Origin of the sequence: Bosea sp. ANAM02 (genome assembly GCF_011764485.1) — a bacterium.
In the GTDB taxonomy this organism is placed as follows: domain Bacteria; phylum Pseudomonadota; class Alphaproteobacteria; order Rhizobiales; family Beijerinckiaceae; genus Allobosea.
This window is the reverse complement of sequence record NZ_AP022849.1, coordinates 280,183-395,525: the sequence shown is the minus strand read 5'-3', so window position 1 is coordinate 395,525 and position 115,343 is coordinate 280,183. Positions and strand designations below refer to the sequence as shown.

Annotated in this window: 99 protein-coding genes (1 of these 99 running past the window's edge); 49 read left to right on the top strand and 50 right to left on the bottom strand. The window is 62.7% G+C overall.

Annotation, left to right across the window (positions count from 1 at the left end):
• The first annotated feature begins 1,248 nt into the window (after positions 1–1,248).
• Positions 1,249–1,848, top strand: coding sequence for a hypothetical protein (locus OCUBac02_RS25560; protein WP_173050515.1), 600 nt, complete (start codon positions 1,249–1,251; stop codon positions 1,846–1,848).
• Positions 1,849–1,856: 8 nt separating this feature from the next.
• Here the strand turns inward: OCUBac02_RS25560 and OCUBac02_RS25555 are convergent, their stop codons facing one another.
• From OCUBac02_RS25555 to OCUBac02_RS25530, 6 genes are all read right to left on the bottom strand, one after another.
• On the bottom strand, positions 1,857–2,216 hold the full coding sequence (locus tag OCUBac02_RS25555) for a hypothetical protein (protein WP_173050513.1): 360 nt from the start codon (positions 2,214–2,216) through the stop codon (positions 1,857–1,859).
• Positions 2,216–2,788 (bottom strand): SMC-Scp complex subunit ScpB, encoded by a 573-nt coding sequence (gene scpB, locus OCUBac02_RS25550; RefSeq protein WP_173050511.1) that lies wholly within the window; start codon positions 2,786–2,788, stop codon positions 2,216–2,218. The genes OCUBac02_RS25555 and scpB overlap by 1 nt, the downstream gene beginning before the upstream one ends.
• Positions 2,785–3,555 (bottom strand): segregation and condensation protein A, encoded by a 771-nt coding sequence (locus OCUBac02_RS25545; RefSeq protein ID WP_173050509.1) that lies wholly within the window; start codon positions 3,553–3,555, stop codon positions 2,785–2,787. The genes scpB and OCUBac02_RS25545 overlap by 4 nt, the downstream gene beginning before the upstream one ends.
• A 79-nt stretch (positions 3,556–3,634) precedes the next feature.
• Positions 3,635–4,258, bottom strand: a complete 624-nt coding sequence (locus tag OCUBac02_RS25540; protein ID WP_173050507.1) for an outer membrane protein — start codon at positions 4,256–4,258, stop codon at positions 3,635–3,637.
• 130 nt (positions 4,259–4,388) lie between these two features.
• Positions 4,389–4,733, bottom strand: a complete 345-nt coding sequence (locus tag OCUBac02_RS25535; RefSeq protein ID WP_173050505.1) for a G protein-coupled receptor family protein — start codon at positions 4,731–4,733, stop codon at positions 4,389–4,391.
• 39 nt (positions 4,734–4,772) lie between these two features.
• Positions 4,773–6,239 (bottom strand): hypothetical protein, encoded by a 1,467-nt coding sequence (locus OCUBac02_RS25530; protein ID WP_173050503.1) that lies wholly within the window; start codon positions 6,237–6,239, stop codon positions 4,773–4,775.
• 399 nt (positions 6,240–6,638) lie between these two features.
• On the opposite strand from OCUBac02_RS25530, the gene OCUBac02_RS25525 reads away from it, so the two are divergent.
• The 14 genes from OCUBac02_RS25525 to OCUBac02_RS25465 all read left to right on the top strand — a co-directional run bounded on the left by OCUBac02_RS25525 (position 6,639) and on the right by OCUBac02_RS25465 (position 21,867).
• Positions 6,639–6,971 (top strand): hypothetical protein, encoded by a 333-nt coding sequence (locus OCUBac02_RS25525; RefSeq protein ID WP_173050501.1) that lies wholly within the window; start codon positions 6,639–6,641, stop codon positions 6,969–6,971.
• Positions 6,934–8,661, top strand: coding sequence for a type II and III secretion system protein (locus OCUBac02_RS25520; protein WP_173050499.1), 1,728 nt, complete (start codon positions 6,934–6,936; stop codon positions 8,659–8,661). Before OCUBac02_RS25525 ends, OCUBac02_RS25520 begins: the two co-directional genes overlap by 38 nt.
• 2 nt (positions 8,662–8,663) lie before the next feature.
• Positions 8,664–9,464, top strand: a complete 801-nt coding sequence (locus tag OCUBac02_RS25515) for a hypothetical protein (protein WP_173050497.1) — start codon at positions 8,664–8,666, stop codon at positions 9,462–9,464.
• A 47-nt stretch (positions 9,465–9,511) separates the two neighbouring features.
• Positions 9,512–9,883, top strand: coding sequence for a hypothetical protein (locus tag OCUBac02_RS25510; protein WP_173050495.1), 372 nt, complete (start codon positions 9,512–9,514; stop codon positions 9,881–9,883).
• Positions 9,884–9,891: 8 nt separating this feature from the next.
• Positions 9,892–10,116, top strand: coding sequence for a hypothetical protein (locus OCUBac02_RS25505; RefSeq protein WP_173050493.1), 225 nt, complete (start codon positions 9,892–9,894; stop codon positions 10,114–10,116).
• A gap of 12 nt (positions 10,117–10,128) precedes the next feature.
• Entirely contained in the window at positions 10,129–11,802 is a 1,674-nt protein-coding gene (locus tag OCUBac02_RS25500; RefSeq protein ID WP_173050491.1) for a GspE/PulE family protein, read from the top strand.
• A gap of 48 nt (positions 11,803–11,850) precedes the next feature.
• Complete coding sequence (locus tag OCUBac02_RS25495) at positions 11,851–12,354, top strand: hypothetical protein (protein WP_173050489.1); 504 nt, start codon at positions 11,851–11,853, stop codon at positions 12,352–12,354.
• 1 nt (position 12,355) lies between these two features.
• The gene (locus tag OCUBac02_RS25490) at positions 12,356–13,525 is read left to right on the top strand and encodes a type II secretion system F family protein (protein ID WP_173050487.1); all 1,170 of its coding nucleotides are present in this window, start codon (positions 12,356–12,358) and stop codon (positions 13,523–13,525) included.
• Positions 13,526–13,565: 40 nt separating this feature from the next.
• Positions 13,566–14,162, top strand: a complete 597-nt coding sequence (locus OCUBac02_RS25485; RefSeq protein ID WP_173050485.1) for a hypothetical protein — start codon at positions 13,566–13,568, stop codon at positions 14,160–14,162.
• A gap of 1 nt (position 14,163) precedes the next feature.
• Positions 14,164–14,949, top strand: coding sequence for a DUF6998 domain-containing protein (locus tag OCUBac02_RS25480; protein WP_197933368.1), 786 nt, complete (start codon positions 14,164–14,166; stop codon positions 14,947–14,949).
• Positions 14,927–16,432, top strand: a complete 1,506-nt coding sequence (locus tag OCUBac02_RS25475) for a hypothetical protein (protein ID WP_173050483.1) — start codon at positions 14,927–14,929, stop codon at positions 16,430–16,432. Before OCUBac02_RS25480 ends, OCUBac02_RS25475 begins: the two co-directional genes overlap by 23 nt.
• A gap of 68 nt (positions 16,433–16,500) precedes the next feature.
• Positions 16,501–17,256 (top strand): ImuA family protein, encoded by a 756-nt coding sequence (locus OCUBac02_RS27415; protein ID WP_244639294.1) that lies wholly within the window; start codon positions 16,501–16,503, stop codon positions 17,254–17,256.
• Positions 17,171–18,694: a DUF6504 family protein gene (locus OCUBac02_RS25470; RefSeq protein WP_173050481.1), complete on the top strand. Its 1,524-nt coding sequence runs from the start codon at positions 17,171–17,173 to the stop codon at positions 18,692–18,694. The genes OCUBac02_RS27415 and OCUBac02_RS25470 overlap by 86 nt, the downstream gene beginning before the upstream one ends.
• Complete coding sequence (locus OCUBac02_RS25465; RefSeq protein ID WP_173050479.1) at positions 18,691–21,867, top strand: error-prone DNA polymerase; 3,177 nt, start codon at positions 18,691–18,693, stop codon at positions 21,865–21,867. The genes OCUBac02_RS25470 and OCUBac02_RS25465 overlap by 4 nt, the downstream gene beginning before the upstream one ends.
• Positions 21,868–21,910: 43 nt before the next feature.
• On the opposite strand, the gene OCUBac02_RS25460 is transcribed toward OCUBac02_RS25465, so the two are convergent.
• On the bottom strand, positions 21,911–23,548 hold the full coding sequence (locus tag OCUBac02_RS25460) for a hypothetical protein (RefSeq protein WP_173050477.1): 1,638 nt from the start codon (positions 23,546–23,548) through the stop codon (positions 21,911–21,913).
• A 581-nt stretch (positions 23,549–24,129) separates the two neighbouring features.
• On the opposite strand from OCUBac02_RS25460, the gene OCUBac02_RS25455 reads away from it, so the two are divergent.
• The 4 genes from OCUBac02_RS25455 to OCUBac02_RS25440 all read left to right on the top strand — a co-directional run bounded on the left by OCUBac02_RS25455 (position 24,130) and on the right by OCUBac02_RS25440 (position 28,859).
• Positions 24,130–24,600 carry a hypothetical protein gene (locus tag OCUBac02_RS25455; RefSeq protein ID WP_173050475.1) on the top strand — a complete coding sequence of 157 codons (471 nt, stop codon included), beginning with the start codon at positions 24,130–24,132 and terminating at the stop codon, positions 24,598–24,600.
• 200 nt (positions 24,601–24,800) lie between these two features.
• Entirely contained in the window at positions 24,801–25,256 is a 456-nt protein-coding gene (locus OCUBac02_RS25450; protein ID WP_173050474.1) for a hypothetical protein, read from the top strand.
• Positions 25,257–25,369: 113 nt separating this feature from the next.
• Positions 25,370–25,831: a hypothetical protein gene (locus tag OCUBac02_RS25445; protein ID WP_173050472.1), complete on the top strand. Its 462-nt coding sequence runs from the start codon at positions 25,370–25,372 to the stop codon at positions 25,829–25,831.
• The gene (locus tag OCUBac02_RS25440) at positions 25,809–28,859 is read left to right on the top strand and encodes a hypothetical protein (protein ID WP_173050470.1); all 3,051 of its coding nucleotides are present in this window, start codon (positions 25,809–25,811) and stop codon (positions 28,857–28,859) included. Before OCUBac02_RS25445 ends, OCUBac02_RS25440 begins: the two co-directional genes overlap by 23 nt.
• Here OCUBac02_RS25440 and ruvB read toward each other — a convergent pair whose 3' ends face one another.
• The 4 genes from ruvB to OCUBac02_RS25420 all read right to left on the bottom strand — a co-directional run bounded on the left by ruvB (position 28,860) and on the right by OCUBac02_RS25420 (position 33,521).
• The gene (gene ruvB, locus OCUBac02_RS25435) at positions 28,860–29,873 is read right to left on the bottom strand and encodes a Holliday junction branch migration DNA helicase RuvB (protein WP_173050468.1); all 1,014 of its coding nucleotides are present in this window, start codon (positions 29,871–29,873) and stop codon (positions 28,860–28,862) included. It lies immediately after the preceding gene.
• Entirely contained in the window at positions 29,873–31,573 is a 1,701-nt protein-coding gene (locus tag OCUBac02_RS25430; protein ID WP_173050466.1) for a hypothetical protein, read from the bottom strand. Before OCUBac02_RS25430 ends, ruvB begins: the two co-directional genes overlap by 1 nt.
• A gap of 74 nt (positions 31,574–31,647) precedes the next feature.
• Positions 31,648–32,580: a hypothetical protein gene (locus OCUBac02_RS25425; RefSeq protein ID WP_173050464.1), complete on the bottom strand. Its 933-nt coding sequence runs from the start codon at positions 32,578–32,580 to the stop codon at positions 31,648–31,650.
• Positions 32,581–32,672: 92 nt separating this feature from the next.
• Positions 32,673–33,521 carry a hypothetical protein gene (locus OCUBac02_RS25420; protein ID WP_173050462.1) on the bottom strand — a complete coding sequence of 283 codons (849 nt, stop codon included), beginning with the start codon at positions 33,519–33,521 and terminating at the stop codon, positions 32,673–32,675.
• 100 nt (positions 33,522–33,621) lie between these two features.
• Between OCUBac02_RS25420 and OCUBac02_RS25415 the strand changes: the two genes are divergently transcribed.
• Positions 33,622–34,212, top strand: coding sequence for a hypothetical protein (locus tag OCUBac02_RS25415; RefSeq protein WP_173050460.1), 591 nt, complete (start codon positions 33,622–33,624; stop codon positions 34,210–34,212).
• A 3-nt stretch (positions 34,213–34,215) separates the two neighbouring features.
• Here the strand turns inward: OCUBac02_RS25415 and OCUBac02_RS25410 are convergent, their stop codons facing one another.
• Positions 34,216–36,075: a RecQ family ATP-dependent DNA helicase gene (locus tag OCUBac02_RS25410; RefSeq protein WP_173050458.1), complete on the bottom strand. Its 1,860-nt coding sequence runs from the start codon at positions 36,073–36,075 to the stop codon at positions 34,216–34,218.
• A 576-nt stretch (positions 36,076–36,651) separates the two neighbouring features.
• Here OCUBac02_RS25410 and OCUBac02_RS25405 point away from each other — a divergent pair.
• From OCUBac02_RS25405 to OCUBac02_RS25385, 5 genes are all read left to right on the top strand, one after another.
• The gene (locus OCUBac02_RS25405) at positions 36,652–37,401 is read left to right on the top strand and encodes a Ros/MucR family transcriptional regulator (protein WP_173050456.1); all 750 of its coding nucleotides are present in this window, start codon (positions 36,652–36,654) and stop codon (positions 37,399–37,401) included.
• A 241-nt stretch (positions 37,402–37,642) separates the two neighbouring features.
• Positions 37,643–38,548, top strand: a complete 906-nt coding sequence (locus OCUBac02_RS25400; protein WP_173050454.1) for a hypothetical protein — start codon at positions 37,643–37,645, stop codon at positions 38,546–38,548.
• 25 nt (positions 38,549–38,573) lie between these two features.
• Entirely contained in the window at positions 38,574–39,482 is a 909-nt protein-coding gene (locus OCUBac02_RS25395) for a L,D-transpeptidase family protein (RefSeq protein ID WP_173050452.1), read from the top strand.
• On the top strand, positions 39,479–39,823 hold the full coding sequence (locus OCUBac02_RS25390; protein WP_173050451.1) for a hypothetical protein: 345 nt from the start codon (positions 39,479–39,481) through the stop codon (positions 39,821–39,823). Before OCUBac02_RS25395 ends, OCUBac02_RS25390 begins: the two co-directional genes overlap by 4 nt.
• A gap of 69 nt (positions 39,824–39,892) precedes the next feature.
• Positions 39,893–41,491: a pentapeptide repeat-containing protein gene (locus OCUBac02_RS25385; protein ID WP_173050449.1), complete on the top strand. Its 1,599-nt coding sequence runs from the start codon at positions 39,893–39,895 to the stop codon at positions 41,489–41,491.
• Here OCUBac02_RS25385 and OCUBac02_RS25380 read toward each other — a convergent pair.
• Positions 41,488–42,171: a J domain-containing protein gene (locus tag OCUBac02_RS25380; protein WP_244639292.1), complete on the bottom strand. Its 684-nt coding sequence runs from the start codon at positions 42,169–42,171 to the stop codon at positions 41,488–41,490. The two genes, OCUBac02_RS25385 and OCUBac02_RS25380, sit on opposite strands and share 4 nt — an antisense overlap.
• Positions 42,172–42,275: 104 nt before the next feature.
• Here OCUBac02_RS25380 and OCUBac02_RS25375 point away from each other — a divergent pair, with 104 nt between their 5' ends.
• From OCUBac02_RS25375 to OCUBac02_RS25355, 5 genes are all read left to right on the top strand, one after another.
• On the top strand, positions 42,276–43,352 hold the full coding sequence (locus OCUBac02_RS25375) for a hypothetical protein (RefSeq protein WP_173050447.1): 1,077 nt from the start codon (positions 42,276–42,278) through the stop codon (positions 43,350–43,352).
• Positions 43,349–44,377 (top strand): hypothetical protein, encoded by a 1,029-nt coding sequence (locus OCUBac02_RS25370; protein WP_173050445.1) that lies wholly within the window; start codon positions 43,349–43,351, stop codon positions 44,375–44,377. Before OCUBac02_RS25375 ends, OCUBac02_RS25370 begins: the two co-directional genes overlap by 4 nt.
• Complete coding sequence (locus tag OCUBac02_RS25365; RefSeq protein ID WP_173050443.1) at positions 44,374–45,405, top strand: hypothetical protein; 1,032 nt, start codon at positions 44,374–44,376, stop codon at positions 45,403–45,405. The genes OCUBac02_RS25370 and OCUBac02_RS25365 overlap by 4 nt, the downstream gene beginning before the upstream one ends.
• Positions 45,402–46,436, top strand: coding sequence for a hypothetical protein (locus OCUBac02_RS25360; RefSeq protein ID WP_173050442.1), 1,035 nt, complete (start codon positions 45,402–45,404; stop codon positions 46,434–46,436). The genes OCUBac02_RS25365 and OCUBac02_RS25360 overlap by 4 nt, the downstream gene beginning before the upstream one ends.
• A 128-nt stretch (positions 46,437–46,564) precedes the next feature.
• Positions 46,565–46,732, top strand: coding sequence for a hypothetical protein (locus OCUBac02_RS25355; RefSeq protein WP_173050440.1), 168 nt, complete (start codon positions 46,565–46,567; stop codon positions 46,730–46,732).
• Between the two features lie 72 nt (positions 46,733–46,804).
• Here the strand turns inward: OCUBac02_RS25355 and OCUBac02_RS25350 are convergent, their stop codons facing one another.
• The 6 genes from OCUBac02_RS25350 to OCUBac02_RS25325 all read right to left on the bottom strand — a co-directional run bounded on the left by OCUBac02_RS25350 (position 46,805) and on the right by OCUBac02_RS25325 (position 54,139).
• A complete protein-coding gene (locus OCUBac02_RS25350) occupies positions 46,805–47,260 on the bottom strand; it encodes a hypothetical protein (RefSeq protein ID WP_173050438.1) in 456 nt (151 codons plus the stop codon).
• A 224-nt stretch (positions 47,261–47,484) separates the two neighbouring features.
• Positions 47,485–48,435, bottom strand: coding sequence for a hypothetical protein (locus tag OCUBac02_RS25345; protein ID WP_173050436.1), 951 nt, complete (start codon positions 48,433–48,435; stop codon positions 47,485–47,487).
• Between the two features lie 110 nt (positions 48,436–48,545).
• Positions 48,546–50,498 (bottom strand): hypothetical protein, encoded by a 1,953-nt coding sequence (locus tag OCUBac02_RS25340; RefSeq protein WP_173050435.1) that lies wholly within the window; start codon positions 50,496–50,498, stop codon positions 48,546–48,548.
• Complete coding sequence (locus tag OCUBac02_RS25335) at positions 50,495–52,048, bottom strand: site-specific integrase (RefSeq protein ID WP_173050433.1); 1,554 nt, start codon at positions 52,046–52,048, stop codon at positions 50,495–50,497. Before OCUBac02_RS25335 ends, OCUBac02_RS25340 begins: the two co-directional genes overlap by 4 nt.
• Positions 52,045–53,277: a tyrosine-type recombinase/integrase gene (locus OCUBac02_RS25330; protein ID WP_173050431.1), complete on the bottom strand. Its 1,233-nt coding sequence runs from the start codon at positions 53,275–53,277 to the stop codon at positions 52,045–52,047. The genes OCUBac02_RS25335 and OCUBac02_RS25330 overlap by 4 nt, the downstream gene beginning before the upstream one ends.
• Positions 53,278–53,431: 154 nt before the next feature.
• Complete coding sequence (locus OCUBac02_RS25325; RefSeq protein WP_173050429.1) at positions 53,432–54,139, bottom strand: outer membrane protein; 708 nt, start codon at positions 54,137–54,139, stop codon at positions 53,432–53,434.
• A gap of 21 nt (positions 54,140–54,160) precedes the next feature.
• Here OCUBac02_RS25325 and OCUBac02_RS25320 point away from each other — a divergent pair, with 21 nt between their 5' ends.
• Positions 54,161–54,352: a hypothetical protein gene (locus tag OCUBac02_RS25320; protein WP_173050427.1), complete on the top strand. Its 192-nt coding sequence runs from the start codon at positions 54,161–54,163 to the stop codon at positions 54,350–54,352.
• A gap of 9 nt (positions 54,353–54,361) precedes the next feature.
• Here the strand turns inward: OCUBac02_RS25320 and OCUBac02_RS25315 are convergent, their stop codons facing one another.
• From OCUBac02_RS25315 to OCUBac02_RS25305, 3 genes are all read right to left on the bottom strand, one after another.
• Positions 54,362–58,408, bottom strand: coding sequence for a bifunctional DNA primase/polymerase (locus OCUBac02_RS25315; RefSeq protein WP_173050425.1), 4,047 nt, complete (start codon positions 58,406–58,408; stop codon positions 54,362–54,364).
• An 86-nt stretch (positions 58,409–58,494) separates the two neighbouring features.
• Complete coding sequence (locus tag OCUBac02_RS25310) at positions 58,495–59,949, bottom strand: hypothetical protein (RefSeq protein ID WP_173050423.1); 1,455 nt, start codon at positions 59,947–59,949, stop codon at positions 58,495–58,497.
• An 11-nt stretch (positions 59,950–59,960) separates the two neighbouring features.
• A complete protein-coding gene (locus OCUBac02_RS25305; RefSeq protein ID WP_173050421.1) occupies positions 59,961–60,287 on the bottom strand; it encodes a hypothetical protein in 327 nt (108 codons plus the stop codon).
• Positions 60,288–60,374: 87 nt separating this feature from the next.
• Here OCUBac02_RS25305 and OCUBac02_RS25300 point away from each other — a divergent pair, with 87 nt between their 5' ends.
• The 4 genes from OCUBac02_RS25300 (at position 60,375) to OCUBac02_RS25285 (ending at position 63,166) form a co-directional block, all read left to right on the top strand.
• On the top strand, positions 60,375–60,914 hold the full coding sequence (locus tag OCUBac02_RS25300) for a hypothetical protein (protein WP_173050419.1): 540 nt from the start codon (positions 60,375–60,377) through the stop codon (positions 60,912–60,914).
• 105 nt (positions 60,915–61,019) lie between these two features.
• Positions 61,020–61,391, top strand: coding sequence for a helix-turn-helix domain-containing protein (locus tag OCUBac02_RS25295; RefSeq protein WP_173050417.1), 372 nt, complete (start codon positions 61,020–61,022; stop codon positions 61,389–61,391).
• Positions 61,378–62,742 (top strand): type II toxin-antitoxin system HipA family toxin, encoded by a 1,365-nt coding sequence (locus OCUBac02_RS25290; RefSeq protein ID WP_173050415.1) that lies wholly within the window; start codon positions 61,378–61,380, stop codon positions 62,740–62,742. The genes OCUBac02_RS25295 and OCUBac02_RS25290 overlap by 14 nt, the downstream gene beginning before the upstream one ends.
• Positions 62,743–62,845: 103 nt before the next feature.
• The gene (locus OCUBac02_RS25285; RefSeq protein WP_173050413.1) at positions 62,846–63,166 is read left to right on the top strand and encodes a hypothetical protein; all 321 of its coding nucleotides are present in this window, start codon (positions 62,846–62,848) and stop codon (positions 63,164–63,166) included.
• 3 nt (positions 63,167–63,169) lie between these two features.
• Here the strand turns inward: OCUBac02_RS25285 and OCUBac02_RS25280 are convergent, their stop codons facing one another.
• Both OCUBac02_RS25280 and recJ read right to left on the bottom strand, forming a co-directional pair.
• Positions 63,170–63,679, bottom strand: a complete 510-nt coding sequence (locus OCUBac02_RS25280; RefSeq protein WP_173050412.1) for a macro domain-containing protein — start codon at positions 63,677–63,679, stop codon at positions 63,170–63,172.
• Entirely contained in the window at positions 63,676–65,451 is a 1,776-nt protein-coding gene (gene recJ / locus OCUBac02_RS25275; RefSeq protein WP_173050410.1) for a single-stranded-DNA-specific exonuclease RecJ, read from the bottom strand. Before recJ ends, OCUBac02_RS25280 begins: the two co-directional genes overlap by 4 nt.
• Before the next feature lie 126 nt (positions 65,452–65,577).
• Here recJ and trxB point away from each other — a divergent pair, with 126 nt between their 5' ends.
• From trxB to OCUBac02_RS25255, 4 genes are all read left to right on the top strand, one after another.
• Complete coding sequence (gene trxB / locus OCUBac02_RS25270; RefSeq protein ID WP_173050408.1) at positions 65,578–66,549, top strand: thioredoxin-disulfide reductase; 972 nt, start codon at positions 65,578–65,580, stop codon at positions 66,547–66,549.
• A 668-nt stretch (positions 66,550–67,217) separates the two neighbouring features.
• A complete protein-coding gene (locus tag OCUBac02_RS25265) occupies positions 67,218–68,141 on the top strand; it encodes a DUF2491 family protein (RefSeq protein ID WP_173050406.1) in 924 nt (307 codons plus the stop codon).
• Positions 68,142–68,146: 5 nt separating this feature from the next.
• Entirely contained in the window at positions 68,147–68,569 is a 423-nt protein-coding gene (locus OCUBac02_RS25260; protein WP_173050404.1) for a DUF350 domain-containing protein, read from the top strand.
• Positions 68,570–68,687: 118 nt separating this feature from the next.
• Positions 68,688–69,413 (top strand): coiled-coil domain-containing protein, encoded by a 726-nt coding sequence (locus OCUBac02_RS25255; protein WP_244639333.1) that lies wholly within the window; start codon positions 68,688–68,690, stop codon positions 69,411–69,413.
• A gap of 92 nt (positions 69,414–69,505) precedes the next feature.
• Here the strand turns inward: OCUBac02_RS25255 and OCUBac02_RS25250 are convergent, their stop codons facing one another.
• From OCUBac02_RS25250 to recD2, 6 genes are all read right to left on the bottom strand, one after another.
• Positions 69,506–70,198, bottom strand: coding sequence for a hypothetical protein (locus tag OCUBac02_RS25250; protein ID WP_173050401.1), 693 nt, complete (start codon positions 70,196–70,198; stop codon positions 69,506–69,508).
• On the bottom strand, positions 70,164–71,354 hold the full coding sequence (locus OCUBac02_RS25245; RefSeq protein ID WP_173050399.1) for a GIY-YIG nuclease family protein: 1,191 nt from the start codon (positions 71,352–71,354) through the stop codon (positions 70,164–70,166). Before OCUBac02_RS25245 ends, OCUBac02_RS25250 begins: the two co-directional genes overlap by 35 nt.
• 1 nt (position 71,355) lies before the next feature.
• Positions 71,356–73,407, bottom strand: coding sequence for a DEAD/DEAH box helicase (locus OCUBac02_RS25240; protein WP_173050397.1), 2,052 nt, complete (start codon positions 73,405–73,407; stop codon positions 71,356–71,358).
• Positions 73,407–76,094, bottom strand: coding sequence for a class I SAM-dependent DNA methyltransferase (locus OCUBac02_RS25235; RefSeq protein WP_348521662.1), 2,688 nt, complete (start codon positions 76,092–76,094; stop codon positions 73,407–73,409). Before OCUBac02_RS25235 ends, OCUBac02_RS25240 begins: the two co-directional genes overlap by 1 nt.
• Positions 76,095–76,371: 277 nt before the next feature.
• Entirely contained in the window at positions 76,372–79,404 is a 3,033-nt protein-coding gene (locus OCUBac02_RS25230) for an ATP-binding protein (RefSeq protein WP_173050393.1), read from the bottom strand.
• Between the two features lie 96 nt (positions 79,405–79,500).
• Positions 79,501–82,107: an SF1B family DNA helicase RecD2 gene (gene recD2 / locus OCUBac02_RS25225; RefSeq protein WP_173050391.1), complete on the bottom strand. Its 2,607-nt coding sequence runs from the start codon at positions 82,105–82,107 to the stop codon at positions 79,501–79,503.
• Between the two features lie 161 nt (positions 82,108–82,268).
• Here recD2 and OCUBac02_RS25220 point away from each other — a divergent pair, with 161 nt between their 5' ends.
• Positions 82,269–85,592 carry a DEAD/DEAH box helicase gene (locus OCUBac02_RS25220; RefSeq protein WP_173050389.1) on the top strand — a complete coding sequence of 1,108 codons (3,324 nt, stop codon included), beginning with the start codon at positions 82,269–82,271 and terminating at the stop codon, positions 85,590–85,592.
• A gap of 6 nt (positions 85,593–85,598) precedes the next feature.
• On the opposite strand, the gene OCUBac02_RS25215 is transcribed toward OCUBac02_RS25220, so the two are convergent.
• Genes OCUBac02_RS25215 through OCUBac02_RS25205 form a run of 3 tightly spaced genes read right to left on the bottom strand, consistent with a single transcriptional unit; the run spans position 85,599 to position 88,279 of the window.
• The gene (locus OCUBac02_RS25215; protein WP_173050387.1) at positions 85,599–86,444 is read right to left on the bottom strand and encodes a prepilin peptidase; all 846 of its coding nucleotides are present in this window, start codon (positions 86,442–86,444) and stop codon (positions 85,599–85,601) included.
• Entirely contained in the window at positions 86,444–87,334 is an 891-nt protein-coding gene (locus OCUBac02_RS25210; RefSeq protein ID WP_173050385.1) for a hypothetical protein, read from the bottom strand. Before OCUBac02_RS25210 ends, OCUBac02_RS25215 begins: the two co-directional genes overlap by 1 nt.
• 9 nt (positions 87,335–87,343) lie before the next feature.
• On the bottom strand, positions 87,344–88,279 hold the full coding sequence (locus OCUBac02_RS25205) for a hypothetical protein (RefSeq protein ID WP_173050383.1): 936 nt from the start codon (positions 88,277–88,279) through the stop codon (positions 87,344–87,346).
• Between the two features lie 120 nt (positions 88,280–88,399).
• On the opposite strand from OCUBac02_RS25205, the gene OCUBac02_RS25200 reads away from it, so the two are divergent.
• The gene (locus OCUBac02_RS25200) at positions 88,400–88,882 is read left to right on the top strand and encodes a hypothetical protein (RefSeq protein ID WP_173050381.1); all 483 of its coding nucleotides are present in this window, start codon (positions 88,400–88,402) and stop codon (positions 88,880–88,882) included.
• Positions 88,883–88,891: 9 nt separating this feature from the next.
• On the opposite strand, the gene OCUBac02_RS25195 is transcribed toward OCUBac02_RS25200, so the two are convergent.
• From OCUBac02_RS25195 to OCUBac02_RS25175, 5 genes are all read right to left on the bottom strand, one after another.
• Positions 88,892–90,262: an ATP-binding protein gene (locus OCUBac02_RS25195; protein WP_173050379.1), complete on the bottom strand. Its 1,371-nt coding sequence runs from the start codon at positions 90,260–90,262 to the stop codon at positions 88,892–88,894.
• A complete protein-coding gene (locus OCUBac02_RS25190) occupies positions 90,259–90,975 on the bottom strand; it encodes a response regulator (RefSeq protein WP_173051163.1) in 717 nt (238 codons plus the stop codon). The genes OCUBac02_RS25195 and OCUBac02_RS25190 overlap by 4 nt, the downstream gene beginning before the upstream one ends.
• 340 nt (positions 90,976–91,315) lie before the next feature.
• The gene (locus tag OCUBac02_RS25185; RefSeq protein ID WP_173050377.1) at positions 91,316–91,819 is read right to left on the bottom strand and encodes a hypothetical protein; all 504 of its coding nucleotides are present in this window, start codon (positions 91,817–91,819) and stop codon (positions 91,316–91,318) included.
• 103 nt (positions 91,820–91,922) lie between these two features.
• The gene (locus tag OCUBac02_RS25180; RefSeq protein ID WP_173050375.1) at positions 91,923–92,255 is read right to left on the bottom strand and encodes a hypothetical protein; all 333 of its coding nucleotides are present in this window, start codon (positions 92,253–92,255) and stop codon (positions 91,923–91,925) included.
• 471 nt (positions 92,256–92,726) lie between these two features.
• Positions 92,727–95,429, bottom strand: a complete 2,703-nt coding sequence (locus tag OCUBac02_RS25175) for a type IV secretory system conjugative DNA transfer family protein (RefSeq protein WP_173050373.1) — start codon at positions 95,427–95,429, stop codon at positions 92,727–92,729.
• A gap of 292 nt (positions 95,430–95,721) precedes the next feature.
• Between OCUBac02_RS25175 and OCUBac02_RS25170 the strand changes: the two genes are divergently transcribed.
• On the top strand, positions 95,722–95,922 hold the full coding sequence (locus OCUBac02_RS25170; RefSeq protein WP_173050371.1) for a hypothetical protein: 201 nt from the start codon (positions 95,722–95,724) through the stop codon (positions 95,920–95,922).
• A gap of 69 nt (positions 95,923–95,991) precedes the next feature.
• On the opposite strand, the gene OCUBac02_RS25165 is transcribed toward OCUBac02_RS25170, so the two are convergent.
• Positions 95,992–96,561, bottom strand: a complete 570-nt coding sequence (locus OCUBac02_RS25165) for a hypothetical protein (protein WP_173050369.1) — start codon at positions 96,559–96,561, stop codon at positions 95,992–95,994.
• A gap of 24 nt (positions 96,562–96,585) precedes the next feature.
• On the opposite strand from OCUBac02_RS25165, the gene OCUBac02_RS25160 reads away from it, so the two are divergent.
• Entirely contained in the window at positions 96,586–97,428 is an 843-nt protein-coding gene (locus OCUBac02_RS25160) for a DUF2066 domain-containing protein (RefSeq protein ID WP_173050368.1), read from the top strand.
• An 83-nt stretch (positions 97,429–97,511) separates the two neighbouring features.
• Here the strand turns inward: OCUBac02_RS25160 and OCUBac02_RS25155 are convergent, their stop codons facing one another.
• The 9 genes from OCUBac02_RS25155 to OCUBac02_RS25115 form a co-directional block, all read right to left on the bottom strand.
• A complete protein-coding gene (locus tag OCUBac02_RS25155) occupies positions 97,512–98,069 on the bottom strand; it encodes a hypothetical protein (protein WP_173050366.1) in 558 nt (185 codons plus the stop codon).
• A gap of 99 nt (positions 98,070–98,168) precedes the next feature.
• Positions 98,169–98,888, bottom strand: coding sequence for an LEM-3-like GIY-YIG domain-containing protein (locus tag OCUBac02_RS25150; protein WP_173050364.1), 720 nt, complete (start codon positions 98,886–98,888; stop codon positions 98,169–98,171).
• A 38-nt stretch (positions 98,889–98,926) separates the two neighbouring features.
• Positions 98,927–100,570, bottom strand: a complete 1,644-nt coding sequence (locus OCUBac02_RS25145) for a toprim domain-containing protein (protein WP_173050362.1) — start codon at positions 100,568–100,570, stop codon at positions 98,927–98,929.
• A gap of 1 nt (position 100,571) precedes the next feature.
• Positions 100,572–101,951, bottom strand: a complete 1,380-nt coding sequence (locus OCUBac02_RS25140) for a hypothetical protein (protein WP_173050360.1) — start codon at positions 101,949–101,951, stop codon at positions 100,572–100,574.
• A 15-nt stretch (positions 101,952–101,966) separates the two neighbouring features.
• A complete protein-coding gene (locus tag OCUBac02_RS25135) occupies positions 101,967–103,133 on the bottom strand; it encodes a hypothetical protein (RefSeq protein WP_173050358.1) in 1,167 nt (388 codons plus the stop codon).
• Between the two features lie 10 nt (positions 103,134–103,143).
• Positions 103,144–104,232: a hypothetical protein gene (locus tag OCUBac02_RS25130; protein ID WP_173049841.1), complete on the bottom strand. Its 1,089-nt coding sequence runs from the start codon at positions 104,230–104,232 to the stop codon at positions 103,144–103,146.
• Positions 104,229–105,119, bottom strand: a complete 891-nt coding sequence (locus OCUBac02_RS25125) for a hypothetical protein (protein ID WP_173050357.1) — start codon at positions 105,117–105,119, stop codon at positions 104,229–104,231. The genes OCUBac02_RS25130 and OCUBac02_RS25125 overlap by 4 nt, the downstream gene beginning before the upstream one ends.
• Positions 105,119–105,604, bottom strand: coding sequence for a hypothetical protein (locus OCUBac02_RS25120; protein WP_173050355.1), 486 nt, complete (start codon positions 105,602–105,604; stop codon positions 105,119–105,121). The genes OCUBac02_RS25125 and OCUBac02_RS25120 overlap by 1 nt, the downstream gene beginning before the upstream one ends.
• Entirely contained in the window at positions 105,601–106,086 is a 486-nt protein-coding gene (locus OCUBac02_RS25115; protein ID WP_173050353.1) for a hypothetical protein, read from the bottom strand. Before OCUBac02_RS25115 ends, OCUBac02_RS25120 begins: the two co-directional genes overlap by 4 nt.
• Before the next feature lie 140 nt (positions 106,087–106,226).
• Here OCUBac02_RS25115 and OCUBac02_RS25110 point away from each other — a divergent pair, with 140 nt between their 5' ends.
• The 5 genes from OCUBac02_RS25110 to OCUBac02_RS25090 all read left to right on the top strand — a co-directional run bounded on the left by OCUBac02_RS25110 (position 106,227) and on the right by OCUBac02_RS25090 (position 113,239).
• Entirely contained in the window at positions 106,227–106,412 is a 186-nt protein-coding gene (locus OCUBac02_RS25110) for a hypothetical protein (RefSeq protein ID WP_173050351.1), read from the top strand.
• Between the two features lie 102 nt (positions 106,413–106,514).
• Positions 106,515–106,757 (top strand): DUF2312 domain-containing protein, encoded by a 243-nt coding sequence (locus tag OCUBac02_RS25105; protein WP_173050349.1) that lies wholly within the window; start codon positions 106,515–106,517, stop codon positions 106,755–106,757.
• Between the two features lie 1,102 nt (positions 106,758–107,859).
• Positions 107,860–108,708 (top strand): SAM-dependent DNA methyltransferase, encoded by an 849-nt coding sequence (locus tag OCUBac02_RS25100; protein ID WP_197933370.1) that lies wholly within the window; start codon positions 107,860–107,862, stop codon positions 108,706–108,708.
• Positions 108,709–108,928: 220 nt separating this feature from the next.
• Entirely contained in the window at positions 108,929–112,627 is a 3,699-nt protein-coding gene (locus OCUBac02_RS25095) for a vitamin B12-dependent ribonucleotide reductase (RefSeq protein ID WP_173050347.1), read from the top strand.
• Between the two features lie 159 nt (positions 112,628–112,786).
• Positions 112,787–113,239 (top strand): hypothetical protein, encoded by a 453-nt coding sequence (locus tag OCUBac02_RS25090; protein WP_173050345.1) that lies wholly within the window; start codon positions 112,787–112,789, stop codon positions 113,237–113,239.
• 49 nt (positions 113,240–113,288) lie between these two features.
• Here the strand turns inward: OCUBac02_RS25090 and OCUBac02_RS25085 are convergent, their stop codons facing one another.
• Positions 113,289–113,771 (bottom strand): hypothetical protein, encoded by a 483-nt coding sequence (locus OCUBac02_RS25085; RefSeq protein WP_173050343.1) that lies wholly within the window; start codon positions 113,769–113,771, stop codon positions 113,289–113,291.
• Positions 113,772–114,080: 309 nt separating this feature from the next.
• Here OCUBac02_RS25085 and OCUBac02_RS25080 point away from each other — a divergent pair, with 309 nt between their 5' ends.
• Entirely contained in the window at positions 114,081–114,734 is a 654-nt protein-coding gene (locus tag OCUBac02_RS25080; RefSeq protein WP_173050342.1) for a hypothetical protein, read from the top strand.
• Here the strand turns inward: OCUBac02_RS25080 and OCUBac02_RS25075 are convergent, their stop codons facing one another.
• A protein-coding gene (locus tag OCUBac02_RS25075) for a hypothetical protein (RefSeq protein WP_173050340.1) crosses the window boundary here: on the bottom strand, positions 114,735–115,343 show its 3' portion. The gene runs 228 nt beyond the window's last position; the window shows 609 of its 837 coding nt (coding positions 229–837); the start codon falls outside the window, past its right edge; its stop codon occupies positions 114,735–114,737.

The following is a 115,343-nucleotide window of genomic DNA, read 5'->3' as shown; positions in this document are numbered from 1 at the left end:
GAGGCCAAATGGTTAACGACGGGTAAATGATAGGCTTCGATTCGATCGGATTTGGTAGGCGTCGGGAGCGTTTGGGAGGAGTGAGTTCGAGCTGGGACGCACTCCTCCCATTGCGGACGATAGGCGATCATATGGGGCGAGAGCAACGCGTACTCTACCGGCCCCTATCGAACGGGAGGAGATCGTCGGATAGGGGATGATCCCGAACGATAGGATCGGATATCATCCCATCGGATATCATCCCCTATCCGAGGATAGGCGACGCGAGTGGAGCGAACGCGACGATAGCCGAGCCTAGGAGAGCGTATGGTATCGAACGGGACGATAGGGACCGAGATCGTATGGGACGCTAGCCTATGGGATGGGAGGCGAGAGAACGAGAGCGTCAGATAGCGGCGCCAACTCTAGCCGACTGGCGCGTTCCCTACCGGTCGGGAGGAAAGCATATCGAACGGGAGAGACGCATTCGCTCCCGTCCCCTCGGAGAGCCTCTCCAACTGGACGCTCCGCGAGGGGACGAGCGCGACCTGTCCCGAAGGATGCGGGAGGATTTCAAACTCTCCCGTCGGCGAGGCACGCGTAGGCGAGGGGACGGCAGAGTTCCGTACGTGACGCGCGTCTAGTGGACGCGATGCTTCACTTCTCGACGCTATTCGACGCTAGGGTTCGCTCCCGTCAGAGATGAGCGCGTCCCGGACGCGGCAGTGCCCGAGCCTCGCGACAGGGAGGAGCGGAGCCGGGTAAAAGGGCCGATCGCGACGGAGGTCAGGGCGTTGAGCCAGTCCCGAGAGCCTAAAGCCCGATTTTGAGGGGATTCCGGTGCTTCAGTTAGACGGCTGAAAAGCAACGTCAAAACAACGGCTTAGACGAAACAACGGCGATCATTCCAGGGTCATTTGGCGGCCCTGCGATGAAAATGTCTGTGCAAAGCACGCTGCCGGCGGCTGGGCGAGGCCGAATTGAGGCATGGATGGCGGGGTCAAAGTTCCGAAACGTGAGGGGCAGGTGTCTCGAACTTCGCCGTGGTTCGTTGGATGACCTCGATCACGCGAATCCGCGGATGCCTTGGCTCAAGCTTCAGGGCGCTCCGACGCGACGGTTCACTTCGACCGCGGGTTCATCAGCACCTCTGCGAAGCGGGCGGAGCCCTGCAATCCTTGCTATCAAGCCTGTCGGTCGCGGAGCAAGGATTGCGTGAAGAATCCATCATTCCATTGCGCAACTGACGTTCTGAGCTAGGCTTCCCGAATGGACTTGCTACGCCGAAATCACGAATCGCGGAAGCTGCTTGCCAGCAGACGCACAATCCTCGGAGTCGGTGCCGGATTTGTCGCGGCGAGCACGCTCGGCTGTACACCCGGCAATGACGAGATGCAGGCATCGGCCGCGCGCGGCAGCGATCGCGTTGCGTTCCGCGATACGGTCGCTTGGTTTCACCGCAACTCCGCGTCCGTGAGCATCGCGCTCGTCCCGTTCAAGATGACGAAGGAGCAGAAGGACGCGGTCCTTGCCTATGGAGGCGTGGAGCCGACCCTCGGCACCTCGGAAAAGATGCTCGAAGTCCGCTTCGATCTGAAGGATGACAGGGCCTCGAACCGCATCGTTGTCGAGCACATCGACCAGGTCCGTTTGACCTTCTGGCACTTCGACGAACCGCCGGCGGTTTTCAACTTCCGGAAGGACAGCTGGAAGAGCCCTGAAATCGAGCTGATCAATGTCGACGGCGAGGCTCGGGCAGGCGGCTTTCTGATCGGGACACTCCGCTCCCAGGCCTTGTACCAAGGGCCACGCGGAGTCCCGGAAGCCTACTCGGTCAACCTTGGCGGAATCGCGCTGAGCCTAGCCTAGTCGCGGTCCTAGCCCTGCCGGATCGTGCGCAGGTTCTTGACGGCGAAGACGATGAAATCGCCGCCGATAGCACGGGAATCCAGCACGTTCCCAAGGCCGGCCGCGTTGAGGACCTGGGCCAGCAGACGCTGCGCGTAGAGCTCCGGCGATCCGTGTGAGCGGGCCCAGCGGATCATCAGCGGCGCGATGTCGGAAAAGCGCATGCGGGCGCTCACACCAACCCGGACAGCGTCGCGTGCAGTACGATGATGGCGGAGGATGGCGGCAGCTCGGTCGATTGATTTGCCTTCTTCGGTCGCGAGCGCCTCGAGGCGGTCAAATTCAGCGTCGATGCGAGCGCGCTCTTCAGCGGTGAAAAGAGTGGTCATCACAAGGTCTCACGGTCGTCGCCGGCGTCGGCGCGGGTTGGAGGAAGGGTGAGGAGGCCGGCATCGCGGGCGCGCTCGAAAGCAGCCAGATCCGAGATCCCGGCAAGGTTGAAGTGATCGAGGAAAACCTCGGTCGTGCCCCAGGTCAGCGGGCGTCCCGGGCCGTCGCGCCGTCGGCCCGGACGCACGAGATCGGATGCAAGCAAAACGTCGAGAATGCCCGGCGAGAGCTGGACACCGCGGATTCGTTCGATTTCGGAGCGCGTCACAGGCTGGTAGACGGCAATCGTGACGAGGGTTTCGAGAGCCGCTCGTGTGAGCCGCAGCGGTTCTTCAGCGAGCTCTCGCGCCAGGTCCGATGCCTCCACGAGGGTCCGGAGAGACCAGCCAAGTTGCGACTGGTGGAGCTGGACCCCACGGCCTTCGTATTCGGAGGCGAGGAGGCTGAGAACGTCATGCAGGGGAGGGGCCCCGTGCGGCTCCAGGAGCCTGGAGAGCTCGTCCTCGGGCATCGGGCCAGGAGCACTGCGGAGTGCGGCCTCAGCGACGTTAGCAGCCGTCTGAACGCTCATCTTGCGCCTCCGGTGCTCTTGATGCCGATCGCGAGGTCCTGTTGCTGGACTTCGACCTTCCCGCGCTTGGCGAGTTCAAGCGCTGCGACATAGGTCGAAGCGATCTTCGATCGGGCGTGGATGATATCGACCGAGGTTTCCCGGTCGACGAACGTCAGGATGCTGGCGAACCGGTCGTCGGGGATCCAGCTGTCACCCAGCGCGGCGATCGCCTCCTCCACCGAAAGGGTGACGTGTGGCTTCCTGACGGGTGCCTGGGCGGGCTGGAGCGTGTAGCGCGCCTCCCGGACGTATGCGGACAGGATTGCGTGCAGAGAGGCGTCCAGGCGCTTCCCAGGGCCTTTGGCGGCATCCAGGGCAGGGGAGGCGAACCAATCGACCCCGAGCCGCGGGCGGGACATCAGCGCTTCGCCGATCGAGCGCAGCGCATCGAGGCGGCGGAGGCGAACCGCGAGGTCCTCGACAACCGCGGAGGCGGCAGCCTTTTCGTCCTTGGGGGCCGGGAGAAGGATCTTCGATTTCAGGTAGGCCAGATTGGCCATCATCACGAGCCAGTCTGCGGCCAGTTCGAGCCTGAAGCTCTGCGCCGACCGGACCCAGGCGATGTACTGGTCGACGACGGCGAGGATCGAGACCTGCTCGATCTCGACGCGGCGCTGGCGAACGAGGTGGAGGAGGAGGTCGAGCGGTCCTTCGAAGGCGTCGATCGAAATGACCAGGGCATCCTGGTCTTCATCCGCGCTGTCGAAGAATGGGTCGGTCGTCATTGTAAGTTGCAGGTGCGGAGCTCAGGAGGCCATGGGAGACGACACGAAACCCGAGCCCCGCACTGTCCCGATCAGTTGATCAGAACTTGTAGGCCAGGCCGACCTTTCCGGTCTGGGTGACGATGTCGGAGTTGATCCCGCTGACCGGCAGCTTGAGGGAAGCGAAGTCCGCATCGTAGTCGAGGCGCAGCGCGAAATTCGCCGCGATCTCGCGCTCGACGCCGACGCCGACCTTCAGGCCGCCCTGCCACTTCTTCTCGCTGAGGCCGGCGAAGAGGTCCTTCGTGGTGTAGTGCGAGTAAGCGTACCCGACCTTGCCGAAGACCATCGTTTCCTTGTCGAACGCATAGCCGATGCGGCCTGCACCGCCGAAGGTGTGGTCGCGGCCGATCGAGAGGAGGCCGACGCCCGGCAGCACAGTGCTGTGCTCACCGTTGGCGAAGTCGTACGACAGTTCGATGCCGGTGTAGATGCCCGAGCTCGTGATACCGAAGCCCGCGAAGCCACCGCCGGTGAAGCCCTTCATGCCGAGATCGGTGGAGCCGAAGCTCGGGACGTGGAGCGCGGAGGTTTCGGCACTGGCGGAAACACCGCCGCCGGCGGCGCCGACATAGAAGCCGTAGGGCGACTGCGCATTCGCGGTGCCGGACAAGGCGGCCAGCGCGAGAAGGCTGGCGGAGGCGAGGATGAGCTTCCTCAACATGATGCAATCCCTTTCCTTCGCCAGGACGATTCCTGAGGCGACCTAATCGAGGAGCGCATCGGCTAGAAGGAATGTCAACGCGATCCTTGAGAGGATGCAAGGAATGCGTGGACGAAGGGTGGTTCGTGGATCAGAACTTGAAGGCTGAGCTGTCGCCCATCGAGATCTGGGCCTTCATGACCGGTGGCGGCGGGGAGAATCGATCGCGCACCAGGTTCTGCGCCTCGACCGAAAGCCAAAGCGAAAAAGCGAAGCAGGAAGCCATCGTAATCAGGAGCCGGAAGGTGCCGATGCCCCTGACAGACGTTTCCTTCTTGCGCTTATTCCGGCGCGGCACAGCCTTTCCGACCGTGCCTCGGTGTGGGGTGCGGCGCTTCGGGATCGTGTGCGCAGGCGCGACAAAGTCCGGGTCGAGTGGCGCTTTCGCGCCGTGCCCGGCGGTCTGCTGGCGACGGGGGAGGGGCTTTCGGTCCATGCTTCAAGCTACAGCGACCGGACGCCTTCGAAAAGAGGCTCAGCGAGCAATTGTTCGAAGGATTGAATGTTCCTGACCAAGCATTCTGGCAACGACCTCGTCTGCATCGCGGGCCTCGAAAGTGCGTCCCTGATCCGTCCGGAATGCCAGGCCGGCGATCTGCTCGGGCGGGATATTGGCGCGGTTGTTCTCTTGCAGGATCGGGGTGATCTGCGAGAGCGAGGGCTGAGCCGCGATGTGACTGAGATCCACGACCCACTTGCTGATGCCCGATAGCTCACGAAGGCGATCGTTGGCGGCCGCAATGGATTCGGCCAGTTCGGCGGAGCTCAATCGGGTGAGCGTTCGGCGTCGCTGCTCGATCGCGGCGGCCACCTCGTCACCCATACCGTTCAGCTCAGCGAGCTTTCCAGCATATTGGCTGTGAAATAGCATGTGGCATCCCCGGCAGACACACAGGATGCCCGTTAGCCGCTGCACCCCCACAGCTCCGTCCTCGTCCCCGACTGTCCAGTCCCAAATCTCGTGAGCCTGGATCGTGGGCCGAGGGTCGTCAGGTTGATGAATGGCCCTGGCGATTGCGCTGGGGCCTCTCCCGCCACAGATCGCGCACCGATGGCCGCTGGCCGCATAGGTCTGCTTGCGGACGTGATCCCAGTAATCCCGATCGAACAAGCTCCACAGGTTTTGGCCGGCGGCGTGCATCGGAAGGCTGGGCATGCTCACCGCGGCTGGTGACGGCCAAATCGCCATGGGCAACAGCCGCCCGAACGGCTGGAGGTCCATTTCGGGGGTCACGAACCAGGGAGAGGCGCCAGTGACCGAGATGTCCCTGATCGCTCCAAGGCGCTCGACCTGTGCTGAAAGCGACGCGGGCACCGGAAGGTAGATCCTGCGCTCTCGCGGTGCCGCCTTGGCGGTCGCGGTACGGTGAGCGTCCGTTCGCCCGCCGGCAGCCGCCAGAGCGGTCTCCTGCGCCCAGTCGCGGACCAGCAGGAGAGCATCCAGGCCACAGGCTGACGCCTGTGCGATCCATTCGTTCGACTTGCGTTTCCGGAGCAGTCCTGTCGCCCGAGCATGGATACCGTCCGAACGAGCCTTGATCGTGCGGCCTGGAGGCCCGAGTCGCACCATCAGGGGCGCGGCCTTCGCGAGGTTGGTCAAGGAGCGCTGCAGACGGTCGACGCTGTCCTTTGCGGCCTTCAGCTCGGCGATGTTGGTGTGTGCGCGCTCACGGATGCCGTGCAGCGCATCCTCGGCAATCTGCAGTCGAGCCACAGCGCGCGTGTGGATGCGCCCCAGCAGCGGGATCGTCGCTACGGCTGAGGTCATCTCGCAGCGGCGCCGGAGGCTGTCGATCGGCGCATGCGCCTTGTCGAATAGCGCATCGAGCTCGCGGCGAGAGGCGGAAAGCGTCGACACGTTAAGGCGCGCGGCCGGGAGCGCGGCGCGCACCAGGCGGCTTGCCGCGACGACGGCGCTATTCACCGATTCCTTGCCGCTCATAATTGCTTTTGCCGATCCATTCCTTGAGGAGTTTCTCCGCAATCCATGCAAGGGGGAAGGATTAATCCGCCGCCCACATGAATTGGGGAAGCGGACCTTGACCATCATTCAAATTGACCCGAATGATCGAAGCCGTTCCTGAGGCCACCCCGAGGAATCGGCGCTACGTTAATGAATTCGATCAGATCGATCCTTCTGCTCACAGCCTTGTCCATGGCGTCTCACGCCGTGGCGCAGGGTCCTGTGAGCCCGCCGACCTCCACTCCGGCCGCACCCAGACCTGTTCCGGCTCAGCCCGCGTCACCGACGCAGCCGCCTCCGAGTCAGGATGCGCGTCAGAACCCATTCCTCCCGGTCAACACCGCGGAGGAGGATCGTCGGATCGCGGATCGGGAGCGGATGAAGGGGATCGTCAGGGATCTTTTCCCGGAGCTGCGCAGCATGCTCCAGGGCGATTTCAATACCCTGCGTGGGCAGGTCGATGACGCCAAGCGCGGCCTCGAAGACACCAAGAAGCAGATCTCGGACCTGGCTGCGAAGAACGCGCAGCTGCCGGCCCAAGGCACCCCTCAGCCCGCTACCCCCGCAACTCCCAAAGGTCCGAAGCTGCCGGAAGGCGCCAAGTTCATCGGATGTGTCAATGGAAAGGCCCTTTACCGTGACGGCAAGCAAGGTTTCAGCTTCACCTGGACCGGTGCGGAAGCGGAAGTTTTCGGCTGCGACGCTCGCTAGCGTCGCGCTGACCGCTCTCGTCTCCGGTTGCGGGCAGAACCTGCCGGAGCCGGGGCGTCTTCCGACCCAGTCCGAGGCGCTCAAGGCAACTCAGGAGCGCTTCAACGCCGATGGCGGCGCAGTCGCGATCAAGCGCATCCGGGTGCCCGCATCCTCGCTGCAGCCCCGTGCGGTGCGGCAGGGTGTCTCGGCCGCGCTGCGGGCACGCCAGATCAGGGTTCAGTTTCCTGGAACGGATGGCACGGTTGCGGACCTCGTCCAGGCGCTTTCGGCAGCTGGTGTCCAGCTCGCTTTCAGCTGGAGCGATCCGGTGGTCGGATCCTCGTCCCCGACGACGTCGGGAGCGCCGGTGCGTCCGGGCGCGGCGCCGGCGGCTTCAACCGTCTCGTCGGGTGGTGCTGGCAGCGGTGGGGATGCCGTCCTCAAGCGCAGGCTTCCATTCCCGCAGTACGACGGCACGCTCGGCGGGCTGCTCGATACCCTGAAGACCGGCCTCGGCATCGTCTTCTGGCAGGAAGGCAACACGATCTTCTTGTCGGACAAGAACCGCTTCGCGATCGCCCTGCCGCAGAACGAGGACATCCTGAAGGGCGTCCAGGAGTCGCTGCGCAATCTCGGTGCGACCGAGATCGTCATGTCGGTCGACGCCGGTAAGATCGTCTATTCGGCCAATCCGACGCTGCAGGACGACATCATCGCGCCGTTCCTGAAGCGCACGGTCCGCAACCTCGCCACCGTCGATCTTCGGGTCGCCGTCGTCTCGCTGACGATGAATGACAAGTCGGCGCAGGGCTTCGACTGGAGCAAGTTCGCGGCGATCGTCGACCAGCGCCAGAAGGGCATTGCGGAGGCGCTGAGCGTCAAGGATGTGTCGCAGGCCGCGACGAACACCACGATCGGCAACAACGGCACGGCGACCAACACGGTCAACTCGCTGGCGAACAGCACGGCGCAGCAGTCCATCCTGCCTACGACCGTCGTGAACCAGAAGGGCGGGGTCGTAGATCTGACAAAGACCGGCCTCGTGCTCGGCACAACCCAGGTCGGCACGCTCTTTGGGGCGCAGACGGTGACGTCGGTTTCGACGGCAATCGCCTTCCTGTCGACCTTCGGCAACACGAACGTCACCCAGAACGTCGAGTTGCGCACGCTCTCCGGGCGGCAGGTGAAGATACGCTCCGGTGACGAGATCCCGTACGTGAAGGGTATCGGCATCGGCACGCTCGGCTCTGCCGGCACCGCGGCAGCGAACGGTACCGCCGGCGGCAGCTCGAACTCGAACACGCTCGGCACCGCCCAGACCGAGACGGTGAAGACCGGTCTCACCGTCGAGATGGTCCCGCGTTTCGACTCCGACGCCGAGCTCGTCACCACCGATCTGAAGATGGAGCTGAAGTCGCTCGTCGAATTCGTGAAGCTCGATGCCGGCAATCAGCTCGGTAGCCTGACGCAGCCGCGGACCCAGGACCAGGAGCTCTCCAACATCGTGCGTATGCGTGCCGGCCAGACCGCGGTCATCGGCGGCATCCAGTATGACCAGGAGCAGTTCGACGGCAACGAGCCGACGTTCCTGCGCGACAAGATGAAGGCTCGCAGCCAGTCGGCCGGCTACCGCGCGCAGAACATCACGCGGAACGCGCTCTTCATCATCCTGCAGCCCACCGTGACGACCTACGAACCGGTGGAGTGATCATGGACAACGTCATCGACACCCAGGTTGGGGCTCCGAACAAGGCGATCGTCGGCTGGCTTGAAGCCGGCACGGCCCGAAAGGACACGATCGAGCATATCAAGGACTATGCGGCGCGCTTCTTCGTCTCGCCGAACACGACTTGGTACGCGACCATGCCCTTCATGGGCGGGTTCCTGTACGAGATCCACGAAGGTGGTGTCGGACAGTCCTATCTCCCGGATATCGCCAAGGCTCTAGCCGAGCGTCGTGATCCGGCGTGGTTTCGCACGGGGCGGCGTGTCTACTCGGTCGCCATGCGCGACGGCCTTCCGGCGCTGGTGCTCCAGCCCGAGAAGGAGTCGCTTGCCCTGATCGCCGCTGGTAACGGACAGCTGGTCGCCAAAGGCAAGATGCAGCGCCTGGTGCGCCGCGGCACCGGGACGCTTGTCGTCGGATCAGCCCTTTTCGGTATCGGCGCGACCTTCCTGTCGATCGCCTGGGGCATTCACGCGGCGGCGAGCCTCTTCTACGCACCCACGATCCGTCAGCTCGAAACGGATCAGTTGCCGCACCGCAGCTGGTCGCTCGTGGAGCGCGTGCCGGCGCATCTCTACGTCGAGGCACTGCGCTTCAAGGACAACCAGTGGACGACCTCGATCAAGCCAATCGGTGGTCGGGCTGAGCCGACGCCAGCGCTCCCGCTGCCCGCGGTCCAGACGCCCACGGCGGTGCCTAATTCCCCGCCTCCGGTGGTTACCCCAGCCCAACCTGCTCCGCTGCCGATCCCGGCGCCGATTTCGACCACGGGTGTCACGCGATGAAGGTCCGGACTGCAGTCGGCATTATCCTCGGTCTCACCGGCGTTGGCATGTTCGCCCTCGGGACGGTGGTCATGGGCCGCGCGCTCGACCGAAATGTCGTCAACGAGCAGATGGCGCAGCGGGTCGAGACGTCCTGCCGGACGCATCTGGCGCGCCTGACCTCCTCGGCCGGGACGGCGCCGGCCTCGCTCGGCACGCCGGCCGGCGGCGCGCGCTCGATGAACTTCCTGCCAGGTGGCGACATCGAGATCGACTTCGGCGAGGTGAAGGGAGACCCCCGCCTTGCCCTCGCTGACGCGACCGCCGCGCTGGCTACCTGCCCGACGCGGCGCATCGCCGAGGTGTGCCTGGGGACGAGCTGCGCCCGCCAGCCGTCCAGCCAGATCCGTCTCGTCGTCCGACTTTCCAGTGTGAAGTGAGATACCCGATGAACTCGTTCTTCAAGTTCGCCCGCATCATGGACGTGGTGACCGCCATCGCCATGGTGCTGATCGCCATCTGGATGGTCTACGCCAACTGGCCGTCGCCGACCGTCTGGACCTGGGTCGCCATCGTAGGCGCCATCGTCAGCATCCCGATGGCCTTCATCGACATGGGGCAGCTGATCCGCACCCACGTTCTTGGCCGGTTCACGCGCGTCAAGCGGGGCTGATCCATGGGGATCATGGATCTCTTCCGCCGGCGCGATATCGAGCTGGTGCCTCCGGATCCGGACTTTGTGCCGACGGGTGGCATTCTCGGCGATGGCGAGAAGCACCATTTCGCCCAGTTCCTGATTGACCGGAAACGCGTCCTGCGCGAGCACGCCGGTGCTGCCCTCATGGAGCAGCGCGTCACCGGTGAGCGCATCGGAGCGATCCTGGTGCGGACGGGCTTTCTCCCGCAGGAAGAGCTCGTCCACTCGATCCTCGAATTCAATCCGGACCGGATCGCGACCGAGAAGGTCACGGTTTCCAAGATCCCGGTCGAGATCCTCGAAGAGAAGTCGATCACGATCTCGGCGGATGTCGGCGGCACGATCTATGTCGGCACGATGAGTGACGAGACGGAGATCGAGCGCCTCGTCCATAGCTACTATCCCGACCGCAAGGTCGAGTTCGTCGCGTTCATGCCCAACCTGCACGCCGAGTTCCTTGACCGCATCAGGCGGACGAGCTCGGAGGTGAAGGATGTCCGGCAGGAAGAGATCATGGAACGCCTGCTGTTCCGTGGCCTCAAGGAAGGCGCCTCTGACATCCATATCGAGCCGAAGGCGCGCTCCTATTCGGTGTTTTTCCGCAAGCTCGGCGAGCGTTCGCTCGTTCACGAGGGTCCGCTCGACGAATACAACATCGTCTCGGCCCAGCTGAAGGACCGTTCAGGCATGGATCTGGCCGAGCGCCGGATCAATCAGGACGGCGGCTTCCAGCTGGAGCAGTCCGGCCGCTTCATCGATCTGCGCGTCACGACAGTCCCGACCGTCGAGGGCGAGAACATCGTGGTCCGCATTCTCGATTCCGAGAAGGTGCGACCGAAGCTCGAAGCACTCGGCATCTCGAACGTGCAGGCTTGGCGACGCGGCGTCACGCGGCAGAGCGGGATCAACCTGATCTGCGGGCCGACCGGCTCGGGCAAAACGACCACGCTCAACGCGACCATGGCCGGCTTCGATCGGTTCGGGAAGCGTGTTTACACCATCGAAGACCCGGTCGAGTATCGGATTTCAAACGTCGGTCAGGTCAACGCCAATCCTCAGGTCGGTCTCGACTTCGCGCGCGCGCTGAAGGGCTTCATGCGCGCCGATCCCGACATCATCGCGGTCGGCGAGGTGCGCGACAATGAGACGGCCCGCAACGCCATCAAGGCGGCGGACACCGGCCACCTCGTGATCTGCACCCTCCACACGAGCTCGATCATCTCCTCTCTGTCCCGATTGCGTGACCTCGGCGTCGAGCCTCACGAGTTGCGCTTCAATCTGCGTGCCGTGCTGGTCCAGACCCTGGTCAAGGTGATCTGCAAGCACTGCGGCGGCCTCGGCGACGATCCGGAGGACCACCACAAGCACTGCCCGGTTTGTCTCGGCGGGGGCTACGACGACCGGACCATTGTGTCCGAAAGCGTGTCCTTCGGCGACTTCCAGGAGGTCGATCGGATCATCGCGATGACGGCGCCTGGCGCCGACGTCACGCAGGGTTTCCCCTGGCGCGAGATGATCGACGACGCGATCGACAAGATGGTCGCCGGCATCACGACGATCGACGAGCTCGTGCGTGTCTTCGGTGAGTATGCCCAGGAGCGCTGCGAAAGGCGCGGCATCGATCACACGAAGTACCGGCTGCGGAAATTTCTGAAGGGCTGACGCCGCGCGGGATCCCGCCGGCCGAGACGAGTTTGATCGGAGTGTAGCGTGTACCAGCTCATCGTGGCTGTCTTCGCGATCGCAATCGCCGCGACCCTCGTCGCCGGCGGCGTCACCTATCTCAACACCGACATCGGTGTGCGTTCTGCCACGGCGGACAGCGTCGTTGCAGGCGAGCGTGCCTTCAACCTGGCGCTCGGTGCCTATCGTGTCGCCAACAGCGGCGCTGTGCCCGGGCAAGCGTCCTGGATCGCGGATCTCGCGCCCTACTTTCCGGCAGGCCACGCCACGCTGCTCGACGGCGGCCGCCTGGGTGGCGTGATGCTGCCTCCGAAGGGGATGCGGTGGGTCTATGACCTCGACGGCTCTGGAAAGCCCTTCCTGTGCCTCCGCAACGATGACGGGGTCCAGATCGGGAAAGCGGTCCATGATGGCCTGGCGAGCGTTCTGGGGCGAACGGCGGGTTATCTGGGCAAGGTGTGCGGTGGGGAGCCCAACCCCGCCTTCGACGGGCAGGCAGCCGTGACCTTCACCCTGCAGGCCGGGCTCTGAGATGGCGCGCTATAACCTACGCATCTCCTCGCCTCGCGGCGGCCTCAAGAACATCAAGATCGAGGCTGGGTCCGAGAAGGAAGCTCGCGACCTTGGCGCCCGGCAGGGGAGGGTGATTGCAGCCTCCCGTGATTGGAGCATCGATCTCGTCCCGGGGATGAGCGCTGGCGAGCGCCACACCTGGATGCTGCGCATGAGCTCCATGCTCGGCTCGAAGGTGCCAACCGGTGACGCGCTGCGGCTCATGTCGGCCAGCTTCGGCGGCAACATCGGAAAAGCCTCGAGGCAGATGCTGGAGCGCGTGGAAGCCGGCTCGACGCTGCATGAGGCGATGTCTCAGGACCGGAAGAACTTCCCGTCCACGACCTCGGCGCTCGTGCGCGCCGGCGTCGCTACCGGTGAGACCTGGCGCGCCCTCAAGGACGCGGCCGAGTTCGAGTATAAGATGTCCCACACCACCCGCGGGGCCATGAAGCAGGTCTACAGCGCAATCGGATCGTTCGTGATCGCTTACGGTCTCATGCTCGGCACCAACGAGTATTTCGGCCCGATGGTGATGGACAACCCGATTTTCAAAAGCGGCAAGGGCGTCGATGTCGAGTGGGCGCGCACGCTCGGCAACTGGTCCGTGATCATCATGACGATCATGATGGTGATCTTCGCGCTCTTCCTGCTGCTCGGCAGCGCCGGGCGCGTGATCGTGCCGAACGCGGCCGACTGGCTCATTCTCAAGCTGCCCTTCTATCGGGACATGGTGCTCGCCAAGAACAACCACGTCACGCTCTACAAGCTCGGGCTGCTCGTCGGATCAGGTGTCCGCATCGAAGAGGCGCTGCGCCTCACAGAAGACGGCGCTCCACGCGGCGCGCTGAAAACTGATCTGCAGCGAGCGAGGCAGGCAGTAAAAGAAGGTAAAAGAAGCTGGGCGCACGCGATGAAAACGCTTCATGAGACAGACAAGGCCGCGCTTTCAACGAGTCCTGATAGAAAAGACATCGCCCGAACGCTTGAGGCCTTAGCAAATCAGTATGCTGATCTTTTCAGAGCACGAATTGAGGCGTTTGGGCCCTTGATGGGGATCGTCGCTGCGATCGCGATCACGGCCTCAGGGGGCATAATGTTCGCGCAGACGATCTTGCCTATGCTTCAGCTTGCCGCAGGAATAAACTAGCACAACTTTCTAATACTGTCAATAAGGCGACAGGAATAAAATGGAAGTAAGGAAAATCGCTCATTCACGAGTGGGTAATAATGTCTTTACTGGCGCCGCAAGTGAAGATGCTTCGAAAAAAGCGAGCCGCGCACCTAAGGTGAAGCTCGGGGAGACACTAGCCGCAATCTCGGACGAAGAAAGGCAAACCATTTTTCGAGCTTTGGCCGTCCAGTATATGCTAACAGCGTATGAAGCCATGCCGACACCGGTCGTTGTAAGAGCCCCGAAGAGGGATGAGGGGAGCCCTATTTCGCAAGCTGACATGTGGTATCTCGGTCGCTGCACGTTGCGATGGCTCCTGTTGAACGGGTATCTCTCCTCAACGGAATCTCGCGACGCTGCGAACGTTCATCAGTGGAAAGGCGAGCCCCAGGGATGGGTCGGTTATGACTTGATGCCCACTGATAAAGGCATCGCCGCAATTCAACGGGAATTCGCGTTTGTGAAGCCTGAAAAGAGAAAAATGGCGATCAAATTTGCTAGGGATGCCGTTCGCCAGGGGCTTAAGGGTGCGGGAGCAAAAGCAATCGAGGGAGCGACGCTAGGTGGAATAGGCACCATTAGCGAAATATTCTCTGGGATGCTGGGGGCTTGACGTGAGCCCTTCATGCGATCGTCCGACCCTCACCCAGGTACAGATCATCCGCTCTCTCGCGGACGCGCTCTCCTGGCTTGAGCGCGAGCTGTCGTGGGGCGTACCGGCCCAGGAACTGCGAGCCCTGACCGGGCGTATCGGCGAGCTCTACGCGGCGATGATCACCCGCGGGCAGATGGCCCTGGCACCGAACCAGCGGGGCTATGATGTCGTCTCCGCGGAGGGCGAACACATCTCGGTGAAGACGATCACGACCTCCGCTCATGTCAACTTCAATGCTGCCACGTTCGAGCATATCGACCGGGTCATGATCCTCAGGATCAATGTCGATCCGGGCGGTGACGAGGGCGTATCCATCGAAGAGGTCGAGGACAAGCCGGCCGGCGAGTTCCTGAAGCTCTGCAAGAAACACACGGACGGGCTTCGCTTCACGCCGAGCAAGCGGAAGCGTACGCCGGAGGAGGGCGCACAGCCGCAGAACCTCAGGATCACGGCGCGCGCCAGCTACAATGGCTACGAACTCGTGCGCTACGAGAACGGCGCGATCGGCGTGCTGAAGGACGGAAATCCGCTCGCGATCAACGTGAAGGGGTTTCTGAGGCCGATCGCGGCCGAGCTCGGGGTTGCGAGCGAGCACGAGTCGACGGTGCTGCTGACAACTCGCCAGCTCGGCATCTCCGTGATCAGGGCCCTGAATCTCCTGGAGGAGCGTGCGTCGACGAAATCGACCGGACGCGCTCGGAAGGCGACGGTTTCGAAGCCCCATGGCCGAACCGGATCCCGATAGCCCACAGCTCCCGCAGATTGCGCGCCAGGTCGTCGAGATCGTCGGCCCGCTCATCGATATGGGGCGCCTGAAGTCGATCCTGGAAGGCGCCTTCGGGGCCCGCTCCGTCAAGCTGCGGGCAACGGTACCCCTCGAAATCCAGCAGCCCCCGCGGCGCCCGAAGCTCGGGAAGCTTGGTGAGCGCATCATGGCCACTCTTGCTGACGGCAAGCCCTGGCGAGCGCAACACCTGATAGCGGAGGTGGCCGAGGGAAGAGTGCCGGCGACAGTCCGTCACGAACTTGATTTGCTGATCGAGGAGGAGCGCATCCAGCGCCCGCGATCCGGCATCTACATGCTGGCGGGTCTTCCGCCGCCGAGACCAGAGGAGATACGCCCGTTCAAGGTGAGGAGTGGTGCTGGCGTTGATACCGGCATGTCGCGTAGCACCACCGGAAAGCGCATTCTGGCGATGCTGGACCAACCGACTTCGGCGAACAGGATCGTGAAGGAGCTCGGGATCACGCGACAGCGCGTGGACCAGGTCATGAAAGCGCTTCTGAGCGATCGGCAGGTCAAACGGATTCCGGAGCCAGGCCTGAAAGGTCGATGGCTTTGGATCCTGCCCGACGCCGACGTCAGAAAATCGATACGCGCCCATGTCCCGTCATTGGCCGACGGGCACGAGGCAGTCATGGCGGCACTCCAACCGGATGCGTTTCATTCCGTTTCCGCCATCGCGAAAACCGTAGGTCAGTCGAAAATTGCTGTCGCCGCCGGCGTTCGCTCGCTCGAAGGCCGCTCGCTCGTGGTCAGTTTGAAGCTCGGGCAGCAAAAATACGTGAGTGCAACGCCCCGCGGACTACTCCATCCAGCTCGTACGCCTGATGCACCGAAGGCCGCGATCGCGAACCTCGCAGAGGCCTTCGGGGAGAAGAGGATCGCCTTCATCGAGACGCTTGGTGTGCTCGGCCAGGCTCGGACAGCTGAGGTCACCGCTGCGCTGGTCGGGGCCGACGGCCGCGGCACCGAGCTTATGTCGGGGATCATGCTCAACCGTCTTCTTCTCAGCGATTTTGCCGAGCCGATCGAGGATGGAACCTCGGGGCAGCGGCGTTACCGGCTGACAGAGGTTGGCAGGCTGGCCGCGGCCTTGATCGCTCGCGACCGCAAGTCGCCGTCAAGGGAGATCCTCGACCAGCGCATCGAAGCCTTCAAGGAACAGCGTACAGCCCGCCTCAGGGCGGTCGGCATGCGGAAGATCGAGAACTCACCCACGGGAGCCGGCAGCCCGGCTCAGAAGGCTCTTTTGGAGGCCCTGGCGACTGGGACGAAGTCGACGAAGGAGCTCGAAGTCGTGATCAGCGACATCGTCGGGAATGTGAAAAGCGTCCACCTGATGCTGAAGACGCTCGCTGGGCGTGGCCTGGTCGAGCAGGTCGGCGAGATCAAGACTCAAGGCGGGCGAGCAAAGCTCTGGGGACTGAAGCGCCCCGCTGCGTGAACCCGCCTTGACTCTCAGATTGAGAGGAACAAAATAGGAACAACATCTTTTCCCTAAGGTCAACCTCGTTGCGGCCAGAGCCCAACATCGATGCGCTGCGTGATCAGATCGCCCGGATCGAAGGCAGGCCGGCGAGGAAAGGGAAGACTCTGCCCTTCAAGGTCGAGGCCATCGATAGTCGCCTGCCCGGGGGAGGGCTAGCGCTCGGTGCGCTTCATGAGGTCGCAGGCGGGGGCAACGGTGCAGTGGATGGGGCCGCGTCATCCCTGTTTTGCGCCGGCATCGCAGCGCGGACCCCGGGGAAAGTACTCTGGTGCATTACGCGGCCAGATTTGTTCGCCCCTGCCTTCTCGCAAGCCGGGCTGGCGCCGGATCGGGTGATCTATGTCGAGGCGGGCGACGACAAGGCGCTTCTCGCTTGCATGGAGGAGGGCCTCCGGCACGGCGGGATAGGGGCGGTCGTCGGAGAGGTCACCAAGCTGACGATGACCGCATCTCGTCGACTGCAGCTCGCGGCCGAGGGAACAGGAGCCATCGGGCTCGCTCTGAGACGGTGGCGCAGGCAAGCCGACGCGGCAGACTTCGGCCAGCCAACAGCGGCGATGACCCGATGGCGGGTTTCATCCATCCCGTCGGCCGCGCTGCCCGTCCCAGGAGTGAGCCGCCACAGGTGGCTGGTTGAGTTGATCAGAGCGCGTGGCGCAGGCGACAGCGCGGATTTCGAAGTTGAGGCGTGTGATGGGCAGGCACTGCTCCATAGTCCTGACCCGGTGGTCGATCGACATGGTCAAGCGCCGGGCGGCTGGCGGCGCGCCACCGGATGAGGTGCCGTTCGTCCTGATCTGCCGCGATGGCAGTCGCCGGCTGGTCTATGCCTGCAATCCAGCTGCTCAAGCTGCTGGCCTTCGGCCCGGCACACCGGTCACCAAGGCGCAGGCGCTCGTCCAGGGCCTCGTCGTCCAGGACGCGGATCTCGCCGCCGATGCCCGCGACCTGCAACAGCTGGCAATCTGGTTCCTGCAGAGGATCGCACCGATCGTCGACGTGGACGGGGTGGACGGGATTGCCATCGACATCACAGGCACCGAGCGTCTGCATGGAGGAGAGGCCGGCCTCGTCGAGGAGATGGTTGCGAAGTTGGCCGCCAAGGGCATCGAAGCCCGAGCCGCCATTGCCGATACCCTTGGCGTCGCCCACGCCCTGGCCCGGTTCTCTCGATCGCCAACGGTGATCGCGCCCAGAGGGCATGGTGCATCGATCCTGGCGAACTATCCGCTCGAATGCCTCCGCTTGCCGGGCAGCATGGTCGACCAGCTGCGTGTTCTCGGCTTCGAGCGAGTCAGGGATCTCCTCGATCAGCCGCGGGCTCCGCTGGCCCTGCGCTTCGGCAGCGAGCTGACCAGGCGGCTGGATCAGATCTCCGGCGAGCTCGTCGAGCCGATTGCCGGGGTGCGGCCGCACGACCTGGTTGAAGTCCGGCGCCCGTTCGCGGAACCCATCGGGGCGCCCGAGACGATCGCGAAATACGTCGGAAAGCTGGTCACTCAGCTCGTCATCGACCTCGAGGCGAGAGGCGCCGGTGCGCGCCGGCTCGACCTCATCTGCACGCGCGTCGACAGCGTGGCGCAGGCAGTCAGCGTCGGCATGGCGACACCGGTTCGAGATCCCAAGCGCCTGACGCGCCTGCTGTGCGAGAAGATCGAGACCATCGAGCCGGGCTTTGGCATCGAGCTGATGACCATCGCCGCGCCGCTGGTGGAGCCTATTGAGCGCCGACAGATCCCGAGTTCGCTCATCGAGGAGGCGGCTCCGGACGTCTCTGATCTGATCGACACCTTGATCAACAGGGTAGGGGACGGCTCGGTCTATCGGCTCACCCCGGTGGAGAGCGATGTGCCAGAGCGCTCTGTGGCGCGCATCCCGCCTTTGTCTCCGGAGACAGGGGCGGATTGGCCTGCGCACTGGCCGCGGCCGGCCCGGCTGCTTCAGCGCCCGGAACAGGTCGACGTCATGGCGCTGCTTCCGGATCATCCGCCGGCGCATTTCGTCTGGCGAGGCGTGCGCCGGCGCGTACAGCGCGCTGATGGGCCCGAGAGGGTGTTCGGCGAATGGTGGAAGCGGGATGCCGAGCTCGCAGCCGTCCGCGACTATTTCCGCGTCGAGGACACCTCGGGGGAGCGCTACTGGATCTTCAGAGCAGGCGACGGCGTGGATCCTGAGACAGGGTCGCACCGCTGGTTCATGCACGGGGTTTTCGGATGAGCTACGCCGAGCTCCAATGCACAAGCCATTTCAGCTTCCTCCGAGGCGCGTCCTCGAACGAGGAGCTGGTCGCGACGGCAAAGGCCATGGACATGCCTGCGGTCGGGATAGCCGACCGTCATTCGCTTGCCGGCGTCGTCATGGCGCACGAGGCCGCGAAGGAGGCCGGAATTCGCCTCGTCGTTGGCTGCCGACTCGATCTGCTCGATGGCACGGCGCTCCTCGTCTACCCCATGGACCGGGGCGGATACGGCCGGCTGTGTCGTCTCCTGACGCGGGGCAAGCGTCGCGGCGGGAAGGGGGAGTGCGAACTCGACTGGAGCGATGTCGTCGAGTTCTGCGAAGGCCTCCTGGCGATCCTGGTTCCCGATGAGGCTGACGAGGAAACGGCCTTCAGACTGCGCCGGCTGCGGGATGCCTTCGATGATCGCGCCTACCTGGCGCTGACACTGCGCCGGCGGCCGAATGACCAGCTGAGGCTGCACGACCTGTCGAACCTCGCGACCCAGATGCGGGTGCCGACGGTCGTCACCAACGACGTCCTCTTCCACGAGCCCGGCCGGCGCCTGTTGCAGGACGTCGTCTCCTGCATTCGAAACGGCGTCACGATCGACCAGGCCGGATTCCTGAGGAACCTGCACGCCGATCGATATCTGAAGCCCCCTGAAGAGATGCACAGGCTCTTCTCGCGGTATCCCGAGGCGCTCGCCCGGACGCTCCAGATCGCGAGCCGCTGCCGGTTCTCGATGGACGAGCTGGCCTACCAATACCCGGAGGAGCGGGACGATGCTTCGCTGACGCCACAGCAGACCCTGGAAAAGCTCGTCTGGGAGGGCGCCGAGAAGCGCTACCCCGAAGGCTTGGAGGACAGCGTCCGCGACAGCCTGAAGCACGAGCTCTCGTTGATCGATAAGCTCGACTACGCGCCCTATTTCCTGACCGTGAACTCGATCGTGCGGTTCGCCCGTTCGCGCGAAATCCTGTGCCAGGGCCGGGGCTCTGCCGCCAACTCCGCTGTCTGCTACGTACTTGGCATCACCTCCATCGATCCTGCTCGCAACGATCTCCTGTTCGAACGCTTCGTTTCCGAGGAGCGCCGCGAACCGCCGGATATCGACGTGGATTTCGAGCATTCGCGCAGGGAAGAGGTGATCCAGTGGGTCTACGAGACCTATGGGCGCGATCGCGCTGCCTTGGTCTCAGTGGTGACCAGGTATCGAGCCCGCGGCGCGATCCGCGATGTTGCCAAGGCTCTCGGTCTGCCCGAAGACCTCATCGGCGCGCTTTCCGGCCAGACGTCAGCCTGGTCATCAGATGGCGTCGAAAAGAAGCACCTGCAGGCGCTCAATCTCAATCTCGAAGATCGCAGGCTTCGGCTGGCGCTGGAGCTCGCGCGCCAGCTCATGGGCACGCCTCGGCACCTTTCCCAGCATCCTGGCGGCTTCGTGCTGACGCAGGCTCGGCTGGACGACCTCGTACCCATTGAGCCGGCCGCGATGGACGATCGCCAGGTGATCGAATGGGATAAGGATTCGGTCGCCGCGATGAAGTTCATGAAGGTCGACGTTCTGGCGCTCGGAATGCTCACCTGCATGAGCCGCGGGCTGGACCTCCTCGCCGAGTACAAGGGCATCAGACACGACCTCGCATCGATTCCTCCGGAGGACCCGCGCACCTACGCCATGATTAGACGCGCAGACACGGTAGGCGTCTTCCAAATCGAAAGCCGCGCGCAGCAATCAATGGCGCCCAGGCTCAAGCCTCGCTCGTTCTACGACCTCGTCATTCAGGTCGCTATCGTTCGCCCCGGCCCCATCCAAGGCAATATGGTCCACCCTTACCTACGCCGGCGGGAAGGGATCGATCCAGTCGTGTTCCCCACCCCTCAGCTCGCAGGCATCCTGGCAAAAACCCTCGGAATCCCCCTCTTCCAGGAGCAGGCAATGCGTGTGGCAATCGAGTGCGCGGGCTTCACGCCGGGGGAGGCGGACATGCTGCGCAAGAGCATGGCCACATTCAAGTTCACCGGGGGCGTTTCCCATTTCCGGGACAAGCTCATCAACGGGATGGTCGCTAGGGGCTACGGCCACGAGTTCGCAGCAGGTATATTCTCTCAACTCGAAGGATTTGGTTCCTATGGTTTCCCGGAATCGCATGCCGCTTCTTTCGCCCTCCTGGCCTATGCATCATCCTGGCTGAAGTGCTGGCATCCTGACGTTTTCTGCGCGGCAATCCTCAACAGTCAGCCCATGGGCTTCTATGCGCCGGCGCAGCTTGTTCGAGACGCCCGCGATCACGGCGTCGAAATCCGGCCGGTATGCGTGAATGCGTCCCGGTGGGATTGCACGCTGGAGCCGACGGATGACGACATGCGTTTCGCTGTCAGGCTCGGGCTGCGGATGGTCAAAGGCCTGGCAAATGGTGATGCGGCGGCGCTCGTCGCGCATCGAGCTGACCGACCTTATGCCAGTGTCGATGATGTCTGGCGTCGTGCCGGCGTGCCGATCGCGTCGTTGACCTGCATTGCAGAGGCAGACGGCTTCCGCCCCGCTTTCGGCTTGGCGAGGCGCGAGGCGCTCTGGGAGCTGCGCGGGCTGCGCGACGAGCCGCTGCCTCTGTTCGTCGCGGCCTCGAAATCTGACGAGGCACTGGTGCGCGAGCTCGCTGAGCCCGCCGTGGCGCTGCGGCCGATGGCGGCCGGCGCTGAGGTCGTCGAGGATTATCGGCACGTCTCCTTGAGCCTCAGGGCGCATCCGCTCTCGTTCGTCCGAGGAGAGCTCGACAAACGGAGAATGGTGACCTGCGCGGCGGCCATGAGCGGCAGAGATGGCCGCTGGATCGACCTCGCCGGCATCGTCCTCGTTCGACAGCGCCCGGGATCCGCCAAGGGCGTCATGTTTGCGACGATCGAGGACGAGAGCGGCTGTGCCAACCTGATCTTCTGGGTGAAAACCTATGAGCGCTTCCGCAGCGAGATCCTGTCCAGCTCGATGATCGGAGTACGCGGCCGCATCCAGCGAGAAGGGGAGGTCACCCACATCATCGTCCAGCGGGCAGAAAACTTGTCCGGGCTTCTCGCGAGCGTCGGTCGCAGGGAGAGCGCTGCTCCGCGGGCAGATCTCGTGCCCGGACAAGGCGACGGGATTCGGGTCCGGGCACGAGATTTCAGATAGGCGGACACACCGCAGATTGAGGTGTGCAGCTGGCTAGGGCACGCTATCGACCGGTGGGGGCCGCGGAGCGGATCACTTCGACAGGTTGATCGATGGGGACGGACGCGTCCGATCGTCCGTCAAAGAGAAGGAGCGAGTGGATCGAGAGGACCCTCTGCAGGTCGGGAGGGTTGAATTTGCTCGTGAACGGCGTCTTCCGGACGAACATGTCACCTTGCGCGACCAGCTGTGGCAGCGCGCTCTCCCACAGGTCCCCACCGACGATGTATCTGCTCGGCATTGATAGCTCGGTCCCGTTGGAAAACCGGAACCGCAGGACGAGCCCCGGGCGCGTCGTCCCAACCTGCTCCGGATCAGGTTCGATCACGATCTTCATGAGGTCGCTTGGCATGCGCTGCCAAAGCGTCGAGTCCGGGGAGAGGTTGAGGAGACGAGACGCCCTCCTCAGATCAAAGTCTGCGGGCCACTCATCCGGCGTCATCACAGGGAACTCGGCGGCCGGCCACTCCACAATCGCCTCTCGCAAATATGCGATCGTGTTCTGAAGCGTGCGGGCGAAGGGCGAAAGATCAGGTTCGCCGAGATCCGCCGACGGAATGTGCGCCGTCAGCCCGCTCAGATCGTTGGGGCATCGAGCAGCGTCGGCAGCAGCCCGATCGAAAAAGTTGAACCTGAGACTAGCCGGGGTGAGCAGCTCCGAGATCGAAGCAATCAGGTGCTTTCTGGCCCGCTGATAATCGGGAAAGGCAGCCCGCTTATCGAAGTCGACGTCATCGAACTGGTCGGGTTCAGCCGGAAGCTCGATACGCCAATCGAGACGGCGGCGGGTCCGCTTCTTGTAGGCTGCCTGCATGCTTACGAGAAGAGCGAGCCCGTCGCCCTTGGACGTCTCGGTGAAGTCACGCTTCCAGAGATTGAGAAAGAAGCTGGCCTCAGTGTCGAGCCGGTCCTCGTAGTCGGGATCGCCCTCTGCGACCTTGAGGACGTCACACATGAACTCGCCGGTATACTGGTCGCACGACCAGACCAGCGCCTGTTTGAAATCGCGGAAAAACCGGGGCTCTTTCAGCCAGAAAAGAAGACCCTGCGCGTACACAATTGGCTTGCCGGCCTTGACGACGATCCCGGTCACCTCGTCCAGGCGGAACGAGCTGCCCTCCAAGTTTTGGGGGGCGATCCAAAGGTGCAGCTCCAGCCCGTCGGGCAGCCTGCTTACGGTCCATTTCCCATCGTCAAAACGGGCAATGTCCTCCTTCATCATGTCGAGCGTCGCGCCCTCAACCGCGCCCGGCAACCCAGGGGTCGCCGTCATTTCATCGAAGCGCTTCCGCCAGGGCTCTTTGCCTTGAACTGGAATGTCTCCACGACGCCCCGTCGGTCGAAGCTCAGCAACCAGCTGCGTGGCCTGGGCCGGGCTCAGACCAAAAGCATCTTGCAGACACGACACATGATGCATCGCCCGGGACTTGCGCTCCAATTCAGAGACGTCGTCATCGACAGGTGACGGAGTGACTCCGATGACTGAGGCGGAGGCGAGTTCCTGCCAGTTCCGATAGCCCATCATCCGGCCCACAGCGTTCTGAGCTGCGGACAGCTTGATATCGTGCGTTGGCGCGAGGAGGCGCTTGAGGGACTTTGCGAGGTGGGCGCAATGGGTAGTGGACGTAAAATGGATACGCATGGCTCAGCTCCTGAGGTGTCGGGTCGCCTGCGATGCCGCCCAAAGGAGATGGCGGGTCAGATCCAAATAACGTCGGGTCCCGAGCAGATCGCTCGGTCAGACCGTCATTTCCGGATGCCTATCGGGCTTTGCTGAGCAGGCGGCGTGGCTTCCGGGGAGCCGCTGTCAACATAGGTGACCGGTTTTCTCCGAGTCAACCGAGCCGAATCTCGATGAAGTTGGGCAGGGCGGGTTCGCGATTCATGAGGAATGTGACGCGATTCCTTGATCGATTTCGGGATTCACGCCCGATTGCGGTCTTCAAGGCCAGCCGCCGGTCCTTGAAGCAGGCTGCGCTTAGAAAGAATTTGCTGCAATTTTTGAAGGAATTTCCACAGCCGATTCAGCGGCTTGAAGGAATGTGGTTACGAATTCCTTATTTCAAAGGGAATTTCTCTACAAAACTGAATTGAACGAAGGATCGTTGCCCCGCATGTTCAATTCATGCCCGGCGACGGAGCAAGGACTGGAGCAAGACAGTCCTTTCTTCGAGGCGGGCAGGGAAACCACCAATCGGCCATCCGGCCCCCTCGGAGAATACCATGTTCCAGCTCATCGTCGCCGTCATCTCGATCGCCCTCGTCGCCGTCCTCGCCATCGCCTCGATCTATTACGGCGGCACCGCCTTCAACCAGTCGCAGATGAAGGGCCAGGTCACGGCGCTCGTGAACGCCGGCCAGCAGATCGCCGGCGCGCAGGCCCTGTATTCCAACGACACCGGCGCCAAGACCGCCGTCATCGGCGATCTGACCGCCGCCGGCAAGTACCTCTCCTCGGCCCCGGCCAAGCCGTCGAACGCCACGGGCGGCGTCTGGGCGACGGACGGTTCGGTCGCTTCGATCACCCTGGACGCCGGCGCTGGCCTGACGTTCTGCAACGAGGTCCAGAAGCAGGCCGGCGGCGTGGCGCTCGCCGACGAGGCGGCCCTGACCGCTCGCACCGCTCTCCCGGCCGACCAGCAGTTCAGCTGCGTCACCTCGGGCGGCAACACCGTCTTCGAATTCCGCGTCTGATCCATCTGGATCGGCCGACGGGTCGGATGGGAAGGCGGAGCTTCGGCTCCGCCTTTTCGTTTATGGAGACCACTCTGGAATCCGGTGGATCAAGGATTTCAAGGTTGACCATAAGGACGTCGAATTCGATCCTTGTCTGAACGGGCAGTCGGCCTATCGAATCGCGATGCCGTCGGCCCCATACGGAAAGGTGCTAGTGCATGTACACCCTGATCATTGGGGTCATCGCGATCGTCGTTGTGGCCATTCTCACGCTGGCGACACTGTTCCTCGGCGGCCATATCTTCACGAGCTCGGCGGACAAGGGGCGCTACTCCCAGTACATCAATCACAGCGAGCAGATCGCCGCGGCGATGCGCCTTTACCAGCACGACAAGGGCGAAACCCCGCCGGGAACGCCTATGCAGATCATCCGGGCGCTTGCAGAGCCTTCTGCTGATGGACGCACCTATCTGAGCACAATTCCTCAGGGCGACTGGTACATGGCCGACAACGCCATCTATCGGAAGCTGATGGACGGCGGCGAGTGCAAGCGAATGAATACAGTCGCCGGCAAGCCGGTGTCGGAGCCGACGTCGAACAACGGTTGTCCGCCTTGTGACGCCGCGGAATTCGGCGATTGGCCGGCCTGTGCTCGGACGGCGATCGCCCCCTGAGCGGGCGGTAGTCGAAAGGGGCCCTGTCGGGCCCCTTCAGCGTTTATGAGCCTCTTGCGAGCGGTCAGCGAACCTGCTTCTCTCGCTACCTCCAGTAGGGGAAGGGGGCTTCCATGGTGGGTTGGCGTGCGTCTTTAGCCAGTGCTGTCGCTGGTTTCGGAATTCTCGCCTCGGAGGGTCCGGCAGCAGCGCAGCAGATCACTGTGCTGGACGCGCAGTGTAAGTCAGAGATCGTCTCTGCTTGCTACAAGCGGCAAGAACCCTATCGAATAAACCAAAATCAGGACCCATGCGGCAGCGGTAAACTCCTCAATCCGGACCGCAGGAGTTGTAGCGATCAGGCTTATGTCGGCAACTCGATGGAGCGATGTTCGGCCTGGTTCGAAGTCGAACAGTACGGCGCCTGCCTTCGCACGATCGATCGACCCACCCAGAGCACCGCCGCTTCAATTCAGCAGGAGCTATCGCAGTTGAACAAGACCCTGCGGTCCGACCAACGCGCCATGCTCAACCAGATCTGCAAAAGCCTGTCCCAGCGGCCGGAGACCTGCGATGCGTCGATCCCTGCGCAATAGCTTCGCTTCTCGGTTCGCCCTGGCGCTTGCGCTATCCGCCACGGCGCAGGCTGCGCACGCTCAATTCAAGACTCCCAGCGAAGGCGCTCAGCTGTGGGCTGCCGGGCCACGCAAGTTTGGCCCCGTGCCATACGCCCTGGTTGAGGCAGAGGCTCTGACCGATCTGGAAAGAGATGCCTTCAGGGCGGCCGCCTTCAACCGCACTGTCGAAGAAACCAGGCGGGTCAGGGAGATCCGCGAGAAGGGCGCCCCTAACGGCATCACTGAGAACGAGCGGAGCCAGGCTGCGTACCACCTGATTGATTCCTTACGTGTCGCCCAGAAGGCCGCGGTGCTCGACAAACGAGCCGTCGATGAAGCGAAGCTCGGTCTCAGCTCCATCGTCGCAGTCGTCAACTATGCGGCGGGCACCAAAAGCAAAGCGATCCTTTCCATCGCAGGGCCAGCGATCAACGACACCCTCAACAAGGGCGTGACGTCGCTCGCAAACGTCGAAGCGAATTACAAGGCATCCGTGTCGACAGCTGTCGAGCTCGCTCTGCTGAAGGCCGATCGAGAGACAGTTGCGAAATGGAAGGCGACCGGGATCACGGAAGCCAACCGGAAGGAAGCGGCCGAGGCGCTATTCGGAGCCAACAACACCTTCTTCTCGCAAGGGATAGGGAAAGACCTCGACCCTGCAATGAAGACGGAGCTACAGGGCGTTCAGATTGGACTCCTGAAGAGCGGTTTGGATACCGTCGCAGCACGGCAGGCACAGGGAGAGACGGCGCTGCGTGCGTTTGAGCGTCAAACCGAAGCGCGTTTCACGCAGCAGAAGGTACAGATCCAAAAGGTGGTCGGCGAGGTTCAGACGCTCCGGAAGGTCGTCGCGAACCAGATTGAGGCCGTAGATCTCCTGGCGAAGAACACCAAGGCTCAAATCGAAAGCCTCGAAGGCAGACTGGATAGCGTCTCTGAGGGTCAGCGAGCCACGCAGGCGGCAATGCTTCGGAGCATGGGCCCGCGAGATCGGCTGCTCGCACTTCAGGACCCCGCATTCTTGCCGCCGAAGACGCCAGAGGAAAAGGCTCAACGGGCTGAGGACATCAAGAACCTGGCACGCTTCAACCGGGTGATGTCGATCAAGGACGGGCTTGACGAAGGGCTCAGCGGAATCGGGGCTGTGGCGGGATTTGCGGTCTCGCTTGGTGTGCAAATCGATACGGTCAACCTCAACCGCAACATCAACACCGCCAAGTCGGCGCTCAACTTCGCAGCCTCGCTTGCGACGGGGAACTATGTCGGCGCGCTCATGTCCGCCGGCGGCCTATTCGGCGGAGGAGGTGGCGAGGATGGAACCACCGTTGCCCTCGGGCAGATCTCGAAGAAGCTCGACGAGGTGATCGAGCTCCAGAAAATGACCCTCGCGAGGATAGAGGAGCTGTCCGAGAAAATCGACCTGAACCACGCTCAGGTGATGTCGAAACTCCAGGTCATCGAGCACAAGATCGACCAGGCGAACAAGCTGCTCGCTGTCCAGGACGCCCAACCCTATTCCGACTGCCGATCGTTCATGCAGATGTCGGCGATCAAGGGTATAGCGATCCGCTCCGGCGTCTACGCAAGCTATGCGAAGCGCATCGAGCACTTTGCTGCCGACCAAGAGGTCCATCCAGCAGGGTTCGCTAAATCGCTCCTCTGTTTCCAGTATCTGCGCGACACGATCATTCCCGGCCAGGCTCCGCCGGCGTCTCCATTCGAGACGGCAATCATTCTCCGCGCCTCGACCTGGGAAGCAGGCGAGGTTGGCACGCCGAAATCCACGAAGGCCCGCCTGGATGCTATGTGGCGAGCCCATCATGCGGTTCTCGGTTGGAGCTCTGTAGACGCGGCAACCATCGCAGGCGACACGAAGCAGAACTGCGTCAACCGGGCATTGTCCAAGGTAGCGGGCCTTCCCGGCGCGATCGTCAGCCTTCAGGAGAAAGACCTGAGCTGCCAGGGCATCGTGGACATCAGCAAGGATGGCAGCTGGGCGCCGCTTCGCGGGCGAGGCGGCGATATCGTTGGCGCCAATGTCATCAAGGATCCGTACTCCCCGAAAATCGCCGCTCATTTCGGGGAACTGGTTCTCTTTCTGACGCCGTTCTTCGAGCTCGCTGTTTCGACCCCGGATGGGAAGCTGCGTCTCCCCAAACCGAAGGAGCTGACGGGCAAGGATGCCGCATTCGACGATGGAAAGCGGCGGACGAACTCGCAGACCGCAGCCTGGATCACAAACTCCTACGCCGAGCAGCTGTCGCTGGCGATAGCTCAGGAGGGGATCATCGAGGGAGCGGCGCTCGTACCGTCGCTTGCTCGGGTGATGTCAGAGGCCAAGTTCGGTGCTGGCTCGTCCGCGATCACAAAGGGTTCGCTCAAGAAGGAGCTGGCCGCGGTTGCTGGCATCGACATCTCAAAGCCGCCAGACGTTGACAGCGACCATTGCCTCGTAACTACGAAGGCCTGGCAAGAGAAGCCGCTGCTGGTGGCCGCGTGCCTGATGGAGAGCAATCCGGTCCTCGCCAGGAACGTCGGACGTTACCTGGCGGTGCGTGATCTGCAGGCCAAAGCACAATCCGCGCCCTCGCTCGCATTCGCTTATGTCACGAGCTCGTCCCAGCACCTGCAGGAGGTTTTCCCGAGCCTGAGCACGCTCAATCGGGCCGATCCCGCGAGACCTACCTCGTGGCAGTGGTCGTACACGATCAATGGACTCCCTACGCAGTCGATGTCGTTTCCGATGGTCTCGGAGGTGACATCCGGCTTTCTGGAGAGAGGACCGAACATCGAACGGCTGACCGACCTGCGAGATCGGTTCGAACTGAGAGCGCTCGCCAATAAGGCGGACGAGGATCTCTCCAAGCCGAGCCCGACCCTCACCGATCGGCAACGCGAGATCGCTCGCTACTACCTGAGGCAGGGCGCCCGGCGACAGGAGACCCTGATCTCCACGTCCCTCACGGAGTGGGGGACGATTTCCCAGGTGCCGGGAGCCAAGCCTTAATCAGGCGACCTGGTCAGCGAACAGACCAAGCTGTCCAGGCACCGGCGCCGCCGGCGACGGCGCGCGTATTCCCAGATGCGCATAAGCGCCTGCGGTTAGAACTCGACCTCGAGGCGTTCTCTGCAGGTAGCCTTGCTGGAGCAGGTAGGGTTCGACGATCTCTTCGAGCGCGTCGCGCGGCTCTGAGAGCGCCGCGGCGATGGTCTCGATGCCGACCGGCCCGCCCGAAAAGTTCTTCGCAACGAGGCGCAGATAACGCGTATCGAGCTGATCAAGTCCGCGGCTGTCGATGTCGAGCTGATTGAGCGCGTAATCCGCGAGCGCCGCCGTGATAGGCTCTCCAGCGGCGAAATCGCGAACCCGCCGGATCAGCCGCCCGGCGATGCGGGGAGTTCCTCTCGACCGCCTCGCGATCTCTCCAGCCCCTTCAGGGGTGATCTCGATGTTGAAGACCTTCGCGCTGCGGCTGACGACCCGGACCAGTTCGCTCTCGGTGTAGTAGTGGAGGCGGACGTGGATTCCGAACCGATCCCTCAACGGTGCGGGGAGCAGACCAGATCTGGTGGTCGCTCCGATCAGCGTGAAGCGAGGCAAATCGATACGCACAGAACGCGCTGAGGGACCCTCACCGATGAGGAGGTCTATGAAGTAGTCTTCGAGCGCGGGATAAAGGATTTCCGCCAGATTCGTTGGTACGCGGTGAATCTCATCAAGGAAGAGTGCGTCGCCAGGTTCAAGACTCGTCAACAGCGCCGCGAGATCTCCAGCCTTCGTAATGGCTGGCCCTGAGGTCGACCGCAGGTTCGCTCCCATCTCCCGGGCAACGATCTGCGCGAGTGTCGTCTTCCCCAACCCCGGCGGTCCAGCGAAAAGGACGTGATCGAGGACGTCCCCGCGGGCCTTCGCCGCATTTATGAACACCGTCAGGTTCGCGCGAGCATCGGCCTGACCGTTGAAGTCGGCAAGGGTCTGCGGCCGCAGGTGGACTTCGTGGCTATCGATCGCGTCGGACATCAGTTGCTGCTGACCACGACGTCGCTCGGATAGGTCGCCGAGCACTGGGCGATCACGCGGCGCCGCGGCAGATCGCTGACGAGCTCGGTCAAAGCGCCTTCCTGGTTCGGGACCGGCTGCTCGACCCCGAGCCCGTCGACGATCGAGCCGTTGTTGTGGAGCGCATAGGACCGGGCTGGCGACCAGGAACAAGTCCAACCGCGCTCGCCCTCACGCCCGCTCGATCGCAGAGTAGCCTTGGCGCCGCCGCTCTCGTCATCGATCAGGCAGGACGCGCTCACTGGATAGAGCAGGGCAGGGCAGGTGACCGTGCAGCCGGGAAGGGTGCTGCCGGCATCGCAGACCGCGTCCACGGCCTGCGCAGAGGCGATTGGGGCGCCGTCCAGAGTGGAGGGGCCGCTTACCGAAAGGCGAGCCTGCTGGAAGATCATCCAGGGCTTGGCCTCCGCCCGCCCGAACGCCAGACCAGCTTCCGCGAGGACAAGCTCGCCGCCCGAGGCGATGATGGGATAGCCAGTCGAAAGAACACCGGACAGGTCGAAAGCGCCCTTGAGCGTGAGCCGGCCGGCAGTGAGCTCGACCGCGTTCGGCCGCGACGCGTGTCCGACGATGGCCGTGCCAGCGAGGAGTGCGTCACCGCCATCATTGCGGAGGTAGCCGATCTTGCCACCGGTCAGGCGTGCGCGGCCACCCGACTGGATCCAGAGGCCCGCCCCGTTCTCGAAGTCTGCCCCGACGAACGTCACATCCGTCGCGATCTTGGTGAGACCAGAGCTGAAGACGATGGGCGCGGCGGTCGGGCTGCCATCGGTCGGCAGGAACGAGATCGCGACAGAGCTCGCGCTGCCTCCCAGCACGTTAGGCAATTGGTAAGAGCCGCCTGCAAGCGAGATCGTCACGCTGCGGTAGCCGGACGACATCGCTGAGCTGATGGCCGCGTCGAGGTTGAGCGGCTTGTCGGCAGTATCACCGAAGGCTTTCTCGCCGGCATTCACCGCGGCACGGCGCGCGGCACCGGTGGGGGAGACGTAGAACAACAGATTGCCGACGGCAGTCCCCTCCGCGGCCTGCGGCCCGCGCGCAATGACTGGCACGACGGACCCGGGCACCCGGGGTGTTCCGTCTCCTCGCACCAGGAACTGGCCATTCACGAGTCGCACGTCCTCGCAGTCGGGAATAGCGGTCTGGTACGGCGCCGGAGAGACGATCAAGCCGACGATACCCTGGGCCGCGCCGCGCAGCGCGGTGTCATGGGGAGCATCGCTGCGAACGACGAACTGCCGACCTCGATCGACAAGGACGCGAGAGGCGTATCGATGAGGGAATGAACCACCGACCTGATGATCGGACCCGAGCACCAGTTCGGAGGTGGCATCGTCGGGACCGGCGACAGATAGGTCGTCGAGCGCATACGGGCACCAGCCATAATAGGCGCCCCACGGGGTCCGGCCATTGCCGATCGCCCATGATGGCAGGACCGAGCGCCCTCCAATCTCCTCGCCGAAGGGGATACGAACGGGCCCATCGAGCTCGACGACGCGCATGGCGGATCGCATGGCCGAGGCGAGGCCATCCATGGTCGCGGCATTGCGCTGCGCGAGGGAAACGATCTCAGCCGAGCGCTGGAAGGTATAGAGGGTATAGCCGACGGATGCCGCCATTCCGACGACGAGCGTCATGATGATGAGAAGCGAGATCATGCGGCACCCAAGGATTCCTTGAGCCGAAGGATAGCGCTAAAAGGATTGAATGCGAAACGCCAAAGGACTGCCTGTCAGGTCCGAACGGTGGACGGCGTCAACGCAGGACTGCGCCGAAAGCCGGAGGTAAAATCCGGGCTCTGTGCAAAGCCGAATTTGAGGGCAACCTGGCGCAGCTTTGGAGCCGTTTCGGCATCGTAGGCGACGTACCAGTTCCAGTCGTCGTCAGGACGGCAGTCGAACCGCCCGCGAAAGTGGTGCTTGATGATGGCTGAGAACTGCTCGTTCTTGCTCATCAGGTCGAATACGGCCCAGGTCCCGCGCTTACCATCCCGGATCCCGCTGTGAAGCCAGACCGCGCGTTCGTTGTGACGCAGGTGATCGACCTCGCGATCCATGGGTTCGGCGATTGCCGGTTCCAGCAAGAACCCGTGCGCCTTCGCGGCCTGGACGATCCCGGCCTGCGTGGTGCCATTGAAGTCGATCGAGAGGCGCTCAGCGCGCTTTTTGGTGCCGTTGATGGTCAGTTCCGCCTTATCGGTCCGGAACCAGATGGCGCGGGCGCCATGGCGCAAGCGGGAGAGGCCCCGCAGGCGGCTGGTCAATCCAGGCAGGTCGTCGATCCATGCCAGTCGCCAGAAATAGACGTAGCGTCCACCAGGCGAGAGGCCCGCATAGCAGTAGGCCTTCTGCTCGGAATCCTGGATCGGATCGTCGCGCAAAGGAACGCGGCCGCCGCGTAGCGCCTTCTCGATGCCGGCAGCACGCGTTTCGCTTCCTCCGGAAAGGAGCGCTGCCGCCTGTCCCGGATATTTTGCCGCCAGCTCGATCGCCTTGCGCGCATCTGCCTCGGACCAAGCCATGTTCTGGCGCCGAAGGGCTGACAGTCGACCGCCTTCTTGGGCATCGGCTCGGTTGAAGCCGCGACCATCCCGCCGACGCGCGCCGTCGCATTGCGAAGCGATTGCTTCGACCACGTCTTCAATGGAGACGAACTGGGCCTTCATCGATCAAGCGAACCCTCGGAATCGGTTTCCCACAGCTTCGTGGAAATCCCGGATCACCACAAAGGAATTCTGCTGCAAATCAAAGGACCATATCAAGAACATTGAAGGTAAGAAGGCTTTTTCATCAAGGATCGGAGGATCTTAAAACCTGGGCGATCCAGTTGAAACGTAAGCATTTTTCGCCCCTGCGCATTGACTCCGAATCGGCTTGAGAACAGATTGCGCTGGCTCACGCCATTCGAGGACCAGAACATGAAAAAGCCAGCTGCCAGCTCGAAAGGCGCCGGTTCGAAGAGGACTGCGGCCGCCACCGCCGCTCGAAAGAAAACCTCAAAGCCGGCTGCCGCGAAGACCAATGAGGATGCGACGAAGGCCGATGCGCCGGCACCCGAAAAGGGAACGTCCGCTGGCGACGCTGTCTGGGATGCTGCTGCTCCGACGGAAGCCGCCAAGGCACCAGCAACAAAGACCTCGACCAAGGGCAAGCCGGCATCCAAGGCGAAGGCGAGCGCCAAGCCTGCAGCAGCGACTGAACCGAAGCAGGCAACGCCTGCCAAGGCCTCAACACCCGCCAAGGCGCCAGCTACTCCGAAAGCCACCGCGGCGAGCAAGGCTACTGCTCCTGTGAAGGCCGCAGCAAAAGCCTCGAAGGGCCAGTCGAGCGTGAGCGCCACGGCCAAAAGTGAGCCTGCGCAGAGCTCGGCTTCGAGCGAACCGGTCGCCCCGGTTGCAGCGCCAGCGGCGCCGAAGAAAGCCTCCAAGAAAGCCGGTGCCAAGCCCGCGACTGCGGCAGCCAGCGCCACCTCAGCAACGGCGGCCGCCGAGGCTCCCCCTACAGCACCAGCGCCGAAGGCGGCCGAGAAGGCTACGGCAGCCAAGCCTGCGGCCTCGAAGGGCAAGTCAGCGGCCGCAAAGGCGGCAACAAAGCCGGCTGCTTCCAAGGCCACCACTTCGGCCCTTGTGCCTGCCTCGCAAACCGCGTCCGAGCCGGCCCCAGCCCCTCAGGCTCCACGCTTCACCTACGTCTCAAAGGGCGTCGCAATGAGCGTGATCACCGACACGCTCAGCGGGCAGACGGCAACCGTAGCCAAGGCCCATGTCGAGGACTGCATCGTTGTCCTGGAGAAGTTCATGTCCGGTCCTGCTGGGAAGATCTCGGCAGAGCCCCATGCGGAGGCTGCTCCCGCAGCTGAGCCCGCGGCACCGAAGGAAACCACTGCGGCAGCGCCCTCCGAGGTCCCGGCCACAGCCCCCGCGCCAAAGCGGCGGGCGACGTCAACTCGGCGGAAGCCGAAGACACGCGGACGTGGCCGCGTACTTCGTTTGGAAGAGCAGGACCTGAGCAAGCTGCCGGAAAAGGTGGCGAGTCCTGAGAGCCCCGACGTCGAACTCGTTCTAACAGAGCTGGCGATCGACAAGAACAATCCCAAGCGCGTCCTGGATCCGAGCAGGAAGAAGGGCGTCGTCCGCCTTCCGGGATATGAAGCCCAGGTTCGCGGCGAGGTCGTGGGCCACGTCGTGGTACACGGAGGGGGCTTCCTCGTCGTCGCCCCGAGCCTTCAAGAAAAGCCCTCCACCCATACCTCGGCCGAAGGCGCCCTCTATCGGTTCATCGTCCTGACCCGCGATTGATCGTCAGAACAGCGACAGACTAAGAGCGGCGGGCATGTCCCGCCGTTTCGCGTTTCGGAGGCGCGCTTCTTCGATCGCGCTCCCTAACCCTGTCGGGAGCCGCGAGAGAAGCACGCGGCTGTCTTCGTCACTATCGACGGCCGCGACGAGCTTCAACGCGGATTTCTCGTCGAGAAGCCGGGCGGGATCCGTCGAGAGCCGCTTTGCACACTCATCGCGAGCGGTCAGTATCTCCTGCCAGTACACATCCCTTCGATCGCCGGCGCCACGAGACGTTCGGATGGCCTCCTTGATATGGTCGACCAGCTGGATCGGCTCGGCGCTACGCAACTGCGCCTTGCCAACGATCGTCGGGAGCACCGCGCCCGTGGTTTCACTGACTTCGAGATAACCCAGGCCAACGATCTGACGAATGAGGGGGCGGCAATCCTGGATGCGCAGACGCTTGCCGAAGCCATATTCCGGCAGGCTGTCGAGCCTCATGCTTCGGACCCGGGAAGAGGGGCTCGCCAGAAGCGCCTCGTTCAGGATCGAGACCGAGGAGTCTTCCCCGAGCCGGCCAGCCAGGCGGATCGTGGCGCGAGCGAGATCACCTCGCTCGACGCGCGCTGGCGGGGACATACAGAGATCGCAGTTGCCGCAGTGCGCCGGGGTTTCCTCGCCGAAGCAACGAAGGAGCGTAGCTCGCCGGCAGCCGGGCGTGTGAGCCAGGCCGAGGACGGCCTCCATTCGGCCAACCTCGCGGCGGCGCGCAGAGCCTTCCAGGGTGATCGCAAGGCGGGCACGCCGCGCGACATCGGCGTCACTCCAAAGCAGGTGGGACTCTGCCGGCAGGCCGTCTCGTCCAGCGCGGCCGATGCCCTGGTAGTAGTCGATGATGGAAGCGGGGATACCGACATAGACCACACGCCGTGTATTTGGATGGTCGACACCCATGCCAAAAGCCGTCGTTGCGCAGATCGTCGGTATTTCACCTGCAAGGAAGGCGTCCTGGACGCGCTTTCTTTCATGGTCCGGAAGGCCCGCGTGATAGGCGGCTGCCGAACGGCCGTCAGGGCTAAGCAGCGCCGCTGCTTCTTCGGTTCCCTGGCGCGTTGGCAGGTAGACGATCGTGGATCCGGCGACCGGGCGCTCTTTAACCAGCCGATCAAGATCGGCGAGAGGCTCAACCACCCGTCGAGCGTTGATCGTGATGTTCGGGCGATCAAAGCTCATGCGCAGCTCCCGGACATTTCCGCGGAGAAGACGTTCCTTGATCTCCGCTGTCATGGCTGGAGTTGCGGAGGCCGTCAGCGCGATCCTTGGGGCACTGATGGCCTCCAGATGCTGCGGGAGCTCCATGTAGGCCGGTCGAAAGTCCCGCCCCCACTCGCAGACACAGTGCGCTTCGTCGATGGCAACGAGGCTTACCTGCAGCTGGCGAAGCAAGCCCTGAAACCCTGGCGTCACGAGGCGTTCGGGTGAGAGGTAAAGGATATCCAGGCCACCAGAGGCGGCGAGCCCAAGGATTTCTCGGCGCTCATCGGGCGACTGAGAGTCTTCACCCGCTAGGGCCGCTGCCCGTACGCCCTTCCGGCGCAGTCCATCCACCTGGTCACGCATCAAAGCGAGCAGCGGGCTCACCACCAAGGCCATTCCGGGCAGAACAAGAGCCGGGATCTGGAAACAGAGGCTTTTACCACCGCCAGTAGGCATGAGGCCAAGGACGTCCACCCCTGCGAGAATGGAATCGACAGCTGATTTTTGGACGCCCCGAAAGGATCCGTGTCCAAAAATACGTGTCAGCGCAGCGAGAGGGATCTCGCCAGGTACGCTGGCGCGCTTCTTAGGGAGGTCAACGGCGTGAAATGTGCGCTCAGACACGACTCATCCTGTTATCCACACCACCTGAGTTTGAGGATTCCGGTCCGATACCACCAAGGAGTGTCGGGGTTCACCGCGGCCAAATGCGGTTGCCGCCTACTTCTCGCTCGCGGGAAAATTCCTCTGAGACGGCTGACAGGAGGAAGGACTCTTTAACCTGAGGCAAGATATATTGTCCCAATCGTTGAAGGAAACCGGGGACGGGCAAGGAGAAATTCCTTGTGCAGCCGGGAACCGGATCACGGAAGCCGAGTTACCGACCGGAACAAGATCGACCCGGGATTTCTATAGACATTCATAGAAATGCCGATTTTCACCCTCAAGGAATGTCGTTAGGACCGATTGCACTCTCTTACGAAATGGCCTATCCCAAAGTCCTAAGAGCTTTGAAATTGAAGGAATGCCTCGTCACCGTCACGGATTTTAAGTCGCGAAGGCCAGTTATCTTAAGGGGGAGTGTGCAGGTTATCCTCGTCGCCCAGAAGTATCAGGTGCAGCGGGATTAAATCTGCAACAGGCAAGGAACGGGTGCGGACCCGTCGGCCTGTAACGGAGAGAGCTAAGGAGAGATCGAATATGGCGTCAGATCGCAGCGGAATCAGCGAAATCGCGGCCATGACCACCGAGATCGTCGGCGGTTGGGTTCGGAACCCGAACACGGCCATCCCCAAGGACGACCTGATCCCGTTCATCAAGGAGGTTCACGATACCATGACCGGGATCGTGAAGCAGGACTTGCAATCGGGCCTCGTCCAGCGCGCCGGTGCGCCGGCAGCCCTGCCAGAGATCGCTCCGCCAGTTCGCGCTGCGCTGCCGGCAGTGACTGCTCCGGCCGCACCGAGCAAGGCCCTCGCGCCGGAAGCCATGAAGTCTCTTGAAGGTTCTCGTGCGTTCATTCCGGTGATCGCCCATGAAGGTCAGATCGTTGCTGAGCGGGTCTGGCCGACCGCTACGCCGGCGATGCGCAAGAAGTTCATGGAGATCATGAAGGAGCACAACATCCCGACGCGGTCGGATGGTACTCCTGTGCCGCGAACCGTCGACGGCCAGCACATCGCCGACAAGCGAATGACCGTGGTCGATCCGATCGGAGGCGGGCGCTTCAAGATGCTGCGCCGCCATATCGAGGTGAGCTATGGCATGGACTATCCGATGCTCCTCGCCATGTTCAAGCTGAGCAAGGAGCAGCTGCCCCACGCTGGCCCGGCCTATTCCGAGCAGAAGGCGATGCAGGCTCGCGCGAGCGGTCTCGGCAAGCACTCGAAGTCCCGTGATGGCGGTGCGCGCAAGTCGCCTCGCGCCAGGAAGGTCGCTGCGACGGCCTGACCGTCGTCCACGGATTGTTGCTTCAATCCTTGCGCCCACCGATTTGTTCGCTTGCCGCGACCGGATCGGTGGGTGATCTTTTTTGGCGTGTCCCCCTCGAAGTGGATTCGCCTTGTCAAACCTCTCTGCCCCCGCAAACGAGCTAACTGCCTCCGTGCAAGCGGCTGTCCACGAAGCGTTGCATCGTGGCATGCGGACGTCGGAGGGCAGGGGCGTTAGCGCGGGACCGATCTTTCTCGCCTTGTGGATCGTGGCAATCGGGACGCTGCTTGAAGCGGCGGAACCCGCTGACGCGGTCGCATTGCTCGACCATCGTGCCAACGATATCCGCGGCTTTGGGCATAATGCGGACAGTGCCGTCATTCGGCTGCCGGACGATGCGGTGAAACGCCGGGCGATGGAAGCCGCATATGCGGCCGAGATCATCCATAACTCGCTGGAGGAGTTCGCGGTCGATCCAGGCGACGAATGGGATCCTGCGCCTCAGGTCCTTCTCGACAGCGCCCTGGGCGTTCTTCGGGAGGCGTGGGGGCCGCTTCATTTGCGCAGGGCGATCGCCGGGCAGATCGAAGCCATTGGCGCCGGTGCTGACCGCGCTATCCTCCCCGACGAACCTTCTACCCTGAATTCCGCGATCCTGCGCCGGTCATCGAAAGTCGAGCCGGAGCGCTTCGCTCGCGCTGCCAGGAAGGCTGAGCTTTCGCTGTCCTTTGCACCCTATCGAGGCCAGGTCGTCTGGGTCGCTGTCATTGCCCTTTCGAATGCGGGCCGGCGGACCGCGGAGGTTCGCGAGATCGCGGGTATTTCGAACTCGGACGATATGAAGCTGGGTGAGATCGACGGCTGCCTCGAGGCCGTGCGCTCGCTCGGGGTCGGTAACAAGTCGGACGAGGTCCTCCTTCGCACCGAGTCTGGCTTTCTGGCTACGGCTCTTGAGCTGTCGCTCGCGGGGAATGTCCCCGAAATGCCCGGTGATGAGGCAAAGGCATGGTCTGAGATCATCGAGACGCTGACGCGCTGGCAGAGCCGCATCATCCACCGCGGAACCGGAGCGCCTCGCCCCATCGACGAGAAGGCTAACCGCATCCTGCGCCGGCGTCTGGCGGACCTGGCACAGAGCGGAACCGAGGCTACTGTTCCGGCTTGATCTGGGCGGCAACCACGCAACGAAAATGAACAGACGCTCCTTTCTCCTCAGCGCAAGCGCTCTCCTGATCCAGCCATCGGCGCGAGCCAGCGGAACCACTGCCGATGTGCTGCGCGCAGAGCTTCCCAGGGTGTGCGGCCGGCGCGCCGCGGCGATCGAGGCGACGCTTGGTCGTTTGGCACGCCTGCGACCGCCAGGCCCAGGGAAGACCATCACAGTCGACATCCCCTCCCAGCAGCTCGCGACCTATGAGGATGGCCGCACGGTGATGGAAAGCCGGGTCGTCATCGGCGACGAGGGCTGGCGCACGCCAGACCTGGACACGAGCGCGACCTATGTGAGGCTGAATCCGACATGGACAGTGCCGGAAAGCATCATCAACGCGAGGCGTTGGCGGGAAAAGCTGGCCAGCAACCCGCGATATTTCGAGCGGCTTGATTTCAGGGTCGTCGCCGGCGGCCGCTCGATGTCACCGAGCGAGGCTGCAGAGCGCGGTCTTCGCCCCACCAGCTTCATCCAGCAGCCGAGCCGGAATAATGCGCTCGGGGTGGTCAAGATCGGCTTGGCGGCCGGCGGGTCGGTCTATCTCCATTCCACAAATGACGATGAAGCCTTTGGTGACGATGACCGTGCGCAGTCGCACGGCTGCATCCGCGTTGAGAAGGCGATGGAGCTGGCGGGCTGGGTTCTCGGAATGAGCGAAGGCGAGATCTCGCGGCTGCAGCGTTCCGGAGATCGGACTGATCGTCGGGCGCCACCAGTTCGAGTCGTCACGACCTATTTCACGGCCTGGCCCGACGCATCCGGCGTGGTCCAGTACTACGACGACATCTACCGCAAGGACCGTCAGGTCGGCCGCTGCGCCGGCGACGGCGTCACCACGTCCCGATCGGAGCAATCAGCTCCGGCTTACGAGGAATTCGAGGTCGAATGAACCCGACAATCCAATCACTGCGCGATGCGCTTTTGACCGGCTTCCGCTTGTTCTTCAAGACGAGCTCGCTCGGGCTGAACGCCTTGCTGGCCGTCGTCTGTGCGATCGTCGCTCTGAAGCTCTGGAACCATGGAGCAGCCTACATGACCAATGCCGGCGGCTGGCCTCAGCTAAGCCTGGAATACGGGCGCCGCGTCATAGCGGCCGCGGGCCTGAAAGATCGCCTTGTCTGGTGGTCGTTCGCCTGGGCTGCCTACGTCTTCTCGGCCGGCTTCGCCTTCCTTGCGCTTGCTGGTGCGCGGGCGGTGGCGTGGAAGATCTACGCAGCCGCGCGAGGCTGAACAGCCGTTCCGACTTTCAGGCCTCCATGGTGAATTTCCGGGAGACAGAAACAAGGATTCGGACGACTCGTGAAGGCCAAGCCGCAGAAGATACTCACCCGCTCCGGCCAGGTTCTGGTCGAAGGTACGGCGCCGACGCTCAAGGCGTTCGTCGAGGGTATCGTTCGAGAGGGGAGGTCCCTTGCAGGGGCTGATCTCGCCAACCGGGATCTCGCCGGACTCAACCTGGATGGAGCCGACTTCGACGGGGCTGATCTGGAAGACGCCGATCTGCGAGGCTCCTCGATAAGATATGGGTCGTTCGCCGGCGCCTGTCTCAAGGGAGCCCTGTGCCAGGGCATGAATGCCGAGCGGGCGCGCTTCCACAATGTCATCCTCGGCCGGACGGAAAAGGGAGCAACTCGTTTCGATGGGGCTCGGCTCGCCTTCTCCGAATTCGACGGAGCTCAGCTCGATGGCGCGATCTTCGACGACGCGGGGCTCTCGCGCGCATCCTTCGCGTACAGCTCCGGCAGGCGCACCTCATTCAAGCGGGCGCGGCTTCGCGACACAATGTTCACCTCGGCGAAGCTGATCAATCCAGATCTCGCGGAGGCGGACCTTCGCGCGTCGACCAGGCTCTCCCCCGAGCAACAGCCGGACCGCACTGCGGGAGCAATGGTGATTCAAGGGCATTATGCGAAGGCGATGATGGACGAGACCGGCACGCCGGCCTTCCAGCGCGACCATAGGTGGAGTCGCGCGTCTCACCTCACAGCATGGCTCTGCGCGACGACACCCGTCGCTTTCGCCAGCCACTCGCTGCCGCATCACGTCCACCTCCCTCATGGCGCGGAAGCATACGCAGGCGCGATTGGCGCTGGTGTCATCACCGTTCTGGCATCGAGCGCACTCCTTGCGGCCAAGGAAGGCGTGGCCGAGAAGGTTCGCGATTTCGTTGAAGAGCGGATCAGTGACACGCATTCGATCGTCCGCCGGAGCTTCGACGAGGCTTGGCGGCATGGCGTCAACCTCGCACACCTGACGGTCGCTGCTGTCCGCGGCGCCAGCCTTCGCTCTCTCAAGGAAGGCCTCGCGGCCACCAGGCAGCAAGCACGAGATGGTGGGGCATCGGGTTGGTTTCGCGGTATTGTGCTTGGCAAGGGCGCGCTGATCTTCGCGGACCGCCGACATCTCGCCATGGCGCTCGAAGCCGTCAGCGCCAGTCGCAAGCGACACAAGCGAGAGGCCGATATCATCGTCATTCGGCAAGGAGAATCCATCGACGCACCGTCGATTGTGCGCCTTCGCCAGGATGGCGGGGCGAGCATGATCTGGACGGCCCGTGGAAAGGTTGTCGCGACCGCAGATTATGATAGTGGCGGCGATCTCGTCGCGAAGACCGGCGACCTGGACCTTCCCGATCGACAGATCGCAATGACCACCTGCTTCGCGCGAGCGCTGCTCGCCGATCACCACATCACGCTCAATGTGCCCGGAGATCATGACTTCCGCGCGGGCGGTGATGGTTCGATCATCGTCCTGCGACCGGGGGATCGGCGGATCGACAACCCCCATGGAGCTGCTCTGATCGGGCCGGACGGGGCGGAACGGCATTTCCGGAGTGGTGTGGAGGCGGTCGCAGCCGAGGCGGCGGAGCCGGAGCTCACCCTGGCTCCGCGCTTCTAGGCGGCACCTGCCGAGAGTTCCTTGAGTGCCTCGTCGCGAGCATTGTTGATCGAGGCCATCATGCTGGTGCTGCCGCCTCGGTCTGGATGGTGCTTCCGGGCGAGACGCGCGTAAGCCTCCTTCACGTCGCTCAGCGATGCGCTGCGCCTGAGACCGAGAACGGCCCAGCATCCTGTATCCTCACGCTGCTCCTGACCGGGCCTCTGCCTCCCTTGTCTCCGCCTTCTCGACGACGAGTTGCGTCGCGCCCGCGCGGCGGCGTCCAGGTCGCGATGGAATGCCTCCGCTGCGATTGAGACGGCGATCAAGGGATCCGGGTAGACCCCCTCGCAGCGCGCGACGATGCCTTCCCCCTCCAGCTCGAAGACGAAGCGAAACGCCTCGCCGAGCGTGAATGTCTGGACGAAGATGGCGACTCGGTACCCGAGCATCGCACGGGACATCAAGTCGAGCGCCTGGCGGTGAGCCTCCTCGGCCCGCAAGCGGCGCTGCCTCTCGCGCCGGCGTCGCATCAAACGAGTGGTGAGCTCACTGAAAGTCCACAGACCCAGCAGCAGCACGAACCACCGGACGCCCTCGGGGCCGGACAGAAACGCCTCGACCTGCTTCCACAGGTCGAACAGTCGCTGACCGGCTAACTGGAGGCCTTCGAGAGGGTTGAAGAGGTCGGGCGCGTTCAAGGACGTAATTCTGGATTCGGAAGGTCTTGCATCATGGTCCTTCGGATGCGCGGTGATGTCGACCCACCCTTGTGGATTGCGAGCCCTGGCCCATAAAATCCGGCATGTTGATCTCGATTCCGTTCACTTACGCGGCGAATGCCAAGGAAGGCCGTGCTCGCAACAGCACGCGCCTCACGCTGACTGCCAGTTCTGATGTGCTGGTGCGCGAGATTCAGCCGGGCGATGCGCCGATCGCCCTCTGGTGGACACCTGGTGATCTGCAGATGTCTCACCAGACCGCGCTGCGGGCAGCTGACGGTATCCTTTGGCAGCCGATCCTCCAGGACGACGGAATCCGCCTAGAAGAGCCGGCGGACGACGTTGTCTGCGCCCGCAGTATGGGGAGAGCCAAGCGCGCGAACCACAGCGGCAAGTTGCTCAGCCGACCCCGCCTGGTCACTGGCGACGGGCTGAAGGCTCACCTGCAGCGAGCGGGCCTGCACAATCTCGGCGGCCCGGGCACGACTCGACTGATCAGCGGTGCCTTGCTCGGCGCCAAGAGCGAGAGCGACCCGACGATCCGCGATATTTCGGACGACGATCGATCGAAGGAACTCGCCAAAATCGGGCGCGAAATGGCCAAGATCTGCCTGATCGGCGGAATTGCTCATCGCGCGATCGATCTGCCGCTGATCAAGATCGGTTCCGGCCCGTATGGAGACCTCGAATTCGCCTATGGCTACGAGGCCTGGCACGAGAATGCGGCGCAGATCCGGCAAATCGATCAGTTCGACGATGCCAAGGCTTATCTGGTCTCATTCCGCGGCAAGGGGTATCGCGTTTCCGCCCTTCCTCCAGAGATCGTTCGCCCTGATCTCATTGACCTTCGCCAGCCGCTGAAGCCGGCGGCTCTGAGCCTGGCTGCCCAGATCGTTGCAAAGCTCTCCCAGACAGACAGCAGCGGATGGCGGCCGTATGGATCGCCTCGGGTTTCGGGTTACCCGGTGGAGGTGATCATCGCCTTCATGAAGGTCCGCGATGCTTATGCCGCACGCGACATCGATGCGATCGCTGAGGCGATCGGCGAACTTGCCGAGGCCTCGGAGCCTCACGGCACGCTTCACAGCTTCTACGCAGAAGCGACGGCGTTCGTGAAGCGGTGGGAAGCCTCGTATACGCCCAAGGGTGCCACCCCATGAAAAAGACCGTCGAAATCATGGTCGCCGTCGTCTACGACGCGCATGTCACCAGCAGCAGTGGCAAGCATGAGGTTCGCTCGTATCGCGAGGTCATGACCTTCAAGGTGCCTTCGGTGAGCGCGGATCAGGCCCCGATCGCGTTGCGGTGGGCCGGCAGCTGGCCCTACTACGGTGATGATCAGCTCACGGACGTTCGCGTCCGCAACGGTCATGCATTCGAGCCCATCAAGCGGCAGGAATGGGACATGGCAGCCGGAGTGCATCTTCGGCTGCCCGTGACGGCCGACGATCTCGCGAAGCCGTCTGAACTCCCTTTCCAGAACCTGGTCACGCGGATGTCGGGAATCCCGCAAGCGCTGACGAAGGCGGCCGAGGTGAAACGGCCGGGCCCGCCGAACCCGAACGCCGTCCGCCGGAGCGAGCGTGAATGGGAAATCGAGAGGTTGACGGAGTGGTTCAGGACCTCTGTTCTCTTTGTCGATGGCTCCATCCATTTGAAGTCGTCGCTACCTGTCTATGTGATTGAGACGGGTTACGACACACAAACGCGCAAGCCGGCCGCGCAGCTGAAGCTGGAACCGTCCGGCGGGGGACGCGTGAAGGACTGGACGCGGGCCTTTTCAGCAACCGAACGGGATCTCGCCCTGAAGGAGGCGGACGCCGTCGCGCGACGCTTCAAAATCAAGGAGCCGGCTGAGCCCGCTCCTGTCGAAATTGTCGATCCTGATCTCGCGCACTTCGATGCGCTTCCCTTCGTTCTGGCCCACGCGCTGCGGGAGGCGGAGACTTCGTTGGCGCGCCACCTCCCAAAGGGCTCGATCGAGTCCGCTTATCTGTTCGATGAGGTCCGCCAGCGTCGCTCCCGTCGCGAGGATCCTGGTCTGCGCTCCGATAGTGATCTCCTCGCGCGCGTCCGTGGTCTACTCACCAGCGAAGGCGCGGAGCGAGCAGAAGAGTTCGACAGGAGCGTTGAGCGTTTCGATGCGCTAGCGGCCGAGCGAACCCTCGAAGGGCTCGCCCTGTGATCATCGAGGCCAGCGTCTCATTCAAGGGGCGATACAAACCCAAACGCGCGAGGAATTGGTCGGAAGCCGAATTCCGGAGTTCGACCCCTGTTCGGCTGGATGAAATTTCCAGCGATGAGGCACCGATTGTTTGCTGGTTCAGCCCTCCAGGAGGAACACCCAACCTGCAGGTGGCGATCCGAGCTCACGAGGGCCGCCTGTACCAGCCGCTGATCGAAGGCACCTATCGGACCCCCGGTCCCGTTCCGCTCGTCGATGGCGCGGTTCGGCAGCTGGAGACCGAAGAGAACAATGATCGCAGCAAGCCCCACTTGGTAGACGCGAAGCGTCTCATTGCCATGCTGGAGGCCGGCGGGCCGCGGGTGATCAACGGTGCCCTGATGTACGCCCATGAGCACAAGGGCATCACTCAGCGCGAGCTCGACGCAGCTGAATACGACCTCGCCGAAGAGACGAAAGCCAAGGCCGGGATCCAACGTCTGATGCGGGGCTTCAGGCTGATTGACGGCATACCCTACACGGTCGTCGAGGCGCCCCTCCTGACGTTCGACAAGAACCGGAAAATAGCGACAAGGCATCGTGACGGCGCGTGCAACGTCGACAGTTATGAGCTCGGTGATATCGAGAAGCTCCTGGTCGTAGCCGGCGAGGGTGCTGTCGTGTGGGAGACCTCGCAACCGGAGATCCTGCGGCCGGATTTGTTGCCCGAAGTCGACCATCCCCTGAACGCCGACATCGCCGATGTCGTCAGGCGCATCCTGGTAGGTCCCACGACCGGGATGGATCCCGCCAACCTTGGCAGGGAGAGCCTGGAGACGACCCTGGCGTGGCTGAGCATTCGCGATGGCAGGAAGGAAGAAGTTTCGTCGTCTGAGCTCCTGAAGCGTCTGGAGCGCCTCACCAACGCGGCCAGTCCGCAATTGATGAAGCCGGTGATCGAGCGGGCACGGTCTATCATCGCGCGCGACTACACCTTGCGGGCCCATGACGAGCTCGCCGATCTCAGTTTCGACGGCCTCATCCAATGAGACAGATCCTCCCCTTCGCCTTCTCCGTCCATCGCCAGGAAGGCTCGCGCCACGTCACGCGGGTCTATCGCGACGAAATCGAACTTCCGATCCGGGAAGCGGAAGATCGAGAGGCGCCACTCGCGCTTCGCTGGCGCGGAGGTATCGTGAGCGGGCCGAAGCCGGCCGACGGCGTCCCTGTGCGCGTCTACGGCGGAGATGGACGGGCTTATGAGCCGGTCCGGAGCGCGGTCAAGGTGGACGGCACGAATACGAGCCAGAACGTCAGGCTCACACGAGGCGGCGATCTCGACCTTTCCGACACGTTCCTAGATCGCGACGAACTCATCGCAGAGCTCAAGAACCCGAAGGCTGCAAAGGCGCGCGTCCCTGCGCGTCCGTCGGCGGCTATTCAGAACGAACAGCGGCAGGCCCGGGACGCCGTCCAGGCATTTGTGCGCGACAATCTTTTGATCCTCGACGACGAGCTCTGGGTCGCGACAAGCCTTCCGGTTTTCATCGTCACAGGCCGCGACTCGCTGGGTCGGATCGACCCCATACTGCCTCACCGGCACAAGGGCAGCTTCTTCAATATCTTTGGCGTCCTGGAGCGCGACCAGGCGCTGCGCGCGGCCGAGGAGATTGTCGCCCAGCTGCGGGCCAAGTGTACGAAGCCAGACCCGCGTGTGCATGACGCGGCCATGCATCTGGAAGTGATCAATCCGACGCTGTGCGGCCTCGCCTACGAGCGCAATTGTCGTCATGACCTGATGTGGCGGTTCCGGGAAGCCTCGGCGGCCTTCCTCCCCTATGGCGACGTCGATTATGCGCGCTCCTATGACAGACTGCGCAATCGTATCGAGGCAATCTCTCGTTCGCGCGGTGATGATCACGCGCTCGTGGAAGAAGACATCAACGTGCTTCGGGCCTGCTTCGACGCATACGAAGCTTGCGGGGGAAAGCGAGCCGAGGAGTTCCGCTGGCGCATTGAGCGCATGGAAGCGCTGAGCGGAATCCGCCATGAGCCGCTTCCGCTGCTACCGGGCTTCTAGACCGACTGGCGTCACTGGCGCCTCAAACGACCACGCAAGGCCTTAGAAACGGAAAGGGCCCGCAGCTTTCGCTGCGGGCCCTTTCGTCAAACGACCAGAGGTCGACCGATTCAGAACGGTAGAGATGGATGAGTTTTGCCACTGAAGCACTCAATGCATTGAAATTTGAAGACGTTCTGGACGAAGAAACCCCATATCGGCAATTTCCGTCTTATGAAGGGCTCGGCAATCAAGGGGTGAGCACAGGAATGGCCCGGCGCGCCATCAATAGCGCTGTAGCCGGGCCATTCTTGTGAGCACTCCTGGGTCATTTGAGCCCCTAGCAGTGACGATTCCAGGTCGAGGATGCGCGCGCGAGTCCGCGCACCTCAGTCGCGACCTAGTCGATCGATTTTCGGCAGCAGCGGGCGGAGGAGCTCGTTTGCGTCCGTTGCACCGAGCGCCTGATTGTAAAGTACCGTCTGAAATCGCTCTTCGTACGCAGAGAGCTTCGCCTCCAGCTCGGCGATCTTGATGCGAAGCCCATCTCTATCCCGACGTAGGACGACGATTTCCGGATCCCGGTTCCGGAACGGGTTCTTCTTGCCGCGTTCCCGCTCCTTTCGCAGCTCGTCTTTCCTGGTGTCGTATGCCTCCTTGATCTGCGGATGACCGGAAAGGGCTTGGCGAGACCAACCCGAGGCGTCGCTGCCCCACCGCTTGCCGGAAGCGCCGGCCTTTTGGATCTCACGCACAACACGTTCGCAGACGAGCTGCCAAGTAAATGGCTCCGATGGCCACGCTCGAACGAGCTCTCGAATGCGCTCGATATCGATCGGCGTCATTGCTCGGCGCGCGGCTGATCGCGGCGCAGGCTTCGACCGCCCAGATTTTCCGGCCATAGGCTTTCGTTGCATGGACGGATTCCTCAATCCGTTCACTGCGTAAGCTGATTCTTTGGTTGATGCAGTCCATCGAATGGATCGCGGCATCAGTTCTTCACCGATCCTTGGTGGCCCTGTTGATCGAAGGGGAATTCGAGGTCAGGCGAGCGATGACGTGCACATGCCTAGAATCGGGGAGATTCCTCGGAAGGATCCCCTATAAGGAGTCCAAGTTCGGGAAACGCTTCGAACTCGTGTGCGTCGAAGGGGATTTGCTGATCCAGCGCGAACTCGCCGAGTTCCTCAGTCAGGGCCGGATCATTGTCGAGGGAGATGGCGAGGCAGAGCAATGCTTTCGGGTGGACCGCCGTCATCGGTGTCGGCCCGCCGTCGTCGCCAATGCACACAGATAGGATCGGGTCGAGCTCGAACGCTTCCCGCAGAACCTCTTCGCGACGCTCATCCCACCTTTGAGCGGATCGCAAATGGAACAATACCTGGTTGATTGAACGCGGAATAATGGCAACGTCCCCGGCCGCCCGCTCGACGATGAAGCGGTCATGTTCATATCGTGCGCCACGCGCTGCGCTGAAGACCGCTTCGGCCAGGCCGTCTTGCATTCCGTCCAGGTCGTGTCCAACCACGAGCAGTTCGAGAGCCCCGAGATCACCTCGACTGGCGTCGAACTGGACGCCGCCATTGGCGCCGTAGGCGAAGAGGACATGGTGGCTACAGATGGCCAGTTCACGGTCTATCCCGGCGATCGCGAACCAGCGCATGACGTCCGTCACCACCGATGGCAACCGGGGAAGGCGCAACGCCTTCGCCATCTCTCGAAAGTCCGACAACTCGGCTTCGATTGCCGATGTAGCCTCGTCGGCTTGGCGGCGGTCGGACAAGAACGCTGCATAGAGCCTTTCGGTCTTCGGGGTTCGCACACCGAGCGAAACCGACCGCTTCTTGCCGCTGACGCGATCGTTCCAGTGTCTGATCAAATAATCGCGGCCTTTGGCCTGCTTCCACTGCATCCCGCCAGCCGAACTCGCGGCCAATCTCAAAGAGGGCAGTTGCTGTGCCCAGATCGCCTCAGCGTCGGACAGCATGTGTCGCTGTGCAGCGGTAAGGTTGCGAGACATGCACGTTTCCACCAATTTGTGAGATTATACATCAAATGGTGGAAACTTGCAAAGTATCGAACTAGCGCCGCGTTATGCCCCAAATCGGAAATGGGTTACAACGCAGGCGCCTATTCCGAAGCGGCCGAAGACACGCCCAGATGAACAAGGGTTCCGTCGGCGATCGTCGGATCGGCATGCACCGCCAGGACCCCTTTCAAGCCGGCCAAGCGACGTCTATGGGCATCGGCCCATCGAGATGCACCATAGGTTCCGGCCGTATCTTCTTCGCTGGCTTGCTGGAACAACGCCTCGACCGCGGCCGCCTGGCGTTCCGCTTCCACGCGCTGTTTCTCGTTGCCCTTATCGATCAGATGCTCGGCGCAGTCAGCGCATTGGCCGTGAATCGCGCAAGGCACCAAGCTCCAGTCGTGGATGCAGATGCCAATCTCCGTCACATGCGAGGTGGGCACTTGCGCCTTCATGAATGCCTCGCGATCGGCAAGCGGGAGGCTCTCGCGAACACGCGCGATCTGGCCGACCACCTCACCGGCCTCAGCAAGGGCTCTCACTTTCTCGGATAGCTTCGCGCCACTGACATGGTCATAGACAGCGTTCTGCTGAGGATCTTTCCGCCCAGACCAACGTGCAACGAGCTCCTGGCTCATGCCGCCCTCCTGTGCGAGCGTGTTCAGCCAATGCCGAAACTGGTGCGATCGCATCCGAATGGGCTTGCCGTCGGGTTCTGTGGCGCCGAAGCGTTCGAATACGGCCGGGCGTCCTTCCTGACCGGAAATGAACTCTCTAATCGCGGCCGATTTCAACAATTCGGACGAGCCAGCACGATCAAATTTGGTTCCGCTCAAGCCATTCGTACGGACTAGAAATAGCCACTCATGGGGTTGCAACACGCCTGGGGGGTTTCTGACTCTACTTTCTCGTAACAGAGCCTCTTCAAGGTCCCTCGCTCGGACCCATACTTGGTTGTATGCGCCATCCCGCCCTCCACGAACGGTCGGGACGCGATGATTTCTCATCCACTCGCGAGCGTTGTCCGCAGAGGACACATTCAGAATCGGCCGCACCTCCTCACTGGACAGAAATTGGTCGGGATCCATGGCTTGAAATTGCGGGTGACGCCCAGGGTTCTGATGCATCCACAAGGCATCAGACCGTGCGTCCTTCGTTAGCTCTTTGACCTCGGCGACTGCGCGCTTGGCCACGTCGATCATCGGCGTCGCGATCCATTTTATCGTCCACCCATAGCCCTTGGATCCGAAATATCGGATTCCGTAGCGGGACGTGGGGTTGCCGTTGACGACTGCTGCTTCAGAGACCTCACAGTTCCAAGGAAGCTGCAAAACCTCATTGATGCGCCATCCGCCACAAATAAGCAGCTCGATGACCTTCATCCGGAGAATGTCTCGGGGATCCGAAAGTTGGCGAGAAATGGCCGGCAGAGCAGCCAGCGCTGCTTCGCTGGGCATCTTGTTTTCCCGGGCCAATGCGGCGTCAGCCGTTATTCGATCATCGGAACCAACACGCCGGTTGGTGTTTTTCCAGCCGAGCCGCACACGCCCGATCCCGGCCTTATCCATCCAGCTCGCAACACGAGCGAGCGCGACTCCTCCCTGGTGAGCGCCGCCCGGCTTGGACGTGGCGGCAATTGCCTTCGCTGCCGCAGTAAAATGCCTTGGCAGCGCCCTGCAGGGGTCGAAATCCACCTCAGCCAACTCATCGTGCAGGTACCGGCAAACTGAAATCGTGTTCGCATGGCGCGTCCACATCTTTGGGCTGGTGTCGTCATGCAACCTGATTGCTGCTTTGACGAAATCGGAGAACGGCTGCTTCATGGGCTCCTGAGAGCCAGCGCCCCGCTTCCCTCCTGCCCCGGTCAAGAAATAGAAGGCGTAGCGTCGATGACCTTCAGATGCGGTTCTCTGCTTGACGATGGGATCTCGCCAGATGGGGGCGTCCCAGTCTACCGGTCCAAAGGCTGTAGAGCTTTTCCCTCTTGCAATGAACGCCGCGAGATTCGCCTGAGCATCGCGGAGTCGCGCTGAAGGAAGTTGCTCGACGCTCATATGGCTGCTCCCTTATGGGCGTCGATCCGGGTGATGACTTCGGCTACGGCACAAATGGTGTTGTCCATCATCGACACCATACGGCCGTCCAAACCCGCCTTTTCCCGACGCTCCCGCTCGCTGAGAAGCTCATCGAGAACGAGATGGTGCGGCGCGTCTATCCAGGGTTGGAAGGACCGGCAGGTGTAGCAGGCGATCGGCGCCAGCAGGCCGCAGAAGCCGTACGATCCGCAGCTCCCCAGCCCTTCCAGCTTGGTCGGAGATCCGCCTACGACAGCGACGTTGCTGCGCGGATCGTCGCCCCGGACCGCCTGCGTGGGACCGGAGACCAGCGTGCCCATGAAGGCCTGCGCCAATGGGGCGAGCGCCAAGGCGACCGCCTTGTCGAGATGCTCGACGATGTCGGACTTGATATCAAAATAGACCTGTACGTTCTGCGTATCGGTATGATCAAGCAGGTCGGCGACCTCAAGCTTGCCAACACCTTCGCGGACCAGGCGGGTTGCAAAGGTGTAGCGCAGGCGCCTGGTCGTCACGCTCATTGGCCGGCCTGTTCGAGGCGACAGAACGCCAAGGGCAGCCACGGCCTCTTGTACAAGATCGCTGAACTCGCCTGCCGACAAGTGCCACGCGTAGCGATCGAGCGGGCCGCCAACGAGATCCCGTCGGAGTGATTTTCGCTTGAAGATCGGTCGACTGCGCGGAGCGGAGTCCCCGTCGCCCAAAGCTTTATCGCGGTCGTGATCGATCAGATCCAGAAGGACATCCGAGATTTCCTGATTGAGCTGCCGCGTCCGAAACGAGCCCCGAACCTCGGTGTCGCGTTTTTTCATCCGCGGCACCTGCAGATGAACGAAGGCGATTGCGTCGCCATCGAGGTGTCGCACGACATCGTCCTCAGCCAGCAGGGCCATCTGCATCGGGTTGGGGCCGAGAGCAACGCACAGCCAGAGTGCCGCCTGTTGGCCCACGGAAAGCCTGTCGGTGCCCTTCGCCGCCCGCAGATTTGTCAGGAGAGCGGCAAGTTCCAGGTCTGACAGTGGCCCCTCTTCGGGGTCTGCCGACAGCACTGCGTGGCCTTTGCGGTTGCCACCGATCCGAAGTTGGTCGGCTTCGAATGCGATATCCATCGAGAAACAGGGGTAACCGAAATTGGCGCACCAGCCGTACCACTGACGCACATAGTGCAGACGCCAAGCTTGGTGGCCCAGGAGTTCGCGCAACTCCGAGAATATGGCAAAAGGCAGCTCTGCATCCCGCCTATCTGCCTCAATGAACGATTTCGATTGATGCAGAAGGCGGAGGCTTTTGAACGCATTCCTCACCGAAGAGGCGCTTTGCGTTTCCACCATGTGTCTTAGAAATTGGACGGTGCCTCGCAGTATGAGCTCAGACCGACCGTGCCATTGTGCCCAGTCCACCAGTTTGGCACCAGCAGCGCTGTTGAGCCGCCAAATCATTCCGGAGCAATCGATCGGCAAACCAGCAGCATCGATCACGATCCCCTGGCTTATAGCGTCTCCGGCGCGGCGGGGAGCTCGGGCGGTCATCTGTCCGCCTCACCAGTGCTTGCATCTTGCATCCGTAACGCAGCTTTGGCCGCCGCTTCGCGGGTGCTTCGACTGCGATAGCGATCGCCCTGTCGTGACGTCTTGGACCAGCCGAACTGGTAATTGCGATTGCGTTGCTCCTCGCCTTCGGTCCAGCCAAGCTCTTTTGCCACGCTGGAGAGGCGATCGTTGGCATTGTGGCGCGTGACGTGAGCGGTGAAGTCAGCGGGAAGACCAGCCACACGGTTGCGGAGCAGATCGAACATGTCGTTCACCGTTGCCGAGGACAGCGGCATCCCGGATCGCGCCAGAAAGACATAGGGCGAGCGCTTCGCGTTCGGGATCTTGGGGCGCTCGCGCAGAATCCAGTCCTCGAGGGCCGCAACCAATTCCGGTCCGAGAGCGAGAGTCCGTCCGAAGGTTTTATGCCGCGGCTCGCTACGACGAGGATCCTGTTTCTCATCATGCCTGACGATGATGTCTAAGGTTGGCTCGGCGCCGTGAAGGTGGAGATCCTCACCCTTGATTTTGAGGGCATCGGCCCGCCGCAAACCGTGCTCATGATAAAGCAGGAGCAAGGCATAGTTTCTGACTTGATAGGCCGGCTTAAATGGGTTCGTCGGACTCCCAGGCCGGATTGCTTCCAGGAAACAACGCTGAATTGACTCATCGACGCCTTCGCGCTGCCGGTGGCGCGGCGACGGCAGATCGTTGGTCATGCGCCGGCAGAATTCATCGAGTCGGAAACGGGCTTCACGAAGGCGCTCGACATCACGGTTAATTATCCGGTCGATGCTGCGTTGCGCGTGCCAGGCGATGTAATCGCGCACAGCATGGCAGCGGAAATAATAGTGACCATGCCGCACAGTCGGCCGGCTTGCCTTGCGCTTGTCGGGATCAGTCAGCCGACCGAGATTTCGATTCTGGCGAAGAAAGCGCCGCAGGTCGAGGACTTCATCGCCTGAGAGGAGGCTGACCGATTGGAGCCTCTCTTCGACATCAATGGCAGGCACTCGGCTCGCTGACCATTCTAGCAGCAGCACGATCGCACTGAGATGCTGCGCCATCGAGTTCGGTGAGAGGCCTGCTTCGCGCAGACACATCGAAGTGTAGAGAGAAGGTGCTTCGAGGGCGATGCCGTCAGGCGGTCCCTCGACGACGACGAACCGCTCCCCCGAACTCGGGAAGACAATCCTCTTTACACGATAGCCGTAAGGATTTGTCTGCAACTTCAGCCTCCTAGGCCGAATCACCTTACAAACCTACGTTATCCAACTTAACAACCCGTGTCCGCTTGCAAAAAAGGCCGCCACCAAGGCGACCTTTCATGAGCGATTACAATGGTTTAGCGAGTATGAGCTTACACTCTTCGCTTATCCATTTTTAGAACTTGTAACCCGCCGACGCCTGGATGAGATGCAGCTCGTTGCCGAAGCTGTCGCCGAGGCGGGCGTTCGACTTCTTGCCGAAGTCCGCATAGCGGTAGCCGATGCCGAGCACGACGTTCGGGGTCAGCAGATAGTCGACGCCGGCACCGATCGTGTAGCCCCACTGGTCCTGCTTGCCCGAGGCGACGAAGCCGGCGATCTGGGTGGCGGTCTCCTGGCGCTCATACGCGACACCGGCCTGGATGTACGGCAGGAAGCTCTCGTAGGCATAGCCGAGCTTGGCGCTGAGGAAGCCAAAGCGATCGACCTTGGACTTCGTGGTATCGCCGAAGCCGTTGGTGTGCGTCTTCTCGATGCCGGCGAAGTTGGCTTCGAGGGCGGCGCCGATCACGATGTTGGTCGGGAACTGGTAGTAGGCCTGCAGGTTGATGCCGCCGAAGCCGCCGTCAGCGTCGGGCTTGCGCAGCGGCGCGAGGCTCCAGGCAGTCTGCAGGAACGGACCGCCTTCGAAGCGGCTCCAGCCGAAACCACCCTGCGCGCCGACCGAGAAGCCGGTCCAGTCCACAGCGGTGGAGCGGATCGGCGAGGCAACGGACACGGGAGCCGGGGCGAGGTTGCCGGCGATGGGCAGGTCGGCGGCGAAGGCGGAGCCGGCGGCCATCAGAGCGGCGCCGGCGAGGAGGAACGAACGAAGGGTCTTCACTGTGTGTCTCCGGGTTTGGACTTGATCGACAATCGCTCAAAAGAACGAGCAGTCAATCCTTATGCTCAGTCCTTGATTGCCCACCTATCTGAAGGATTGATGGTCGCTCAAGTCGCCTATCAACATCACCGCATGCGGCTCGACGTGACAATGTCCGCAAGCAATGAATCGGTGGATGGGCAAAAAGAATCTCGATGCCCATGGAAGGATTGATGCTGCGGTTCAGGCGGCCTGGCCCGCCTGCTCATCCTCGTCCCAGGTGCCGGCGCCGAGGTCAGAGTAATCCTCGCCGATCGAGATGACAGGCGATCCAAGGAGATCCTCGTCCACGCCGAGGAGGCGATCCCACATGAGATCCGTTGAGATGACCGAGCTCGCCTCGCTCTGATTGACGCGGGTGTGCGCTTCATCGGCTTCGCGAGCGATGCGGAAGGTCGGGGATACGGCAAACGGCTTGTTTCCGTAATCCATCATCTCGGAGGGCAGGTTGATCCGGAGAGCCGTCTCCGCGGCACGCTGGGTGATGATCGCTTCCTCGAGGCGCCTTCTGTCCCTGGTGCCAATCTGATCGTCGACCCAATCGGCTTCGCGCGCAGTGCCGACCACACGAGGCCGCACAGGCTCGCCAACCTCCAGGTCGAAGTCAGCCTCATTCCAATCCAGAATGCGCTCCAGAGCCGCCCTGACGCGCTGTTCGGGGTCTCTGAGGTCGGTACGGACAAAGGCGTAGGAAATGCTCTGGTCGGGTCCACGGACCTTCACGGGTGTAAAGCCCCAGGTCCAGCGCTGGGTCATGCCGCAAGCGCCGTCGTCATGACCGAAACCGAAGGACTTCATGTCCGTAATGACAGCCTTGCGGTCGCGATACTCAGGCATTGTCGCAATCGCGAGATCGGCGTGAAGGACACCGTCACAGCGGCGCACCGCTTCGAACACCTTGATGAAGCGAGTATTCCGATAGACGAGGTCGTCGAGGTTGATGAGGTCATCGACGATGACGTTATCCGGGACCACCTTGGAGATCGCGAACCACACCGGCGCCTCGCCATGCCGATAGACAGGCCGCAGACGTCCGACGAACTGCTTCAGCTCTTCCTCGCGGTACTGGCGCTGGACGATCCGGGCCCAGGTCCCCGGATACATCGGGACCGGCACCAGGGCGTCGTGGCCGCTGCGCATCCGCAGAACCTGGTTTTCCACGGGGATGCGAAGCGGCCCGCCATCGAAGCCGCAGCCGTCACCACGCTTGTCGAACGGATCCTCGGGCGTATCGTCGTCGAAGGTGAGAGCTGCGACGACGCCGTCGATCGTGTGGATGGGAACCTCCATACGACCGACCGAGACGGCCGCCGCATGATGCTTGGCGAAGTCGAGGCCGCGCATCGCGCCGAAATGGCAGTAGTCGACGTTTGAAGGCGAGTCCCAGGCGGTATTGATCGCCCGACGAACGACGACACTCGCTCCGAACACGACGCGCCCGTAGCCATAAAGGCCCGAGAGGTTGCTCAGAACGCGGCGCAGGTTCTCCTTGCGCTTGCCGGCATAGGTTTTCTCTTCCCAGGTCTTGTTCCGGCCGGCGACGATCGAGACGTTCGAATAGGTGCTATCGACGGCCACGACGGTGCGGACGTTCAAAGGCGCCTCGACCTCGTCGACGATGACCTCGCGCTCTCCGAAGACTTTGCCGATGATCTCGCGCGAGGCAGAGGCATCCAGCAGCAAGATCGGGGCGTTGACCCAATTCGGCGCCGAGCGCCAGGAGAGACGCACCTTCTCGCTCTTCACGTTCGATTCGGTGTCCTGGAACAGGAACTGAATGCGGATTTCGCGATCGCCTTTGGCACGCCGGCGGTAAGGCAGACCTGTCTGCTCGGAAAGGGGAACGTGCGCTTTGTCCTGATCGAGGAGCGCTATGCGCTCTTCGACAATCTTCCAGAACCGGTACTCCTCACGCACCTCCGTTCCCGTCGGCGTGTTGCAGAGCTCCCTGAGATCGTCGAGCGGCGTGTCCGGCGTGACAGCCGAACTCGTCGTCATGGCGTTTCCGCAGACACGCAGGGCCGAGGCCACAAGCATGGCTCCGGTCGTCACTGTGTCGCCCATCTTGTTGCTGAAGTCGAAAAGGGCACGCGCGGGGCAAGCTTGCCGCTGGAGAGCCGCGGCAGCGATTTCCGCGGCGCGCTCTCGATCGAGCAAAATTTCGTCGGCCGACATCCCAGCCTCGCGCTCCTTCTTGGTGAGGCGCGGCGGGCGGCGAGGGCTCTTCAGGGTCTCATAGCTCAGGGTCGTCGTGTGCACGAAGAGATGGAAAATCCGCTCGTCGGCGATGACGGCGCGCACCTTCTTGAGCTCCTCAGGGATGGAAAGCGTGAAGAAGGCGTGCGGCAGGAACACCACATGCGAGCGGGCAATCTCCCGCCGCTGCTGGATTGCCGGGCAGGTGGAGTAGTGGACGCAGTATTTGTCCTCCTTCTCCCCGTACTCGTCGGTGACGGTCGCCTTGCAGAGGCCGGCCGAGCCGATGCCAGCGGACATCAGGAGCTGGAGCTTTTCCTGCATCTGACAGCCTGCAGCGAGCTTGCCCTTGTAGGTCATCGTCCGCAGCGACGCCGACGCGGCATCGCGACGGAGATCCGCGATACGCGCTTCGATTTCGTCCTCGGGAATCAGGCCCTTCTCGACGGCCTGTGCGGCCAGATCCTCATCGCTGAGGTTGGCGTCCAGATTGAGGACGTTCGCTCTAGTCCGCAGCTCCTCGATGTTGTGATAGGTAGGCAACAGGAACAGGATCGGTCCCGGCGAACCCTCGGGATCGGCATCCCATGCGTAGGTGCGCTCGTCGGTAGCGATGTAGCGGATAGTGGCCGTCGTCTTACCGGCACCGGTGGGCGCAGCCAGAACCCGAATCGGGTTATCCCGATCCTCGTCAGTGTCGTAGACCTGCGCGAAGAAGGCATCCAGCGAACGTGCGATGTCGCTTTGGACCTTTACCGCGATCTCGGAGCGATCCGGGATGAGCGCCCGTTCCTCACGAGCGCGATCTTCGGGCGTCTGGATCTGCGCGGCGACGTGGCGGCGGTCTGTGATGGCCGTCCCTGTGCTGCGGGGAATGAACGAGAGGCTGTCATGTTCGCCGACAACCTCGCGCTCCGGGGCTTTGCTCCGGACCTGAGGCGGCACGACTTGCCCCTGGGCGTCCACGCGCATCGAAAGCGGCTTAAGGTCACCGTCGCGTAACATGCGCGCGGCTCGGTCGACCTTCTCATTGACCTCTCGGTTCAGGTAGTCCTCGGTCCAGCGGCCTTCGAGGCTCGCATGGGCCTTGAACTGCTCGACGACCATGCCTTTGAGGCGATTGAGGCCTGCGCCAGTCTCGTCCGTGGCAGCACCGGCGTTCATCTGAACAGCGCGGCGAGCAAGCGTGTAGAGATAGGTTTCTCGGCCGTCGGTGACGCGCCCGATGCCGTCGGTCGACCAATTTTCCCCGAAATCCGAAATGCGAGGCTTAATCAGATTGCTGGAGCTGTCGTAGGTCCATTCCAACGGCGTCGCATTCGAAGCCGAACGGAAGAACGGACGAATGGTTTGCACTTCCTCCAGGAAGGCATCGACCATTTCGAGCGTGACCAACGGCGCGCTTTCAGGGCCACGCATGATCGGATGCGTGGCAATCCAGTCGAAATAGCGTCCAGTTTTATGGTGCAGCCCGTAGAACGTCGCGGGCTTGCCCTGACCGAGGAATTCGATCTGATCTTCCGAGCGCTGCAACTCGCCATCCGGGCCTTTGTCGGCAAGCGCGAACCGGAACGACCGGTTCTTCATCTCGACGCCTTCTTCCAGGCGATAGACCAGCAGGATCTTCGGCGCACGTCCGATACGGCGGAAGGGCGAGCGACCCAGGATGCGGTCCGCGATCTCCTCGATCTTCCAAACAAGGCGATCATCGAGAACGTCGACGTCGAGCGCGAACGTGTTTCCGGAGGCCTTGCCGAAGATGACAGCGACGTTGTGGTGAGGAACCTGGTTAGCCCAGCGCTCAACCTCGGCGACCTCGGGGGCGACGAATTGGAAGGGGCGCCATTTCAGGGCTTCGCCGTCGATGATCGCGCTACGGCGCCGCTCGCCGCGCTCCTGCGGAAATACCGACCAACCACGCGCGGCGAGTTGAGGGCCGAACGGGCTGAAGTAGGTCTCGTTCAGACCATACTTAAGCTCTCGACCTTGCTCAGCGGACACTGGCCCACCACGAGCTTGCGAAGCGTCCTGCATTCGACGCCAACACCCTGACAAAAAGAACGGATCAAAGGACCGACTGAACGATCCTTTGCAATTCGTAGGACCCGGGTATGCGAGGGTCAACGCGTCGGGGCGACCTTATCCTCTGGATTGTCGTCTTCATCCGGCATGTTGAGGTGGCGCTTCGCCTCGTTCGATTCGCGCTCGGCCAAAACGATGTTGAGCGCGTCCTGATCTGTGACGCGAATGCCATCAGGCGTCTCCGTGGCTACCGGCCGAGCCTTGAAAGATACGCCCTTGATGGGGGCCAGCGTCGCGGTGAAGCGGCCGGTCGCGAAATCCATCGACACGCCGGCGTATTCTGCCGAGCAGCGACCACCGGAAGCCGCCGAGCTCATGCACGCCATCCCCCGTTGGATCATCTGGCCGATGGCGCGATCGGCACCGTCGTGGTCCTGCGTGTTGACGCCGGCAGTGGCGACCGCAAAGCGGATAAACGCAGCCGTCGGGGCGTAGCCCGGATAGAGCGGATCGCCCTGCTGGGTAGCAACGGCAGGCGCACGACCGAATGCGGGAGAGGGGATCGACGCATCGGCGCGCGGCGCGACCGAGGGCATCGCAGGCGGCAGGCCGCCTCCGGGAGAAAGCTGCGCCTGCCGGTTTGCAGCGCTCGGAACGGGAGCCGCCGAGCCAGCCGGGACGCTGAGCTGCGGAGCAGACTGGCGAGCGATGCCGCCCCAGAAAGCGTCGACCTGTGCCGCCGAGATCTCACCGGTGATGACCGGCCGGCCGAACTCAGAATGCGCATTTCCGGCCATCGCGACCGTGAAGGCTGCGGTTGCGCCGGTCGCGATCGCGATGGTGCGCAGCGCGCGCGGGAAAAGCTTCCCTCCCGCGTCGCCAACGTCGAACACGGCTCCCGGGGAGATGAACTTGCCGAGGGGGGCTAGCTTCACAGCCAAACGGGAAGCGGCGTTCTCTGCATGCGCGATCATGCTCATAGCCAAGCCCTTGGCGGCTTCACCCGCCTGCAGCACGGCAACCGATGCGAGGATGCGCACCCGGCGCGCGTCGCTCCGCAGGGCCTCGGTGACGACGCTCGGGACGACGCCCGCGGCGAGGCGCGCCGCATCAGTGCCGGCACCGACCTTGTGTTTCAGCTGCTCGACCCGCGCCGTCGATGCACGAGCGAGAGCAATTCCCTTGCCGTAAGCGGACACGGCAGCGTAGCGGGCCGGCTCCGGAAGTCGGAACCACGGCGGCGGAGGGGCGGGCGGGAACAGCTTCCGGACGATAGCGCGAGAGCGGTCATCCTGAAATGGCCCGAAAGCGGCGAAGAGGTAGAGCTCGTGGTCAGCCAACGCACGGCGATCGGCGGGAGCGAGGCGAACTGCGTCAGCGACGCCGACGCGAACCGCGTTCTGCACCCTGCCGAGAAGCTTCTCGACGCGCGACGCCAGTCCCAGAGGGCCTGACCCACGAACGGCCTTGCCCTGGAACTTGCTAAAACCGGCATGCACCGCAGAAACCGCGTTTGCCATGGCCTCGACGTCGAAGATATCCCCCGGCTGCATCTGGCGCTTCCTTAGGCCTTGTCGATCAGAGTGATCTGGGTGTGGATGGTGAGTTCGTCGGTGTCGATATCGTCGGGATCGACCACGTTCACTTCGAGGATCTTGATGACCGGGGCGTCCCGGAGAGCCTCGACAGTCCCGTCGGCGAAGGTCCGGCGAGCCTTTTCAACGCCGCCCTGCTCGATGGTGAAGTAGCCTTCACCAACCCCGACCTGCAGAGGCTCGCCCTCTTCGATCCCACAGGGATGAACGAAGATGCAGGCATCCCCATCGTCAGCGAAGGAGACGCCGTCGATCAGCTCAATCACGTCAGCAGAGGGGGCGGTGTCGATCGACATGGTGGACAAGATCCTTGGATTCGTTGCAAGCGACCAGTGGTTGGCGAATCCTGTGGCTATAAGGATTGCGAACCGATTCCTCCGAAGATGCTTGATAAAGCCGATCTCGCCAAGCCACCGCGCGCCTTTACGGAGGACGAGTGGTCGAAGATCCCTCCCGATGAACAGGGAGAGGCGCTTTCGCGCGCGAGCTTCATCATGATGAGGGGAGGGGTGACCCCAGGACAGGCTCTCGATCTCGCTTTCAAGGGAATGGAACAAGATCTCAGCCATGCCCAGAACGAGGTCAGTTGGGCGACGATTCATCCACTCATTGGGGCTTGGCCGCCGCCGGCTCGCTTTCCCGATGGACGCATCCGCCGCGGCATCGTCGAGCTGGCTGAACTGACCGAGGGTTTTGCCAGGGCAGAGATCGAGGCCGGCGGTCAGATTCAGGTCGCTATTCAGGGAATCCGAGACGCCGCCCCTTCGGAGCCTGTCGCAAACATTGCGATCGCCGAGTTCCGAAAGATGGTGGGCCCGGATCCGGCTCCGATGACCGAGGAGCTTGAAGCTGAGGCGGTTTATGAGCCTCAGCCGCCAGAGGTCGCCTTCCCAGAAGAGGATGACGACGCCATCGCACTTTAGGCTTCCGCCTCAGCGTAAATATCGGGCGAAATTCCGCTACAGCGTAAATTCGTTGACATTGGCGGCCACTTCCGCCATATCGTAAGCGGGAGAGGTATTTACGATATGGCGGAAGAAAGAAGACCTGATCTGCTCCGTTTAGGACGCCAGCTCGCTGACGCGCGCCGGAGGCGCGGCTGGAAGCTGGCCGACGTAGCCGACCGGCTCGGCCGCCCACTTTCGCGCGTCAGCGAGATCGAGACCGGCAAGGTCAACAGCAGCGTCGCTGCGCTGACAGAGGCTGGCGACGCCCTGGGGCTTTCGCTCGTTTTCATCCCGAATGACAAGCTTGAGCAAGTGATGTCGCTGATCAGCGAACCGAGGAAGGCTGCCAGGGCTCCAGCGTACGATGTGAAGACCGCGTTCTCCGAGACGTTCCTGGATGACGCCGAGCCTGAGGGCGAAGAACCGAAGGAGCCTCCCTTTGCTCGTCGTTGATCGCCCCCTTATCATCGGGATCTATCTCAGGCCGGAGCCGGGCAAGCAACTGCGGATCGGAACCCTGCTGCGCGACGACAGCGGTGTCGTCACATTTCTTGTCGACGAAGGCTACATCGCGCTCGGACCGGAACGACCGCTCGTGAGCATGGCTTGGTACGGAACCGACGAAGCCGACTCAGTCTCCAGATTGAGAGCTCGCGGGGACAAGATCATGCAGGGAGGTTATCTCCCGGCATTCTTCCAGAACATGCTCCCGGAGGGTATCCTGCGGGACATTGTCGCGAAGGAGTTTGTTCACGGAGCTTTCGACCAGGCTGACGTCCTCGCGTTTTTGGGAGGGGATCTGCCTGGGGCCATCGTAGCTCAACTCGAAGCTGGAAAGCCCGCTCGACGAGCTCCCCCGGAAGAACAAAAGGATCAGGGAGTCGATGGCGCGGTCGCCGACGTACGTTTCTCGCTCGCCGGTCAGCAGATGAAGTTTTCTGCGATCTCGGATCGCAAGTCCATAACCGTTCCGGCGATGGGGAAGGAGGGGGAATTGATCCTCAAAACTCCCTCCGACAACCCGAAATTCAGATATCTTCCTGAAATCGAATACGCGTCGATGCAACTCGCCGAGGCGGCAGGTGTTCGCACGGCCGAATGCTGGTTGGTCGAATCAAGTTCGGTCTCCGGCATCGCTGAACCGTTCCTCAAGGGGGGTGACTACGCACTGGCCGTGAAACGCTTTGATCGTGCTCCTGGCGGTATCAGGATTCAGATCGAGGACTTCGCCCAGATTTTCGGCGCGCTTCCGGACGCGAAGTATTCAACGGGCAACGAGGCGACGATCCTGAACGCAACGCGGCGGTTCTGCACGGATAGTCGAGGCGAGCTCCTCGAGGCAGTTCGCCGCTTCATTGTTGCCGTGCTCGTTGGCGATGGGGATCGCCACCTCAAGAACACCTCGCTCATGCTGGGTTCGCGCGATGGACTTCCGGAGGTCTCGTTAACGCCCGCCTACGATGTGGTATCCACATACCTGCTTCATAACGACCAGAGGATGGCGATGAAGCTCGGCGGAACGGATGATCCTTGGCGATACGACGTCGCCAAGCTTGAGCGGGCGGCTGGTCTCCTCAAAGTCGAGCCAAAGGTAATCATTCGCGAAGCGAAGCGAACGGTAGAGCGCGCGCGTGATCTTTGGCCGAAGCAGCTGCAAGAGCTCCCGATCCCCACGGAGAGGAAACGGAAACTGGTCGACCGGATCGAAAAGCTACCATTGGCGAACGAACTGTCCCCGAAACCGGTGAAGGGCGTCGAGTTTCCTGAAGACGAAGCAGAGCCTGTGGCAGCGCCCAAGCCGTAGGTCCGCCATCCACGGATTGTGGGTCCCGATTCAAGGACTCTCTTGCGAGTGCTTCCGGCTCGTAGGAGAGTCGCGGACGAGATCAACAACTTCGGTCGAATCGATGAAACGCGCGATCCTTTTCCTTGGCTTCGGCCTGGCTGCATTGGCGGGCGGATGCGCTCGCGACACGCTGCAGCACGGGCCGTTCCTGATCGGCGCCGCGCGCCCCGACATCCGCGACGGCGTTTGCTGCCCTTCGCAGGAGATCCGTTCGCAGGACGCGCGCAGTCTCTGGGTGCCCTGTCAGAAGGTGGTGCTGGGCTGCGGCATCCAGGTAGAGACTGTCGAGGTTTACGAGGAGCCTCGCGTTGTGGTCGAGGACCTGAAGCGTGTCGAGCGTCGGCCGGCCCGGTTGCGCTCCAGGTCCGCCTGGGACGGCTGACTCCTACCTGACGTAGCAGATAACGTCGATCGAGCGGATTTTCTCGGAGATGATCCGCTCGATGACGTTCCAGTCTCCGCCGCCAAGGTCCGCACCGATCCGTGGGATCGCGAGCCGCGGATCATCGTAGAAGAAGCCTTCCTTCCGCTCGATATGCCGTGCCGCACCGCGTTCGATCATCTCGAACGCGCTCTCGACCGCGCGATAATCGACATACTGGATTCCCTTCGGATCTGTCTTCTGGCGGATGCGTTGCTGCACTATGAGGTGGAGCACCTTCCTGCCTGGCCCAAGCCACGGGATGACCTCGCCCAGCCGATACCCGTTCTTCGCCCCGTGTTCGAGATAGGCCTCCTTGGCCTTCGGATATCTTTCGGCCAGCGCATACGCGAACCCCTTGCCCATCTTGCCAAGCGCGTTGCAGCCATGTGCGATGACGGCTTCGTCACCGGCAAAGAGGTCCCCGGCCTTGTAGCGAAGCCTCCCAACGACGCGGCCTTCGAACTCGCTCATGCTGCATGAGCCATTCGGTCAGCACCGACGAAAGCATCCTCCGGCTTGAGAATTGCCGATGTGACACCCGAGAAGGTGCTCAATTCGGCCGTTCCGACGACATCCAGCATCCTGCCTTCCGACTGAGCGATGAGGTCGCCAAAAGGCGTCCCAATTCCGTTGAATAGCAGGACGACGGTATCGCCTGCATCCCCGCTGAGCCATGCCTTGATGTGTAGGCCCTTGAGGATCTGCACCCGACGAACGAAGCCACCGACGACGGCGACCCGCGGCTTGGCGTTCCCTTGCCCGAACGGCTGAAGCGCCGTGAATGCTTCCACGAGATCGGGCTCCAGCATTCCGCACTCAACGACCAGGTCGAGCATTACCGCCGGCGGGACGAAGCCCTCGATGGTCCCGTTCATAAACGAACGAAAGTCATCGAGCTTCGTCGGATCAAGCGTCAGGCCAGCGGCCGCACCATGGCCGCCTCCTTTGATCAGCAGACCGCTCTGGTAGGCCTGAATGACGTTCTCACCGATATTGTAGCCATCGACGGATCGGCAGGATCCCTTTCCAGAGTTCCCGATGATGATCGCTGGCCGATCGAAGGCCTCCCGGACTTTGGCGGCGACGAGGCCGACAACACCCGGGTGCCATTCCTCGTCGTAGAGGACGATGACGCCGCCGGTCTTGTCCTGCCCTGACTGGATCGCAAGGTCCTTGGCGAGCTGAACAGCGTGCTTCTGCATCTTCTGCCGCTCGCTGTTCATCTCGTGAAGCTGCTTCGCCAGGAACTCCGCCCGCTTCTCGTCATCCGTCGTCAGGATCTCGGCCCCGAGCGTCATGTCGTCGATCCGGCCGGCAGCATTGATGCAGGGCCCGAAGACGAAGCCGCAGGAGACGGGCGTAAAGGCGCTCTCGCCGGTCGCATCGACCAAGGCTCGGATTCCCGCGATCTCGGCCATCCTGGGCAGTCCCAGGGCGACGTAGGCCCGGTTGAGGCCGACGAGGGGAACGACATCCGCCACGGTTCCCAGCGCCACAAGCCCGAGCAGGCACCGAATGTCGGGCGGGTTGCCGGGAAAGAAGCCAGCCGCCCGGAGTTCTCGAATGACGCCGACGGCGAAGAGGAAGGCGAGACCAGCGGTGCACAGATAGTCAAGCGAGCGGTCCTCGTCAGGCCGCTTGGGGTTGACGAGGACGGCGTCAGGGAGCTCGGCACCAGCTTCGTGGTGATCGATGATCAGGACGTCCAACCCGGCCTGGCGCGCATGCGTCACCGGCTCGATCGCCGCCGTCCCGGAATCCAGGATGACCAGCAGGTTCGCGCCGCTCGCAGCGAGCTCGTCGACCAGGCGGGTGTTCGGTCCATAGCCGTCGCGAATGCGATGCGGGATGCGCCACAGCACGCGTTCATGACCCAGCAAACGCAGGAAGCGGATGACGATCGCGGTCGAGGTGGCGCCGTCGACGTCGTAGTCGCCGATCAACCCGATTGTCTCGCCGCGCTGGACAGCTTCAGCGAAACGCCTCGTCGCCTGATCCATGCCCTTCAGACGTGATGGGTCAGGCATGGCGGTTTTGAAATTGGGGGCAAAGAATGCGTCGAGATCCCCAACGCCCCGAGCCGCGGCTATCTGCCCGACACGAGGATCGACCCAGGTCGGGGCGGTGTGATTGGGAGTCTCCCGCAAACCATAGGTGCGGTTACGGGCGGAACGATCGGCGCAGAACTGGAGAGGCATGTCCTCATCCTGATCCGGAGGGGCGCAACTGTCGACGCCGCACAACCGCAATCCACCGATATCGTGAAGGATTGAGGTTGCGGTCCTTGAGAAATTTCGCAGACGCGGATTGGATTGGACTCGCAATCATGAATTGCGATCCCATTTCTCTTCCGTGGTCGGAACGGGTCCATGACAATCTCCACGAAAGTTCTGATCATCGGTTCGGGTGCCGCCGGCTACACGGCAGCCATTTATGCTGCGCGCGCGGGTCTCGATCCAATCGTTATCACGGGCATGCAGCCGGGCGGACAGCTCACGATCACGACTGACGTCGAGAACATGCCGGGCTTTCCCGACGGCGTTCAGGGCCCTGAGCTAATGGAGAAGATGCGCGCGCAGGCCGAGCGCTTCGGCACCCGCATCGTGGTCGATACGGTCGTGGAGGTCGATCTCTCGGCCCGCCCCATCAAAGCCGTCACCGATAATCGCGATGTCTACGAGGGTGAGACGCTGATCATCGCCACCGGCGCGCAGGCGCGCTGGCTCGGAATCGCGTCGGAGCAGCGCTTCAACGGATTTGGAGTTTCGGCCTGCGCTACTTGTGACGGGTTCTTCTATCGCGGCAAGAACGTCGCGGTGATCGGCGGAGGCAACACGGCCGTCGAGGAGGCGCTCTATCTCGCAAACCTCGCGGCGAAGGTCACTCTCGTTCATCGCCGAGACACTCTACGCGCGGAAAAGATCCTCCAGGATCGACTCTTCGCTCACCCCAGGATCGAAGTCATCTGGGATCACGCTGTCGACGAGGTCCTCGGCGACCTGGAGCCGATCGTCTCGGTCAACGGCCTTCGGCTCAAGCATGTCCGTTCGGGAGCTCCCCAGACGCTCACTGTCGACGGCGTCTTTATCGCGATCGGACACGATCCGGCCGTCTCTCTCTTCCAGGGGCAGGTCGAACTGGACGAGGCCGGCTGCATCAAGGTCGATCAGCGTACCATGCGCCTCACTGGCACGGACGCCCCGGCGTGGGCAGCGGGTGACGTCGCGGGACCGGTGACAAGGCAGGCGGTTGTAGCCGCCGGCATGGGCTGCGTGGCTGCGCTTGAGGCGGAGAAATATCTCGCCGCCATCACGCCCGCGGCGCAGGCGCAGGCGGCGTAACCCGAATGATGGCCACAAAAGCCACCAAGAGACTGGCCGCCGGCCTTCTCTTGTCGGTCGCTCTACTGACCGGCGTTGGCGACGCGATCGCCAAGGGCAGCTACTCGCGCCCCTCGTTTTCGAGCTCGTCGAGTTATTCGCGTCCGAGCATTTCCGCTCCGTCGCGTTCTTCGAGCAGCTCGTCCGGCTACAGCCGTCCGTCGCTCACTGCGCCGCGGCCCTCGGCTCCGAGCGCTGCGCCTTCGCGTCCGGCGCCGTCGTTTAGCGATCGACAGATCAATCGTTCGATCTCGGGTTCTGCGTTGCGCGAATATCGCGAGAGAAGAGATATGGAGGTCAGCCGACCGTCCGTGTCCGTTCCCCGTCCAAGCGCCCCGGCGCCGCGCGTCGCTGTTCCATCCACTGCGCCGAGCGCACCAAACGCGACCTCCTCGGGATTTGGCTGGTCACGCCCCTCGGCACCATCGGCACCACCGGCGCCGTCGGCTCCCTCCTGGTCCAATCCGCCCGCTCCTTACGCGACGACGACGCGCAGCTACGGCGGCGATGGGAATGGCTGGCTCCTGTGGTGGCTACTCGCCAACCAGCAGCATTCCTCATCCGCTGCCTGGATGGCCGCGCATCGCGATGACGCCGGCGTAAAAGCCTGGCGCGCCGAGGCCGACGAGATGGCTCGAAGCAACGCCGACCTGCGGGAGAAACTCGACGCTCTCGATCGCCGAGTTTCCGGCTTGTCTCCGAACGAGGTCGCAAACGCGGCCCTTCCGAACGACGTTACGACCGCTCTTTCGATCACGAAAGCCTCGGCACAGGCCCGAGAGCGCTCTGCGTCCGACCAGGAAGGCCTCGGCTTCATCGGATGGTTGTTCGTCCTCTCGCTGCTCGCCGCTGCGACCCTCGTGATCTCGCAATTCCTGCGAAGAAAGAAGCCTCCGATGCGGACCGCGACCGAATTGCGTTCCCCTGCGCCGCCTCCACCGAAGACGCCGACGATGAAGTTCATTCCCGGCCACGTCGTCGAGCTCGAATACTCCCAGTTCCTGCTGTCGGAAACTCTGAAGGTCTCGGCGCCGAAGGGGCTCACTGCAACTCGGCAGGAGCTTTCGGTCACCGCAGTGGGCGAGATCGGAGACAGCCAGTTCCGTCTCCACCTCGGGGACCAGGCCTTCGTCGAGGCCTCCGTCGGCAAAGATGGCCGCGTCACCGAGGCGCGGTACTTCAGTCTGCTCGACGAAGTGACGCCCGAGACCCCGGAGGAATGGGCGCTCTGGCTGAGCCCGCAGGACGGTCTCATCGGCTTCCCGGTCTTCGAGACCAAGGACGGAGTTCGCTACGACCGCGTCTGGGCCCCGGGCGAGACGCAGGCAGCCCCGATCTCGATCACGGAAGGCGTTACCAATACCGACCTCAGCGAGCGCCCCTACGGTCACGAGATGATGCTGTACGCACGCGGCACGGGCCTCAACTCGCCCGCTCCCGACACCGAGTTCCTTCTCGTCTCGGCGACTGAGGAAGGCTTCGGCTCCGCCTATGTGCGGCTCTGGGCCGGCATCGACATCCCAACATCTTCCATTCGCTCGACGAAGGCCTGATCCACATGATCGACACCTCTCTCATCCTGAACACGCTCGGCAGCGGCGTGCCTGTGATCCTGCTCCACGCAGTGATGGCACTGGCGATGTTCGCGGCAGGCCTCTGGATCCGTATCCGCCTCACTGCCTTCGACGAGCTCGCCGAAATCCAGGGCGGGAACGTCGCCGCCGCGATCAATCTGAGCGGAGTCATGATCGCGCTCGCGGTTCCGTTGGCCTCCACGTTGGTGACCAGTGCTGGCACCCTCGATGTGGCGATATGGGGCCTGGTGACGGTCGCGGTGCAGCTCGTCTTCAGCGAATGCGCGGGACGACTCTTCATTCGCCAGATCGACGTGGTCCGGGACCGCAACGTTGCCGGCGCCCTGGCGCTCGCATCCGCCCAGCTGAGCCTCGGTCTCCTGAACGCCGGCGCGCTCGCCCTCTGATTTCCTCATCCCGCGCCCCGGGACCGGCTGGGAATTGCGGGTCACTATTCCGGTTTGGAGAAGCGAAATGGCATTGGCTTTCATCAAAAATCTTCTGGGAGTTCGAAAGGACAATCTCGTGGCTAACGCCATCGAGGCCATCGTTCGCATGGATCCGAAGGCGGCCACCGAAGCCGAGCTGCGAACGATGGAGGAGAACCTCGACCGCATCGGCCGCGCGGTGGCTGACGCGCAGATCGCATTCGACAAGGAGAAGCGCGAGGCCGAAGCCATCGTCGCGATGTTCAACCAGCGCCTCGCGGCAGCGGAGCTGCTGCAGACCAAGATCCTCGGCGAGGACAATGCCTCGACCAAGGCGGGCTTGCAGAAGAGCCTCGAGGACCTCCTCGGGCTGATCGAGGGCATGCACGACGAGGTCGCGCGCGAAAAGCAGGATGCGGTCGATGCCGAGCAGTTCCTGAACGAGCTGCAGAAGAGCTACAGCGAGGCCGCCGGCCGCATCCGCACGGCCCGCGCCGACCTGGAGCGCGCTGAGCGCGACATGGCCCGCGCCGACCGCCAGCTCGGCGCGGCGAAGGGCAGGGAGCAGCACGCCCGAGAGCTCGCAGGACTAGCGACTGCGAGCAACGGGATCGACCTGGCGCTGAACGCCATGAAGAACGCCGCAACCGAGGCGACGAATGCCGCGGCGGTGGCGGATACCAAGGCTCGCCTTCTCACCCCGACTGCCCCGGAGAAGACGGACGCCAACATCGCTGCAGCCATGGCTGCGGCTGCGGGAACGCCGGCGGCGCCGGCTTCCAGCGCGGACAGGCTGGCTGCGCTCAAGGCTAACCGCGTCTGAACTTCAGCTGCTTTGCACCGGACCCTGGCGAGCCGTCAGAGGCATCGCCGGGGGCATTTTTGAGAGCAGGAAACACTTCAAAGAAGTGATGTTCAGACTGCTGAGGGGATCAGGATGCCTGGATCGGGCATCCCAATCAGCCTCGCGGTCTGAAGCGCGACCTGCCGTCGCGAGGTCGCTGCGGCGAGAAGGGCCTCGACCTCGGCCAGTTCCTGACGCTTTCTGACTGCATCCTGGATGGCACGATAGAGTTTCACTGCCTCAGCCTTACAGCCGCTTGCGATCAATCGTTCGGGGAACTGGATCCCGAAATTGTAGGCGGCCAGGCGGATTGATCTCACGACGACTTCCACCTCAGTCTTTGAGAGGGGTTCCCCGTCGCGCCGACCCGGGGCCTGATGCGACGTCGAGAAATCAGGACGGCCGTAACGTGCTTCTGGAATGAACCACCACGGCTCTGCATCAAGATCTTCAGGATCAGCCTGGTCGCGGGCGCGTGTCAGCCTGCAGGTAGCCTTTAACAAAACGCCTTCTGTGCTTACGCCTCTGTACGCAACCTCGACAGTGTCCGAATCCAGTCCCTTGGTGGTGAACTGAGCAGCGCGTCCGAGTCCGGGGCGATCGGTAACGTGGGGCTCGCTGCGTGCTTCCCAATAGGCGATCTCTGCGTCCAGACGCTCTCTGGATATCTCAACCGAGGGAAGCGAAAAGCCAGTCAAAGGAGCCATCGCGGGCGCGATCTGTTCTCCATCACCTTCGGCGGATAGCCTGCTCAACAGCGTCAAATTGGTAGTCTCCGAGCGTGCCCGCCATCAGCAATCGCACGGCTTCGTCGATCACTGACACAGGCACAAGAAACCATTCCCGCGGCTGAACTTCCCGCGAGAACCGGTCTGTCACGTCGATCTTAAGCGCCACAGCTCCAAAGAAATTATGAAGGATCCGCTCGATCCGCACCGGGTCTGAGTTGAACAGCGTGAACGTCTTCAGAAGCTCGGCCGGCGCCAAGAGGAAGGTCGGATCCTTGCTTGCTCGCGCGATCCGACGTTCTGCCTTGCCAGTGGTGACACCGATCTTGTGCAGGTTCTTGAGCCCGCGGATCGCAGGGTTTGAACCGCGATAGAGCGCGATGTAGATGCAGCCGGAACGCACATCGCCTTCCTGGACAGCATTCCCGAAAAGCGGGCCGGCTTGAGGGCTGGAAATGCGGCGGCCGCTCTCGTCCTTGTAGAGGTGACGAGCGAGGCTTCGCAGCAGGAGTTCAGACTCTGTTCCGTTGTCGTAGATGCAACGAAGGCGGGCATCCTTGCGGCCATAACGGACGTGCGGGTCGTTCACCTCGGCGACATAGACGATCACGCCATTGAGGATGAACCAGTCGCCGGAGTTGATGTCCTGCTCATTGACGAACCGAAGCGCCTTTCGAGACCCGCTGGCGAGCTCGGCTGCACATGCATCGAAGAGCGGCCTGAAGCTATCGAAGTCGGGGCAGGGGGTTCGGTTAGCGATCCAGTCAGGCTCGGCGCGCTTTCCGCCGACAAATCGGAGCTCGAAGATGTCGTCATGATCCGAGGAGAGAATCCCGTCGTCAAGCGACAGGATCTCGTCGACCGACTTCGGAGAGACCGTACCAGGCTCCATCGTCGGCTTTGATGGCGCGAGGACGCCGTGCCGGTCGAAGGGCTTCAGCGATGCGATGAGTTCGGGCTTGGAGAGATATTTGCCGAGCCGGATTGCGAGTCTTCGTTCCGTCGTCGAGGCCGAGATCCCGCGAAGCGCGTCGGGAAGCTGCGGCCTGCGGCCGTTGGTGTCGACGAAGAGCAGGATCTCCTCGAACTCCTGCCGGACGCGAGAGTCGACCGACGATGCGGGTTGCGTCTCGTCGGGGACAGAAATCAGATCGTCGTCCGCAAGAATGTCGTCGAGGGATCGCTTGGTCATGTCAGCCGGCCGCCTCGCGCCGGCGGCGCACCTTCTCGTTCTGGAGCCAGATCACGGCCTCGGCCATCCGCCGCTCCATCGGGTTCTGGCTCTGGATGTTCGGCATGGCGCCGTGCACCTTCTTGAATTCGACGATGCGGTCATAGAGCATGACGGCTTCCTCCTCGGTCATGGCGATCTTCGTAGCGTGGATCGTCTCATGGATGCGCTGGAGCACAGGCGCGCTGACCGTCTTCGAGAGGACCTCGTAGGCGCGTTGGAACGGATTGACCGCATCGATGAGATCGATGTGCAGATCTTCGATGTTCACGAACTTGTCGGCCATCCGGATGAAGCGATCTCCGCCGGTATCATCACCGGTAGACGACGAGCCACCACTGGTGCCTCCACCGCTCCCACCAGACCCGCCGCCGGATCCACCAGCGCCCGAGCCGAGGACATCTTCGCCTTCGACAGCTGCTCGCTTCATCACCGTGTCGACGACCAGGTGCTGCCGGACCTCCTCGACCTCGGTCGTGGAGAGCCCCGGATAACGCTCCTCGATGAGCTTAGGGATGAAGACCTTGTTGATCACCTCGGGCGCGTATTCCTGGGGGCTCATCGCGGCCCGCATGATGGTGTCGTTTTGGAGGATCGCGGCTTTCAAATCGTTCAGATCGCTCTCGATGATCTGCCTCGATCGTTCGGTTGACGGCTCCTTGAACCCCTTGATGCGGACAGTCTGGTCCGTGCCATCCGACTTCTGACGGTGGCCTTCGACATCGTCGTCGTCCTTGTGGGTTTTGAACTTGAAGTTTGGCGCGAGCACCTGCTCCATCAGGAGAGAGCACGCGATCGCCTTCAGCATATTGTTGACCGCGTTGACGACCGTATCTTCCGCTGCATCCGGCTGGGCGATCAGGTTCGTGAACCGCGCCTCTTCCTTGCCGGGCGCATCGCGAGTGACGCGCCCGATGATCTGCACGACCTCGGTCAGGGAGCCGCGGTATCCGACAGTCAGGGCGTGCTCGCACCAGATCCAGTCGAACCCTTCCTTGGCCATGCCGAGCGCGATGATGATGTCGAGGTCGTTCTTCGACTTGATCGCGCGGATCGTTTCCATGACGAGATCGCGGCCCTCCTCGGTGACGAGATCGGCCACTTTAAGAAGGCGCCCCGAGGCGTGCTTGATCAGATAGAGACCCGTTTTGGGGTCGCGATCCTGAACGACGTCTCCGAGATGGTCCAGAATTAGGTCTACCTCGATGTATTTATCCTTAGTGCTTTCACCCGACTGCACGCTCGGGATATGAATGATGGTTTTCTTCGAGGGATCGATGGATTCGCCGATTACATCGACGTAACGCCCTCGGTACATCTGGAAAGCGAGCACTAATCGCTTCAAATGCTCGTAATTGGCCAATTGTTCGTACGTGGTATAGGCAACCTTCGTGAACTTGGCCTCGTCCTCCGGCAGGAGGATTGGCGTGGCGTCCCCGCGGAAGTAGGACCCCGTCATCGCGACGATGTGGGTCTCCTTGTTCAGGAGGAAAGCGCGCACAATCTCGCCGAGACGACTGTCCTCTCCTGCCGACGCGTGATGAAATTCGTCGATGGCGACGCAGATGTTCTCGAACGCGACGGGACCAAGCTGCTCGTAGGCGAAGCGGAGCGTTGCGTGGGTGCAGACGAGCACCTCTCCAGGCCCGGACATGAAACGGACGAACTCTGCGACCTTGCGTCGATTTCCAGCAGTGGTGCAGAGGTTCCATTGGTCTTCGACCACCCAGTCGGCGAAGAAACCGTCCTTGGTCAGCGGGGTCGAGGCGAACGACGCGCCGATGGTTCTCTCGGGAACTGCGACGATCAGCTTGGAAAGGCCCTGGTTGCGGAGCTTGTCCAGGCCGACAAACATCAGCGCTCGGCTCTTGCCGGACGCCGGCGGGGATTTCACGAGCAGGAACTGGGCGTTCCGATGCTCGAAGGCGCGGGCCTGCATTTCGCGCATGCCCATCGCGTTCGTTTTCTTGCCCGTTCCCTTGTGGGCATAATGGACGGCAACCAGGTCGGTCATCAGGCAGCCCTCCCGGTGGCCATCTCTGTCGTATTGCGCGCTGCGTAAAGCTTGAAGAGGTGGGATAGCCTCTCCTCATCGGATTTGAACGGTCTGCCCCGGTAAATAGTCTCCAGGGCCTCGTCGAGCTCCTGGTGGGCTTTTAGGAGCCCCGGAGGCATCTTCCCGGGATCGTAAAGGTCATCGATCCGGGCCCCCGGATGGTTCTCGCGCTCGTCCATGATCTTCCAGGCACAGTCCGACAGGATGGCCTTCTGCTTCTCCGAGAGGTCAGGGAGTGGCAGGGTGTGATAGATCAGGGTGTTCGAATAGCGGATGCGGAGCTCTAGCCCGCCGCCGACGGCCAGGCTCCAGAGCGCATGCAGTCGCGAGCTAAGGATGGCCATGACGTGATGTGGGGCATCGAAGATCGCAAAATGCGGAGCGATCACCAGCGAGTCCTGAGGAAGGTAGCCGACCGGGAGGTAGGCGCGACGCTCGCTCGATACTTGCGGGATGAACAGGATCTCCCCGGGTTCATGCCGGTTCTCGATGAACAGATGCGGCGAGGAGGCCCAGCTCTTGGTCTCGGGCCGCTTGCTGTCCTCGCGATAGGTCCTGCAGCGTTCGAGGCGGGTCTTCAGGGCGGGGATGGCCTCGGCCTGGCTGACGTTCTTGTCGTCGAGCCACAGGCACCAGCGCTCAATCCCCTTGATGAACTCCTGGGCGCCGTAGATGCGCTTGAAAAGCGGTCGGGAGTCCGGGTGCTCCGCAAGGACGGCGTTCATCTCTTGCGGTGAGAAGAGCAGGTGGCCGCCATCGTTGGACATGCTGCCGAAATTCATCCGGGGCAGATCGCTGCCGGCCGCGCGTCGCGGGCGCACGATCACCGTCGGCGCGTCGACGAGGTAGGGGTTGATGTTCTTGACGGCCTTGAGCGTACCCTCGGGGCTGTAGAGGAGCTTCTCTTCCGAGGAGGCAGCTCCAACGCCGACGATGATGCAGGTCACGCCGGCCACGTTCGAAGCGCCGTTCCGCCATTTGAACGCCTGATGAGCGAAAAGGATTTCCTGCCCGCGCTTGTAAATGAGTGGCCACAAGAGGCTGGCATGCTCGCCCTGGCAGATCGAATTCGTCGTGACGAAGGCGAAGCGCCCGCCTGTGGCGGCAGCATATTCAGACGCCTTGATCATGAAGGCGCAGACATAATCCATGTTGCCGTACTTGGTGGTCACACCGTCGAAGACATGGGCCATATCCGCCTTCTGCTCGGCCGTCTGCTGGCCTCGACCAAGGTAGGGCGGGTTGCCGACGACATACGTCTCGGAGCCCTTCTCGGCCGGGCAGACGCTGAGCCAGGGCACGCGGGTCGCATTGCCGCACCGGATAGTGCCGCCATCGGTCAACGGCAAAGCGGGCTTGCCGCTGCCGAAAACACCCTCGAACTCCTTGTTGAGCTGATGCTGCGCGATCCAGAGTGAGAGCTTGGCCGTCTCCGCGGCGAAGTCCGTGTATTCGATCCCGAAAAACGAGGAGAGCCGTATCTCCGACATGGGCAGGGACAGCTGCGAGGAAAGCTCCTTGAGACGCTGGAAGACCCGGATTTCGAGCCTCCGCATCTCGCGGTAGGAGACGATCAGGAAGTTGCCGGATCCGCATGCCGGATCGAAGACCCGCAGCCTGTAGAGCCTCTTCAGCAGCGCCTCCAGAGCCGGCTTGCTATTCCAGCCCCTGATGAGGTCGCGCTCAAGCGAGTCCAGGAACATCGGGCGCAGGATGTTCATGATGTTGGAGACGCTGGTGTAGTGGACGCCCATCCGGGCCCGCAGCGCGGGGTCGACAGCGGCCTGGATCATCGAGCCGAAGATGTCGGGGGTGATCGCGGCGTAGTTGAGCAGCGAGAGCTCAACCAGAAGCCGAAGGGCGGCTCCATCGAACTCAGGGACCTCGGTCCGGTCCCGAAACAGTCCGCCGTTTACATAGGGGTAGCGGCGGGCATAGGCGGGGACATCGTCTCGATCGTCGTTGGGGCGATCCATCGCGTCGAACAGCGCGGTCAGGATCGACTTCGCATTGGAGCCATCCCGGCTCATGAGCTCGGCGATCGTCCGCGAGAAGAGACCCTCTTCGAGAATGCCCGTGTCCTCTGCGAACAGGCAGAACAGGACCCGAGTCATGAAGAGGTTCATCGCATGCGTGCGATCCTGCTTCAGCCACTCACGGTTCGCTGCAACGATCGCGTCGTAGAAGCGGGCAAGCCTCGACGCCGCCTTGATGTCCGCGGGGTTCTCAGGAGCTGCTTCGTAACGCTCGACACCCCCGAGCGGCAGCAGGATGTCGAAGTGGTCGCCGAGCTTCGCGAGGTCGTCGTGTCGATACTCATCCGCCTTCATGTCGCGGATCGAGACCTTCGCGCCGTCGGTTGCGATCAGGATGCGGGGCCTATGCGCCTTGGCAGCGGCTGCCTCAGCCATCTCGTCAAGAGTCTCTGCGACCTTGTCCCTCGGACTGACCCGAAAGAACAGCTTCCCCTTCCAGAGAAGGTCGTTGGAAAGCTCTCCTTTGTTCAAGCTCCCAGCCTGAAGGCGAGCTACCGTCGCGCGCGGCGCGCCGTAGATTTCGAGGAGCCGAAGGGGAAGCCGAGCAGGATCGAAGGGCCGCTGCTCCCCAAGGGAGCTCAGATTGATTTCGATCTCGGCTATATTCACAGCAAGGCCACCTTCAACAGACGAAGCGGCAGCCTAGGCGAAGATGCCTTAACGGGGGAAGAAGCAGTGCGGGCTCACCCACCGAGAATCGGAGCAGAGTTAAGCGCTTTTCCGAGAACAGAGGCGTTTGGTGCCTTTGGAGATGCTCTCAACTCGATAATGGCTGCGGGTCGTTCAAAACCAACCCATTCCCGTCAACCATCCAATCGCGTCATATGCGGGGTCAGATCTTCAGGGCCTCCGCCGCGGCGCGTGCGGCGGAGGCCGGCGAGCCCGATCAGTAGGGGGCATCCGCTACCACGTCGCCGCAGAGCTCATCGGCGATTTGCGCGATAATGCCGTCCTGCGCTTTCGCCCGGTCGATTGCGTCGCCGCTCTCCACCAGGATGGTGATGCGCCGAGCAATGTCTTCCTTCGCTGTGCCGTTCGGATATCGCCTGGCAAGCCGCTTACGGGCCTCCACAGCGCCGAGGCGGGCATAGAGACGATTGCGAAGCGCCGCGTCTTCGGACGTCGTCGAAAAGGCCCAGATCTCGATCGGGCTGAGCGTGTTGAAGAGATGATGCTCCTGTGCACCATCCTTCATCTTCAGGATCGCCAGGAATGGCGCGCCGCCGGGCCCCGGTCCGTTGAGCTTGTCCCGAACGATAGCGGTCGCTGTCTCACTCAGATCGAACATGACGCGGCACTGGTCGGCTTCCGCCGGCGTCGAGCCGCCCATGATCCAGATCCCGGACGCCAGGTTGATCATCTCCTTGTCGAAGTCGGACAACAGCTGGCTCGCCAAAGCGATCTGCACGTTCCACTTCCGGCCTTCGCGCATGTCCACGATGACCTGGTTCCGGACGGACTGTGAGCCGCCGGTGCGGTGGAATTCGTCATAGACCAGCCGTTTCGGCACCTCCTGGATGCGTTGGATCCGCATGGAATGGTGTCGACGATAGCTCTCCGGAATGATCGGAATGCCGGCCGGCCCGTTCACCTTCAGAAGCGGCGCGTTGAGGTAGAAATCCTTCGCCAGCGTGAAGCGGGCAAGCATGTACATCAGCGCTGCCTGCTTCTCGGCCGCACCGGTGCCGCCGCGCGCCACCTCGTCGAGATCGAGCGCGACGACGCGCGCGTCGCCGATATCGAAGCGCGTCGGGCGCGAGAGGATCGGATACTCCTTCGCTGCACTGATCGCCGTGCGCTCCAGGATGGACAGGATGCGCTCGCCATCATCCTGAGCCGCCGCGAACAGGTCGGAGATGTCCGGGCGGCGGAGGATCTTCGCGATGTCCTGCAGCATCGGCACCGCATAGCGCTGCGCCATGGTTGCGTAGTGGATCGCGTTCTTCTCGAAGAAGGCGTCGACGACCTGCCACCAGATCGTCTCGTGGTCGGTCTTGATGCCGTAGCGGTCGATCGCATCGTCGACTTCGTTGTCGACGCCACGGATATAGAGCTTGGGCTCCGACTTCTTGTCCTCGTCCGAGCACATGTCATAGAGCGCATCGATACAAAAGCCGGCGAGCTCGGCCATCGCCTTCGGAGGCGCGGTCTCGCCGATCTGGGTGCCGATGGCACAAATGAAGTTGATCAGGAACTGGCGCTCATGCGGGAAGCAGCGCCGGCAGCCGAGCTGGGTGTCGAACGGATTGACCGCGAACGCCTCGGTGTTGCTGAGGCGCGTATAGAGCGCTTCGTGTCGCCGATCAGGAGGCAGGGCCTCCTTCAGCAACGAGATCAGACCTGACGAAGACGGCCCGATATCGATAATCGCGATGCGGGGAAGCTTCGCGCCGCCGACGCCCTGGGTCGAGACGGGGGAGAGACACGAAGCAAAGTTCGCGGTGTTCAGGTAGACCGACTTGCCCTTGCCCGGAGGAGCAAAGACGATGTCGATGAAGGCGTCCTGAAGTGCTGAGCCCGGCTGGAAGGGCCAGATGCGGCGATCCTCCGTCCGGAACATGATCGCCCCCGTATTCCAGGGGCTGGCATCACGATCCCACGGGATCAGCATCATGGTGTCGGCGAGTGGAATTGCCGTCGGAGGCGCCGTCGCAGACGCGTCGAGACCGAGCGCGCTCGACATGACGCAGGCGAGGGGATCGCCGGCGGTCGGCGCCGCGATGCAATAACCCCAGCTCTCGACGGCGTTCTGCAGGCGGCTCTCTCGCTCTTCGATCAGTGCCATGTTGTCGTTTGGCGCCCAGGTCGCGAAGGAGGCACGGAAACGGGTAATGATCTGTCCGTCGAGCCGCATCTCCTGCAGCTCCTTGATCGCGTCCTTGAGCGGCCGGTTCTCACTGCTCGACCAGCTGAAGATCGAAGCGAAAAACGCCTTGAGGCCGAGTCCAGCGAGACCGTCGCCCTCGACGAGGAAAGACGCGCGCCAAGGGAATTCATCCGCGTCGATCATGCGCCGAAGGAGCTTCGAGAACGGGAATAGCTCCTGTGGTCCGACGGCCATGTCGATGCCGGCGAAATTGCGTGAGCCGATCGTCACGATGCGGTGGTTCACGCGCGTCGCCTCGCGAACAAAAATCTGCTCGTCGATGCGCGGCCAGAGCAGATGCGAGACGTCGTTCTCGGAGATTTCCGGATACCGGATCGGCGTCTCGTCGCCGATGAGCGTCGGCTTCCAGTCGGAGCCGACAAAGTCGGGATAGACAGAAGAACGAATGGCGCGGACGCCTTCGTGGACGCCAACAGCACGCGAGCGGATATTCACGTCCTTCAGCTCCTGGACGAAGCTCGCGACGAAGGATTTGTGTCGATCCCGAAGCGGGCGGGCAGCCCGGAAGACATCCTGGGTGTCGGCCATATCGGGCCAGAAGCCCGGCGGACGCGAGGTGATCTTCGCCTTCTCACGTTCCTGCTTGGTCAGCGCAGTGAGGCGCGTCCAGAGCACGACGTAATAGGCCTCGTAGACGACATAGTCCTTCAAGAAGCGAACCCGCTCCTCGAAGAGGTCCTTCAGTTCGAGGTCCAGCGTGCGAGCGGTTGCGCGCGCGGCGCCGAGCTGACCCTGGATCATCTTCGGCGACCAGTCGGGATCGCGAACGAAACAGAACTGGAGCGCATGACCAGGCTGCCCAAGATATTTGGCCATGTTCGTGGTCATGCGATGGACGATGTTGTTCAGCTCGGGCTCGCCGATAACGCGCGTGATGCCGTCGATCTTCACGATCGACATCAGGGAGCCATCCTTGGCAACGAAGATCTGCTGACCGTCGGTGGTCTCCAGCATGGAGAAGCTGGAGACCGGCTTCTTCACGGTGGAGGAAAACGCCTCGATGGCGTTCGATACGATATTCGCGAGGGCCATGCCGTTCTCCGGAGGCGCAATTCAAGGAATCGCGTCAATCCAACAGGATTCGTTCCATCCTAAGAGAACCCGCGCTCCTTGGTCGGTCAAGGAGACCTATGGAGCCATAGAAGGAATCTGGTGGAGATCCTCTGGCTCCGGCTGCTGCACCGGCAGTGGCTTCGGCCGGCCCGGTGGCGGGGGCGGCGGCCGACGGACCGGTGACACTGGCACAGAGGTTACGCTGACCTGCGGTGCCGGCGCGCGAGCCTGACCGATCCCGGGGAGGGGGCGGGGAGCCATCCGAGGCGGGGGAGGCGGCACCGGGCGCGCCGCTCGCGGAGCCGCGAGAGGCGCCGCCGGGGGAGGACCAGGTGGGCGGCGAAGCGGGGCAGGCGCAACGGCTCGCGGCGTCGCCGGCGGGGCAATCGCGGCGAGCTCAGGCCTGCCGGAAAGGCCCATCTCCAGGCTGAAGTGCCTCAGGAATTCCTGGAGCCGCGTATCCCGCCTGGAGGCCTCGACATTCGCGACAGCCTTCTCGATCACGTCCCGCTCGCCCACGATAAAGAGCGAGGACTTCGCGCGGGTCCAGCCCGTGTACAACAGGCTGCGATCCAGCATGCGCTCATGGGCCGAGCAGACCGGCATGATGACAGCCGGGTACTGCGAGCCCTGGCTCTTATGGACGGTCATCGCATATGCCAGGATAAGCTTGCGCCACTGGGCAGCGGGATATTCGACCTCGTGACCGCAATCGAACTTGATCTTGATCATGTTGCGCGTCGCGCCCGACGGCGTCGGCTTCGCATAGGCATCAGTGATCGTCCCGACGTCGCCGTTCATGACGTCGTTCTCATCGTCGTTCTCGGTGAGCATCACCCGATCGCCGACGCGCGGAATCGGGATATCCGCATCGTCGGCGTTCGGCAGAATGCCCGGAATGTCCCGTCCGCGTGGGTTGAGCTCGCGAGACAGCATCCGGTTGATGCGTCGCGTTCCGACCTCACCCGGCGCCTGCGGCACAAGAACGGCAATCTGGTGCGGCTGAAGGCGCAGGCCTTCGGTGCAGGCCTTCGTGACGCACCAGCGCACCTGCTCAACGATATCGCTCTCGGCGCGCTCATAGAGGATGACGCCGCCCTCGTATCGATTGCTGAGGAAGGGGACGTCACCCTGACGTATCTCGGCCGCGCCGGTCGCGATCCTGGAGTCGCCGGTCTGGCGGTAGACGTTGACGAGCTCACCGCACGGCACAAGGCGAAGCCCGTCCGGACCAGTCGCCTGCATGAGGTCGTTGAGAACGGCACCAGCGTCGACGGACGGCAGCTGGTTCTTGTCACCGACGAGCACCAGGCGCCCGTCGGCCGGCATCGCTGCCAGAAGGGCCTGCATCGTCTGGATGTCGATCATCGAGGCTTCGTCGATCACGACGAAGCAACCGGCCGGCAGCGGGTTGGCAGCGTTCCGCCCGAACACCGTCCGCCCATTCGCCACATCCTCTCGGGCCTGCAACAGGTGATGAATAGTGGACGCCTTGCGACCGGTCGTCTCCTCAAGGCGCTTGGCGGCCTTGCCCGTCGGGGCGCACAGGAGGATCGGTCCGGGGTCCAGTTTCTCGGCCGCCATGACAACAACCTCGGAGACCGTCGACTTGCCGGTGCCGGGGCCGCCCGTCAGGACGGAAATTGGTTCGATCACAGAGGTGAGGACAGCCGCGCGCTGAAACGCATCGAAGCGCTTGTATTTCTCGGTGGAGAACAGACTGTCCAGGACGACCTGAGCGCGGTCAGCCTGGTTCTTGCGTCCGCGCACCAGCGAGGTCACCGCGGCCTTCGCGATGGCGTGTTCAGCCTCGTGGAACTCGCGGAGCATGACGACGCTCTCGCCCTCGCGCAGTGAGACACTTACGGGGGAGCTCGCGTCACCGAGCTTGCTGACCAGGAAAGCGCTCGTTGTTGCCAACGGGATGCCGAACTGGTCCTCCATCCGTTGGCCCAGGAGATTGGCGCGCGCGAATGAGTGCCCCTCCATGCGGCGGGCATCGAGGAGCTCAACAAGGGCGGCTCCGACGCGGCGCTCGTCCTCCTTCGTGATGCCGATATGCGTACCGATCTTGTCGGCGTTCCCGAAGCCGACGTTCCGAACGCGTGCCGCGCGATAGGGGTTGGCCTGGATGGTCTCCAGTGCACCATCACGGAAAGCCTCGAGGATGGAATCGATCGCGCGCGGATCAACACCCGAGCTTTCGAGAAGAACGACGGCGCGGCGGCCGGAGATGCGGCGTCCCCAGTCGCGAAGGATAGCCGTCCGAAACTGCCGAGGATCTCGGGAAAGACCGAGCACGAGCTCGGGATTCCGCTCGCAGAGATGCGCGACGCGATCGCCGTGCTTGTCAGCGAAGATCTTGGCGGTCGCCAGAGTCACGCCATGGACGTCGGCGGTGAAGATCGTGGAGAGCCAGCGCGCCGCGCCGTCCTTGGTGATCGGCAGATCGGGACGAATCGACTTCGCGTAGAAGATCTCTTCGTCGCGTCCATTGTAGCTGCGCTGACGCCAGTTGCCGTCGCTGATGACGAAGTCGCCAGCCTCGATTTCAGCCCCATTCCCGCTGATTTTGCCGTCGACAAGGCCTGTGGGGCTCTCATAGCGGATCGTCGCGAAAACGGATCCCGTCTTCGCGTCCTTGCGGAGAACCCGCACAACGATCGCCCTGATTTGCTCCATGGTCCCCGCACACTCGAATGCGCGGTCACTCTATCCCCGCACGATGCAAGAGACGCTCGAAAAAGCGTGAGCGCCGCAATGTGCCATTACTCGGCCAGCAGCTTTGTGGCTTTCTTCCATCACCCATAGCTTCGGGCAATCAATCCTTTCGGAAATGGCCTATGCGTAACGGAATCTATGAACGTCTGCTGTGGCAGTACCGCTCGACACCAGGAGCGCGCCAGCGGCCGGAACTCGATCCGAAGGATATGCGCGAACTCATTGCGTCGGCGTGGAGGAAGTTGCTCGAAGCCGACGACCTCGGCATCTATCGCGAGCATCAGATCGATGCGATGCGAGCAATCGCAGACCATATCAGCGACCAGGAGAATGACCCGAGTGCGCTGACCGTCATTCCGACTGCCGGCGGCAAAACCCGCATCTTTTTGGCGCAGACCAATGCTATCTGGCAGGCGGGCAAAGCAGCTGGCGTGATGCCGAACGCCCTGGTGCTTCTGCCGACCAGGCAGCTCATCACGCAGACCCTTGAGGGCTTTGCCGAGCATTTCCCGGACGTTGAAGTGGGCGCGATCGACGTCGGCCGGAAGTCGGCGGCACCGGTGACGCTCGTCACCTATGAGGGGTTCACACGGATGGTCCAGCAGGGCCACATCCGCCCGGAAATGGTTGATGCGATCGTGATGGATGAAGCCCATCGCGGGCTTTCCGACCTCAGGCAGTCGGTCCTCGATGGATTCCTCGGCCGCTCGGTGGTCACGGCGTTCAGCGCGACTCCGAATTTTGATGACGAGAAGGGCGTGACGGCTTTGATCGGCGCCCAGAACGAAGTCATCAATGTCCCCGCTCAGGTGCTACGCAACCGTCGGGTGATCTCTCCCGTCGTGAACTACGTCCTGCGCGTCGACATCAACGGGAATGTCCCGGCTTCGGGTATGGAGCGAACCAAGCTGAAACGAAAAGCAGTCGTCGATGCGACGCTCGATTTCATCCTTGGCGCCGAGGACGATTTCGATCTCGGAAAGGGCGAGGAACCAACGGTTCTCGCGGACAAGGTCACGGTCTTCTATGGCGCGGACTGCGCTCACGCTCGCGTTTATGCGGCCGAATACAACCGGCGCTTTGACGGCCGCAAAACGATGAAGGTGGTGACGGGGGAGGATCCGGTCGAGACGATTGATGACCTCGCTGTCGAAGTGGGTGAGGGCAAGCTCCACGGAATCGCGAACGCCAAGCTCTTGCAAGAGGGATGGGACCTCCCAGCTGTGGGTCTCGTCGTAAATACGCCGACGGAGTCCGACGTTGTCCAGCTGCAGCAATCCGGCCGCGCTCAGCGCATCGACCCCAGATTTTCGGCCGAGTCGCGGGACCAAATAGCATACGTCCTCGACGTTCAAATCTACATCAACGGTGTCCTTGAGGGGAACCCGGTTGCCTTCTATCAGGCTGCTGAAGGCGTCGATGTTCGGTTCGTCACTGCCAATCCCGTGGATTTCGCAGACATTCGAATTGAGGGCTACCGCGGGGCCGACTTCCAGCCGGAAGAGGCCATCGAGCCCGACGACGTCAGTGAGTTGGAGCCGATCCGCGGTCCCGAGGTCCTGCCGTCGCTTCGCGTTGAGGCTGACACTTTTCTGGTGAGCTCGGATGTTGGCGCGACCTTGCCGCCAACCCAATCCACGCCTGCGCTTACGGCGTGGCCTCAGCATGTGACGGCCGACGAGATCAAGCCGGCGAACGACGTTCCGATGGAGAAGGGAATCGTCTCGGAGGAAGCTGCAACCGTTCCAGTCGAGGACCGCGGCGAGAATGAGCCCGTTGCCGAACCGATCGCAGAGGCTGCCAAGGCCGAGACCCCTCAGGCCCCGGTGGAGGAGAGGGCTCCCGATCGCCTGGTTCTGACGGAGGAAGCAATTCAGGCTGCCTCAAACCCTGGCCATATTCCGGATGGGGCCGCGACTATCTCTCCCGTCGCTGCAAGGCTCGAAGGACGCTTGCCTCCTCCGGACATGACGGCCAGGGACATCACCATCGAAGGCAAACTCCATCACACGGAGCGGCTCCTCCCCCGTGAGGAGAAGCCCACTGTCGCCGCGGCGATCGAAGACGGCTGGCATGATATCAGAAGCGCTGCTGCCTGGCTCGAAGTCGATATCAACGATCCGGACTTCAACAGCACCTGGCGCCAGGTTGAGCTGAAGGCGCGGCGGGTCGAAGACGTCAGATTGAATTCGCTGAAGCTTGAAGCCGGAACCCGCTTGAGCAACAGCGGAACGGTGCTGATGATGTCCCCCAGAGACGTTGAGGTGCTCGGGCGTGCGATCGGTCGCGTCCATGGGATGCCCCATCTGGGCGAAGAGTGGCTGACGCGTGAAGACGTAATCGGCGCGATTTCCAATGACGCTGCAGACGAAGTCAATGCTCTGTTCCGGACCTTCGAAGGGCAATGGAAGCTGTCTCCGGCGAGCACCCGCGCCGGCGAGGCGGCGATCAGGTGCGGTCTGTTCAAGGATGGCGCTGACCGCTCCTTCGCCGTCCATCGCGACGATCTCGATACCGTCATCGCGTTTCTCGACTCAAAGCGGCCGCTCAGCCAGCAGAATGACGAGCTGAACTTCGATCAGGTCTGCGACCGGCTGAAGACCACCGGCTTCGCCATCAAGGATTTCTGGCGGAAGACTGCGTTGCAGGTTCGCGTCGGCACACCCGTGCGCGACAACGGGCGCCGCGTTCGAGCGCGCTCAATCAAGCAGCTCAGAGGCGTGCCTGAGCTGCTGATCCACGAGAGCGAACTCGCCTGGGTCGCAAAGAGCCTCAAGATCGCGCTCCCTGCGGCCGAAATGGCCATCGTGGAGGAGGCGTCCGCGGCGAAGGTTGCTCGTGACCAGGCGCGTAGCGAGAGGTCGGCTGTCGAGAAGGAACCTGTCGTCGAGGAAGGTCCTGGCAGCACCGAAAACAGCGAACCCACTGAGGAGACGGCTGCAAGTGGCGGCGAGCCCTCCGCACGCGAGGAGGCACCTGCCAACGTCGCGGAACGCTCCCCGGTTGAGAGGTCGCCTGCGAAGGATGTGGAGCGTTCCGCGACCGAGAAGTCGTCGGGCGGCGCCGTCGAGCGTTCTGCGGCCGACAGGCTGACGCGCGCGCCGGCAGAGGAGCGCGCCAACCGCAATCGCGAACTTCTCGATCAGCCCAATGGCTGGCTGCTGCAGCGTGATGTCGCTCGCGCGTTGGGAACGAAGATCCCGCAGGATCGGAAATTCATCCAGCAGTGGAACGCGCTGGTTCGCGCGATCGATGCCGGGAAGACCCCGATGGTGGGTGGGAACGAATGCGCTTTTGATCGCCTTCAGGACCAGGCGTCCACCGACCCGCGCCTTCATCACACGTCGCTTGTCGCCTTTGCCGAGAGCATCGGTCGGGTCGTGCGGGTCCGGGATCCTGAATGGGAGATGCCGGCGCGAGAAATGGCTCCGACCCCGATGATGTGACGCGCGTCAGACCAGGCGCACGCCACTCAGGACGGCGAAGACGAAGCCAACAGCCAGGGCGGGCCCCATTGGGGCCCACAGCACCCCGGATCGCCTCAGAGGTCCGGCGTAGGCGATGTAGGAGACAACCGATGCGAGGATCAGCGTGAAGCTGCCGCAGATCCCGACCCAAGCGCCGGCGGCGCCGAGAAACGCGACATCACCAAGAGAGACGCCGTCGACCTGCTTGGCGCTCGCCACCAGCTTGAATGCGCCGAGAACAGCGGCCCCGCAGAAAAGCGCTCCCCAAATCCGGTTGATCGCGTCGGGCTCGACTGGCGAAAAGAGCAGTCCGAGGAAAGCCAGCGGCACGGTGAGGCTGTCCGGGATCTCGTGGCAGACGAGATCGAGCCAGGCGCAGAAAAAAGCGAGCGAGAAGGCTGCCAGCAATACCCAGGTCGAGAGCGTCGGGCCAGTCCACGCAATCGCACCCGCCCAGACCAGAGCGAACGTCATCTCGACCGCCGGATACGCCCAACGACTGATGGCGCCACCAGAGCTATAGGGGAGCCAGCTGATGATCGGAACAACGACGCCGCCCGCGGCACGCGCCATGCGCAAATAAGGAGGCGGTTGCAACAACGCGCCGCCATCCTCAGCCTTCCAGCCATTCACTTTGGGCCAACGTTCGACCGCGCGCCCAATCGAATGGGCAATGCAAGCCCCGATGAGCCCAGCAAGCAGCGGAAAGAAGATCGGGGCCGCGCCGTGGAGGAACGCGAACGCGCGGGAGAGCTCGTCACCGACGCCTTGGGCGGAGTAGGCGAAGGCCGATACGATCTGGCAGGCGCCGCTGGCGCACGAACCACCCATTAGGGGCTCGGAGCGTTCTGCGTTTCGGTCGCCTTAAGCGCATCAAGCGACAGCTTTCCGATACGAGCTGCGGCAAAGCTCAAGGCGTCGGCGGCAGCACGGAACTCGGCGTCGATTGCATCGAGCGGACGCTCCCGCAGGAGCCAGCTCTGCCGATCAGCCTCGGGCTGGCCCGCCAGCGCCGCCACGGTGCGGCGTGAGACGCTTTCGTAAATCCCAGCGAGGATCTGGCCGTTCTCGCGCATGACGCTCTGGAATACGCTTCTGCGGTCCTCGGAGGACGCATCACCGGGCAGGATCGCCCGCACGTTCTCCGACGTCGTTTCGACCAGGAGCGCGCTCAAGCGGCTCAAAGCGTTGTCTCGCCCCAGACGGAAGTCATAGAGCATGACCGACCGGAGAAGCAGCGCCGAGCTCGCCGCGGCGGATAGGCTGATGCTGCCGGCCTCGCTGATGTCGCGCCAGCGCATTGCCTCACCGTCGAAAACGATGTGTGCCTGCCGAACGGCGTCGACGATCGTCTCGGCCGCAAACTCGACATCAAGATCTCTGCCGTCCGCCCAAGCCATGGCCACTGCCTCAGCGGCCTCCACGCGAAAATGACGCGCGGCCTCGGGAAGCGCGGCCTCTTCGAGATCGGGGAACAAAGAGCGAGCGATGATGCTCGCCAGCTCCCTGGCCCTAAGCGTCATGTCGGCGAATTCGCGCGAGGCTCCGATCTCCTCGGGCTTCCTTCCCTTGGCCAGCATCACGCGGAAGAGTGGCGCCTGATGCTTCAGGAACTGCTGGGCTGCGAGCCGATAGCGAAAGCGCTCCTCACGCTGCGCGCGCTCGCTCTCATAGGCGCTCTCGGACTTCTTGGCGGCGTCCTTGATGGCTGCGAGTGACATATGCCTTCCTCACTCAGCCGTTGCCAGCCGGTACTCGTATTCTTCGAGCACGGTCGCATCGAGGCCGTTCTTTTCGAGGTAGCGGGCAAACTGCCCGACGAGGTCATCGAGCGCGAACTCGCCGTCGAAATCGAAGCGACGGATCACTGCAGCGACCGGGCCGTGGATGAGATAGGGAGTTGCGGCTGTGACGCCATCGACGCGATAGCCGAGGAGCGAACCCGGATCGGGCGTGAGCTGCAGTTTGAAGCCCGGGAAAATGCCTTTGACACGTCCGGTCGACGAGCGAACGGTATCCCAGTCCTCCGATGCGCAGGCGAGAAGAGCGGGCAACAGGAAGCGAGGGTCCGCGAACTCGGTCGGGCCGAGGACAGTGCCGGCGATGACGGCCTCCTTGTCAGCGAAGATCCCCTCCAGGACCTTTTCGACCAACGCTGACACGCGACGAACAGGTTCGCTCGGCGGGCCTTTGGGTCCGGATGCACCGACAATGTAATTCGCATACCAGGGATTGAGCGGCGCATCCGTCCGGTTCGGCACTCGGGTGAGGGCGTCCTCAATCACTGCAGCGGCGTCTTCCGGCGCGGGACTCGTGCAGATCCCGGGCATTTCGAGGCGACTATACCCCTGTGGTAGCCAGGCAATGCCTGTTACCCGGTCGAGGGGGGCTTTTGCGGCCGCCGAGAGCTCCATCGTCGCTTCCGCAATTGCACGCTCCGGATCGACGCTCTCGGCGCCATACCAGCGGCGCTCGCCCTCTTCGAGGATCAGCGGGGACTCGTGAACGAACACCGCGCACAGCCCCATCTCGGGATGAGCGACGGCTGGGAAAGGGAAGCGAACAGTCGGAGGAACGACCGAGAAGCCTGGCGACAGATGCTGCGACAGCGACATGATCAGAGCGTTACGCTTGATCAGGTCCTCTGCGTTGGCGGGTTGGATCACGGCAACGGTCCTTCAAGGATCTGCGATCGAATCCTACGATTCTGCGAAAGACTTTACATCGAGAAGGGCTGGTCGCAACCTTCGAACAAGGATTGAAACGAATCGGACTGGGATAACGATATGGCGACGATGCGCCCGATCGAAGAGATCGCCGAAGCGCACCCGATGCTGGACCTGGTTCGGCGGGTGTCGCGCGTTGGCGCGCAGGTCGCCGAGCGTAAGTCGGGCTCCAAGGTTTTCTACGACCTGTTCCTGGGAACTCTCGGATCGAGCTCGTTTGCCTTCGCCTTCGAGTCGGATGGGACCCTCGCGCTCGGCGTGCCAGAGATCGACATTGCGGGCTTCGTATCCATCGACTGGGCGGGAGCCGCACTCATTCGGAACCTGGAAGGCCGCGATTATCTCGCGCTATCCTGCACGACAATCGACCCGCGCGCGCCGCTAGCCTGGCGCATCTTCTTGAACGTGGCGGTGCAAGTAGGCGAGCAGATCGCAAAGCGCGCTCCCGCAAAACTGCGGATGCGTCCGATGCGCGTCCTGAAAACCGGCCCAATGGCCGCCAAGGGGCTTCCGCTCGCCGAGATCGGTTTCACGCTTCTCTAGCGCAACCGATCAAGCAGTCTGCGCATCTCTTGCCGGCCACGGCCGCGGCCCGTTGCGGGTCTGTGCGATCTTGTGCGGGAATTCCATCCGCGCCAGGAGACCGTGCGGTTCCCGATCGTGCAGCGATAGCTTGCCTTCATGCTGTTCAGCGACGGCCTTCACGATCGACAGCCCGAGGCCAAAGCCGGTGTCGTCGTGAATGGTGCGAGCCTCGTCACCGCGCATGAACGGTTCGGTGACGCGGTCTTTCTCGCTGTCGGGAATCCCGGGGCCGTTATCGGCGACCTCGATCGTGATCAGGCCGCCCAAAGCGTTCAGAGAGATGACGACGGTATCTCCGAACTTGATGGCGTTGCCGACCAAGTTGGTGATGGCACGCTCGATACCCTGAGGGTCGACCTCCGCAGCAAGATGGCGGGGGCCGATGTAGTCGACCTCGTGCCCGAGATCGAGGAACTGGTCGCGCACCGTCGTCAGAAGGGTCGGCAGATCGACGGCCGCGCGTCGCTGCGTGCCGCGCCCCTCACGTAGGAACGACAGGGCCTGCTCAACCATCGCTCGCATCTGCTCGATGTCGCGAACCATATCCTGGCGGACCTTGTCGTCCTTCACGAAATCACAGCGCATCTGCAAGCGCGTCAACGGCGTCATCAGGTCGTGAGAGACGGCGGCAAGCATCCGGCTGCGTTCGGCAACCAGCTTCCTGACGCGAGACACGGCTCGATTGAGAGCGGTCGTCGCAGCGCGGATCTCCGTGGGGCCGGTAGCCGGTATCGGCGCCGTCTCGCGATCGAGCGCGAATGAATTTGCAGCTTCCTCAACTTGCTCAAGCGGACGGGCGAGCGTCCTGCGCGACCACCAGAGGAGGAAGGGCGTCGTCAGGAGGATGTAAAAGAAGCCGCGGATAAACGTGTCCCAGGCCCAGACCGCAGGCTGATTGCGGCAGTGGACGGTCGCGGCGATGAGCGTCTTATCCCTCAACCTGACAACGATGCGCCCGGTTGGAGCGTCAGCTTCGCGCGGAAAGAAGACCTGGCGATCCGGACCGAGAATGCGCTGTACGGATTTGATCTCGGGTGCGTCGTCCAACGGTGCCCGAACCGTCATTTCCGCCGGAAGAGCCGTCACTCCCATCCTGGGGAAGGTGCGCTTGATCGCCTGCAGCTGGAGATCCCGCTGCTGCTGATCCGTCATGTCGTCCATCAGCCGCAAGGCATAGGAGAAGCCGTTTCCCTCAGACGAGTCGCATCGGCCGGGTTGTCCGCCATCGATGATGTGAACGTCGATTGCCGTGATCGCCTGGAACGCGATCTCGCTTCCCAGAACGAGGAGAATGATCTGGGACGCTATCGTCGGAAGCTTGAGGAACCGCGGGATCACCGAACCACGACCTCAGGTGCGAAGATGTAGCCTTCGCCCCGAACAGTGCGGATGATTTGAGGATCGCGAGGATCAAGCTCGATCTTCTGTCGCAGGCGGCTGATGAGGATGTCTATGGACCTGTCGAGGGCGGTCGAGGTGTGTCCCTGTGTGTAGTCGAGCAGATTGTCCCGCGTGAGCACTCGCTTTGAGCGCTCGACAAGCACGCGGAGCAGATCGAATTCCGCACCGGTGAGATTGACGATGCTGCCGTCGCTGTTGCGCAGCTCACGCAAGCCCATGTCGAGATCGAAGCCAGCGAAGGAAAGCACCCGAGCTGGGTTTCCCGCCGGCGCGCGCGCGAGTTCTTCACGCCGGAGCATTGCCCGAACTCGGGCTAGGAGTTCCCGCAATGAGAACGGCTTCACCAGATAGTCGTCAGCTCCGACCTCGAGGCCGATGACGCGGTCATTATCCTCGCCGCGCGCGGACAAGAACATGATCGGGATCGCCGACGCGGAGCGGACTCGGCTGCAAATGCTGATGCCGTTCTCGCCGGGCAGCATCACGTCCAGGATGAGCATGTCGTACTGGCCGTCGGCAAAAACCCGATCGAACGATGGAGCGTCCCCTGCAACGGTCACGCGCATGCCGTTCTCAGACAGGTACTGGTCGATCATTTCGCTGATCTTGCGATCGTCCTCGACGACGAGAACGTGAGGTTTTGTGCTCATAGCCTCGAACTGAACCAACAATGGCGGGATCCGGGTCCACGCCAAAACACGACTTCGCCTGCATTGTTATTGCCGCATCCGGGGCATGATGGCCAGCATTTCCCCGACTGCTTCAATTCGCCAGCAACCTATCGGTCCTGTGTTAACGGGGCCTTTACCTTGGCGGCCCATCCACCGGGCGAAATCGGCCTAGACATGAACCAGAAACAAAAAAGGGGGTTCCAGACAAACTGGAGAAATATGCGGCCTGTAGAAGGCTGTCCGTGACCTTCTGAACTCTACCTGCTGACGGTCGCAGATCCCGGAGAGCCCTTTCGCGGGGGTATCTCCAGACCAGGGGTCAGCGAGCTGCAGCAGGACCAAGCCGATCAGCGACTTCGCCCATGTCGCGTGCTTTGGCTTTCATCTCATCCGCTGACATGGTGCCATCCACTGTCAGGATCGGTTTCCATTGCTTTTTTCGACGTTCCGCGTTTGGCGCGAACTTCGGAAGCATGACATAGCGCTTTCCGCGCTTGCTCTTCCCCTTGAGCGTTTCCGCGACGATTGCCGTCGGCTCGCTCACGTCGAGGCCCTGGATCTTCATCCATTGGAATAGTCCGTCGATGACCTCCCGCAGCTTAGCAGGGTCGTCCGTCGGCGATGCGGGCTCGCTGGCGCCGCCGGTAAGCGCAGATGCGCCAACGCGCTCCGCGGCCTCAGCGGCACGCAGAACGGCAAGTAGCTTTTCAGGCACCTGAGACTGGGGGATCCCGAACGCGATCGCTCGCGCTCCGGTTTCCCCGGTCGCCTTCATCTGGACGGCGTTTACTGCCTCCAGCAGGTCAATATAGGCCTTCCGCATGTCCGTTCCGCCCTAAGTCGAGCCGCGTTCGCGAGAAAAGGGTCTCGCGAACGAGTGCAAGGCTCAAGGGCGAACGCGGTCAAAACGGTGGATCAGCGCGCGTTCAGGCCGAAATGGCAACGTCGGCGCCGTTCGCCGTGGAAGCGGACGTCGAGCTCGCAACTTCAGCGATGCACGAATAGCGCACTGGGCCCAGACGCGGCTGATGACGACGGATTTCGAGGGACTGGAGCTTGCCCTTGGCGAGCTCAATGAGGTCGGGGGTCATGTCCTCTTCGGACAGGCCGCAATCAGCAGCCCCCTCGACATAGCTGCGCATCTCGGCTTCGAGAGGCGCCAGGAGCTCGGCCTCATAATCGCTGAGGCCCAACACGATAAGCTCGAACTTGATGGACTCGGTGAGATGGTCGACCGACGGATGCGTTGCGTACGACATGACCTTCGCCTGCTGGCTGAACTCTGAACAAAACTAACTGGAGAGGCGTTCGCGCGCCTCAGAGGGACCCATGGCTGAGCACCATGGAAATGTCTATAGATTTAGAGTTTTCCGATTCGTCCAAAACCCTCTTTCACGGGTGAGTCTCTGGATTGCAACAGCCTCCGGCGCTGCGCCGGAGCCACCTGCGGTCCACTCAAATTCTCCATACCCGCAAGGCCCCGAGCGGGGAACGGGTTCCTTGGGGCGAAACGGTGACGAGGTTAATCTGCTTCACTGGGCGCTTCAGAATCCCCGACTAAGTGATTAAGGTCTCGTTAGCGAACATAACAAGAACACCACGGCGAGCCGGCCAAGTCAAGCGGCGTTAGGATAATGATCCCAATCTGTGAATAACATCCCCAAACAAGAGAGGGGCGCCCGGCATTCCCGGGGCGCCCCTCTGCGATCCGCGATCCGCGTCCGCCGGCGTCAGGCGTCTTCCTCGGCCCGAGTGTCAGACATCAAGCTGGCCAGGAAATCAGACACGTAGACGGTATCCGAACCCGGCTGGGCGAGCGGCTCCTCGGGGGCTGTCTCGGCGAACAGGCGATCGCTGCCATGGGCGGCGGCATCGACCATGGGCCGCACAGTGGGATCGGCCGGCCGGTAGGAGCCACCGGTGGCGTCGACGAACTTCTTCTCGACCTCGGCTGCGGTGGTCGAGGCCGGATCGAAGTAGGCGTCCGACATGACGCGCAGGAAGGCGTCGTGGCTGAGCTCGTCGGATTCGGCGATCGATTTGCCGGCGACGTCGACGCCATGGCCGATCTCGCGGAGCGTGACCGGACGCGGCTCGATCTCGGGGAGCGGGCCGCGGCGCAGCGGGCGCTCGTCCGGGTCGGGCGCGAGCTGGGCGAGCTCGGCCTCGTCGTGGAAGCCATCCTCGTCGAGGAGCTCGGGCGGCAGGTCGGCGGGGGTGCGCCAGTCGCCTTCCGGCGCCTGCTGGCGGGCCATGGATTCGACCAGGGCGGAGAGACCACCGCCGCTGGTGCTGTCCTCGTTGAGGGAGACGTGCTTGACGCTCGGGCGCGGCGGCGGGGCGGCCGGCCGGGCCGGCGTGGCGATCGAGGCGCCTGTTGCGGCCGCGGCCGGCCTGGCGGAGGTTGCCGCGGCGACGGCACGGGTGACCTGGAACAGGCCGACGCAAGCCGCTTCCGCCACCGGCTGGCGTGGCCGGCGGTCGATATATTCGGCCATGCCCTGGGCGGCGACGGCGATCTCGTCGAGCGCCTCGGCCTTGGCGTAGATCTGGCTCTTGGCGGCCTCGGCCTCGCGCGCCATCGCGACGGCGAAGGCGGGATCGAGCAGCTTCTCCAGGACATCGGGGGTGCGGTCGACGAACTCGACCTCGTCGAGGCTCGGCTTCTCCACGATGATGAAGTGGTTGACCGCCAGCATCATCGTCTTCTTGTCGATCACCGAGGGCGGGTCGGCATAGAAGGAGCGCGCCCGGATCAGCTTGTCGCCATGGGTGACATGCATTTGCCCTTCCTTCTGGCCGGTCAGGTCGCGCAGATCGACGCGGTCGATCAGCTCGACCCCGGCCTCGGAATTGTCGCGATAGCTGACCGAGGTCAGTTCGCCGACATGGGCCTGGTAGCCCTTGAGCTGCGAGCGCTGGCCCTTGCCGCCGCGGTCGATCGCGAGCTTGGCGGTCTCGTTGGGCTCTTCAGTTCTCATGAAGATCTTGGTGTTGGTATTGGCGATGATCGAGTTCGCCTCTTTGTCGTTGTGACGCTTCATCGACTGAAGGTCCTGCGCGCCAAAGATCATCGCAAATCCAAGCGAGCGCGCCTGGGCCGCCATCACTGCCATGCCAGTAACGAGATAGTAGCCGCATTCGTCTAGGATCACAGGAAAAGGACTAGACGAGTTGGTAACACGGTTGTCTACAATACGCTGAACTGTTCCTTCAAGTTCAGAGCCGAGCGCATTACCCATCATTCCTTTGAGAGTAGCTACCACGATTTTGCCGAGGTTAGCAATCTCATCGTCTGCTTTTTCGAGCGCGGGCAACATAATGACGAGTCCGCGCCGATTAAGTACGACGTCCGCCATGTCTACTTCGCCAAATGGCGTCGAAAAGATGTAGCCGTAGACGTCAGCCAAGCTGCCCATGATCTTGGTGAACTGCATCTCCAGGTAGCCATGCTGGTCGAGCGTGGTCTGGGCCTGGTTGTAGCCCTTGTCGTCCTTGTAGCCCGGCAGCGACGTCAGATAGGACGAGATCGAGTGCCGGATGTGCGGAGGCATGTCCGGGTACTTTGTGGGCTTCGCAAGGTCGATGATGCGCTTGAGGCTGAGGTAGTCACGAATGACGCCGACGTTGAGGTCGACGACGTTCTGCTCGCGCAGCCAGACGAGCGCGCGCATCACGCCGGTGAACATCGCGCTCGCGCGTCCCTTCCAGAGCGCGCCGTCGCCGCCTGTCTCGTCCATCAGCGAGATGACGAGCTGGGTCAGCGAGTCGGACGAGCCATTGGAGAAGGGGTTCAGGGTGTTCGAGGTGATGTTGAAGTCACCGCGAAAGCCGCTGGTGTCGCGGTTGCCGGTCATGAAGTTGATGACGAGCAGGTCATCCTCGCGGCCGAAATACCGCATCAGGGCGTACAGCTTGAAATAAAGCGACACGTCCGCCTTGCCGTCGCAGAAAAGGAAGCCAGAGTTCCAGCTCAGGGCGTTCGCAACGAAGCCGATGAGCGCCTCGGTTTTGCCGGCGCCGGTCGTGCCGAGCACCAGGAAGTGCTGGCGGCAGTCGTCGTTGCCGAGCCAGAGCTCGCTGCCGCGAACCATGTCGTTGCCGAGGAAGAAAATGCCCTTCGCGGGGCCGATCGCGCCGTTGGGCATGGGGTTGTTGGGATCGATGAGGCCCGATTGCGCGGGCAAGCGAAGATCCAGCCCCTCGCGCTTCGAAAGCGCCCAGGCCGTGATGGCGAGCGCGAGGATCATCATCACATCGCCGATCGCCGGAACCACGAAGCCGACAGCAGCCAGCATGACGACCGCCATCGACGCGTTGGCGGGCTTGTGCATCCAGTCTGCAAACTTGGTGAAGAGCGGGCGCGCATCGCGATGCAGCCACTCGACGTTGAGTTCCTGCGACTCCTTCAGGCCGCGCGTCATCTTTGCCATTGCAGCGGCCTCACCAGCGGTTCAAAGACAGCGAGAACGAACGCACGTGCGTGGGAGCGCGCGCCGACAGAGCGGCGTAGAATGGGCCGAGGTCAGAGACCTTCTTGGACTGGCAGGCGCGATTCATCATCATCCTCATGGATTGATGAATTAGAGCTCGGAAACCAAGGATTGGCAAACGCCTGCGGATCTGCAATCCATGGATCGCTGCAAGAATTTGATTGAAAGTCCTAGGAACCGATCCTACCCCTCGGTCGTCCGCGAAACGAATCGGACGATTCGGGAGTTACTCATGCAGAATGCAAAACCCGCCGAGCGCCAGGTTCGCTTCGGCTTCGGCGCCAACATCGCCCGCCCTCGTCGGAAGCTCCCGACGGACGGGCGATCGACCCAGGAGCTCGTTGCAGAGTTCCTGAAGACGAAGGAAGTCACGAAGTGCCCGACCCGCTACGCTGATGGCGCGATCAAGGCTTCCGGCTATTACGAGTGGTAGGCCCGAGAGGTCAGGTTGCCGCAACAGGGCCGCGCCATAGCGGCCCCGTACCTCGATGGACGGCGCCGTCTATCGCGCCTCAGAAACCATCCAGGAAACGTCCTCGGGCTTTGGATTGCCTCGGACCACACGAACGAGCCCGACGCTGTCGGTGAATACCGCCGTCGGCGTCGCGAAGGCTGAAAAGGTCGCTTCCCAGAGAAGGCGACCAATCTTCATCTCGATTTCCCGATCCTGCTCAATCACGGCGGATAGCTGTGAGGAAGAGGGTGATGCCGCCGTGACGGGCGCGGTATCACGTACCAACGCCGACAGCGAGCGGAAATCCCGTGCGTCACGCTGGCGAGCAACGTTTGCGCGAGCAGCGGAAACCGGTCCGGCGAAGGCGATGAACCGCCAGCGACAACGGTCGAGGAGTGTCTCCGCCGCACTCAGGAGATGACTCGACTCGACGCATCCAGGCGATACCAAAACCTGGACAAGCGCACCTTGTCCCATTTCGGTCGCCTCCTGGTTCAACAGCATGCGCACCAGCTCGGGCCGCGCGATGCGCCCGAACGACTGGGCGCGGCCGGCCGGCAACAGCAGCGCCGCGGCACCTGCGATGATGGAACGCCTTGAGGGATTCACCGAAAACATCTCTCGCCGAGTGGACGCACGATCATGAACAGCGCAAGCATGGTCTGGAACAATCGTTGGCGCAATCCTTTGATCAGAACCTTCCTTCTTTCCGTCGCGCTTCTCTCAAGCCTCACGCCCGCACTGCCGGCCGAGCCAGCGGCGCCATGGCCCGATAGCGCGCGATCGCGTTCCCTGTCTCGACCGTCGTGGGTGCTCTTGATCCCGGCTCGACGGCTGCCGAACGGAACGCTCGCAATCTGGGACCGCAACGATGACTGGTCCCGCATGTGGCGAGCACCTGCAACCATCGACGGCCTGCGGATCGTGCCGCTTTTCGGGGACGACGAGGACAAGCGCTCTGTGACGGCGGAATCCATCGACGGCATGATGGTGGATAGCCTTGAGCGCGTCATGAGGAAGTATGGCGCACCCGCCGTCGCGCTTGCGGTGACAGACGGGAAAGCCGTAGCCCTCGCCGGTTGGGTGCCCGGCTACGCCGCCTCTTGGGAGCCATCTGACGTGCACCAGGATCCTGCTCAGACGAAAGCGCAGGCTCTCACCATCCTCTCCGGCATGTTCCGGACAGGGGGAGCTTCACAAGCCTCGCGGTCGCAGCCTGAGAAGACGACCGAGGGCGCAGGTGCAGGCGACGTCCAGATCGAAGCTTATCGTTCTGGAACAGATGGTGCGACCGAGTATCGCCTCATCCTGCTACCCCCGCCGGCTGCAGTCGTGGATCAGGCTCTGGAGCGCCTGCAGGCCATACCGGGGCTCCAGGTCGTATCGAGCGAGCCCTACGCTGAGGGAATGCGCCTGGTGGTGAGCACCAGCTCGGGGAGGCAGCTCTCCGCCGAGTTGCGAGCCGCCGGGTTCAGCGTCCGGTAGGTCGGTACGAACCCAAACAACCACACACGAAAAAGGCCCAGGACAGCAGCCCCGGGCCTTCTCGCTTCCGCCTGTCACGCCGATCAGTTCATTCGGCGGCCGAGGCCCGGGTTCTGCAGTCGGTTTTCATACGCCTTCAGGGCGCCCGAGATGTCGAGGCCGCCTCCGATGCGTTCGAAATCGGTGCCGCCCTCGACCGCCGCGCGATCGCCGTTGTGCACCAGCTCGGCGCCGATCGAGATCGACATCGAGAAGCCCCAAACCTTGCCCGTGTTGTCGAGATCCGGAGCCATCTTGAAGACGCCCTCATCACGCGACGCATAGAGCGCGCCATCACCGATGGCTTGCCATTCAGGGTGCTCCAGCATGACGGGCAGCAGCGCAGCAGCACGCAGGTTACGGCTGCGGAGATCTGCATCGGTGAGACCTTGAGCTGCGCTCCGCGCCAGGAGCCCATACTGCGTTGCCAGAACGCCGACATAGGCTTCCGGGGTTTCGCCGGCGCCACGCGCGGCGTCCATGCGCACGAGCTTCGGATCAAGATCCTGGTGGATCTCGCTGAGGCGGACGCCGTAAAGGCGCTCCATGCTTACCGATGCGGCCTTCATGTAATCCGCCTTTCCCGGGCTGACAGAAACCATAACGATGTTCTCCGAAACGGCTGGCCTTTTGGGCCTTCGAGCTGAGTTTGGAATCGGGCCTTGAAAGTGGCAAAGCACTTTTTGGCTCCGCTGCCCATTTTATTCGGGCCCGAGATAGCGGACGGGATTCACGGATCCGCGCGGGCGTTTGGGCAGGCGGGTACGAAGGTAGAGCTGAGCCACTTCCTCGGGAGCAGGTTTGCCGACAAACCCCCAGCGGCCAGGCATGGCATTCGTCAATGCCGGAAAGAATTCGGGCGTCGCCGGGCGCCATGCATCTGCCTTGAAGACCCCGATCACGATGCCTTGGGACACTGCCAGAACATAATCGGCGGCGCGAGCTTTCACGGCGCTGAGCCGCCAAGCATACCTGACAGCTTCGTAGAGGCTGCTCCGTTCGATGGCAGACTGATTGACGGAGATCGCGATCAGAGTGCTGAGCGGCCGGATGGGGACAGCCTCATAGCGTTCGATGATCTCCTTGGCGTGCGCAACACCGCGTTCGTCCGAGCCGTGACCGCCCACCAGGTTGGTCGTGCCGGGGTAGGCATCAAGCAGCGCGGCCTCAACTTCGAACGCCGTCGGTTCATCGAGGCCATGCCGATGGACGACATGGCCCACCTCAAGGCCGGCTCGCTTGATTTCGCGGATCCGGATCAGCTTGTCGCCGACGACATCTCCATTTTCAGAGACGCCATCAGCGTGCTCGAAAACTCGGTTACCACGCCCCTTCCCGACATAGAACGTCGATCCGTCCCGCGGATCCAGCAGGCGATATACGTAATAGGCGAGCGCCTGAGTCACCGAATCTGAAAACACAGACCACCTCACGACAACGACCAGGACGGCGACGCAGCTCAGTCCTCGATCGGCGCCGGAGCGTGCGTGAGCGTCAATCCATCCATATCCGCCATGACCGATCGGTCGAAACCAAAATCGGAAATCGGATCGATCTTGGCTCGCGGGGCCTCCTTGGCAATCATGGCTTGAAGCGGCGCGCGCAGGGGCTCTGGCAGCGAGCGCACGATCTGCTCTGCGTTGATCTCCCACGGCTCGCGATCTGGATTTCCGAACGCGGAGGGCTGAGGACGCTCACAGGCATACTCGATCGCGGCTGAAATGCGCGGATCCAGAAGGCCGGCCGGCGACTTCGAGATCCAGGCACGCCCGCGATCGGTCAGCTGGAGATCCCCGTCGACCAGGTTGCGTTCCATGAAGCGCTCGATGTGCTTAGCCCAGGTCGACGGTCGACCGAGCTTCGCATTGATGGCAGCTTCGAGAAGAACGGCGTCAGCCCGACGCGTCTCCAGGCTAGAGCCATTGACCCAGGTGACTTGGCCGGGGAAGCGAGGGCCATTCTCGCGGCGCCAGTCCAAAGAGCCAACCTTCTCGGCAACAGCCTGGCTGAACCCGCTCTTGATCAGGAAGGGTACGAGTTCCGCACCAATCCCGGGCTGAGATGTGAAACGAAGACCCGTTTTGACGAGATCGCGGGCAATCTGCGCGCGGACCCCTTCGTCATGACCGAGCTGCTGAGGGTTGGTGGTAAGGTCGACCTTCCCTCCGATCGGGAAGGGTGCATCGTGCACGTCCTCCTCGGTCTTTGGCGCCATGGCATTGCGATCGACGTTGTAGCCGGCCTTCCGCAGAAGAGCTTCGATCTTGGCGGCGGTCGCCGGCGCGACACCCCGGGATCCAGCCCGTGGATAGGAGAGACGGCCCTGCTCGTAGAGCCGCTGCATGGAATCGTCGGTCTCGCGAGGAGACATGTCGAGCTTCTCAGCCGCGCGCACCATGATGTCGCCCATGTGCGGGGCGGGCGACGCAACAGTGGAGGTTGTGCCTGCCGAAATCATCGGAAGCGCCATACCCGTCAACCGGCGGGCAATCTCGGGATCGAAAGGCGCAACGCACGGCGCCTCAGCCATGAAAACGCGCCCACCGTCCTTGGCAGGCGCGACCAGGTTGAGGCGCAGCGTTGACGGCTTGTCTCGCTGAACGAGCCCGAGCAGGGCAGTTTGGACGCGGCCCACGCCGACGTCAGGACGGGAAAAGCTGGCGCCGATCAGCCGGTCGACAATTGCTCGCGTCCTGCCGGCGACCGCGTCCGCCTTACGAACCGGCGTTGCTGCGTCGATGGATGCGCGAACGGAATCGTCGTCGAGCCCCTTCATCCGGACGCGCAAGGGATTTGGGTGCATGTCACGGATCAGGGTCGCGACGTCCCAGGCGATTACGTCACCCTCAGCGTCGGCATCGGTGGCAATGATGACGTTCTCAGCCATCAACGCCTCCGACCGAAGCCTCTTCACGACCTCGACGTCTTTCGGGACGCGCCGGAACTCACGCATCCGGGAGTCGATTGCCGGGACGTCGAGACTCTCCGGCATGTCGAAGAGATGCCCCTTCGTGGCCTGCACCTTTGCCGAGAAGCCGAGACGCTTCAGGATGGTTTCAAGGGTGCGCGCCTTCAACGGCGCTTCGATCACGAAGAGGTCCATCTCAGGCCTTCGGGCCCATACCGGAAAGCGCCATCAGGCGGTCGATCAGCTTGCGGAAGGCATTGCTGATCGCCTCGGCGATGTTCTTGAGACGGTCTTCGAGCTTGCGTCGCTCTTCTTCGGTCACGGGCTTGGGCATGCGATCGTTGAGGCGGCTGAGGACGCCCTCCACGTTCTCGCGTGCATTTTCCGCGTCGAAGCGGTCCGGGAAGTTCTTGGACAGCGTCTCCGCGTCGCCGACGACGCGCTCAAGCATGCCACCGAGATCCTGCTGCGCATCCTCGATCTTGGTGCTGGCTGCGGCCACCTTCGGATCCTTGAGGATCGTTGGCTCGGCCGCGCGGAGCTTGGCGACGAGCTCCGCGGGGGCATCCCCGTTGGAGATCTTCTCCATGGCGCCGTCAACGGTCAGCTCCTTATCCTGCGCATACGCTTCGAGCGCAGAACGGAAGTCCTGGGCGCCATCGGCCTCGAGGACGGCTTGGTTATACGCAACCACCGAGCGACCGACGGCGTTCGCGGTGCCGGCCACTTCAAGAACGCGGCTGCGGTACTGCGCGGACTTGGCGGTGAACATGCGCTCACGCAGCGAGGCAAGGATGTCGTTATGAGCATCGTCGACCTTACCGCGATCGTTTGCGATGCCCTCCATCCGGCGCAGAGCACGACGGCGAGGATCACCCGCGATCAGGGAGGCCATGCCGGAAACGAGACCGCCGAGAATGCCGCTGCTGCCACCAACGCTTTGGGCCGCTTCCATCTCGGCATAGCGGCGCAGGAGCTCTTCTTCGTCACGCTGACGACGGTCGAGCTTCGCGGCCATGGGGCGGATCGTCTTGGCGACCTCCTCCATATAGGAGCGAGCGAGCTCGCTGGACACTTCCGGATCGAGTCCCGAGGAGCGCAGCAGCTGCTCGGCCATGCTGGTGTCTACGACAGAAGGCGGGGCGACGTGCGTCTCGGCCTGGGGCGACAGATCTGCGCCGTCCAGCGCTGATGCAGGGTCATGAGCCTCCTCACCCACAGGAGAAGCCTCGGCGGCCGCGGGCGCGGGGCTAACCCCGATGTCGGACGACATGCCCTTCTCAGCCATCGCACGCTTCAGATGGGCGTCCAGATCGTTCGCAGGAGCGCCACCGGGCGCCGCCGGGCGGACCGGCGGAGTGGAAGCCGCCGGCGTCTGCGGTGAGGCGTCTGCGATCGGCTTGAACTGGGAGAGATCGTGCTCGTCGACAGGACCAGCAGGCGCCGCCGCTACCGAAGCAGCGGCAGCTGGTGTCGAGGTCTCGAAGTCACCCGCATCCACGGCGCTCTCAGGAGCGCCGCTATCCTCATCGACCTGAGGAGCGGAAGCCTTTTTCTTGAGTGCAGCGAGTCCCATCACGATCTCCCGGGATCAACGAATCGTCGTCGCAGCCGGAGCGATATTGCGGCTGCTCTCAGTCTGGATGGACAGCATCGTTGCAAGCATCAAGTTCTGTCGCTCGATGAGCTTGTAGGTCTCCCAGGCGAGATACGCCTGGAAGGACTGGATCATCACGCCGTCCTTGATGGCCTGCTCGTAGCTGTTGTTCATCGCCACGCCCCAGTTGGCGTTGCGGTACCAGCCGCTTGCGCGCACATCCATCCAGTCATGCCAGGAGACGCCTTCCGAGTAGTTGGCGTTGTAGCCGGAAATCTGGCTGGCGAGGCTCTGCGCCCAGCCCTGGACTTCGGAGTTCGGCATCGCCGTACGCTTCGCCAGGATATCGGAAACCGTGTTCGAGGCGATCGAGAGACGAGCAGCCGAGGCCTGGCGCTGAGCCGCCTTTTCACGACCCGAAGCAGAGGTCGCCTCCTTCGGAAGCATGCCGCCCTGCGGGTTCGGAGCGATGGCGTTGATGAGGAAGGTCTTGGCAGCTTCCACGCGCTGCGAGCCGAGGCTCGTGGATTCGCTGCCGGCCTGGTTGTAGAACAGGCTCTTGCCCACATCGATCGATGCGTTCTGCATGTCGGATCCAGCGGCGGAAGAGCACAGCCCCGAGCGGACGTCGTCCTGGTTCGAGTAGAGCGCGCAATGCCGCGACAGCCGCTTCTGGATCGCGATGTCGCGCCCCTGGGACGACGGCATCTGGTCGTTGCTGCCGAGATCCCACGCGGTTGTGTCGGACGACAGGGCCGCACTCAGCGAGGCAGCGGACGCGCCGAGTGCCGAGCCGGCGCGGGCGCCGGTCATCACGTTACAGGACGAGGCGCCCGAGGCAGCGCCTTTGATCGCGTTGAAGCGCGCCATCTCGATGTTGCCGACGACGCGGCGATCGTCGTTCACGTTCGCCATGTTCGACTGAGCGCCGATCTGCTCCTTCGAATTGCCCGAGAGCTGACCGGTGCCGAGACGCATGGCCTCGATGATCGCCAGCTGCATCGCGTTGATGCGCTCACTCAGCTGGCTGATGATCTGGTTCGTGTTCTGCTTGGCGTCGTTGTAATCGTAGGCGACGCAGCAGGCTGCCTGGGCAGCGGAGCCGAAGCCAAGAGCGCCAAGAGTGACGCCGGCGGCGAGGGCGAAAGATTTCGCGTTCATCGAGAGACCCTCAGCGAGAGAACAAGGTGGCGATCCCGCCAGTCGAGGAGGTCGACGCGCGGGACACGTTGGAGGTGAGCCCGAAGGCATTCATGGTGCTGGTACCTTCTCCGCCGCCGAAGCCCAGGTGGGGGAAGAAGCCACCGTTGCCCTTGCCGGAGAAAATGCTGCTCGGCATCGAGGCCATGACCTGCTGAAGGATTGCCGGCGCATTGGCGCAGTTGCCCGAGCCACCGCTCGAACCGCTACCGCCAGAATTCCCGGAGCTCCCGGAGCCACCGGAGCTGCCGCCGGATCCACCACCACCGAACATATTCTGAAGCTGCGAAAGCAACTGGCTCAGCTGCGGCGGCCGGAAGAGCAGGTCCCGGTTGCCTTGCATCAGCGAGTCGAGGCACGACGAGCCGAAATAGCCGCTTTGCGAGCGCTGACCAGACGAGACCGCCGAGCCACCATTCTGCGAGAAACCGTAGTCGCCGCTGGTCGCGATCGTGACCATGTTGTTGATGTGCTGCTGCGCCGCGGCGACGGTTGCCGAAGCGATAGACTCGTCGCACGCGACATTCGAGGCGTTGCCTGCAGAGCCGAACTGTCCGTTCGTGTTCCCGGCAAGGACATTCGCCAGCTGGGTCAGCATCGACGAGCTGTTGTCGCCCGGTGAGGAGCCGTTCGTGTTCGATCCTGTGCCGTAAGGATCGTTGTTGTTGCCCGACTGGGACACGCCGGTGATGCCAGAGACATCGATACCGGTAATCCCGAGAGCGTTCAGGATGGCCTGAGCCGTCGCCGGGTCGGGTGCCTGTCCGGTCCGAAGATAGGTGTCCAGAACAACGGGTCCGGCGACGCGCGAAGCTGCCAGGAGAGATGAGGCGTCAATGGTCCCGCCATTGAAGGACGCGCCGACATACTGCGTCGTGCCAAGGGCAGTCAGCGTGGTCCAGTTAGACCGCGCTGCTGCTTCCTCGCCGAGCGGGTCGGAGCAGCCCCCGCCACAGGTCGCGGCGATGAACGTGGATGTTTGAGCCTGCGCCCCGGGAGCCAGCAAGATGCAGCTCGCGAGGAGGGTGGCCAGGGCGGTGCCGCGCATGAGATTCTTCATCGAGTGACTCCGGTGCCGATCCGCTCAGCGACTGCGTAACGCTGGCCGGACCATCCGTAGACGACGCGGCCCGGCGAGCGCGGAAGCTCCGCCACGACGTCACGCCATCCATCGCGATTGACTTGCATGACCGCCACCCGGCCATGAGTGAGACCATCGAGGAGGGTGGTGTACCCGCCGCCCTTCACCTGCAGGATCCGCGTCGGGCAACCGAGAAGCACGCCGCACACGCCAGAACCTTCGAGACGCGCGATAACGACACTCTGGCCCTTGCCGGTGAGATCCGCCGCACCGACCAGGACCTTGAAGCTCCCCGAGGGAAGGCGCCTGGCGGCGTCGCCGAACTGCGCGACGAGAAGTGGACGAGCCTGCGCGGGAGCTTCCTTGAAGTCGACGGCATCTCCGGACGAGGCGACATCCATCGCGTAGTGCGAACCACTCCACGACCAGGTCTCCCGGCCATCGACGCGCAGAGAGCGCACCCCACCGAAGCCGGCCTGACCAGTGTCGAGCGCTGTCAGGCGGCGATCGAAAACGGTCTTCCACCCCTCGCGCACATCTGGTCGAGCGATGATGACACGACAGCGCTTGCCACTGAGGTCGCAGGTCGTCTTCGAACGCAGACGCGCTACGATCTCAGGGCGGCCGTCACCATCGAGATCAGCTGTCGCGAGGTCGATCTTAACATCGGACGCGGCAGCCTCAGGGGCGAGCTGGACGACGACGGTGCGCTCCGGAGCGTTCTTGCCTGCTTCCGTGAACAGCACAGGTCCGGCATCAGCGGCCTCAGCTGGCTTCAACGAGGCGCGGGACTGCGCTGAGGCTGCGCCGCAGGCCAGCGAGGCGGTGATCGCGAGAAAGAGCGGGGCGAAGCGACGAACCGACATCAGCGGAACAAGCCCCCGATGCCGCCGGAGCTGCTCGTGCTTGCACCGGAAACTCGTCCGAGCACCGAGTTCAGATTGACGGTCTGGGAGCCACCGGAGCCGCCGGGCACATTGAGACCGCCAGCCAGCGAGCCAATAAGCTGACCGAGATTGGTTGAACCTCCCGAGCCGCCGCCACCTCCCAGCGCCTGCTTGGCCTGCTGACAAGCAAAGTTGAGGACCATGCCGAGCAGATCCGTCAGCTGAGGCGGCTTGAAGAACAGATCCATGTTCCCCTGCATGAACTTGTCCAGGCAGGCGATGTTGGAATAGGTGCCCGGGCGCGACGAGAAATTGTTGCTCGCCATGCCGTTCATGCCGTTGACGTAATTCATCCGCGACTGATCCATCGCGCTCTGAATGTCGGTCGAGCATTCCTGCGCGTGCGCGATGCTGGAGAAGCAGATCGCAGCAGCCATCAAGCCAGCCAGTGCTGCCTTCTTCATGTCAAACCTCCAGAGCCGATACCGTAGTCGTATTCGTATTGACCGACGCCCCGCAGAACGGCCTCGGCGGTCTCCTGCTGCGACACCGCATTGATCATGCGCTGCCGAACGATCTTCCGAACAGCATGGCAGTCCTCCATGAAAAGGGCGCCGATCCGGCCGGAAGCGCCTTCTTCGTCCGTGACGATTCCATCGTCCGTCAGGTCAGAAACGATCCGGGTGGCGTCATCCCAGCCACGGCTGATCGAATACGCAAGGATCAGGATTCGGCGGGCGGGTTCGAGTCGCCGGACAAGAGGACCGCGCGCACGCAACGTCTCGCCGAATCGCCGAGGCGAAGAGATGGACAGCGCCTGAGAAAGCTCATCGCATTCCTCGTCCAGAGCGGGATCGGCCTTCGGGGGGCAGATCTCCTTCAAATCCGGCGGGAGCAGCGATTGCCAGGCCAGAACATCCTCTGATCCGAGCTTGATCGGTTGCATGGTGGAATTCGAATCCTTGAACTAGTGATCGAATCGCATTGGAACGCGACAACGATCCTTTTGCAAAGTAGCATCAGCGTAGGAAATCCAGAAAGAGGTTGATAGTGAGCAATCCCGCATTCCTTCATAGCGCGCTACCCATGATGCCGATCTTTGGGTCGACGGTTGTGACCGACCGTGCCGACCCGCGTCACCCGGACGTCGTCGCGCTCTACAAATCCGCAGGCCCCATCGTTGATGCGCTTGCCCCTGAGAAGCCCTCTCTGGACGAGACGCTCGACTACACGCCCGAACCGACACCGGCTCCCGGCCCTCGCATCAAGTGATGCGATTCTTTTGGTGGATGAGCGATCCACGCTCGTTGACCATCAAGGATAGCTCATAGGATCAATGATCCATCGTTTTCCCGCTTAGTTAGGAGTTTCCAAATGGACGATCCGGTTCAGGGCGATCAGCTCAAGAGCATTGTCGAGCGCATCGAGCGTCTAGAAGAAGAAAAGAAGACGATCGCCGATGATATCAAGGAAGTATATGCTGAAGCAAAAGGCAGTGGCTACGACGTAAAAGTGCTACGCAAGGTAGTTGCTCTGCGCAAACGAGATCTCGACGAAAGAAAAGAAGAAGAAGCGATTCTCGATCTATACTTGCAGGCTGTCGGTGAGACTGCCTAAAAATAAGGCATGAATCCCAGAATAGCGAAACTTAGATCGCTGATTACTTGTTATACGCATAGAAAGGCCCGGCGCGCAAGCCCCGGGCCTTTCTCGTTAGCGCTTGAGAAAAATCTGGGGGATGAGGTCGGGGATCGAGGGATTCATTCCTTGATGAAGGCTCACTCTTGAAGGACCGTGTTTCCTCAATTTCTGGGAACGATCCAAGGATCGAGATGACAACCTCCTATCCGTCCGTGAACAAGCTTTTCCTCGTCGGCGCCATTCACGCCGCGCCGACCGTTGCCCTTCAAGGGCGCTCCCGCGTCACGACGATCGGCATTCGCACGCTCGACGACGAGTCGGAGCTCGTGCATCGGGTGGTGATCAACGAAGAAATGCTGATCCAGCCGATCTTCGACCAGCTCTCTGAGGGGCGCCTGATCCAGGTCGAGGGCCGTCTCGACTATGACGACAAGGGGGCGTTCGTCTCGGTTCCCGCTCGCCGAGGCTTCGACGTCCAGATCCTCGGCGGCGAAGCCCGGCCGGTGGTCAAGGCGTCGGACGCTGGTCGCGAGCCTGCAGCTACCCCTGCGAGCTCCAACAATGGCTCTCCTGCGGCTCAGCGACTATCGGAGCCGGCAAGTGCCGCTCCAACCGCCACGCAGGCGTCCCAGCCGGCTTCTCGGCCGGGCCCAGGTCCGTTGCCGCCAGGGCCGCGGACCGGTCTGGGTGGCCTCGCAGCCGCCGCGACGAAATCGAACCAAGCGGATGATGACACCGGTGCTCCCGACGATGGCGGAGATGCGGAGGCTGGGCACTCGACTACTGCAAACGCTGCGCCCCCCTCTGCGCAGCGTTCTGGTCCTCCTGGAGCTCGCCCGGCGCCTCCGGCGGGCGGGGCTCCGCGCCCGCAGCCTGCGCCTTCCTCGCTCGCGAATGGCGCTGCCCGGCCGACGCCGCCGGCTCGACCCGGATCCTCGCCCAGGCCGGCATCGAGTTATGGCTCTGGAAGCCAGACGCATGACCGCAGCCGCGTGACGCTTCCTTCGTCAAGTCTCGACGACGACATACCCTTCTAAGTCCCTAGAAACATTGACAAAAAGGGATTAGGAGAGAGAATATGGCGAAGGGCAAATCCAGCGGCTTGTCGACCCATGCGGTCATGGCGCAGAGACATGAGGCGATAGACAGCCTCGATTTCTTCCCAACACCTCCGTGGGCAACCAGGGCCTTCTTCGAGGACGTCCTATTCGCCCGGGAGAAGGACGAGGAGACGGGGCTGCCGCTGATCAAGTTCCGGCCTCTGTTCGGCGGAGGCGAGTTGCAGCGCGGCGCTGGCCCCGTCCAGTCGCTGTCCGTCTGGGACCCGGCGGCTGGCGAGGGTCATATGACCGAGGTGCAGAAGGAGTATGTCTCCCGCGTCTACGCATCCGACGTCCATGACTACGGCCGCGGCTACGATGTCGGAAGCTATGTCGGCGAGGGCGCGGACGTGGCCGGGCTCCAAGATGAGGTGGACATCGTCGCGACCAATCCGCCTTTCAACCTGGCGGTGGAGTTCGTCGAGCGCGCTCTGACGGAAGCTCGCAAGATCGTGGCTATGTTGCTGCGCACGGTCTGGGTAGAAGGCAAGGACCGCTATCAGCGCATCTTCCTGCCCTGCGCTCCGGATATCATCGCTCAGTACTCCGAGCGCGTGCCGATGACGAAGGGCTGCTGGGATCCCGACGCCAGCACCGCCACCGCCTACGCCTGGTTCATCTGGATCACCGATCCGAAGCTGCGTGCCATCCCGCGGATCCCTGGCGTCTCCAGCACGATCTGGATCCCATATGGCGCCGAGGCTCGCTACACCCGTCTCGATGACAGGGCCCGCTTCGGCAAGCCGAAGCCGCCGCGCCCGGAGCAGACCTATGCGGACATGTACGAGAGCGATCTGTTCGCCCCCGCGCCCATGCCCGTGATGTGAAAACGAGAAATCCGTGGACGGCGAGCCCCTGGCTCAATCCTTGGCAGCGCTATCCCTAGTGGGCATGTTGACCAATATGGCTAGTGTGCACAACATTTAGTAGTTCTGTCTTTCGAATCGGACATGCAAGGTCATTGTCCAGACCAACGATTCGGGCTCTGCTGCAAGGATTGAGGTTCCTGATCCTTGTGGCGCTCGATGCCACCCTGACGAGGTCACCATGAAGTTCCAGCGTTTCTTCACCAAGGCGACTGCGGGCGCCTACGGCGCGATCGCCTTCCGCAAGGCAAATTCCGAGATCAAGAACCCCGATGGGTCGGTCGTCTTCAGCGCCCGTGACATGGAGGTCCCCGAGAACTTCAGCCAGGTCGCGGTCGACATCATCGCGCAGAAGTACTTCCGCCGCGCCGGCGTCCCGGCTCGCCTGAAGAAGGTCGAGGAAGAGAGCGTTCCGTCCTGGCTGTGGCGTTCCGTCGCCGACGAGGCGGCCCTCGCGGAGCTGCCGGAGGGCGAGCGCTACGGCGGCGAGCAGAACGCGGTGCAGGTGTTCGATCGTCTGGTCGGCTGCTGGACCTACTGGGGCTGGAAGGGCGGCTACTTCTCCTCGGAGGAGGACGCCCACGTCTTCCACGACGAGCTGCGCTATATGCTCGCCAAGCAAATGGCAGCGCCGAACTCGCCGCAGTGGTTCAACACGGGCCTTCACTGGGCCTACGGCATCGATGGCCCGGGGCAGGGGCATTTCTACGTCGATCCCTTCACGAGCCAGCTCGTGGCGTCGGCATCGAGCTATGAGCATCCCCAGCCCCATGCCTGTTTCATCCAGTCGATCACCGACGACCTCGTGAACGCGGGCGGCATCATGGACCTCTGGGTCCGTGAGGCGCGTCTCTTCAAGTATGGCTCCGGCACCGGCACCAACTTCTCGAACTTGCGCGGCGAGAGCGAAAAGCTCTCGGGCGGCGGCAAGTCGTCGGGTGTCATGTCGTTCCTCAAGATCGGCGACCGCGCGGCCGGCGCCATCAAGTCGGGCGGAACCACTCGCCGCGCGGCCAAGATGGTCGTGCTCGACATCGATCATCCCGACATCGAGACCTACATCGACTGGAAGGTGAAGGAGGAGCAGAAGGTCGCGGCGCTCGTCACCGGCTCCAAGATCGTCAAGAAGCACCTGCTCGCGATCATGGCTGCAGCCCGGGACGGCGAAGGTCGCCTCGAGGTCGATCCGACCAAGAACCAGCCCTTGAAACGCGCGATCAAGCTCGCCCGCAAGGATGTCGTCCCGGACAACTACATCAAGCGCGTCCTGCAGTTCGCCAAGCAGGGCTACAACGAGCTGGATTTTGCCACCTACGACACCGACTGGGATTCGGAGGCCTACAACACGGTCGCCGGCCAGAACTCGAACAACTCCGTCTCGCTGAGCGACGAATTCCTGCGCGCCGTCGAGAAGGACGGCGACTGGAACCTCATCCGCCGGACCGATCGGAAGGTTCACAAGACGCTGAAGGCCCGCGATCTCTGGGAGAAGATCGGCTACGCCGCCTGGGCGTCGGCGGATCCCGGCCTGCACTTCAACACGACCATGAACGACTGGCACACCTGCCCGGCTGGCGGCCGCATCAACGGCTCGAACCCGTGCTCGGAGTACATGTTCCTGGACGATACGGCCTGCAACTTGGCCTCGCTCAACCTCCTCACCTACTACGATCCGGAGACCCGCACCTTCGACGTGAAGGGCTATCGCCACTCCAACCGCTTCTGGACCCTTGTCCTGGAGATCTCGGTCATGATGGCCCAGTTCCCGTCCTCGGAGATCGCGCTGCGTTCGTTCGACTACCGGACGCTCGGCCTCGGCTACGCCAATATCGGCGGCCTGCTGATGACGATGGGCATCCCCTACGACTCCAACGAGGGGCGCGTCATCAACGCTGCTCTGACCGCGGTCATGACGGGCGACGCCTACGCAACCTCGGCTGAGATCGCCGGCGAGCTCGGCACCTTCCGCCGCTATCCGGAGAACGCCGAGAACATGATGCGGGTCATCCGCAATCATCGGCTCGCCGCTCACGGCCGTTCGACCGGCTATGAAGGCCTGTCCGTCACACCGGTCCCGCTGGACCACGGCGTGCTGAAGAGCATGATCCAGAAGGACGGAGACATGTTCGACGCCCTCTCGCAGGCCGCGGGCAAGGCGTGGGACAATGCGCTGAAGCTCGGCGAGAAGCACGGCTACCGCAACGCCCAGACCACCTGTATCGCCCCGACCGGCACGATCGGGCTGCTGATGGACTGCGACACCACCGGCATCGAGCCCGACTTCGCTCTGGTGAAGTTCAAGAAGCTGGCCGGCGGCGGCTACTTCAAGATCATCAACCAGGCTGTGCCCGGCGCGCTGCGCGCCCTGGGCTACGGCGAAAGCCAGATCGCCGAGATCGAGGTCTATGCCGTCGGCCACGGCAACATCGACCAGGCGCCGGCGATCAACCCCACGACGCTGGCCGCGAAGGGATTTGGCGAATCCCAACTGGCGAAGTTGAAGGAGGCCCTGAAGAGCGCCTTCGACATCAAGTTCGCCTTCAACAAGTGGACGCTGGGCGAGGACTTCCTGCTCGACACCATCAAGGTGCCGGCCGAGAAGCTCGCGGATCCGACCTTCGAGCTCCTTCCGTTCCTTGGCTTTAGCAAGGCCGAGATCGAGGCTGCGAACATCCACGTCTGCGGCGCGATGACCGTCGAGGGCGCCCCGCACCTGAAGGACGCGGACCTGGCCGTGTTCGACTGCGCCAACCCGTGCGGCCGCACCGGCAAGCGCTATCTGTCGGTCGAGAGCCACATCCGCATGATGGCGGCAGCGCAGCCGTTCATCTCGGGTGCGATCTCGAAGACGATCAACATGCCGAATGACGCGACCGTCGAGGACTGCAAGAGCGCCTACATGCTCTCGTGGAAGCTGGCGCTTAAGGCCAACGCCCTTTACCGCGACGGCTCCAAGCTCTCCCAGCCGCTGAACTCTGCGCTGATCTCGGAGGATGATGAGGACGCCGACGACGCGATCGACGCCTTCCATGAGCAGCCGATGGCCGCTCGCGCCGCCCAGGTCACCGAGCGCATCGTCGAGAAGGTTGTCGAGCGCGTTGAGCGCAAGCGCGAACGCGAGAGGATGCCTGATCGCCGAACCGGCTACACCCAGAAGGCCGTGGTCGGAGGTCACAAGGTATTCCTCCGGACCGGCGAGTATAAGGACGGGCGCCTCGGGGAGATATTCCTGGACATGCACAAGGAGGGAGCGGCGTTCAGGGCGATGATGAACAACTTCGCCATCGCGGTCTCTCTCGGCCTGCAGTACGGCGTGCCGTTGGAAGAATATGTCGATGCTTTCACGAACACTCGTTTCGAGCCGGCCGGATTGGTTTCCGGCAACGAGACGATCAAGATGGCATCGTCGCTGCTCGATTACGTCTTCCGCGAGCTCGCGATCTCCTATCTCCAGCGATTTGAATTCGCGAACGTGAAGCCGGACGAGGATCCCTCGCCGACAACCGTCGGCCTTCCGGTCTCGACCGGTCTCGTGCGCGGTCGGGTGACCGAGCACCTGCGTGTCGTCGAAGGTTCCGTGGTGCGCCAGGAGGCTCCTTCTGAGCTCGGCCGCGGCGTTGTCGTCGCCTTGGACGGAAACGCCGCGCTCAAGGTCGAGCCAGTTCGCGCCGCGGAGACGGAGCGAACCGTCGAGGCTACCGTTCTCAAACTCTTCGAGAACGCGCCGAAGCCTGCGGAAGCGCAACAGCGGGAGGAAGCGAAGGCAATGGGTTTTACGGGCGAGATCTGCGAAAACCCGGCCTGTAACTCCCCGAGGATGCGGAAAACGGGCACTTGCAGTGTTTGTGCCGATTGCGGCACCTCTGGGTCGTGCGGATAACACACGGGCAAATACGCGGAATCGACAGGATCAAACCCTGGCGACAAAGCCCCGGTCGGAAATCCGGCCGGGGCTTTTGCGTGCGAGAACTCTTCTGTCTTTCGAAGATCGATCCCACTGTTGGCGCGAGTTACGATCCTTCATTGCAAGAGGTTTGATATGCCCGAGATGACGAAGGCCGCCGTCGAGGCGGCTGTGCTGGGTGACTATGAGGCGCTCAAAGGCCAAGTCGTCCTGGCTCGCACCATCGAGTGCTACGACGACGACGCAAACAACGTGACCGTCGAATGCGACCCACCGGCCGTCTGCCGCATCGAGCCTTACCCAGATGCCGAGGTCCGGGACAACCTCCTCCGGTGGACAGACGAAGAGAATTGCGACCCGATCCTCAACTTGGTCGTCTTGGAGAAACATCCTGCCTTCGCCGGCGTCCGGCCGTCGTGGATTTACGGCACCACGCGCAGCTTGGACGGAACAACCCAGGCCGCCGGATTCGAACTGGCGGATGCCACCATTCAGGCGCGCTATGTGGGTGCCAAAGCCTTGCCATATCAGACCGGCGCTTGTGCGCCGGAGGGAGCTGAGCCGAGCTTCCAGAGGACCTTCGGCTAACCTTGGCGGCCCCGAGCCCACGGCTCGGGGCCTGGGGGTGTCATGCTGATCAGGCCGGCAGATTGAAGCTGGACATCGGGGTGTAGGACTGGATCACTCGGTTGTGGACGACGCGGGTGAGGGCCCGCCCCTTGTCATTGGTCATGACGGTGCCGTCGATCGCTTCCCGAACCTTCGCCCCGATCTTGAGGTTGAGCTTCTTCTTCCTCGGATTGTCGTGCTTATAGGGGTCGCCTCCGACCACCTGGGCATAGGCAGCTGCGAACTTTTCTTCCTGCATCAGCTGGACGAGTACTTCGTCGGTGATGGCCTCGGAGAACTTGCCAGCCTTCACGAGGCCGACCGCCATTGCGGCGACGTCCTTGAGGATCTCAAGGGTCTTCACCTGGAGCGCCGCCTCTTCCTTGTCCAGGACCCCCAACTTGATGAGGTAGTCGAGCAGGGCCTCGTGAACCACCTCGCTCAACGGTCGATTGAGCTCCTGCACCTTCGTGTCGATCGCCGGGTCCAAGCGAACCGAGCGCTTCACCATCAAGTCTGCCATCTACAACCTCCCAAACGGTAATGTCCGACATCGACTGTGATAATGTCCGACATTACATATGACAGTGTCGGACGCTGTCAAGGGGTGCCTGAAGATTCTCGATCGCCGGCTCCGGTGTTCCAAATTATGGGTGGGAAGTGGCTCAAGTTATGGGTTCGAGTTCCGAGATATGGTTTCGCGTTCGGAAGAGTTCTGTGTTCTCAACAGCCGCAGTTTCACGATTTGGCTTCGTTGCGGCCGCGGTGCCTTTCGTCGGCCCGCGGTAGGATCCTCGAACGACAGACCCGTGAGGATTCCATGACCGAGTTCGTTTTCACCATTGCCGTGCCGACCGACCTGGACCCGTCCGGGGTTGCGGTGACCACCGTACCGGTCACGAAAGGTGTCCGTCTGCAGACGCAGGTCGCCGAGGCCATGCGGAGTGCGAACCGGGCGATATCGAGCCGCTATGTCGATTACGACGCCTTCCTCAAAAAGGGTGGCGACTCGGCGTACCTCGACCGAATGGATACGGTAGGCGAAAAGCTGCGCTTCCAAAAACTAGCCTTCGCCGGCGGCGGCGAGACCAAGATTTGGCCGATGGAGGGGCACTTCGACGAGGAGGAAATCAGCCACGAAGAGGTGATTGAGGCCGCCACCGAGGAAGAGGCCAAGGTGATCATGGCATTCAACACCGTGCTCCTCGCCGGCATGCCAGCCGCCTTCGAATACGAACGGACGACCACGTCCATTCCCATCCTCGAATACGCCGAATCCATGGAAGCGTGCGATTGCGCTCTCGCCGAGCAGCCGGACAGCGCACCTGCGGAAGAATTCGAGCAGCTCGTGGCGAACCTCGTCCGCAACGCACGTGCAGAAGGGATCGAGCTCGATGGCTTGCAGGAAGTGATCGAAGCGCTCGATGCCGCCGGCGTCGACACTGCTCCCTCGACGGCTCCTGGCCCGCGCTGACTAGCGCGAGCCTTCGGAGGCTCCAGCGGGGCCTGGGAGCCAAAGCTTGGTGCCCAGGCCGGCAAGGGCTGCCAATTGGTCGACCAGGCCGCTGCCGGCCGCCCTGACAGGCTCCTGCGGGATATCCATAGCCTCACCCTTCGTCGAGGACGAGAAGAGGTCGAGGACGCGCTCAGCGACCAACTTTTCGGAATAGGCTTTCAGGTGAGGATCGGCCGGCACCAGGACGGCGCCAGCCCCAACCCCGATCTGCGCCTCGAAAGGCACCGCGAACCCCTCCACCATGTAGCGAATGGTGTGGGCGGTACCGCCGCCGCCAGACAGCAGGCGCTGGCGGACCGCTGACGGAGCCATCCGAGGAGCCTCGCCCGGATGGCCGCGGGAATCCACGACCCACACCTTTTCGTCCACCGCAAACAGCGGCGGAAGAGCAATCTCCTCCGGCAGCCGGACAATCTCGACTGGATTATCGGTTGCCAGGATCCGCCGCGCGGCTCGTAGGCGCTGTGACGCAATCGACTCCGTTTGGATCAGCCCAACCTCCCTTCGGCGGAAGAAGTGCGAATTTCGAGCAAGCCAAAGGCGCGTTGGCACCAGGAACCCGCCCAT

Bases quoted from the DNA above. Each gene is read 5' to 3' on its own strand.
- OCUBac02_RS25465 (WP_173050479.1), top strand. From the start codon at position 18,691: ATGAGCTACGCCGAGCTCCAATGCACAAGCCATTTCAGCTTCCTCCGA.
- OCUBac02_RS25240 (WP_173050397.1), bottom strand. From the start codon at position 73,407: ATGACCGACCTGGTTGCCGTCCATTATGCCCACAAGGGAACGGGCAAG.
- OCUBac02_RS25500 (WP_173050491.1), top strand. From the start codon at position 10,129: ATGGATCTCTTCCGCCGGCGCGATATCGAGCTGGTGCCTCCGGATCCG.
- OCUBac02_RS25490 (WP_173050487.1), top strand. From the start codon at position 12,356: ATGGCGCGCTATAACCTACGCATCTCCTCGCCTCGCGGCGGCCTCAAG.
- OCUBac02_RS25445 (WP_173050472.1), top strand. From the start codon at position 25,370: ATGGTGGGTTGGCGTGCGTCTTTAGCCAGTGCTGTCGCTGGTTTCGGA.
- OCUBac02_RS25530 (WP_173050503.1), bottom strand. From the start codon at position 6,239: ATGAGCGGCAAGGAATCGGTGAATAGCGCCGTCGTCGCGGCAAGCCGC.
- OCUBac02_RS25350 (WP_173050438.1), bottom strand. From the start codon at position 47,260: ATGACGCCGATCGATATCGAGCGCATTCGAGAGCTCGTTCGAGCGTGG.
- OCUBac02_RS25200 (WP_173050381.1), top strand. From the start codon at position 88,400: ATGGCGACGATGCGCCCGATCGAAGAGATCGCCGAAGCGCACCCGATG.
- OCUBac02_RS25100 (WP_197933370.1), top strand. From the start codon at position 107,860: ATGGCGAAGGGCAAATCCAGCGGCTTGTCGACCCATGCGGTCATGGCG.
- OCUBac02_RS25310 (WP_173050423.1), bottom strand. From the start codon at position 59,949: ATGCAGCCGGGGGATATCTTCGACGTCGAGGCCATGGCAAACGCGGTT.
- OCUBac02_RS25115 (WP_173050353.1), bottom strand. From the start codon at position 106,086: ATGCAACCGATCAAGCTCGGATCAGAGGATGTTCTGGCCTGGCAATCG.
- OCUBac02_RS25375 (WP_173050447.1), top strand. From the start codon at position 42,276: ATGTTGATCTCGATTCCGTTCACTTACGCGGCGAATGCCAAGGAAGGC.
- OCUBac02_RS25405 (WP_173050456.1), top strand. From the start codon at position 36,652: ATGGCGTCAGATCGCAGCGGAATCAGCGAAATCGCGGCCATGACCACC.
- recD2 (WP_173050391.1), bottom strand. From the start codon at position 82,107: ATGGAGCAAATCAGGGCGATCGTTGTGCGGGTTCTCCGCAAGGACGCG.
- OCUBac02_RS25095 (WP_173050347.1), top strand. From the start codon at position 108,929: ATGAAGTTCCAGCGTTTCTTCACCAAGGCGACTGCGGGCGCCTACGGC.
- OCUBac02_RS25415 (WP_173050460.1), top strand. From the start codon at position 33,622: ATGAGCGTGATCACCGACACGCTCAGCGGGCAGACGGCAACCGTAGCC.
- OCUBac02_RS25155 (WP_173050366.1), bottom strand. From the start codon at position 98,069: ATGGTTTCTGTCAGCCCGGGAAAGGCGGATTACATGAAGGCCGCATCG.
- OCUBac02_RS25165 (WP_173050369.1), bottom strand. From the start codon at position 96,561: ATGTTTTCGGTGAATCCCTCAAGGCGTTCCATCATCGCAGGTGCCGCG.
- OCUBac02_RS25525 (WP_173050501.1), top strand. From the start codon at position 6,639: ATGAAGGGGATCGTCAGGGATCTTTTCCCGGAGCTGCGCAGCATGCTC.
- OCUBac02_RS25475 (WP_173050483.1), top strand. From the start codon at position 14,927: ATGGCCGAACCGGATCCCGATAGCCCACAGCTCCCGCAGATTGCGCGC.
- OCUBac02_RS25425 (WP_173050464.1), bottom strand. From the start codon at position 32,580: ATGAAGGCCCAGTTCGTCTCCATTGAAGACGTGGTCGAAGCAATCGCT.
- trxB (WP_173050408.1), top strand. From the start codon at position 65,578: ATGACAATCTCCACGAAAGTTCTGATCATCGGTTCGGGTGCCGCCGGC.
- OCUBac02_RS25110 (WP_173050351.1), top strand. From the start codon at position 106,227: ATGATGCCGATCTTTGGGTCGACGGTTGTGACCGACCGTGCCGACCCG.
- OCUBac02_RS25485 (WP_173050485.1), top strand. From the start codon at position 13,566: ATGGAAGTAAGGAAAATCGCTCATTCACGAGTGGGTAATAATGTCTTT.
- OCUBac02_RS25080 (WP_173050342.1), top strand. From the start codon at position 114,081: ATGACCGAGTTCGTTTTCACCATTGCCGTGCCGACCGACCTGGACCCG.
- OCUBac02_RS25430 (WP_173050466.1), bottom strand. From the start codon at position 31,573: ATGATCTCGCTTCTCATCATCATGACGCTCGTCGTCGGAATGGCGGCA.
- OCUBac02_RS25505 (WP_173050493.1), top strand. From the start codon at position 9,892: ATGAACTCGTTCTTCAAGTTCGCCCGCATCATGGACGTGGTGACCGCC.
- OCUBac02_RS25460 (WP_173050477.1), bottom strand. From the start codon at position 23,548: ATGCGTATCCATTTTACGTCCACTACCCATTGCGCCCACCTCGCAAAG.
- OCUBac02_RS25470 (WP_173050481.1), top strand. From the start codon at position 17,171: ATGGGCAGGCACTGCTCCATAGTCCTGACCCGGTGGTCGATCGACATG.
- OCUBac02_RS25545 (WP_173050509.1), bottom strand. From the start codon at position 3,555: ATGACGACCGACCCATTCTTCGACAGCGCGGATGAAGACCAGGATGCC.
- OCUBac02_RS25125 (WP_173050357.1), bottom strand. From the start codon at position 105,119: ATGTCGGTTCGTCGCTTCGCCCCGCTCTTTCTCGCGATCACCGCCTCG.
- OCUBac02_RS25260 (WP_173050404.1), top strand. From the start codon at position 68,147: ATGATCGACACCTCTCTCATCCTGAACACGCTCGGCAGCGGCGTGCCT.
- OCUBac02_RS25220 (WP_173050389.1), top strand. From the start codon at position 82,269: ATGCGTAACGGAATCTATGAACGTCTGCTGTGGCAGTACCGCTCGACA.
- OCUBac02_RS25280 (WP_173050412.1), bottom strand. From the start codon at position 63,679: ATGAGCGAGTTCGAAGGCCGCGTCGTTGGGAGGCTTCGCTACAAGGCC.
- OCUBac02_RS25170 (WP_173050371.1), top strand. From the start codon at position 95,722: ATGCAGAATGCAAAACCCGCCGAGCGCCAGGTTCGCTTCGGCTTCGGC.
- OCUBac02_RS25135 (WP_173050358.1), bottom strand. From the start codon at position 103,133: ATGAACGCGAAATCTTTCGCCCTCGCCGCCGGCGTCACTCTTGGCGCT.
- OCUBac02_RS25175 (WP_173050373.1), bottom strand. From the start codon at position 95,429: ATGGCAAAGATGACGCGCGGCCTGAAGGAGTCGCAGGAACTCAACGTC.
- scpB (WP_173050511.1), bottom strand. From the start codon at position 2,788: ATGAGCGTTCAGACGGCTGCTAACGTCGCTGAGGCCGCACTCCGCAGT.
- OCUBac02_RS25395 (WP_173050452.1), top strand. From the start codon at position 38,574: ATGAACAGACGCTCCTTTCTCCTCAGCGCAAGCGCTCTCCTGATCCAG.
- OCUBac02_RS25360 (WP_173050442.1), top strand. From the start codon at position 45,402: ATGAGACAGATCCTCCCCTTCGCCTTCTCCGTCCATCGCCAGGAAGGC.
- OCUBac02_RS25140 (WP_173050360.1), bottom strand. From the start codon at position 101,951: ATGGGACTCGCTGCACTCAAGAAAAAGGCTTCCGCTCCTCAGGTCGAT.
- OCUBac02_RS25300 (WP_173050419.1), top strand. From the start codon at position 60,375: ATGCTTGATAAAGCCGATCTCGCCAAGCCACCGCGCGCCTTTACGGAG.
- OCUBac02_RS25085 (WP_173050343.1), bottom strand. From the start codon at position 113,771: ATGGTGAAGCGCTCGGTTCGCTTGGACCCGGCGATCGACACGAAGGTG.
- OCUBac02_RS25295 (WP_173050417.1), top strand. From the start codon at position 61,020: ATGGCGGAAGAAAGAAGACCTGATCTGCTCCGTTTAGGACGCCAGCTC.
- OCUBac02_RS25535 (WP_173050505.1), bottom strand. From the start codon at position 4,733: ATGGACCGAAAGCCCCTCCCCCGTCGCCAGCAGACCGCCGGGCACGGC.
- OCUBac02_RS25160 (WP_173050368.1), top strand. From the start codon at position 96,586: ATGAACAGCGCAAGCATGGTCTGGAACAATCGTTGGCGCAATCCTTTG.
- OCUBac02_RS25390 (WP_173050451.1), top strand. From the start codon at position 39,479: ATGAACCCGACAATCCAATCACTGCGCGATGCGCTTTTGACCGGCTTC.
- OCUBac02_RS25130 (WP_173049841.1), bottom strand. From the start codon at position 104,232: ATGAAGAATCTCATGCGCGGCACCGCCCTGGCCACCCTCCTCGCGAGC.
- OCUBac02_RS25540 (WP_173050507.1), bottom strand. From the start codon at position 4,258: ATGTTGAGGAAGCTCATCCTCGCCTCCGCCAGCCTTCTCGCGCTGGCC.
- OCUBac02_RS25245 (WP_173050399.1), bottom strand. From the start codon at position 71,354: ATGACCAAGCGATCCCTCGACGACATTCTTGCGGACGACGATCTGATT.
- OCUBac02_RS25180 (WP_173050375.1), bottom strand. From the start codon at position 92,255: ATGTCGTACGCAACGCATCCGTCGGTCGACCATCTCACCGAGTCCATC.
- OCUBac02_RS25370 (WP_173050445.1), top strand. From the start codon at position 43,349: ATGAAAAAGACCGTCGAAATCATGGTCGCCGTCGTCTACGACGCGCAT.
- OCUBac02_RS25090 (WP_173050345.1), top strand. From the start codon at position 112,787: ATGCCCGAGATGACGAAGGCCGCCGTCGAGGCGGCTGTGCTGGGTGAC.
- OCUBac02_RS25305 (WP_173050421.1), bottom strand. From the start codon at position 60,287: ATGTCGATCGACACCGCCCCCTCTGCTGACGTGATTGAGCTGATCGAC.
- OCUBac02_RS25450 (WP_173050474.1), top strand. From the start codon at position 24,801: ATGTACACCCTGATCATTGGGGTCATCGCGATCGTCGTTGTGGCCATT.
- OCUBac02_RS25215 (WP_173050387.1), bottom strand. From the start codon at position 86,444: ATGGGTGGTTCGTGCGCCAGCGGCGCCTGCCAGATCGTATCGGCCTTC.
- OCUBac02_RS25265 (WP_173050406.1), top strand. From the start codon at position 67,218: ATGGCTCGAAGCAACGCCGACCTGCGGGAGAAACTCGACGCTCTCGAT.
- OCUBac02_RS25145 (WP_173050362.1), bottom strand. From the start codon at position 100,570: ATGGACCTCTTCGTGATCGAAGCGCCGTTGAAGGCGCGCACCCTTGAA.
- OCUBac02_RS25230 (WP_173050393.1), bottom strand. From the start codon at position 79,404: ATGGCCCTCGCGAATATCGTATCGAACGCCATCGAGGCGTTTTCCTCC.
- ruvB (WP_173050468.1), bottom strand. From the start codon at position 29,873: ATGTCCGACGCGATCGATAGCCACGAAGTCCACCTGCGGCCGCAGACC.
- OCUBac02_RS25335 (WP_173050433.1), bottom strand. From the start codon at position 52,048: ATGACCGCCCGAGCTCCCCGCCGCGCCGGAGACGCTATAAGCCAGGGG.
- OCUBac02_RS25185 (WP_173050377.1), bottom strand. From the start codon at position 91,819: ATGCGGAAGGCCTATATTGACCTGCTGGAGGCAGTAAACGCCGTCCAG.
- OCUBac02_RS25340 (WP_173050435.1), bottom strand. From the start codon at position 50,498: ATGAGCGTCGAGCAACTTCCTTCAGCGCGACTCCGCGATGCTCAGGCG.
- OCUBac02_RS25455 (WP_173050475.1), top strand. From the start codon at position 24,130: ATGTTCCAGCTCATCGTCGCCGTCATCTCGATCGCCCTCGTCGCCGTC.
- OCUBac02_RS25515 (WP_173050497.1), top strand. From the start codon at position 8,664: ATGGACAACGTCATCGACACCCAGGTTGGGGCTCCGAACAAGGCGATC.
- OCUBac02_RS25190 (WP_173051163.1), bottom strand. From the start codon at position 90,975: ATGAGCACAAAACCTCACGTTCTCGTCGTCGAGGACGATCGCAAGATC.
- OCUBac02_RS25105 (WP_173050349.1), top strand. From the start codon at position 106,515: ATGGACGATCCGGTTCAGGGCGATCAGCTCAAGAGCATTGTCGAGCGC.
- OCUBac02_RS25345 (WP_173050436.1), bottom strand. From the start codon at position 48,435: ATGTCTCGCAACCTTACCGCTGCACAGCGACACATGCTGTCCGACGCT.
- OCUBac02_RS25555 (WP_173050513.1), bottom strand. From the start codon at position 2,216: ATGACCACTCTTTTCACCGCTGAAGAGCGCGCTCGCATCGACGCTGAA.
- OCUBac02_RS25285 (WP_173050413.1), top strand. From the start codon at position 62,846: ATGAAACGCGCGATCCTTTTCCTTGGCTTCGGCCTGGCTGCATTGGCG.
- OCUBac02_RS25355 (WP_173050440.1), top strand. From the start codon at position 46,565: ATGAGTTTTGCCACTGAAGCACTCAATGCATTGAAATTTGAAGACGTT.
- OCUBac02_RS25510 (WP_173050495.1), top strand. From the start codon at position 9,512: ATGTTCGCCCTCGGGACGGTGGTCATGGGCCGCGCGCTCGACCGAAAT.
- OCUBac02_RS25210 (WP_173050385.1), bottom strand. From the start codon at position 87,334: ATGTCACTCGCAGCCATCAAGGACGCCGCCAAGAAGTCCGAGAGCGCC.
- OCUBac02_RS25440 (WP_173050470.1), top strand. From the start codon at position 25,809: ATGCGTCGATCCCTGCGCAATAGCTTCGCTTCTCGGTTCGCCCTGGCG.
- OCUBac02_RS25120 (WP_173050355.1), bottom strand. From the start codon at position 105,604: ATGAAGAAGGCAGCACTGGCTGGCTTGATGGCTGCTGCGATCTGCTTC.
- OCUBac02_RS25560 (WP_173050515.1), top strand. From the start codon at position 1,249: ATGGACTTGCTACGCCGAAATCACGAATCGCGGAAGCTGCTTGCCAGC.
- OCUBac02_RS25315 (WP_173050425.1), bottom strand. From the start codon at position 58,408: ATGCAGGACGCTTCGCAAGCTCGTGGTGGGCCAGTGTCCGCTGAGCAA.